The sequence below is a fragment of the Haloarcula sp. 1CSR25-25 genome, from assembly GCF_032027985.1.
GTDB lineage: Archaea > Halobacteriota > Halobacteria > Halobacteriales > Haloarculaceae > Haloarcula.
Genome location: NZ_JAHYBW010000002.1, coordinates 612,139 through 721,272 on the forward strand (window position 1 = coordinate 612,139; position 109,134 = coordinate 721,272).

The following is a 109,134-nucleotide window of genomic DNA, read 5'->3' on the forward strand; positions in this document are numbered from 1 at the left end:
GCACAGGCACCCTGTCGGGGCCAGCCACCGGCTTGGAGGACGTGTCATCGCCTCAGCTAGCCTTTGCGAAGCACACTTGTTCGAATGTTCGTGGAAAGAAAGCGATTAGGATACCGGCGAGTACCAAATAAGAACAAGCGGGCGCCGGCTGTAGAGTCGCGATTACTCCGACTGCCCTCGCTGAAATCAGCTCATCTGAAAAAACGGTTCCATCGGCTAGAGAAGGCTGCATCCGAGCGTATGGCAACTCTCCGCATTATTCTTAGTACAGGGCCACGACAATCTGTAACTGTTCGACTGGTATCTAAAATTCTGCCTACAAATATCCGAGAGTTCAATAAAATAGTTGCAGGTTTAAAATTATAGTTTCGCGAGTGGTTACCTAGCTATTACTCCCGTAGGGGCCGTCAGCATCAGTGACGGCAAACCTGATTTCTCCGCCAGGCAGGCTGCCCTTGTCTCGCGTATCAATCATCACGCCAACCAGAGTGGAGTCACCCGGGCTGAGGCCACCTCCGCTTGCGTTGGTGGTTTCGTACCCCCCGAAATCATCCCAGCTGGGATAAAAGCTATCTTCAGGATAGTTCCCACTGTATTCTTCGTAGACTTCTTTTGGAACAAATTGCCAGCAGTCTGGGTTGGCCAGTCCGGACTTGTCGACAGTAATATCAAGTTCATTCGGACCGTTATTCGTCATTTGGAACACCCCGTCAAACGTAGTGACGGCATCGGCGTTCACACCTTTACCGCCCTCACCGTTATCATCGAAGTTCAACACTAGCTGCTTGCCCTTCACTTGGGCGTACGGTGAGGTTCCATCTAGCCCCAGGTACGCACTCTGGTCGCCTGCGACATTGACGTTGACAGTACGCGTTGCCTCAACGCTCGCGAACGCACCAGTACCCATTGCGGCCGCCGAGCCGGCGGCGAGCGATCCCATTCCGACGAGGAACTTGCGTCGTTGCATTGTAATCTCTCCGTGTGCACACCCGTCCGCCCGGTCACGTCACCGACACCACCTCTGAGGTGTGCTCGCTGGATACAATGACCTATCACCTCTTTGGTATACACACCGGCCATACTGCAGAGACCGTTTGCATCGCTGTAATCGCCTTTTGCGGTGTTCAATCAATCTTTGCACGAATTTAAGGTAGCATTAATATTCAGGTCAAAAATGCTGAGGACCGCCCACTACGTGATAGAGTTACCCTATCGACAAGTGTAATATTATTAACTATGTGGGTTCGTAACAACGAACTCCTTGCGGGAACGGTGTGGTGGCAGTATGAGCGAGGCATTAGTCGATTCTTCCCAGGACGGCGGGGGACAGGGCGGAAATCAGATGCCGACGGAAGAGGCAGTCTTCGAAGTACTCAGCAACAGGCGACGGCGGTACGTGTTCCACTATCTGAAACAACAGGATCGGCGGGTGTACATCAGGGAACTGGCCGAACAGGTGGCTGCTTGGGAGAACGACAAGGCCCATCGTGACCTGTCGTCGGCGGAGACAAAGCGCGTGAAGACGGCGCTGCACCAGCACCACCTCCCGAAGATGGACGACAGGGGGTTCGTGCGGTACGACGCGACCCGAGAGACGGTCGAGTTGGACGACAGCGTCGCGGATCTGGAGGTGTACCTGGACGTGGTTCCGGGAGCCGACGTGCCCTGGAGCCTCTACTATCTGGGTCTCTCGGGGGTCGGAATCGCCACGCTGGCTGGAGCGTGGGCGGACCTGGGGCCGCTGGCGTCGATTCCCGACGCCTCCGGTGCGGCGTTCGTCGTGGTGGCGCTGCTGGTCTCGGCCAGCGTCCACACGTACGTCACGTATTCACGCCTGCGGCTCGGTGGGACCGACAAGCCGCCGGAGGTGAGCGACCGGTGAACCTCGGCTCCGTGTCGGTCGCGCTCTGTGCGCTGGCCCTTTCGATGACGCTCGTCGCACAGACCGGGGCGGTGACCAGTATGTCGGCCGAGCGCTCGATCGAAGTGGCCGTGGCCGACGACGAGGATGCGCTCCTGGGCATCGAGGTGCAGTCGGTCGAAGTGCAGCGCAACGCGACAGAGAACGTGACGCTACTGACTGCCGAGAACCGGCTGGACCGCCCCGTCGACCTCGATGCGACGGCGACCGGTGACGAGGACACCCAGCGGTTGAACGTCACGGCCGTCGACGCGCCCGAGTCGCTAAGCAGTGGCGAACTGGGCAGCGTAGTGGCCACGGTGGAGTGTACGAACGCGACGACGGCGGAGATGCTTACCGTCGCCCTCAGCGCGTCGGGTGGCGGAACCAGTGTCGAGCTATCGCGGAACATGCACGCGCAGTGCGTCTGACCTACTCACCCTAGCTCGATCTGGCTTTATCGGTTAGTTCCGAACCTGTGGTTACCTTTGAATTTCAGCATCTCACTTCGGCAACAGGTCCTGCAGCGTCGCCCGAACGTCCTCGCTCCCGGGGCTCTGTGGCACCTGCCCCAGCACGTCCCGGCCGAGTCGCTCCGTCGCCGCACCGACCGAAAGCCCGTCCAGAAGCGCCCCGTATTTCAGCGCCGGCCGCGGCGACACGTCGAACAGCAGGTCGCGCTTCCCGATGAGCGAGTGGGTCATCGACAGGATTTCGACGGCGCGGTCGACGTACCGCTCCCTGGCGTCGTCGTCTCCGGAGCCGGCTAACGCGGCCAGCAGGAACCCCTCCAGTTCGGCTTCGCGGTCGTGGAGCGCCGGCGAGTCCGGAAGCATAGTCGTCCCGTCGGGCCGTTCGGGGAGCATGCTCCGGCGCGGGGCATACGAGAGGACCGCACCGGTGGTGGGCGTGGTCGCGGCGGGCAGCGGCGTTTCCAGTCGCTTCGAGGGGTTCGTATCGGTGAAGACGACGTGGAGGTTCGCCGGGTCGCCACACACGGGCTCGTCCCAGCCTTCTGGGGTGTGGGCGTACCCACGCCGGAGCGCCTCCCGCAGCGTCCGGGGAATCCGTCCGGATTCGCCCGTGAGTTCCAGGTGGAGCACGACGGGACCGTCCCCGCTCTCGTCGATGAGCGACCACAGCGCCGGGAGCGCGTCCGCGGCACCGGCCGAGAGCTCGTAGCAGGGCGCGTCTTGCTCTGTGGCCAACAGCCGCGCGAGCGCGCTGCCGCGCCAGCCGGTCAGGTCGGCCACGTAGAACCACGGGAGCGCGTGTATCGGGCCGATCGCGGCGTCGCCCGCCGCCGTGTCGATAGTCGTCGGGACCGTCTCGAGATAGCTGTCGATAGCCGCCAGTTCGGGCGTGAAATAATCGGTCGTCGCAGGGGGCAGGTCGGTCGTCCGGCGACGATGGTCGTCGACTGAAGCCATACCAGGTGTAGGCCCGAGTGGCGGAAAACGGTGACGAGGGAGACGGGCCGTGAGTCGAGACGCCGGGACTGCCGCCGGTACGCCCGGGTTCGAAGCTACCTGCCGCTCGACAACTGTGTCGTGTCTCCCCGACCCACGTTCAAAGCCGTCTCCGACCGACGAAGGGAAACCCGTTTTTTGCCTCGTCCCGAACCAGGCGTATGAACGTACGGACGATAGCCGACCTGGGTCCCGACGAGCGGGCCGCCTTCTTCGACCGCGATGCCGGCGTCGACGCCGTCAGAGACGACGCGCGCGACATCGTCTCGCAGGTACAGGCGGAGGGCGACGTGGCCCTGCGACGCTTCGCCGAGGAGTTCGACGGCGTGTCGGTGGGCAACATCGACATCACGGACGCCGCCGAGCGGGCCTACGAGGAGATCGACGACGACGTGCGCGAGGCCATCGAGGACGCCGCGGCGAACATCCGCGCGTTCCACGAGCGACAGGTCCCCGAGGACTGGCGCGACGACTTCGAAGGGCGCGAACTGGGCCGGCGGTTCCGACCGCTCGAAAGCGCCGGCGTCTACGCGCCAGGCGGCACGGCGGCGTACCCCTCCAGCGCGCTGATGGGCGTCATCCCGGCGAAGGTCGCCGGCGTCGAGTACGTCGCCGTCGCCACCCCGCCGGCCGAGGAGGTCAACCCCGTCACGCTGGCCGCCATCCACGTCGCCGGGGCCGACGCCGTCTACCAGGTCGGCGGCGCACAGGCCATCGCGGCGCTGGCCTACGGAACTGAAACTGTGAGCGCGACGGACATCGTCGTCGGCCCCGGCAACCGCTGGGTCACCGCAGCGAAGGCCGAGGTCCGCGGCGACGTTGCCATCGACTTCCTCGCCGGCCCCTCCGAGGTCATGGTGGTCGCCGACGGCGACGCGGACCCGTCGCTAGTCGCCGCAGACCTCGTGGCACAGGCCGAACACGACGAGAACGCCTCGGTGGTCGCCGTCACCGACGACGCGGACCTCGCCGAACAGGTCGCAACCGCCGTCGACGAACAGGCCGACGGCCGGGAGCGCGAGGCGGTCATCCGGGGTGCGCTCGACAACGACGCCTCCGGCGTCCTGCTCGCACGGTCGATGAGCGAGGCCGTCCTCTTCGCCGAGGAGTACGCTGCCGAGCACCTCTCGATTCAGGCCGACGACGAGGAGGCCCTGCTGGAGCGAATCCCCTCCGCCGGGTCCGTGTTCCTCGGCCCGTACAGCCCGGTCGCGGCCGGCGATTACGCCACCGGGACGAACCACGTCCTCCCGACTGGCGGCGGCGCCCGACTCACCGGCGGCCTCTCCGTGGACACCTTCGTCCGGTCGACGACTGTCCAGCGCCTCTCCGAGGACTCGCTGGCCGATATCGCGGACACGATTACGACGCTCGCCGAGGCCGAAGGCCTGGAAGCCCACGCCGAGAGCGTCCGCAAACGGTTCGAGGAGTAGGTGGTTCTCCGGACGACTGGCTCGCGGGTATCATGGCAGTGTCTTAGAACGAGGAACTGGTGGCGAAGTCTCGCCCAGAGTCCCGCCTCTGCCGGGCGTCACTGTTAACACGTTCGGGCGTCCACGTATGTGTATGAGCAGCACAGCGGACGATGGCGACCCGAAACTCGGGGGCGAGGACGTGGCCGTCACCGAGCAGGCGGCGGGAGAGGCACTGGACCTCCTCGAAAGTGAGGGAATGGACGTCGACGAATCCGGGCTCCGCCTGTACGTCCAGCAGGGCGGCTGTGCCGGACTCTCCTACGGGATGCGGTTCGAGCACGCACCGGAAGCTGACGACGAAGTGTTCGAGCGCAACGGCCTCCGCGTGTTCGTCGACGACGCGAGCATCGACTACATCGAGGGGTCGGTGCTGGACTACGAGGGCGGCCTGCAGGGGGCCGGGTTCCACGTCAAGAACCCGAACGTGGTCAGCGAATGTGGCTGTGGCGAGTCCTTCCGGACGTAGCTACTCTTCGAGTTCGAACGCCACGACGACCTCGGCCTGGTACTCGCGCCCCTCGACACTGGCGATCTCGACGCCGAGTTCCTCCACCTCGACCCACATGAGATTGTCCAGTGTCGCCTCTGCGCGCTCGATGGCGTCGTCGGCTGCTTTGTCGAAGCTCTCCGAACTGGTCCCGATCAGCGTGATTTTCTTGAATACCATGGATGGATACACCGTGTTGTGTCGGGCAGTCTCCGCCAGTAGTTGCGGGTGCCCTGTGTGGACCGTCTATTCGAAAACTGATATAACTTGGCGAGGAATACAAAAGTGGATGGTGCGCCACTCCCCGGAGGCGGTTTAATCTCGATACGAGTTCGGGCCCGAGACAGCCACCCACTGTTTTTGAGGTTCCTCACAAATGTACGGCACACGACAGCTATCGAATGCTCTCGTGTGGGTTACGTTCAGACGTCCGTGCTTGGTGAGCCACGTGTACGATGTATTTCAGCATGGTAGTCACCTACCTATCATGTACTATCATCCACGTTCTGAAATCAGACATTTAATTGACGGTTCGGCGAGATACTCCTCTTCCCCGGCCTACCAGTGGCCGTACAAGTTGACGAGGAGCCAACTCCTCGGCCGCTCATAGATTGTGGCCGGAGCCGAGATGGTTCGGTCAACTCGCTACTACGTACCAGGGGTCTGTCACTGTCTGGGAGTCTCGCCTGACCTACTACTCCGGTAACAGTTGGCTATATTCAGTAATCACAGCTAACTTCGATATTCGAACGTGAAGCATTATAGCATTATTAAACAGTGTGACACTTTGTTTGGGTGGAATGCACACACAGACCGATAAACTCACAGCAGTCTCGATGGTACTGCTGTTGCTAGTATCGTCTACAATCGCGATAGGCTTTGCCGGCGGCGCGTCACTGCAAGAGGCCGGGAACGCCGGGAACGTCGAGGGCGAGTCCTACACCGTCTCGAACCTCTCGGCACCGCTGAGTGCCGAACAGGGCGACACGGTGACTGTTAACGCGACAGTAACCAACCCGAACACCGTGACTGACACGCAAGAAGTGGTGTTCCGGTTCGACGGCGAGGTAGTTGCACGCGACCTGGTCGAGCTTGAGGCTGGGAGCTCCACAACCGTCTCCTACAGCATCAACACGTCGTCTGTCGACACTGGAACGTACTTCCACGGCGTGTACACGCAGGCGGACGGAGCACCGGCACAGATCCAGATCGCCGACGAAGTCCAGTCCTTCGAGGTTTCGGACCTCTCGGCCCCTGAAACCGTCACCGTGGGAAGCGAGTTCACGGTGACCGCAACCGCAACCAACCCCAACGCGTTTGCCAGCGAACAGCCCGTCGAGTTCCGGTTCCAGGGCACTCTCATCGAGGCACGGGACGTCTCTCTCGAGGCCGGAGAGACCTCGACGGTCGAGTTCCAGGTCGACGCGACAGGCATCGGTCCGGGCACGTACATCCACAGCGTGTTCACCCGTGACTTCGGCCAGTCCGCGCTCATCACGGTAGAGACGCCCGGCGAGGGACCGCCGACTGAAGAACCAACGGAGACTGAGGAGCCAACCGAGACGGAGGAACCGACTGAGACCGAGGAGCCAACGGAGACAGAGGAACCGACAGAAACCGAGGAACCGACAGAAACCGAGGAGCCAACGGAAACTGAGGAACCGTCAGAGACAGAGGAAGCAACCGAGTCGGAGGAGCCAACGGAATCAGAAGCGTAGACCCGTACTGGGGACTCGATTCGAAAGCCCGCCAAGGAAGCGAACCGCCAGCAGTCCCGGGCAGGCGCTCAGCACAGTGAGCCGCGTCTCCGTTCACGACGTAGCGGACGGCTCCGAACCAGGGAGCTGTCGGTCGCCGTCGGCACCCCGCAGATGGCACGTCTGAAACGCGGACAGGTCACTGCGCCTGTCGTTCGAGCCAGGTCTCGACGTGACCGACCACGCCGGTGAGGTGTGCTGTCCCCCAGATCGCCACGATAACGGCACCGATAGCGTCGAACACGAGGTCGAGCATCGTGTCCCTGAGACCGAACTGTGTCAGAATCGTATCGTTCCCGGTCGCCGTCGCGGCAAGCGTGATAGAGAACTCGATGACCTCCCAGAACACGCCGAAGGCCATCACGAACAGGAGGAGGAACACGAACATGAACCGCGAGGGGATCGAGATCTGGTCTGTGTGCTCGTCGAGTGCGCGAACCGTCGTGTATCCGACCGCGGCGACGACCGACGACGAGAGGGCGTGGGTGAAGTGGTCCCACCACCAGATGGTGACATAGAAGTTCTCCTCGGCTCCGGGAAGGCCGACGGTGCCGAGCGCGTGGAAGAACGCCGCCGACGTGATCCACAGCGTCAGCGCGGGGTCGAGCGCGATGCCGTGGTCCCGTTCCAGCAGCGCCGGGAGCTGCGTGACGAGGATGGCGACGGCGGAATTGACGATGATACCGACGTTGCCCCGCTCGATACCGACCGCGAGGAGCCCGATCAGCGCGAGCGACAGGGTCCGCGAGAGCAGTTGCTGGGTCGCCGTACTTATTCGGAGTCGGTCACGGACTCTCATGCGTCCGGCTTGACCTCCTCGGGGACGCGGCCGGTTCCGGTCTGCCGGCGCACGTAGTACGCAAACACCACGCCGGCACCGATACCGGCGATAGTCGACGCGACGAACTCCCACATCAGCGCCTCCTCAATGACGTGTTCGGACACTGTGGGGTCGAGGATGAAGGTGGTCCCGAGAAACTGGTCGGCCACCCAGCGGGCGACCGCCCAGACGCCGGCGGCGGCCATCGTGGCGATGGCGACGAAGACGACGGCGAACCGGGGCGTCATCCGGACTGGGGTAAAGAGCTGGAGTTCGACGGCGAGGATGAGTGCGATGGCGGCAACCGAGAGGTAGGTCGCGAGGTTACCGGTCATCGAGAGCGTCGCAAACAGGCGGCCGACAACGGGTAACGCCGCCAACAGGAGGATCTCCCAGGGGAGCATCGCGTACCGGTTGCGCAGCAGGACCGGCGGAAACAGCGCCAGCGCCGCGACGGCGGCCGCGAACCCGGCCCACAAGAGGTTTGCCTGGACGGCACTCGTCACCGAAACCGCGGCGAGCATGGCGACGATACACCACGCGGCGAGCGCGTTGACGCGCCTGTCCCGGAGCAATCGCGCTACGTCTCGGTTCATATTGCCTGGTGAGCCGCGACCGGAAAAACCCTATCGACCGCTATCGGTGGCGTGGGCTGTTCAGATAGCGCCATACGCCATGGCATACGCGAGTGCAGCGATTGTCACTGCCGCCAGCCCCGTCACGACCGTCTCCAGCCAGTCGACCCCGTCACTGAACGGCCGCACTGGCGCCCCGATGACGCCCAGCGCGAGGACGCTGAACACGAAGTGCGCCGACCGTTCGAGCGTCGGTGCGGGCAGGAACAGGACGGTCGCCGCATACCCGATTCCCAGCGCTGCCCGGGGACGGACGAGTTCGGTCAGCGTGTCTCCGCGGAGGTGGACGTACGTCAACACGGCGAGCCAGACGGTCGCGAGCTCGATAGCGAACGCCGCCAGGAGGTGCGTCGTCGGGTCGGGGTGGAGTATCACCCGCTCGGCGACGACCGTCACGTCGACGGGGTACAGGAACGGGGGCGGGCCGCCGGTGAAGAGGTCCCCGAACGGGTGGGAAAGCAGCCCCAGGAGCGCCAGCCCGGTCACCGCTTGCGGGCTGACCTCGCGCGATTGGGCGACCGTGGCGACGGCTAGCACGCCCAGAACGAACAGGAGCGTCACGAGCCCCGCGACGGGACCGCTGAGTGCGCCGGTGAGGGCAGTCAGAGCGACGCCGACAGACAGCGAGCCGAGTCGGGCAGCCCGCGAGTCGCTGGTCCAGAGGCCGGCCGCGGCAGCGAGTGCCGCCCCAAGCAGGAGCGAGTGCGTTGGCCCGCGGTGGATGACGTTCGCGGTCTCCCAGAAGCCGTCCGCCGTCAGATTTTCAGCAGCCCCGACGAGCAGTCCGAACGGAGCGTAGACGATGTCGACGTCGGGAACCGCGGCGAACAGGCCGGCGACGATACCCAGCTGGACCGCCCGCTCGCGGGAGAGCCCCAGCCACCTGGCAGCGAGGGCGCCGAGGGCGAACGCGAACAGTGCGTGCCCGATGAACATACGCCCGGTACGATAGCGATAGGCTTAAACACCACGTGTGAAGAGGTAGCGCGGCTCCCGACCCGCTCAGGTCGCGGACTCGACTTTCGTCCAGCGTTCTTCGATGGCTGCGTTGGCCCTGACGACAGTATCGCCGTCGACCCGGAACCGCGTCTTCCGGAGTTCGATGGCGGCCACCTCGCCGGTGGTGTCGCCGGCCTTGACAGTGTCGCCGGGGTTGAAATCGGGGTCACGCAGGAGGTAGACGCCGGCGACGGCGTCTTTTATCATCTCCGAGAGCGCGTAGGAGACGCCGAGTGCGAGGAACCCCGTCGCTGTTCCGAGCGACGCGGCGATGGCAGTCAAACCGACGATAGAGAGGAAGGACAGCGCGACGCCGAACCACAGGAACACGAGCACGATCACCGCCAGAAACTGTCGATACACGGGCGATTCGCCGGGTAGCGACCGCTCCAGAACGGCCCGGACGACGAACATGATTGCCTTGATGCCGACTGCAGCGACTGCGAGAAAGACGAACCCGGTTATGAGACGCGGGAGGGCGTCGACGACGTTCGTGACTAGCTGTTCGAGCGCTCGATTGATGACACCGACTTGCACGCCGGATGGTCGACGGAGAGCCCCCTAAGTGTTGGCGTCAGCCGACACGGTCGCGTCGCCGGGGTGACGGACGACCTCGTAGTCACCGTCTTCGGTGATACCGATGACGGCCCAGTCGTACGATACGTCTCGCCGATTGAGACGGCGGCTGAGGTGCGATGCCTCGCCCGTACGTGTCACGAAACAACGCATGTTGCCGCCCTCGGGTATCGGGTCCTGCGAGTCGAGCACTGAGACAGTGACGACGCGCCAGTCGTGTTCCGCTCGCAGTTCAGTGCCAGTGCGCGACACGGTGTATCCGAGGTCATCGAATATCGACCGGGCCTGCTCGTCAAGTGATGTGGTAACGGCCCCCATCTGAGAACCAGTACCACTGGCTATCTGATAAACGTTCCCACTAGCGACAGAGCTGACAGTTCCCGGAGGACACGACTACTGAGACGAACGGACTGGCCGGTGCTGTCAGGGAACGGGCCTCCCCGCGTCAAGCCGACTCAGTGACGATGCAGGGAGACTGGACAACGCAGCCGTCTGGACCCCCGTTACTCGTGGGCCGCGTCCCACTCCTCGGCCTTGCGGAGGTTCGAACAGTCGTTACAGCGGATGCGTCCCATCGAGTCCATCGCGTTGTTGAACGTCTCGCAGTTGCTACAGAAGTATCCCCAGCGGTGCTCGCGGTCAGCGTCGCGGTAGACGACGTAAAAGGCGCCTTTCGTGCCGATGTCGCCGTCGCTCCTGTCGACGTACAGCGTCTCGTCGTCGGGTCCCTCGAGTGCGTCCATACGTAGCCATGACGGGCCAGCGGCTAAATCACTGCGGAAACCATTAGTGGCTGGTTCCCCTGCACTGTGGGTGTGAGTCCCCGGCTGATACAGTACTCCGACGTGGAGAAAGCGTACGATACACCCGAACGGATCGGGCGGTTTGCGGGGACGGTGGCCGCCGCTGACGGTCCGGACGCACTGGTGGTCGGAACCGGGGACGACACCGGTCCGGGGGTGCTGTCGCTGGTCACCGACGGCGAGCAGTCGCTCGACCTCTTTACCGCCCTGACGCCCGCGTTCGAGACGCTGGGCAACCACGACTTCGACCACGGACTCGACGCGACGCGGGACATCATCGCCAGGTCCCCACAGACGTGGCTGACTGCGAACGTCGAACAGGACGGCGACCGGTTCGCCCGACGACTGACCCGGCCGTGGGCGAGTCGAACCGTCGACGGGCTGACAGTCGGCTTCGTCGGCGTGACCGACCCCGACACGGCCTCGGCGAATCCACAGGCGACGACGCTGACGTTCACGGACCCGTTCGCGGCTGTCGCCGAGGCCACCACAGCGCTTCGAGAGGGCGGGGCCGACGTTGTCGTCGTGCTCTCACATCTGGGGCGTACTGACGAGAAACTGGCACGTGCCTGTGATGTGGACGTAATCCTCGGCGGGCACGTCCACGAGCGCCGCATCGACCGCGTCGCCGGGACGCTGCTCACCAGACCGGGCGCCAACGGCAGGACCGTCGTCGAGGTGGACCTCGGCGGGCCGGAACCGACCGCGCAGTTCCGCGAGACGGCCGACGGCCCCGTCGACGACCGCGTCGCCGGTGCCATCGCGGACCGGCTGTCAGCAGCAGGGCTGGACGAGGTCGTCGGTCGCGTCGCGGAACCGCTGGACCGAAGCCGGGCGACGACCTACGGCGGCGAGTGTCGGCTCGGGAACCTCGTCGCGGACGCGTACCGCTGGGCGACGGGCGCGGACGTGGCCCTCCAGAACAGCGGCGGCCTCCGGAACGACACGGTCCCGCTTGACGGGGCACTGACGGTCGCCGACATGGTCTCTGTCGTCCCCTTCGAGGAGCCCCTGACCGTCGCAGAGCTGACGGGCGCGGAGCTTCGGACGCTGTGTCGGCAGGGCAGCGGGCGAGCGGTCGGGTTCGGGGAACCCGACTGGTGGCACGCCCACCTTAGCGGGGTCGAACTGGTCTGGAACGACGACACGCAGGCTATCGAGCTGTTGCGGGTCGACGGGCGGCCGGTCCGCGACGACGAGACGTACACGCTCGCGACGAGCAACTACCTCTACTACACCGAACGGGAGTTTCCGGTCTTGACCGAGTCCCACCGGGTCAGTGTCGCCGACGTGCAGTACGAGGCCCTGGCCGACTACGTCCGCGCGACGGATATCGCCCCGGCAATCGACGGGCGACTCACTCGTCGCTAGCGATTTAAGCCTCGGCACGGTACGTTCCGCCGATGCCACAGGTCGTCGTCCCGGTCAGATACCCACTCTCCGAGAACTCCAGAGCCACGCTCGCGGAGGCCATTCAAATCGCCGACGAGGAAGACGCGGACCTCACTGTCCTGCACGTAAATCTGTACCAGAACAGCCACCGAGTCGACCGGACAGAACTCAAGCGCGCCGTCGAGGAGTCCTTCGGCCACGTCCCGCGGACGCGGTACGTCGTCCGGTCGGGGATGCTCGTGGAAGAGACGATCCTCGACGAGGTCGCCGCACAGGGGGCCGACGTCGTCGTCATCGGGAGCAAGCAGGCGAGCCGCTGGCGACAGATGATCCGTCGGCTGGTCGACGACCCCGACGTCGAACAGTTCCTCCGCGAGGAACTCGACTGTGAAATCGTCACGGTCCAGCCGAATTCCCAGTCCAGCCGTCACTCCTCGCCGAGTTCGTCGGGGTCCTGACCCGGTGGGACGGGCGAGTCACCGGTGGCCGTGGGGGTCCTGTCGGCGGCGTCCAGACCACCCAGCCCATCGGTGAGTGAGACGTTCATCTCCCCGCTGGTGTCGTCGAAGTACAGGTGCGAGTGGGGGTAGGCGATTTCGACGTTGACCTCCTCGAGTCGCGTCCAGATGTTCGTCTGGACTTTCGAGCGGGCGGCGAGCAGTTTGTACGGTTCGGTCACCCAGTACCGAAGCGTCAGCAACACGCCGTGGTCGGCGAAGTTATTGATATACACCGTCGGCGAGGCGGGATACCGGGCCGCGCCGACGCGGATGTTCGGCCCGCCGGAGATGACGTTGTCCACCTCTCGGGCGGCTTCTTCGATGAGGCCCCGTGCGACGGCGATGTCGCTCTCGTAGGTGACCAGCACGTCGAGGGAAAGCCGCGTCCGTGAGTCCTCCGCGGAGTAGTTGACGACGTCCCGCTGGCGGATCTCCCCGTTGGGGATGACGAGAAACGTGTTGTCGAGCGTGAAAACCTTCGTGTGTCTGAGCGTGATGTCCTCGACGAACCCCCGCTGGCCGGTGTCGACGAGTTCGATCATGTCGCCGATCTCGTAGGGCTGGTCGGCCAGCAGGAACACGCCGGAGATGAAACTCCCCAGAATCGGTGCGAGGACGACACCCACAACGGCCGTGAACACGGTGACCGAGAGGGCGATGTCGCCCAACTGCAGGCCGTAGATGCCCAGGATGGTCAGTAACGCGAAGACGTACACGCCGACGCGGATGCCGCGCAGGGCCGTTCGAGTCAGACTCGGCCGCCGGAACTGCTGGGCGACCCGTCGACCGAGAAGGCGGACGAGGACCCGTGAGAGGACGATTGCAAGCGCGATGACGACCAGGGACTTCCCGAGGTTCGCCACCCATATCGGAATCTCGAAGGGAAGCAACCCACCGATGTCGGTGGCCACCTCCGTCGCGACTTCGGTCGGCGTCGGGGTGGGTGTCTGTAACGGCCAGACAGGGCCAAAACGCATGACATGGATTCGACCCCGCCACGAGAAAAGGATTCCCCTCCCGAACTACTTAGCCCTCGCGTCCCGTGTGAAGGAGTATGTCTCTGGATGACATTTCGGTAGTCCTCTCGGACGACCGGCCGCCGGTCGATACGCTGGCGGTCGGTGTCTCGGAGTTCGGCTTAGCCGGCCTCACGGCCGTCGATTACCTGTCCGACCAGTCCTCGATGCGGGAAATCGGGCACCTGCGGACGCCGGGGCCGCCGTTCATCACCCCCTTCGAGAACGGAACTCCGAGACATCACACGCGCCTGTACGCCGACGAAGCGGCGTCGCTTGCCGTGGTAGTCGGCGAACGGTTCGTACCGCCGGCCCAGGCCAAGTCGCTCGCCGAGGCCGTAGCGACCGCCGGGGGAAAACTGGACGTTTCGAACATTACGATGCTTACCGGCGTCCCCGTTGCACACGGCCCGGACGACCACATCCCGTTCTACATCGCCACGCCAGCGTACAGGGAGGCGTATCTCGACGAGACCGACATCAAACCGATGGGGAACGGGTTTCTCGAAGGGCTGAGTGCGGAGCTTGTCACGCGAGGGATGGACGACGCGGTCCCGACTGGCGTGTTCACGACGCCGGCACACCCACAGGCGCCCGACGCTGCGGCTGCAATCAGACTGCTCACCGCGCTGAAAGAGACCCACGCGATCCAGATCGACATCGGTCCCCTGGAGACTTTCGCCGCGAACATCGAAGCCCACTATCAGGCACTCGCAGAGCGGATGGAGGCCGCCGATTCCGACACGGAGCCCGATGACCGAATGTATATGTAAAAATCAAAATACAGCGCATATGTCCATATTTTCCGGGATTAAAACTATATCAATTCCACATTGTGGGTGAACAATCAAACATTCTGCCGACACCTTTTTCAGCGTACGGCGCGTTCTTTTCTCTAATGACTTCCACCGAAATCTACACGACCTGTGCGGTCGATTCGGACCCGCCACCAGGAACGCGGTCGAAGACGTCGCTGTTTTGCCCCGACTGCGGTCACGAGAGCGCAGTGACGGGCGACTGGTCCGTCGAAGGAACCGAGCACAGCTGGCGGCTCCGCTGTCCGGACTGTGACACTGTCGTCCAACAGCGGTAGTCCGCTGTCAACATAGCTGTTTTCTACTTGTCAGTACTCGCGAACTCCGTCGTCAGTGACGACCGTATCCAGCAGGCGCGTCGGCGTGGCGTCGTATGCCGGGTTTGCGATCTCGAATCCGTCCGCGGGCTCCCGGAGCACCTCCGACGGTGACCGGTTCTCGTTCTCGAAGGCGAAGGCCCCGTCGACGTACTTCGCGGCGGAGCCGACGACGGTCACCGGCACGTCGTTGTCCGCCGCCGCCGTCGCAATCGGATAGGTTCCGATGCGGTTGTACAGCGTGTCGTCGACGATGCAGTCCATGCCGACGAGCACGCGGTCGACCTGTGGCATGAAGTGACCGGCCGCGCCGTCGACGATGAGCGTCACGTCGATCCCGTCACGCTCGGCGAGGTGTCGCGTCATCTTTCGGCCGAGGAAGCGCGGCCGCGACTCGGTGACGTACACGTCGAAGGCGTGGCCGGCCTCGATGGCGTCGTCGATGGTCGCAAGCACCGTCGAGGAGAAGTCGTGGGTCAACAGCACGTCGTCGCTGGCGATTTCAGACACCGCGCGCTCGGCGGCGCGGTCTTTCGCCGACTCCACCGCCTCGATGACCTCTTCGATGGCCCCGATAGTCAGTTCCTTGGCGGTCGCCACGTCGTCGGGGTCCGCGTCCGAGACGGCGGTCACGATCCGGTGCTGGGTCGTATGGAGGGAGGCGTGTGAGGGGTTCGCTCGCCGGAGGGCGCTGCTGTTACGGTCAAGCGTACGGATGTAGTCCTCGACCGTCGGGAACTCCCTGTCAGTCAGGACCCGGAGCGCCTGGGCGGCTTTGACTGCGACCACGGAGGAACTGTGGGTCTGCATCTCCGAGATCTCCTCGACAGTCTCGTCTATCATACGGGTGGCTGTGAGTCGGACCGATATGTGTCTTCCCCTCGCCGTCGAACAGCATTTAACGCTGTCTCACATTGGGGTCGATAGACGGCTATGGGACGGTTCAGCACTGACGCGGTCGGGATGACAGAGGGCATCGGCGTCGCTGTGCTCGTCGGGCTGACGCTGCTCGTGACGGCTATCGTCGGACTGAACGTCCTCGTCATTGGGGAGGACGACGGCGGCCCGCAGGCGAACTTCAGCTACGACTACATCGCGACCAACGATGCCCTCATCGTCACCCACGAGCGTGGCGACGAGTTCGAAGCCGGCAACGTCGAGTTCGAGGGGCCCGACACGCGGGTCACCTGGGCCGAAGTGGCCGGCCGGGAGCCCGCCGCGGCCGTCGGGCCCGGCGACATCGTGCAACTGAGCAACGGGAGCGCCTACGGACAGCGGGTCAGGGGCCAGGACACCATACGGATATACCACAACGCGAGCGGGAACCGGACCCAGCTGGACCAGTGGAACGGCACGACCTGACCGGCGGCGGAGGGTCAGTCCGCCGAGACGCCGGTCTCCTGGTCGGCCCCTGCCGGCCGGCCGAACCAGTCGTCAAAGGAGAGCGGCCCGGCGCCCATCGTGAACACCGCCGACGCCATGCCGAACAGCGTGATGTGCGCCAGCACCGGGTCGTCCGGCAGGCCGAACAGCGTCGTGGTGAACAGGACAAATGAGACAGCCGCCGCCCCGCGGGTCATGAACCCGGCGATCAACACAAGGCCGACCAGCATCTCGGTCAGGCCGGCACCGAGCACCCACATTCCGGGGTCGACGGGCACGACGGCGGTGAGGTCGTACTTCTCGACGACCAGCAGCGCCCGGCCGGGGTCGGCGAGTTTCTGGATCAGCCCCAGGTAGACGAAGGTCACGCCCATGCCGACGCGGACGATGACCGGGACGTATTCGCGGTACCGCGCTGTCGTCACGTCCAGAAAGCCCTTGAGATGGTGGACCGGGTCGACGCGGCTGTAGTAGGTCCCGTCGGTGCCGGCGACCTGCTGGAGCATGTGGTCAGCGCTCGGGCGACCACCGCCCAGAATCAACAGCGCCAGGAACGCCGGGACGTACTCCATCGCGAGGACGACGCCGGGGTCGACGCTCAACGCCCAGCCGAAGGTCAAAAGCCCGATCGTCGTGACGATACGGGTCGCAAGCCCGAACAGGAGCGTGAACCCCAGCCCGATGAACAGGACACGAGCGACCGGGTTCGTGCTCGGGTCGAACGTCACCGTCGGGGCGAACAGATATCCCTGGAACCCAGCACCGACGAGAGGCAGCCCCACGCTGAGTCGGAGCATCCACGGCACGAGGTCCGAGTAGCCGACCAGGACGTCCCGGAGGATGACGATGTCCGCAATCGTCGGCCGGATCCAGATGTACGCCGCGAGGCCACCAGTCACTGCAAGGCCCGAAACGCCGAAAATAGCCGCGTTCACCGGATCGGAGAGGACGGACAGCGCGAAGTCGAGCGCGTCGAGCGCGTCGCCCGGCCCCTCGGTCACGTAGTCGACGTGTGCCGACGCGGGTCGCGAAAGGAGCGTGAGACCGAGTGCGACGATGCCGGCGAAACCCGGGATACGAGTGTCCATGCCTGATAATTCGTGCGCTGGCTACCTAATCCTGTTCGTCCGTTCCGTGATACTGGGCGGTGAAATAGCCCCACCAGCGACCCGTCCCAGCAGGCGGTGGAATTATACCCACTCCACTACTACTTATACGGCAGTGAGCGTCAACATCGAGACACAGATCGTCGAGCGGGGGGACGACGAACACGTCGACGCGGCGTGGCGGCTCAAGGAGGACATCCGCGAGTCCGACGGGGTCCTCCGACAGCGGCGGGGGTTCTTCCGGAACGCCTACCGCCGGTCGACCACCTATCTCTACATCGACCGGTCGGCTGACCGCCTCATCGGCTTCGCCGCGGTTCGACGCGACGGCTATATTCTCTTTCTCGCAGTCGACGACGAGTACAGGGGCCACGGCTTCGGCAAGCGGCTCGTCGCCCGCGTCGCCGAGGACTACGGCAGCGTGACCTGTCACGCCCGGGCGACCAATCGGGAGGCGCTGGGCTTTTACAAACACATCGGCTTCGAGGTCCGGCGGCGCATCGACAACTACTACGAGGACGGCGGCGACGCCTACTACCTCAAGCTCGGCGAGGACTCGATCACGGACAAACTGTCGAAGTTCCTGCGCGGCTAAGCGAACGCTTTTCAAGGGACCTCCCCAACGAGGTAGCCGATGGAAGAGCGGACCCGCGCGTACCTCCGTGGCCGGTTCGGCGACCACTACAGACAGGCGTCGGTAACGCCGCCGCCGGCCGCGAACGAACGGGAATGGGGGTTCATCCCGTGGACCGACGGCCCCGGCGAAACGATGGTTCGTCATCGCTCGCTGCTGGACCTCGGCGAAATCGAGGACTTCCTCGGCCGCCGAAAACCGCGTCACGTCTACTTCTCCGCGGGCCGCTACGACGAGCCGAGCGCTTCGACGATGTCGGACAAGGGCTGGCGCAACTCCGACCTCGTGTTCGACCTCGACGCCGACCACCTGCCCTCCGTGGTACTTGGCGAGGACAGCTACGCCGAGATGCTCGGAAAGTGCAAGGACGCGCTGTTCAGGCTGCTCGACTTTCTTGAGGACGATTTCGGCTTCGAGGACCTGACGGTCGTCTTCTCCGGGGGCCGTGGCTACCACGTCCACGTCCGCGACGAGCGCATCCGCCACCTGGAGCGGGACGCGCGCCGGGAGATCGTCGACTACGTCCGCGGTATCGGCCTGGAGTTCGACGAGCTCGTCGACGAGGAGGCCGTCGCCGGCACGGCCGGCCGGTCCAGCCCGGCACAGAAGCGGACGCTCTCGACCGAAGGCGGCTGGAGCGCTCGCGCGCACGGTCACATGCTCGCCGTCGTCGACGAGCTGCTCGCGATGGACGAGGCGGCCGCGCTGGACCGGCTACAGGAGTACGACGGCATCGGGGAGGGGAAGGCGACGGCGGCGCTGAACGCGGCCCGGTCGAACTACGAACAGCTGGAGGCCGGCAACATCGACGTCCACCCCGCGTTCTACCAGCTGGCGAAGATTCTGCTCCACGAGGTGGTCGCGGCGGACAACGCGCCGATCGACGAACCGGTGACGACGGACACGAACCGGCTCATCCGCCTGCCCGGTTCGCTACACGGCGGCAGCGGGCTGGAGGTCCAGCGCATCGACCGCGACGACCTCGACGCGTTCGACCCGCTCGTCGACCCCGTGCCGGAGACGTTCCGGGGCCACGACATCACCGTCGAGGTGACCGACGGGGGCCTCGTCGAACTGGATGGCGATAGCTTTACACTGGAGGCGGGTAATGAGACTGTACCAGAGCACGTGGGCGTGTTTCTCATGGCCCGCGGGCGTGCCGAGAAGGGGAAGGAATGAACGTAGACGAGCTACAGTCCGTCCAATCGCGCGAGCGCCAGACCGACCAGCTCCAGCAGCTGCGCGAGACGTTCTACGAGGACGCCGGACAGTTCATTCAACAGCTCCGGACGGAGCGCGACCGCGCGGCCGAGCGCGCCGAGGACCCGTTCGACTCGCCCGAGGTCAACCGTCTGACCGACGATATCAAGACCGCCGAACAGACTGTCGAAGCCGTCTACGAGCGCCGCGTCGGCAAAATCGTCAAGATGGCGTCGCTGGCCGCGGCGGACATGCCGACCGAGGACGACGGCCTGACACGGGAGGAGCGGGACCTGTTCGAGACGATGGTCGGGGCCATCGAGTCCAACCGGGGCCACGTCCTCGACGTGATTGCGGGGGAGGCCCCCACCGGCGCGGTCGGCGACGAGCCGGACTCGGAGGAGCCCAAGGCTCCCGACCCGGACCCACACCAGGCGGCAAACGACGCAACGACCGGTGTGGAAGACCCGGGTCCCAACCGGACGGCGAACGACGCAACGGCCAGTGCGGCAGACCCGGCATCGACGCCGGACTCGGGCGTCGACGCGGCCGACATGATGGGCAGCGGCGGGGCCCAGTCGCCGGCCGAGGAACCCGACGCACCGACGCCGCCACCCGACCCGGACACCAATCCGCCTGCCGGCAGCCAGCCAGATTCCGCGGAGGTGCCGGCCGGCGGCGACGACGTTCCGGTACCTCCGCCTGAGGCCGGTAGCGACCCCGGACCGGCGGCCGACGGCGGCGACACGTCTCCGGCGGGTCCTGACACGGCTGGTGGCGCCGACGTGGACCGACGGACGGTCCGCATCACGGACGACGTGGGCGAGATATTCGGCGTCGACCAGCGCGAGTACGACCTCTCGACGGACGACGTGGTGACCCTGCCGGCCGACAACGCCGACCCGCTGGTCGAACAGGACGCCGCGGAACCGCTGGAATAGCCCGCTTCGACCTATCTGTGGACAGATTGTCTCCGCTTGGAGTGCCGACAGTGGCGGGCACCAGCAGCTATAATGTAGCTCAGCTTATATTATCCCGCATGAACGGGGTTCGACCGATTGCCTTCGCGGCCGTCGTGGTCCTCGCTGGCTGTTCCGGCTTCTTCGGAGACGCGACGGAGACAGCAACACCGACCGAGACGCCGTCGGGAGCCGTCCCGCCATCGGAAACTGAGACTGCGGCGGTGACGTCGACGCCGAACCCCACGCAGACCTCGCCACCGACCACCACGGAGACTGACCCACCGGTCGACGACCGGCAACTCGCGCCCGGCGTCACGCGCGACGGCATCGTCAACCCCGTCGCACTGATGAGCGCACACCAGCGCGAACTGCTTGCCGGGGGCTACATGCTCAATCAGACCGTCGTGAGTACCTACAACGGGTCGGTCAGCAACCGGCTCGTCGTCCACACCACCGCCGGGCCGGGCGGCGAAATCGCCTACCAGAACGGGACGTCCTACGGCTACGACTCCGACGGCAACGAGAGCGTCACCGGCAACGCCGTATGGCTGAACACGACGACGATGGTCACCAGACACGTCGAGGCCGGGAGCGCGACCTATCGGAGCCAGCCGCGCCTCTACCCCCCGGAGTCACTCATCTGGTACAGCGGACTCCAGCGTGACATCCAGTTCGCCGCCGACGAGTACGAGGTGACGAGCGTCGACCAGCGAGACGGCGTGCGCGTCGTCACCCTGGAGGCGTCGATAGACCGTGTCGCCGGCGACGACATCGACGACACGACCTCGACCCTCCGGATCGACGAGAACGGCGTCATCAGGTACGCCGAAACGACGGCGAACTACGGTACCGGGAACGTCTATCACACGTCATACGCGGTCGAGCGGCTCGGCTCGGACCCGCCGGAGCGACCCGCCTGGCTGGCCGCCGTCCCGCCGAGCGCCTCGCTCACCGTGGGGATGGACGTGTTCGGCTTCGACGAGAGCAGCGTCGAACTGGTCCATACGTACGGCGACGCCGCGCCCGCGGGCTCCATCGTCACGGTCGTCTCGAACGGGACGCTGTACGAGGCCACGCTCGACGACCCGTTCCGCGACGGCACGCTGTACCTCTGGGTCGACGCCGACGGCACGCTCCGCGCGACGGGCGACCGTCCCGACTCGGCCGCCGCTCGCGAACTCGGGCCGGTGGTCACGGTCACCGTTCGCGCGCCGGACGGCGGAGAGCTGTTCTCGACCAGCCTCGGCCGGTAACTACGGCGCGCCGGCCGCAGGGCTCCCGGTGAGGCTACTGCTGGCCGCCGTCGGCTTCCTCGTGGCCGATGGGAGCCGTCGCGAACAGGGTGGGCTCCGGAGATGCCACGCGTGGGGGTGTCCGGCCGACGGAGCGCGTTACGGCTCCGGTCTGGTCCCGAGCGTGAGCTCGACCGTCTCCCGCGTTCCGTCCCGTTCGACGGCCACGTCGACCGTGTCGCCGGGGCTGGTCTCCAGCGCGAGGAAGCTTCCAAGTGCCTGTCGCGTCGGCGTCGGCGTGTCGTCCATCTGTCTGACCACGTCACCGCCGACAGGGACCTCCGTCCCGGAGACCACCGTGCTTCCGTCGCTTCCCTGCAGCACGCCCGCCGCCGGGCCGCCGTCGAGGATGCGGTCGATGTACACCCCCGACGCGGGGTCCAGGTCGTTCGCCTCGGCGAGACGCGGCGAGACGCTCCGGAGCCCGACGCCCATATACGGATGGTCGTAGTCGCCGGTCTGGATGAGCGACGGCACGACGCGCTGGGTGAGCGGGGCCGAGATGGCGAACGCGACGTTGTCGCCGCCGCCGGAGTTGATGACGCCGACCACGTCGCCGTCAAGGGTGACCAGCGGTCCGCCACTGTTGCCCGGATTGACCGGCGCGTCGGTCTGGACCGCGTCCGCGATGGAGAAGTTGTTGGCGCCCTGGAGCGTCCGGTCGACGCCGCTGACGATGCCCGCGGACACCGAGCCAGAGAGTCCAAACGGGTTCCCGATGGCGACGACTTCGGTCCCGACCGTCACCTCGCGTTCGACGAACGACAGGGGCGTCACGTCCGGCGTCGCGCCGATTCGGAGGACCGCCAGGTCGCTGTACACGTCCGCGCCGACGACGGAGGCAGAGCGCCATCCAGTGTCCGCAAAGCGGACGTAGTACTCGTCCCCGCCCGCGACGACGTGTTCGTTCGTGACGATGTGTTCGTCGTCGATGAGGAAGCCGCTCCCCTGCCCACCACGGGCGGTCTCGGAGTACACTCTGATCGAGACGACGGCGTCGGCGACCTCCCGATACACGTCGGCGTAGACGCTTTCGGACTGAGCGACCGCGTCGGTCGACGCCGACTGGTCGGCGGTGCCACCGTCTGATTCGCTGCTGGTCCCGGGGCTCTGACAGCCGGCCGTTGCCGCGGCGGCTGTCCCTAGGGCACCCAACATCGCCCGGCGCGTGAGAGACTCTTTCATATTGGGGCGTAGGCCCGGGCTGCGAAAAAGGCACGGTCAAGCCCCGCCGTTGTCGCGGCGCATTTGTTCGATGGCTGTGTCGCCGTCCAGGTCGACCCCGAGAACGGGCATAAACTACAATTGTCCCGTTCTCATACGAGGGGGCATGGCAGAGGACTCATCGGGAACGAAGACGCCGACGCCGGGGTTCGTGTTGCCAGGCCTTCGATGTGGCGTCGAGATGGCACTCGTCGGGACGATTGTCCTCCTCATCGGGCTCCCGACCGAGGAGCCGATACGGCTGGGAATCGTCTTTCTTGCGGCGCTGCTGGCGATGACTGTCGTGCTGTTCTGGGCGGTCGGCCGGCACATGCGGCGCTGGATCCGCTACGCACAGGGGAAGCCGACCCGTATGACGCCGTTCGACTGATACGGGTTGGTGTAGCGACCTGCCGGGATGTGGCGACCCCGGTGTCGGCACCAACTGGGAGTAACCACCGACAATCCGGATAGGGACAACCAACAGCCCGGCCGATACCGCCTGAGTTAATAAATAATGCGACCTATTTTATTAATCAATCCCACTTTCGGCCGCACCCTTAGCAGACGAATTAATAAGTCGGGGCGGCCTAGCGCCGGTAATGACGGAACCCGACAGCTGTTCGGATGGCGGCGGGTGCGACGGCGCGCGTGCCGACGGCCCCCCGGCGGACCCGCGTGACGGGGCCCACGTCGCACAGCTGTCAGTCCCGGAGATGGACTGTCCATCCTGTGCGGGGAAAGTGGAGTCGAGCGTCCGCGAACTGTCGGGCATCGAGGCCGTCGACCCGCAGATAGCCACGGGTCGGCTCACCGTGGAGTACGACGGGACCGAGACCGACGTGGACGCGATAGTAGCGCGCATCGAAGCGGCGGGCTACACCGTCGCGGACGACGGCGGCGAGACGCTGCGGTTCAGCGTCCCGGAGATGGACTGTGCCTCCTGTGCCGGCAAGGTCGAGAGCGCACTCGGGGGCGTCGACGGTCTCAGAGCCGTCGAGACGCACCCGACGACCGGGACGGCCGTCGTCACGTACGACCGGGCGGCGACGACGGAACGGGACCTCGTGGCGGCCATCGAGAGTGCCGGTTACGAGGTCACGGAGACGACGGGAGCAAACGAGACGGCAGGCGGACAGACTGACGGGGACGGCTCGCTCTGGACCAGTCCGCGGGCGCTGAAGACCTGGGTCAGCGGCGTGTTCGTCGCGTTCGGGCTCCTATTCGAGTTCCTGCTACCCGGTGCGAACGCACAGGTCGGGAGCGTGCTCGGGTCGGCGCTGCACGTCGCCGACGTCCTGTTCCTCGTCGGCGTGGCGACCGGCGGCCAGGAGATCCTGCGCAACGGCTACTACTCCCTGCGAAACCTGAATCTGGACATCGACCTGCTGATGTCCATCGCCATCCTCGGCGCGCTGACCGCGAGCCTGGCCTTCGGCGAGGCGCTGTACTTCGAGGCCGCCACGCTGGCGTTCCTGTTCAGCGTCGCGGAGCTGCTGGAACGCTACTCGATGGACCGCGCACGGAACTCGCTCGAGGAACTGATGGACCTCTCGCCCGACGAAGCGACGGTCAAGCGCGACGGGGTCGAGAAAGTAGTCCCCGTCGACGACGTGCAGGTCGGCGACGTCGTCGTCATCAGGCCCGGGGAGAAGATTCCGATGGACGGCGAGGTCGTCGACGGGACCAGCGCCGTCAACCAGGCCCCCATCACCGGCGAGAGCGTCCCCGTCGACAAGACCGAGGGCGACGAGGTGTACGCCGGGACGGTCAACGAGGAGGGGTACCTGGAAGTGCAGGTCACGGCGGCGGCCAGCGACAACACCCTCTCGCGTATCGTCCAGATGGTCGAGGACGCCCAGTCCAACAAGACCGAGCGCGAGCAGTTCGTCGAGCGCTTCTCGTCGTACTACACGCCGGTCGTCGTGGCCTTTGCCGTCCTCGTGACGCTGACGACCCCCGCTGTGCTCGGGGTGGCGTGGTCGACCGCTTTCGTGTACGGCCTGACCCTGCTGGTGCTTGCCTGCCCCTGCGCGTTCGTCATCTCGACGCCCGTCTCCGTCGTCTCGGGCATCACCAGCGCCGCGAAGAACGGCGTGCTCATCAAGGGCGGCAACCACCTCGAAGCGATGGGGGCAGTCGACGTGGTGGCCTTCGACAAGACGGGCACGCTGACGAAAGGCGAACTGACCGTCACCGACGTGATTCCGCTGAACGGGAACACGGAGGCGGAGGTCCTGCAGTGTGCCCGCGGGCTCGAACAGCGGAGCGAACACCCCATCGGCGAGGCCATCGTCGCCAGGGCGGGGACTGCCGGCGTCGAGAGCGCCGAAATCGACGACTTCGAGAGCATCACCGGCAAGGGCGTCCGGGCGGACCTCGACGGGACGCCCCACTACGCCGGCAAGCCGGGGCTGTTCGACGACCTCGGTTTCGACCTCTCGCACGTCCACGCGACCACCGACGGCGGCGTCGTCACGAAAACGGCCCAGCGACTCTGTGAGCGCAACAACTGCCTTGACCTGCTCGATGACACGGTGCCGGAACTCCAGGCCGAGGGGAAGACGGTCGTCATCGTGGGCACGGACGAGGAGATAGAAGGGATCATCGCCGTCGCCGACGAGGTGCGCCCGGAGGCGAAAGCCGCCGTCTCCCGGCTCCGCGACCTGGGCGTCGAGCGGACGGTGATGCTCACCGGCGACAACGAGCGCACTGCGGGGGCTATCGCCCGGGAGGTCGGCGTCGACGACTACCAGGCCGAACTCTTGCCTGACGAGAAAGTCGCCGCTATCGAGGACCTCGTCGAGGAGCACGACGGAGTGGCGATGGTCGGTGACGGTATCAACGACGCGCCGGCGCTGGCGAGCGCGACCGTCGGCGTCGCGATGGGGGCCGCCGGGACGGACACGGCCCTCGAGACGGCCGACATCGCGCTCATGAGCGACGACCTCTCGAAGCTCCCGTACCTGTACGAACTGGCGAACGACGCCAACGGCGTCATCCGACAGAACATCTGGGCCAGCCTGGCGGTCAAGGCCGGTCTCGCCCTCGCCGTTCCGTTCGGCTACGTCCCCATCTGGGTCGCCGTGCTTGCGGGCGACGCCGGCATGACGACGGCCGTGACCGGTAACGCGATGCGGCTCTCGCGAATCCGACCCGACGATGGCCACGATTCCTAGCCCGGCCCGGTGTACTATTAAGTAGGCACCGCGAGTAGCGTGATTTGACATGGACCTTACATGGTACGGCCATTCGACGTGGCACGTCACAGTCGACGACACCGAGTTGCTCATCGACCCGTTCTTCGACAACCCCAAGACCGACACGGACCCCGAGGAACTGGACCCCGACTACGTGCTGTTGACCCACGGCCACGCCGACCACATCGGCGACGTGGACCGCTACGAGGGCAGCGGGCTCGTGGCGACGCCGGAAATCGTCGAGTACTGCGAGGACAACTTCGGCGACTTCCACGCGGTCGGCGGCATGGGGATGAACATCGGCGGCACCGTCGAGATCGGCGACGCGTTCGTCACGATGCACCGGGCCGACCACACCAACGGCATGGACACCAGCTACGGCACCAGCGGCGGGATGCCGGGCGGGTTCATCATCTCCGACACGAAGCCGACACAGATCAGCGACAAGGAGTCGACGACGTTCTACCACGCCGGCGACACCGGCCTCATGACGGAGATGCGCGACGTCATCGGGCCGTTCCTCGAACCGGACGCCGCGGCGGTGCCGGTCGGCGACCACTTCACGATGGGACCGATGCAGGCCGCCGTCGCCGTCGACTGGCTGGACGTCGACCACGCGTTCCCGATGCACTACGACACGTTCCCGCCCATCGAGATCGAAACGCAGGACTTCGTGAACGAGGTCAAAGGCACCGGTAGCGACACCGAGGTCCACGTCCTCGACGGCGACGAGACCTTCGAGCTCTAATCGGGTCGTTCCACGTCGGTCACGGTGAACCGCGCGCCGCCGTCCTCGCTCTCACCGACGGCCAGCGACCAGCCGTGTTCCTTCGCGATCCGGCTGGCGATGTAGAGCCCGAACCCGCTGTTGTGCTTCTCCGAGGCGTACCCCGCCTCGAGCACCCGGTCCGGAGGCGAGACGTCGACGCCGGGACCGTCGTCCGCGATGAAAAACCCGGAGGATGTGGCACCGACGCGAATCGCAACGTCGGCGCCGCCGTGTTCGACGGCGTTCGAGAGCAGAATCTCAAGGAACAGCCGCATCGATTCGGCGTCCGCCAGCAGCCGCCGATCGGACGTGACTTCGAGCGACGCCGCCTCGAGCGACAGCGAACTCCACACGTCCCAGACGACCGTCGAGAGCCGCAGTCCCTCGGGCTCGAACTCCGGCGAGTTGTTCGACGCCAGCGAGACGACCTTGTCGACGATGGCGGCGAGCCGGTCGATAGAGTCCTCGGCGGCCGCCACGTGCTCGTCGTCGACATCGACCTGCGAGAGGTGCCCCGTCGACACCTGGAGCTCGTTGCGGAGTTCGTGTGCGGCCAGCAGGGCTACCTTCCGGAGGCGTTCGTTTTGCTGTCTGAGGAGGCGCTCGCGTTCCCGCTGGTCGGTGATGTCCTGGGTGACCCCGACGAGGCCAGCCAGTTCACCGGTCTCGTCGTGCCAGGGGACCCTCGATGTTCTGAGGTGTTTCTCCATCGCCGGTGAGAACTCGTGGACGTCCAGCACGTCGGTCCCGTCGTCGATGACCTGCAGGTCGTCGCCGCGTGCCGCCTCGAGATACGCTGCCCCGGCGGGCAACCCGTCCTCGTCTCGCCGGCCGAGCAGTTCCGGGGGCGCGTACGAGGAATCGTTGAGCAGCACGTACTGCCTGTCGGTGTCTTTCACGAACAGGTGCTCGGAGCTCCGTTCGAACAGCGTGGCGAGAATCGTCTCGGGTCGTGAGACGGGCCGAGAGGCCATCGTCTCGCTGCTGTCGAGTGCCGCACCGACTGCCCCGGCCAGTGCCGGCGATTCGAGAGCGTCGTCGCCGACCGTCTGAATGTGGTATCCGCCATCCGCGTCGCTGCCGTACATAATCACGGGGAGGTCCGGGTAGAGGCCGGTGGCCGCCTCCGCCAGATGGCCGCCAGCCATCCCCGCACACGTCACCGGGACCACGAGGCAGTCAGTCGGGGTCCGTAGCAGTGTCGTATCGACGCGTTCGGGGTCGGTCGTACGGACCGTTGCGTCGATTGCCGCCTGTTCCAGTGCCGCCTGTAACTGCGCACCGGCGGCAGTCTCGGCAGCGACGAGGAGGACGGTCGCCGGGGACATCAACACCCCCACCGTTTGTACTGGGGTTGTAAATAGGTTTAGCAGCCACGAGCGGGGGACGGACCCGCTACCGCCGATGCCAGACACCGCTGTCCGCAGTGACAGGCCCGCTCCCGACTCGTCCCGCTGACCGGGATGGCAGTGCGCTACCGGGCTCTGGGGTGTTTTCGATGGGCGGGTTCCGGCCCGTTCCCCTGGAACGTCCGCTATCGCTGTAGTGGATGCTCCTCGTCGGTCCGACTGAAACAAGTCACAACAACCGAGTATCCGGACGACGTACTGTCGGTCGTGTCTGAAACGTACGTGTGCGCCCGATGCCAGGCCGAAGTCGAGCGGGACTTCGAGGTTCGATCGATAATCAAGACCTGCGACGACTGTGGCGAGAATGGTCGCTTCCTCCACAGAGACCTGGTCGAGTCCCTCTCAGAGATCGCCACTGAGAACCAGCCGGACGGCTGGGAGCAGATGACACTGGACGAGCGGTTCGAAGCGGCGCTCAAAGAGGGGCTCATCACGGTCACGCGGCAGTGAGTCCCGGTTTTATCTGACGAGGCCGCTCCGACCCGGGCGGCACGGTGTGTTAGTCGAGGCTGTGATTATGGCCAGACGGTATCGGTTCGGTAGGGATTGCTGTTGAGTATCTCGGTTCCGTTGAAACCCTCAGCGTCTGATACAACCGGTGTGGGGCATACAGAGGGTGTATGTAGCACCAGCGGTCGGTTCTATCCTGCTCGTGTTGGCGGACAGTGGGACACTGATTCGCGCCTAAGTACCCGCTCACGACACTGCTGTGGCCCACGATTGCGTGGCGGGACGATGGCTGATGGACGGGGAAACACGACTCCAATTGATTACTTCACTCTCCGAGGTTAGGGGGAGCGTAGTCGGTTGCCAGCGTCTGCGAACCATGTTTCGAACATTACGAGACTGGAATAGGATTTATTAAAAAACACGTCTATGTCCGGATAATGCGCGAAGCGATCGTCACAATGAGTGACGAAGCACTCGAGGAGATGGGACTCGGTGACTTGGTTGCCTACACCAGGGACGCCGGTATCCGTGAACTCGAGGAACTCGACTGCCACGGAAACGGTGGCGTGATGCAACTCGAAGTCGAGGAGAAACTCGATGGCGAGCGCCTCTCAGCGTTCGAGGCAGTCTCCCAGTGGGAGTTCGTCACAGAGAAAGAACATACCTATCTCTATCTGGTCGAGATAGTCGCGCCGGATCTGACCGACGAGATTGCCGACTACGGCGATGAGCTGATCGGGACCTGTGATCCCTCAATGACCGAGCACGGTGCCACAATGGAACTTGTCGGTCCCCAACAGACGATCAGCAAGGCTCTCCAGGAGTACGAAGCTGCCGGCATCTCGCCGGAACTGGAGAAACTCGGCGACTACGACGGTACCGAGACAGACCTCGATGCACTCACAGAACGCCAACGGGAGATCGTACACACTGCTTACGAGATGGGGTTTTACGAAGTTCCCCGTGAGGTGTCGACAGAAGAGGTGGCCGCTGAACTGGATTTAGACGCCTCGACGGTGGCCGAACACCTTCAGCGGGCCGAACGGAACCTCCTCTCTCAGAAATTCGGGGCGCAGGGGTAATCCGCCGACAGCGTGTCGTCTTTTCGCGGAACGGTCCCCTATACTCGGCTATCCTGCAGTCACACGCTCTCTGTCGTTGTCGAGGATTCTCTGCAGGATGGTGCTGCGATCGTCACTGTGTAGATTCCACCGAGGAACGATTCCTCGGTAGTGAGTTCGAGGTCGGTATCGGCCGTCATTGGTTCTAGTCGACGGGTGAGGTCAGCAAACAGAAACCGAGCAACTGGATTGATCGCACGACGCAGAAGTGACGGCCTCGTGCCCTCGGGAACGAACTTGTCGTAGATAGAGACACGTCCTTCGGAGTCGAGGACGCGTGCTGTCTCGGCGACGACTCTCTCGGGATGGGAGATCACCGACAGGATCAGATGGAGCAATACGACGTCGAAGGAGTCGTCTTCGAAGGAAAGTGACCGGGCGTCCCCGACTCGTGCGTCCACGTCCAGCCCTAGGGAGTTGCCTCGCCGCTCCGTCCGTCGAACCATCGCTGGCGTCACGTCGATGGCGGTGACCTCCACGCCTGCGGGCAGGTGTTCGAGATCCATGCCGGTTCCGGATCCCGGGATGAGGACGCGGTCGCCGGACTGGATGTCAAGTCGTTCGATAGCACGTCTGCGGCCTCGCTCCAACGGCTGCGCACCCCAGTCGTAGACCGGCGCGTACAGCCCGTATCTGGTTCGGTTCCACCAGTTTGAGACCGTCATACTGTGGTTTCCTGCTGGGCTTCGGAACTATCACGATACAGCGTGACGCCCACGACGAACAGCCAGGCGAAGCTAAGTGCCTGTGAACCGATAGCCACCAGACTCGCCGGGGACCGGACGGGCGCAAACGTTACGAGTGTCACGACACCCGCAAGCGCAGTCATCACGCCGACGAGACCACCGAGCCAGGGGAGCGCCCGATGGGTCAGTCGCGTCCCCGCCAGCACCAGCGCGAGTGCCGTAATCGCACTTCCGATAATGATCGCGAACATGAGCATGTGGCCGGTGCCGAAGGGATGGAGGAGCGGCAGTGACAGCATCTCGTGGGCGTTCTGCTGATAGGCAATCACATCTACATACACCCAGGTCGCCCACTGGAGCGTGTGGAGCACGCCTAGTCCGACGAGCCCACTAGCCACGTAGCCGACGATACCAGTCCGCGACGCAGGACGGGCGACGACGAGCCGTACCGTTCCGATAGCGACGAATGCCGTCGCCACGATCCAAAGCACGTGACTCAGCATCCACGGGAGTGGTGTGGATGCGCCTGGCTGACCGCTCTGTGTCAGGACGGCACTTCCCGCGAAGAACGCAATCGCCCCACAGAGAAACGCCGTCCCGTTCCTCCGGGCCATATCGGCGAGTAGCTCGCTGGTCGTCCGCTCGGTGCCTGGTCTGATTGATTCAGTTGCCACGTTGTCTCACCGTAGTCGATAACACGAACGGGAGTCTAATCGTGATATCTGCCCATCTGCTGGGCAGATTTAAGTCGTGTTGCTGTTCGATTCGCTGGCGCTACGGGCAGCAGGCGTATCTGACGAAGCGTTCGAGGTTTGGTGTGGCTGACTGCGCTGACAATCTCTGTCACTGGAACGTACGACAAGCACTACGGCTATTCCGCCACTCAGCCAGAGCGCACTCACAACGAGTATTGGATGCGTCGGGAGGGCCGAGACAATCAGTAGCGTCGCAGGGACGATAGCCGCATAACTCAGCGATGTCAGAGGAGAGGGGGCACGTCGACTGATTCTATCTGGTGTGTGCGTGATGGCGCGCGTTCTTCGGGGTGGAGGTTGGGTATACACTGGTTGTCACCTCGAGAATACAGACGCCGTACTGGGGTGTTTCTCTGACCCCCACTGTTCTGGGTGGATTTATTAGACGCTCACATCGGCCGTACGGAGGCGGACCATCTTCGAGGATGGTGACTACGCGCCATAGGGTTTGCACGGAGACGAGACTGGCACCTGCCAGTCGCCGACATACCCCTTTCTGGACGATATTGGTTCTACAGCGGACCGAAACAATCCCAACGGGTGTTCGTGGGTCTAATAGTTGGCACGAATACAGGAACAGCGGAATCACCTGCGTTCGTCACCCCGTGCAGTATGACACAGTATTACAGTAATAAACCGGCCCACATCACTGGGAGCAAAGAAGACGCTGTAGCGTCTCGTCTCGTAAAATGCGATGTGTGACACAGAAACCGATACCACGACAGTCGACGTCACCGATGGATGCTGTGGCGTCAACCCACAGGAAACGGCGCCCGAAGGTGGCTCCGGTCACTGGCTCGGGGAAGCCGGGCTTGACCAGCGGCTCCCCGAGGACTTGCGAACCGCGCTCGGACGCTTCTTCGGCGTCGAATCGGTCGATACGCTGGCCGAATGGAGCGAGCAGATCCGTCGACAAACCGGCGGTGGCTCCCTCGACGCCGATCAGCTTTGCCACACCGACGAGGAAACAGACCACTGGGGAGAGGTAACTGGCGAACGTCACCACTTCCGGTGTTTCTACGACGCGATCATCCTCGCTGCACTGGAACACAAACCTGTTGAGGTTCATACGGTCAGCCCCGACGGGGTGGTTATCGAAGCCCGCGCGGTGGGTAGCGAGGAGCTGTCGGTCGACCCCGAAACGGCTGTCTTCTCACTGGGAATCGGACTGGATGCCCACGAAGAGTCGGGCGGTGACCCGACGCTTCAGGACAGTTATGCTGCTATCTGTCCATACGTCAAGGCCTTTGCCGACCGCGATGCGTACGACAGGTGGGCCGATGTCGTTCCCGCCGCAACCGTGGCCACGCCACTCTCAAGTGCGACAGCGTTCGCTCGAGCACTGACCACGGAGGGTGACGATGAGCAAAAATAACACGAGAACGTCCATGCCCACCAGACATCGGCGTCATACTCTGGCCGATGTCAAGGAAACCTACCGTGAGCAGGCCACGACGATGGCCAAGATGGACTGGCTCAATCGGGCATTCACTGGTCGGTACCGCCGAGTGCTGTTTGGCGATGCGACCGGCCGAGTCCTCGATGTGGGTTGTGGGGTGGGGACCAACGCCCAGTATCTCGACCGAGCTACTGAGTACGTTGGCATCGACATCAGTGATGCGGTGCTCATAGAGGCAAGCCAGCATCTTGACGAAAGTCCACAGGAAACGACACTGTACGAGATGGATGCTCAGGATCTCGACTTTCCAAACGATAGTTTCGATACCGTCATATCCTCACTATCGACGTGTACGTTTCCCGACCGGGTCGAGGCGCTCTCGGAGATGGGGCGTGTCTGTGCGCCCGATGGACGAATTCTACTGTTAGAGCACGGTCGAAGCAGCGTCGGACCCATCGCCCGTTTCCAAGACTGGCGGGCAGACGCACACTTCGAGAAACACAGTTGTCGGTGGAATCAGGAGCCACTCGCCGTTGTCACCGAGTCGCCACTAACGACTATCGAGTCATCGTCCGCCTTCTTCGGTATGATTACTGCTATCGAAGCCCGTCCAGCGTAACGATGGTATTTGTGGAGACAAGCGAGGGAATCGACGCACTGGATCGAGAGGAAGCCACGTAGTTGCTCCGGACAAGTGCTGTTCGCTACTATGTTGTTATAGTAACAATTGAAACGATTTACACACCGACCGCACTGCAGTCGTGCGGTCGGGTGTGTATTGATTTTCAATGGCTACTATAGTTTGGCTACGAATCCGTAGCGGCAGTACGAGTTCTGCTGCACATGTGCCCTGAACTGAGCGATTCGAGTCGATGAAATCAGATGAGGAACTGGTCAGCGATACGTGCTGTGTATTCAGCACAACTACTGGAATCTATCACCGACTGAGGGTTTCAACAAAGCTGTGTATTTCAAAGAGCAGGTCTGCGAATGAACTCGAATCGGTGTCCGATTCTTGGCCAAGAGTCGGACAGGTCGGCTCACAAGAGGAGCCTTGACGAGGGATTTACCAGGACCTGTCAGATGTAGTCTACTGAATACAGAGCATTCGTTCAGCACGTCCACTGTAGGTCTCGTCTATCTGGAAACCGAGGTTGGGGTCACTCGGATAATCAAAACCACGCAGAGTTTCAAAATGCTAACTATTCACAAGGAATCGGGTCGTAGGCACCGTATGGTACCATCAAAGCCACAGGCGGACCAGTCAACGACGGCGGAACCCAAGAGCGGCGGGTTGGAGGACAACCAGATTGACGTGAAATTGAAGCTTGCCGGATTGTGGACATCATTTATGTTTTTATATGTATATGTAGATGTTTTGGGGTTTTATAAGCCAGGGACTATTGAGGATATACTAATAGGAAAAGTATTCACGTTCCAAATTTCGCCATTATTTATTATGATTGCACTGGTATCAGTAACAATTCCGGCTTTGATGGTTGCCCTGTCTCTGACATTGCCGGCAAGAGTGAATCGCTGGACGAATCTCGTCCTGGGAATACTCTATATTCCGTATTCATTATTCAATTTAGCGGGTGCAGGATCTTGGCCACATTACTACTTTGGTGCTGGTGTAGAAGTTCTTCTTCTTGCACTAGTTCTATGGTATGCCTGGAAATGGCCGAGGACCCCGGTGGACGCAACCCGAAGGGCTGAGGCGAACGACCGGAAGACAGTCCAACCTCAAGATTTCTGAGGGTGCGTCGTTCGTCGGAACGTCGAACGCGACCGACGAACCACCTCCCAGAAACTCGACGAGGGCCGCGTTTGCGGACGTCACGCACTCGAATGACCCATCCCGATACCAATACCAGAGCGCAATCGACCACAGGGACCCATCTCCTCGGTGAACCGAGTGGCGAATTGGGATCCGCGACTCCGTGAGAAACCGCTCAAGTTCCTGTTCGGTCCAAGCACCGCGGAGTTCAACCATTTGGTAGTAGCACAGCCCCAACATTCAAAATAGTCCGTCGGGCCGTGCAAGACACGCGCGTTGTATCTTGCACGTCCGATTCAACGTTTCCAGAAGCTGTCAGAATAAGCGTGCAAGACTCAGAAGGTACGTTCAGCAAGACGTCCCACCGATTCCGATGCCGTTCTGCCGGTAGACTACAGACTGAACAGTATCAATGTTAGCAACGGATCCGAGGCCAGTCTCGTACGCCGGAACTCTATTAATCAAAAATCAGATTAGTATGAAAATCTATCCCATTTAATCATGACTGATTACAAGTCTACATTGCTCGCTCACAAGCGAGTGATTAGACATGGCAAACGAATCACCGGTACGAATCGGCCACTGTATTCCTGACGCTCCAGACATGGACGTTCGCGTCGACGGCGAGATAGCCTTCGAGCGAGTTGCATATCCCAACGTTACCGACTACGTAGCCCTCCCTTCGGGCAGTCACGAGCTGATTATAAGCGGACACGGGGAGACTGATCCCGTTCTTGAGGCGACGCTTGACCTCGAAGACGATACCTCCTACACTGCACTCGCGACCGGGATGCTCTCCGAGAACGACATCGCGGCCACCGTGATGATGGACGCCCCGGGTAGGCTCGCTGAGGGGATGTGTCACGCCCGGTTCGTCCACGCTTCGCCGGACGCCCCGGCAGTGGACGTCCGTGTCGCGGGCGGCGGGCCGACCCTCTTCGAGAGCATCGGCTACAGAGAGTCCTCGGAGTACACACCGGTCGACAGCGGGGAGTACGACCTCGAGATCTGTCCGGCCGCCGGTGACGACGTAGCGTTGTCACTGCCGAATACAACCCTCAAAAGCAGGAGTGCGATAACGGCCATCGCCGTCGGCCGGGTCGGCGACGACACGCTGAGCGCAGTGCTCACCGAGGACGCGACTACGACACTCGCCGCTGACGACTGATTCACCCTTCCTCCCACCCGCGACACCGCCGGTCATGCTTTGTAGGATGAGAGGTCGAAGTAATCACGCGCCCAGCAGTTCTCGGGACTATGGGTCAAGCGAACGTGGAACAGCATCTACGCACTCTCATCCATGTTCGCGATCATCTCGGCGAACTCGGCGTGGATATCGGCGTGATGGTGGACGACCTTCCACTCGCCGTTCTCCTTCCGGTAGACGTTGGTCGCCCGGCCCTCCAGAGAGAGCGGCTCGCCCGCAAGGGTCATCGACGCCGACTCGGTGCAGAGTTCGTATGCGAGGTCGCCGGTGACGCGGATGAGCTGGTCCGTGCGGGTGACCTCCCCACCCTCACTCATTGATGCGACTCCCTCCCAGGACCCTTTCACAGCTTCCCAGCCCTCCTCCCGTCCACCGATCGGGTGCATGGTCGTCACGTCCTCATCGTGTGACCACACGTCCGCCATGGAACTGGCATCGCCGTTCGCCATCTCGTCCAGTGCACTGTAGAACCGGTCGGATGCGTCTCGGACGGCGTCTGCTTCGGTATGTGAGTGGCTCATGTGCTGGTCGCTCCATACTCACACAGGACACCTACCCCTGTGAATTGGTAGCATTTTCACGCTGGGATAGTATTACGAACAACTGAGTGACTCACGACGAACCAGACGGAACGCGTGCTGCATACGCACCCTGTATGCAACAGGGTCGCTGGAACGCATCACAGATTGAGGGTTTCAACGAGGCCGGTTCCGGTGTATGTCATGGAGTGTGTGTTCGTGGCCGAACTCCCGCCGGGGCGAGCGACCGTGGAGGTGTGGTCGCGGTCAGCCCGTGCGTCGCGTCCCCCCGAGAGGCGTGTCTCGGCAGGTCAGGGAGTCGAACCGGTGTGATTACTCAAGCTGGTGGTAGTTCAGTTCGTAGCCGGCGTCTAGCGCCGTCTGAACCGCCTGGCTGGGTGAGCCCACGGCGGTTGTGCTCAGATGCATCCCGCCGACGCTGTCGCGTTCGATGACGATGTTGCGTCGCCAACCGTCGTCGGTCTCCGGGTGGTCGGTGCGGTAGTGGGCGCCGCGAGACTCCGCGCGCTCAGCGGCCCCCCGGAGGACCGCCTCGGTGACGGTCAGCGCGAACCCGAGGTTCAGTGCGAACTCGAACGACCGGCTGGTGGGGTCACCCACCGCGAGGTCGCCGGCCCGCTCGCGCAACGCCTCCAGTTCGGCGAGCCCTTCGACCAGCCCCTCGCCGTCGCGAAGGATGCCGGCGTGGGCGCCCATCAGCCCGCGCAGCTCGTCGAACAGCACTTCGGGGTCCTCGCTCCCGTCACTGCCGGCCAGCGTCGTGAGATCGGCGAGATGGTGGCGCGCGAGACGGTGGAACTGGTCGTCACCCACCGCTGGCCGGTCCTCCCCGGCCAGGCGGTCGGCGATAGCTTCGCCAGCCGCCTCGCCGAAAGCGATGGTTTCGGCCAGGGAATTACCACCCAGCCGGTTGGCGCCGTGAACGCCGGCCATCGTCTCGCCGATGGCGTACAGCCCATCCACGTCGGTCTCGCTGTGCTCGTCGACGACCACGCCGCCCATCCCGTAGTGAGCGGTCGGGGCTACTTCGACGGGCTCGGTAGCCATGTCCACGCCCAGATCGGCGAACCGCTCGTACATCCGGGGGAGCCGCTCCTCGATGTACTCGCGCTCGCGGTGAGAGATGTCCAGGTAGACGCCGCCGTTCTCCGTTCCCCGACCCTCCCGGACCTCGCGGTCGATGGCTCGGGCCACAACGTCGCGGGCGTCCAGTTCCATCTGGTCGGGGGAGTACCGCTCCATGAATCGCTCGCCCTCGCTGTTGTACAGCCGGCCGCCATCGCCACGGACCGCCTCCGTGACGAGTCTGCCGTCCCACTCCTCGCCGTAACGGTCGCCGACCATCCCGGTCGGGTGGAACTGGACGAATTCCATGTCCATCAGCCGAGCGCCGGCCTCGTAGGCCAGCGCCGGCCCGTCGCCAGTGTTCTCGTCGTCCTGCGACGAGTGGCGGTCGTACAGGCTGGTGTAGCCGCCCGCCGCGAGCACCGCGGTGTCCGCTCGGAACGCCAGGAAGTCTCCGGTGTCCAGATCCACACCTACCGCCCCGAGCGCCCGGCCATCTTCGGTCAGTACCCGGCTGATAAAAACGTTCTCGCGGTAGGGGATGGACAGCGACTGGGCCTTCGCCACCAGGGTCTTCAGCAGCGACTCCCCGGTGTAGTCGCCGGCGAACGCTGTCCGACGGAACGACTGTGCGCCGAAGTAGCGCTGGTCGATGTCGCCGTCGGCGGTGCGGCTGAACGCCATCCCCCAGTCGTCCAGTTCCCGAAGGAGCCGGGGCATCCGCTGGGTGACCGTCTCCACCTTCCCGGGGTCGTTGAGGAAGTGCCCCTCCTTGAGGGTGTCCGCGGCGTGAATCGTCCAGTCGTCCTCGGGGTCCTGCGTCCCGAGCGCGCCGTTGATTCCACCGCGTGCCCACGTCGTGTGCGCGTCGCCGTGGCCCCGCTTGCCGATCACCAGCACGTCCTCGGGATCGACCCCCTGCTGGACGAGTTCGATGGCGGCCCGAGCCCCCGCGGCTCCCGCGCCGATCACCAGCACGCTCACGTCGACCGTCTCGTAGGTCGGCTCGGGCGACGCACCGTCGACGGGTCGGTCAGATTCTATCACGTATATACTCTCTCCGTGCTCATACAGGCTCCCTACTCCTGTGAACTGGTGACATTTTCACGCCGCGATGTTGTGACGAGCATCCGAGTAACTCACGACCAACCAGACGGGACCCGTGCTGCGTAGGCGCCCTCTATCTTGCACGCTCCGAACTAACTCTATAGAACCTGTCCGGAATACGGTGCAAGATATGGAGGGTATCGTCAGCAGGACCGTTGTTTTGAGAGTAGGGCTTTGCTGACTGTAGGTGTGTTAGCGAGTGGTCACGTCCGAGAGCGTCTCGACTGCTAGAACCGCTCACGGTTCCCGAGGATGTAGCCCAGCAGGACGATAAGCAGCGTACCGCCGAACGTCTCCACCAGTGCGACTGCTCGCACGACCTGTAGCGTCGGTTCGCTCTCGGGCGGCGGCGCAGTCGTGAATGTCACGACACTGTAGTAGATGCTGTCCGAGATGCCCGGGTCTACTTCGTAGCACACCGCCGAAATTGCGAACAGAAACAGCATCCAGAGAGTCAGTCGGAAGGGTCGAACGCCAAAGCCCGTCGTCACACGGGAGAGCCACGAGCCGATGTAGGCCGCGTCGGCCCCGACGTTTCCGTGCTCCCGGGAGAACGACGGCACTCGCTTCCCCTCGGCGAACTGGAGAGAGCCCGATATCGCACCGTTTGCCTTCGCCTCGTACCCACGGGCGCGTCGCTCCAGCACGTGATGCTTCCTGGCCTTGCCGACCAGTCCGCCCTCGCTGAACGCGCTTTTCAGCGTGTTGTACGCCCGTGCAATCTGGTCCCACGCTTCGGCGCCGACGGCCGCGCGTTCCGCTCGCGTCTGGCGGCCGCACCGCGTCCCCTGACTCACTTCGACGTTCCTGAGGACGCTCCCTCTGAGGTCGCTGCCAGCGAGTGTCCCACCCCTGAGGTCCGCATCGGTGAGGTCGGCCCGCCGGAGGGTCGTAGCAGCGAGGTCAGCGTCCACGAGGTCCGTCCTGACCAGTGTGGCGCCCTCGAGATCGCTATCACGCAGATCGGCCTCTCTCAGGGTCCCATCGCTCAGGGTGGCGTCTCTGAGGGTCGCCCCGTGGAGGTCGGCCCCATCGAGAACCACGTTCGGCATTTCGGCGTCCGTGAGCGTTGCCTCGTGCAGGACGGCGTTTTCGAGAACCGCGTCACCAAGGTCGGCGTCACGCAGATTCGCCTCGTGAAGGGAGGCGTTGCGGAGGGTCGCCTCAGTGAGGTCAGCCCGTCCGAGGTTCACGGCCGACAGGTCACCGTCCCTGACGTTCGCACCCGACAGATCCACCTGTGCGAGGTTCGCACCGGTCAGGTCGGCGCTGCTGAGGTTCGCACCCGACAGGTCGGTGCGACCGAGGTACGCGTCGCTCAGGTCGGCCCTGTAGAGTGTCGTCTGTCGCATGACAGCACGGCCGATACTCGCCTCCGACAGGACGGTTCCCTGCATTGTCGCTCTGGTCATATCCGCCCGCCCCAGGACCGCACCAGTCAGGTCGGCACGGCCGAGGTTCGCGCCTGTCATGTCGGCGTTCTCGAGGTTCGCACCCCTCAGGTCCGCACGGCCCAGGTAGGCCTTGCACAACGTCGTTTCGAAGAGTTTGGCCTCGGTCAGTGTCGCACTTCGCAAGTTCGCGTCAGTCAGGTCGGCCCCGCGGAGGTTCGCGTCAGTCAGGTCGGCGTTTTCCAGGTCAGCGTCCCGCATGTCGACATCCCGGAGGCTGGCACCGGTGAGGTCCGCCCCAGTCAGGTCCGCGTTCGAGAGATCAGCTCCCCGCAGGTTTGCCTCGCTGAGGACAGCCCCCGATACCGTCGCTCCTGACAGGTCCGCCCCGTAGAGGGCTGTCCTGGCTACCGGTATCGCATCGGTGAGCGTACACCCGGACAGAATCGCCCCGCCGAAGTGTTCCGCGAACGGTCGAGTCTGGTCGCGGATCGTTGACGGCACACAGCTCTCGACCAGTGCATCGACCGTCTTCCGTGCACTCAGTTCCTGGCCGGCATGCCAGACACACCGGTCCGCCTCCCCGTCCACAGTCGGGCGAAAGCAACACGCCGCCGGAGTGACCGCTGCGAGCATGCTGTCCACCGAGTCACCGTCTGCCGGCCACTCGTATCCGCATCTGGAAACCGGTGCTCCGGACATACGTAGTGTCAGTTGCACGGGACATTAGGTGCCGGACATATAGAAGTGTGACCCGTCCCGGGTGCCAGTCGCGGGACCGCTCACACGCCGTCGTACAATCGACCCGGTTTTCGGTTCCTGCAGTCACTATCGAGCAGTTCGAGAGCCTCGGAGCTGGTCCCGATACGGCCAGTATCTCCGGTAGTGCCCAGGGCCGACACGTACCGGTACAGCCCGTATCAGTCCCACTTTGCGCCGGGGTTCGTCACCGCACCGTTGGCCGCGGAGCCGAAGTCGCTGTGGTACTTCGCCAGCACGCCGCTGTCGTAGGTCGGCTCGGGGTCGTAGTCTTCGAGGCGCTGTGCCATCTCGTCGTCGGTGAGGTCGACCGACAGCTCGTGGTTGTCGATGTCGATGGTGACGGTGTCGCCGTCCGCGAGGGCGGCGATGGGGCCGCCGACGAACGCCTCGGGGGCGACGTGGCCAATCGAGAAGCCGCGGGTCGCACCGGAGAAGCGGCCGTCGGTGAAAAGCGCCACGTCCTCGGCGTGGCCCTGCCCGGCGACGGCTGAGGTCACGCCCAGCATCTCGCGCATGCCGGGACCGCCCTGCGGGCCCTCGTTGCGGATACAGATCACGTCGCCGGACTCGACGTGACCCTCCTGGACGTACTCCATGGCCCCTTCCTCCTGCTCGAACACGCGGACCGGCCCCTCGTGGTGGAGGTGGTCCTCGCCGGTGATCTTGATGACCGCGCCGTCGGGCGCGAGGTTGCCAGAGAGGATGCGAATCGCGCCGCGCTCGTGGATGGGGTCCTCGACGGTGTAGAGGTAGTCCACGTCGAGGTCCTCGATGGCCGGCGGGTCGATTCGGTCGAGTTCTTCGGCGATTGTGTTGCCCGTGACCGTGAGTTCGTCACCGTGGAGCAGGCCGGCGTCGTTCAGCGCCCGCAGCACGACCGGGACGCCGCCGACCTCGTGGAGGTCGTTCATCACCCGCTCGCCGCCGGGCTGGAGGTCGGCTATCTTCGGCGTCCGGGCGCTGATCTCGTTGAACGTCTCGATGTCGAGGTCGATGCCGGCCTCCGCCGCGAGCGCGAGCAGGTGGAGGACGGCGTTGGTCGACCCGCCGACCGCGACCTGCAGGGCGATGGCGTTCTCGAAGGACTCGCGGGTGAGGAAATCCGAGGGGCGGCGGCGCTCCTGGACCACTTCGACGGCGAGTTCGCCGGCCCGCCGGGCCTCCTCGTAGCGTGACTCGTGTTCGGCCGGCGGGGAGGCCGACCCCAGCGGCGCGAAGCCGAGGGCCTCGGAGATGGAGGCCATGGTGTTTGCGGTGAACATCCCGCCACAGGAGCCAGCGCCGGGGCAGGCGTGGCGTTCCATCTCGTCGAGTTCGCCCTCGCTCATCTCGCCGTCGGCGACAGCGCCGACGCCCTCGAAGACGTTCTGGATGGTGACCTCGCGGCCGTCGTGCTCGCCGGGCATGATGGAGCCGCCGTAGAGGAAGACGCTGGGCAGGTCCGTCCGGATGGCGGCCATCATCATCCCGGGCATGTTCTTGTCACAGCCGCCGATGGTGACGATGCCGTCCATGCGCTCGCCGAAGGTGACGAGTTCGACAGAGTCGGCGATTATCTCGCGGGAGATGAGCGACGCCTTCATCCCCTCGGTCCCCATCGAGATGGCGTCGGAGATGGTGATGGTCCCGAACTCTATCGGCATCCCTTCGGTGTCGTCGATACCGTCGTAGGCAGCGTCGGCCACGTCGTCCAGATGGACGTTACACGGCGTGATGTCGGCGGCGGGGTTCGCGACGCCGATCATCGGCGAGGAGAGGTCCTCGTCGTCGTAGCCCATCGCGCGGAACATCGCGCGGTGGGGGGCCTTCTCGTACCCCTCCGTCACCTCGGTACTCCGGAGCTCCGGGTCCTTCTCGGGCCGCTCTTGCCGTTCCTGCTTGCTCATATTTCACCGACGACATGGGCAACCATAAATAACTTGTACTCGCGGTAACGTCCGACACGGGAGCGCGGCGAAACCGACCGGTGACAGTAGCTTCTTTTCCGTCGGAGACCTCCGCCGCCGTATGCCGACGGTCACGACTGCCGCGCGACTCCACTTCGGGTTTCAGAACCTCTCGCTCGCCCACGAGCGCCTCTATGGAGGCGTCGGGCTCGCGCTCGACGAGCCGCGGCTGACCGTCGAGGCGACGCGGGCCGCCACGGTCAAGTGTGACGACGCAGCGACCGAACCGTACGTCCGGCGGGTCGTCGACGCGCTCGACGTCCCCGGTGCGGCCGTCTCCGTCGAGGAGCGGTTCCCGCGACACGTCGGCCTCGGGAGCGGCACCCAGCTCTCGCTTGCGACGCTCATCGCCGTCGTTCGGGCCTACGACCGGACCGCTGACGCACGGACGTACGCCCCGCAACTGGGACGGGGCGGCCGGAGCGGCGTCGGCGTCGCGGCGTTCGAGGCGGGCGGTTTCGTCGTCGACGGCGGGCACCCGACGGAGCGGTTCACCGCCGAGCCGCCGGCGGAGGGCGACTGGGAGGTGCCGCCGGTGCTGGCCCACCACGACGTCCCGGCGGACTGGCGCTTCGTCGTGGTCGTTCCGGACACCGACCCCGGCCAGAGCGGCAGCGCGGAGGACCAGAGCATGCGAGGGGCCGTCGAGCGCGCCGACCCCGGCATCGCCGACGAGATATCGACGCTACTGACCCGGCGGGTCCTCCCCGCGATAGCGACCAGAGACCACAACGAGTTCGGCCAGGCGGCGGCGCGGCTGGGCCGGCTGAACGGCGCGTGGTACGCCGACGAACAGGGCGGCGTCTACCGTCCGCCGGCCGGCGCGCTCGTCGACTCGCTGTCGAGCGTCCCGGTCATCTCCGGGGCCGGCCAGAGCTCCTGGGGGCCGACCGTCTGGGGGCTGACGACGGCGGAGTACGAGCCGGCGGCCCGCGAGGCCGGCGTGCTGGCGCTCGAGGCCGCCGGCGTCGAGGGGACGGTCCACGTCGTCGCGCCCCGGAACACCGGTGCCTCGCTGACTGAATAGGGAGTCGGAACCGTGGGGCCTATCGGTGCGAACCGCCGGCGCTGACCACGACTCTTGCAGCCGCCAGTGCGGTTATCCGTCTCGGCGGCGAACCCTCGCCGATGACTGCACTGTTCTCACCGCTGGAACTCCGCGAGACGACCGTCCCGAACCGCGTCATGGTCTCCCCCATGTGCCAGTACTCCTGTGAGGCCCGCGACGGGCTGGCGACCGACTGGCACCGCACCCATCTGGGCTCCCGGGCCGTCGGCGGCGCGGGACTGGTCATGAGCGAGGCGACCGCCGTCGAGGCCCGCGGCCGCATCTCCCCGGAGGACCTCGGGATATGGAGCGACGAGCACGCGGCGGCGCTGGAACCGATTACGGAGTTCGTCAGCGAACAGGGCAGCGTGCCGGGTATCCAGCTGGCCCACGCCGGCCGGAAAGCCGCCACCTCGCGGCCGTGGGAGGGCCACGGCCCGCTCCAGCCAGAGGATGGCGGGTGGGAAGCCGTCGGGCCGACCGGCGACCCATGGCCCTACGAGGACGGCGACGCACCGCCGACAGCGGGGCTCGACCAGGACGGCATCGAGGGCGTCATCGACTCGTTCCGCGCTGCCGCCGAGCGCGCGCTCGACGCTGGCTTCGAAGTCGCCGAGGTCCACGCCGCCCACGGCTACCTCCTCCATGAGTTCCTCTCGCCGGTCACGAATCACCGCGAGGACGACTACGGCGGCGATTTCGAGGGGCGCACACGGCTGCCCCGGGAGGTTACCGCCGCCGTCCGCGAGGTCTGGCCCGACGACAAACCGGTGTTCGTGCGGGTCTCGGCAACGGACTGGCTCCCCGACCGCGAGTCCTGGACCGTCGACGACTCCGTGCGACTGGCCGACCGACTGGCCGACGTCGGTGCGGACCTCATCGACGTGAGCGGCGGCGGCATCCACCCCGAGTCCCGCCCCGACTACGCCGGCCCGAACTACCAGCTCCGGTACGCCGAGCGCATCCGCGAGGAGACCGAGTCGGACATCGCCGTCGGCGCTGTCGGCGGCATCACGACGCCCGAACAGGCCGAGGCCGTGGTCGCCAACGACCGGGCCGACATGGCAATCGTCGGCCGTGAACACCTCCGGGACCCGTACTTTACGATGACCGCCGCGAAAGAACTCGACGCGACCGACGAAACCGAGGGGCCGCCGCAGTACCGCCGCGCCTGGGGCTTCTGAACGCGTTTAGATCTTATCCAGGTCGAGGTCGACGGCGTACCAGTCGAGCGCGAGCAGGACGGCCGCGCCGACGGCGGCGGCGGCGACGAACGCGACGAGAACGTCCGTCGAGAAGCCAACCGTCCCCCGGACCTCCACGACGGGAGCGCGGAGCGCGCCGACGACGAGCGCAACGAGGAAGGCCAGCGTCGCCCGTCGGTTGTAGTCCAGCGCACGGCGGACGACCCGTGCGATTGTGAACAGGCCGACCAGCCCGCCGAGGATGAACGTCACGACCGGCACGGCGGCCGTGGTCACGTCTTCGGCTGGCCCGCCGGTGACAAGGGCGATGAGGGCGTCGACGAACTCGCTGAGTGCCGTCGACATGCGGGTGTACTGACCGAGGATGATGAGCAACAGCGACCCCGAGATGCCGGGCAGAATCATCGCACTCACACCGATCATGCCGGCGAAGAAGACGAGTGCGAGACCGCTGCCGTCAGCGGCAGACGTCGACACGCCGGACACGTAGAACGCGACCAGGAAGCCGACGACGCCGGCCCCGATCTGGAACGGCGACTCGACCGTGAGACTGCGCAGTAACACCACCGCCGAGGCGGCGATGAGTCCGAAGAAGAACCCGAACAGCAGCGCCGGTGTCTCCTGGCTGGCGACGTGGACGATTCGCGTCACGATGACGACGGCGGTCCCGACGCCGGCGACCAGCGCGATGAGGAACCAGATGTCCAGTTCTATCAGTTCCGAGAACGCCCCGCGAAGGTCGACACCGCCGTCTACGGGGGCGAGCGCGCGAAAGAAGCGTACTATCCGGCCCGGTGTCACGGCGGTGATGGCGGCGATGAGCCGCTCGTAGACGCCGGCGATGAGCGCGATTGTCCCCCCGGAGACGCCGGGGACGCCGTCCGCACTGCCCATACAGAGGCCGATGAGAAACGTTCGAATCCACGCACGAAGCGGCGGCACCGAGCCCCGTATCGTTGGTAGGTCGCTCGGGTCCCGGCTGGGAGGGGTAGTCATCACTGAACGGTTCCAGCATCACGCTCAAATCCCTTGTGAAGTCGCGTCGTGTCCCACAGCTGCTACGACTGCGAGACTGCGGCAAAACGAGTGGCCAGCGAACGCGCTAGCGCCGGTGTGATAGCGTGAGCACGCCGTTCCTGAGTGTCCGGACTGCGCCGGCGGCCGGCAGGTCGATGTCGAACTCCGTCTGGAGGTGCGGGGCGTCGACGGCAACGATTGCCTCGGTTCCGATGACGTCGACTGTCACATGGTCGTCGCTGACCTGTAGGGCGTTGAGGTCGACGGCGACCGTCCAGCCGTCATCGTGGTCGGTGTGTGAAACGTGTAGCGGCGACCGGTCAATTTGTGCGTCCATTCGTCATCCGTGGGTACGTGTTACACACATAAAGGTCCACGCTCGGCGCATGCCGATACCCACAAATTCCGCGGGCGAAATCACGCGTACAGACCGGTTTCCACCACGATTCGGACAAGTGCGACCCAGGCGACCTGAACGAACGGGGCCGAGAGAATCACTGCCTTCGCGCGGGTCGGTCGGCCCTCTGCACGTGCCGCTATCCCGTACATCGCTGACAGTGACGCCACGAACCAGAGGAACAGTCCGAGGTCGTAGACGACCATCTCCGCGCTCGTCAACGACCGGGGGAGATAGTAGTTGACCACTCCGAGATACACTCCGACCATCGCGGCTCCGGAACTGACAAACCCCCAGACTGCGAGGGCGGCAATCCGCTGGTACGTCGCCGCTCGCACGTGGAGATACAGCAGTGTCGCGACCGCCGGCGCTGTCAGGAGTATCGGAACCGGTCCGGCACGCACAAACAGGAACTGGTCGATCAGATGAGCGACGAGTCCGAGGCCGAGAGCGACCGTCCCGGGCACCAGCGATAACTGGGACTGTCTCCGTCGGTTGAGTCCGCTTGGCATACGTCGACAGGTTCTGGCAGAGCCAAATAGATACGGTGTGTCGCTGTACCCGTCGGGCGCTTATCGGACGAACACGAGCCCTGCAGCGACGACGACCTGTCCGAGCGGGGCGAGCGCCAGCAGGGCGACCTCCTGACGCCTCGCCGTCTGGCGACGACCAGCGGTTGACGCACTGCCGGTAGCTGACATCACTGCGTCTCGACGTCGACCCTGATGTCGTCGACGAAGTGGGTCGCGTCCCCTTCCCAGATGACGCTCGTCCCCAGCGCGATGTAGAGCGTCTCCGTCGAGAGTTCGGGCGTGGTCCACTCGAAGGTGTACTCCCGCCAGCCGTCGGCGAGCCACAGCGGTTCCCGGAGTCCGCCGTAGGGCGTCTGTCCGAGTTCAGTGGTGTTCACGCCGGGGTGTGGGAAGTCCTCCTCGACGTCCGGCGGCTCCGGTCCGAGCCGCATCACCGCGTCCCGGAGCGTGTTGAACGACTCCGATTCGCTCCAGAACTGGGCACTGACTGTTATTTCGTAGGCCTGTCCGGACTCGATAGAGACGGGGTGGACGCCCCACGTCACGCCGTCGTCGTAATCACCCTCGTTCCAGATACGGAGCGAGTGGTCGCCGGAGGCTGCTTCGGAGGCTGAGACGCCGAACTCCCACTCGAACTCCGAGAGTTCGACCTCCGGACCGATGGCCGCGCCGCTCTCCCAGTCACCGAGGCCGTCCTCGAACCCTTCCTCGAACGCCGGTCCTGTGGACCCGCCTGCACAGCCGGCTATGGTCGCGGCACCGGCCGCGACGCCCGCACGGATTATGTCGCGACGGAACATAATACACACTGACAGTTCGCGGGTTTATAATCAGTATGGAGAGGCGAATCAGCCCTATATCTCGTCGCCGACGGCGCGGACCCGACGTGAGATTTGAGTGTTTAACACGTGGACTGGTACCGAACCACAAAAAATAGCATCCGCCGGTCACTATCGCCGGTATGTCACTGGCGCGGCGGACTGTACTGGGTGTCGTGGCTGGTGCGCTTTCTGCGGGCTGTTCGACCCTGAACGAGGGCGACCCGGGCACCGGAGCGACGACAACTGAACCGGTGGACCAACCCGCCTGTGACCCCGCCGACGTCACACGGCCCCCGGTCGCGTCGGGGACCAACATCGAGGGGCGGAACTACCCGCAGAAACCGGAACCGCTGTCAGACCAGTCCATCCTGGAGTATCTGGACGATTTCGAGACCGCCTTCGCCTGGAACCGGGTGCTGCAGTCGGCTGCGAACGTGACGAGTCTGAACGTCGACAACCTCGACGGCTTCACGTCCGACGAGACGGGTGACGGGTACCTCGCGTCAGGCGGCATCCGCGTCAGCTACAGTCCCGAGGACGGCGAGCCGACCGACCGCGAGTACGTTGCCAACTACTTCGTCTCCCCCGGGCCAGTGTACCGGTACGAGTCGAGCACCGAGCCGACGACTCCGGAGCCGGGGTCCCAGGAAACGCTGCTCGTTCAGTGCGGTGCGGGCACCTGACTGGTACTTTCCCCGAGCCAGGGCCGTGGGATACGCGTATAAGTGCGTTCGCCGAAACACCGCTACGCGTCGAGGGCTCGCAACGCTGTTGACGGTGGGACTGCTGTTCTCCTTCCTGCTTGCCGTCGTGCTGGGGCTGATGCTGTTTGTCGGTCCCGTCAGCCTCCCGGCCGCGGTGGCGGCTGTCATCGTCATCAACGTCGTGATTTCCCTCGGTGGGGGAGTGCTCGCGCTCCCGTACATCCTATGACCGAAGCGGCCGGCGATAGGCGGCAGCGTCAGCCCTGTACGACGAACACGACGCCGGCGACGACGAGGACTGTCGCTCCAATCAGCCGTGCCGTCACGTGCTCATCGTCCTGCAGGAACATCGCCGCGCCACCGACGACGAACAGAGTGCTGGTACCCAGGACGGGCGTGACGACGCTGACAGGAGTCCGTGCCAGCGCGGCGAAATACGCCAGCAGGTACACGGTGTTGGCGACGCTTGCGACGATGAGCCAGCGGTTCACGCTGAGTGCGTCCTGTCGGGTGCCACGCACTGCCTGCCAGAGGAGATACAGCCCGAACCCCGCGGCCGCCGCGGCCACGCGGATGGTGACGCCTACCAGCGCAGATGTCCCCTCTGCGAACCCCAGTTTTGTGAATATCGGGTCAATACCGAGAAGCAGCGCCGCGGTGAGTGGAAACGCCAGGGACACCCACAGCTGTCGTCCGGTCGGGGTCGCCGGGCTGTCCCGCGATTCGAGGGTCACCGCGACGCCGCCGGCGATGAGGAGGACGACGCCGGCAAGCAGCGTCACCGTTACCTGCTCGTCGAGGACGACGACGGCAGCGCCGACGGCAAACAGCGGCAGCAAGGCTTTCAGCGGTTCGGTACGGCTCGCCCCGAGGCGGGCAATACCGACGAAATAACAGTACCGCGCCAGCAGCGAGCCCAGTATGCCAGAGACGGCAAAGGCCCCGAGAGACACTGGCGTGATGTTGTAGTCAGGATACGCGCTGATACCCGCCACGGGAAGCAAAACGAGGAGATTGACCGCGAACATGACCCCGATGACTGACGAAATCGAGTGGGTCCTGGTCCCGAGCCGAACAGCGAGGCTCTGGACCGCGAGGCCGACAGCCGCGAGGACCGCGAATCCGACTCCGACGAGAAAATCCGACACCTTTACCGGGTAGTCACGCTCCCGCGGTTTGACCGTTCGGAACTCGCTGTCAGTGCGTGGTGCCGTCGCGGACCGACACGCCGCCGTTGCGGTCACCACCGGCAACATCCGACCTACGCCTGCGGTCCGAGATAGCCCCACGCCTGCAGTCGGTCCCCGTCGCCGTCGATCCAGCGCTCCCCGATGTCGTCCCGGTAATAGAGGTTCGGAATGAGGATATCGTCGACGCGGTCGTAGGCCTGTCCACGCGCCGCTTGCATCGTCTCGCCCTTGCCTGTGACGACCAGCGGCATCCCGCTCTCGCCGGCGGCGCGCCACTGGCCATCAATCTTCTTCGTGTCTTCTAAGTGGATTCCGTCTCGGCTTTCCCTCTGGAACACCACAGCTGCGTTTCGAGAGTTCTCATCGTACGTCTTCTTGTCATCAAACGGGAACGGCGGCAGGACAATTCGAACACCAATCTGGTACCCGTTGTGCACCTCTAGTTCGGGGTCGTTGCCGTGTGCGAGGTCGTAGAAAAACTCACCGGTAGACGACTCAATGGACTCTTCCTGCAACGCAATTGTCGGATACCCGAACCGGGGCGTAAACTCCAATGGGTAGATACCGGTCTCGTTCACGATGCAGTTGATGTCGATGCTCCCGACGTAGCCCTCTTCGGCGAGCCAGTCTTCGAGTTTTCCGAGAGTCTCTTTGAACAATTTGTTCTGCCTGGCCCAGAACATTGATGTTCCCATTTCGCCGGTCTGAGGGCCGATGTTTCCCGGGAATAACTTCTTATGCTCAAAGTTGAAATTGACCTGCTCAATGAACTCGTTGCCGTTGAAGAACCCGCAGATGGCAACCTCCACACCTTCGACTTTCCGCTGTAGTTGGAATCCCTTCATCCGGTGTCCCCACGCCTTCTTGTAGGCGCGAAGCACCTCTACAACGTCGCTGCCATCGTCCTCATTCCCGACGTACAGCAGTCGTTTCACGTTCTGGACTTCCCCAAGTGGCTTGATGACGTACGGGGCAGGGTTCTCTCGGACGTGCTGGATTCCCGCGTCGAAGTCGTTGAAGATGTGATGTTCGACGGTGTTGACACCGTGCTCTTCGAGAATCTCCATCGCGTAGCCGCGATCTTCTTCGAGGCGATCGGTGTTGGGCGTTCCACCGACGACAGCGTTGCCTTGCTCTCGGAGTTCCTGAGCGAGTTTGCCTGTCCCGATATCCGAGCCAACCCAGATGTCGTCGAAGACGACGACGTCGGCCCAGTCCACTTCCGCGCGCCAATCGTCGGTTTTGGGCACGAAGCCATCGCCGATTTCCGTGTCACTCTCGGCTTCGATGTAGTATTTCACGTCGTGGCCCTCGCGGTGGACTTGCCACGCCAGGTCGGTGATGAGTGCTACGTCCAGTGAACAGAACAGGAAGTTTGCCATGCCACGCCTGCGAGCGGGCGCGGGGTAAACGTTGCCCGTCCAGCCAGCTGCTGGTCGTTGCCGTCGCGATGGCGGTAAATCGACCCCGCCTGCCTGCTGGACGGCCGCGGGCCTGTTCGATACACTCCGCCCCCAAGCCGAACCGTTTTAGTTCCCATCTGTGAACCTCCCTGTATGACACGCGACGAACTCGCGTCCGCGAGCGAACTGCTCGAATCGGCAGCCGGAGACACCGACAGCGACGATGCGAGCGACCGCCTCGCCGAACTCGCCGGTCAGCTCGACACCCTCGCGACTGCCGACCGCGGCCCGGACCACGGCCGACTCGCGCGGATCCAGTCGGCGCTCAACGACCTCAGTAGCGGCGACGCCGAAGACGTAGCCGACACCATCGGAGACGCCGACGACCGGATCAACGAGTACCGGTCCGACCTCGAAGGCGTCTGAGGAGGAAGCCACCCGAACCAGGGCGTGCCTGGGTGGTTCTGAGTACGGGGCGGTTTTCCCGCGCGACGGGTGGTTACGACTCGGTCGCGGTCTCCTCGTCGGTCGGCTTGATTCGGTGTGTCGCGTCGTTGTGGTCGTCCGGGGCCCGCAGTCGATACACGACTTCACGCGGCTCCGTCCCGTCGACGTAGGGGCTCTTGGCCCGGTGTGAGATTCGCTCTGTTTCCCCCGGCGCCAGTTCCCCGTCGAACCGGCCGACGGGCGCGTAGGCGACGCGCGGACCGGTCCGGTTGAGTGCGATGACGTATCGACCGGCGACATCGCCCGTGTTCGTGACGGTGATCTCAAGTGTCGGCCCGGCGGGTTCGGCGACGCGCTCCGGACCGTCGAGCGTGATATCGAACGAGGGAAGTGGTGCTTCGAGACCGGCCCGAACTGCCTCCGGCGGCGTCCACTCGCCGTCGGGCCAGGAAAGTCGGGCGCTGCTGGCTGACCCGGTTTCTGGGAGTTCGAAGACCAGCGGCCCACCGGCCTCGGTGAACTGCCGACCCCACTGGCCGTCGCGATACAGGCCGTTTCTGAACGTCTCGGGGCTGTACGCCGCCCCGTCGAACCGGAGCGAGAACGCGGTGCGGTCTATCCCCGGCCCCTCGACAGTCGTTGTGAGCACGAGGTACTGGCCATCAGCCGGTTCGACGCTGATGGAATCAACGTCAGGAATCACAACGCCGGGGACCACTGCAGCGTCTGTAACCGTCACGGTTGGCGGCGGTCCGGTGTCAGTTTCGCTGCCGGCCGGCGACGGGACTGGTGTCACTGTCTCGGTGTTGCCCGTATCGCTCTGACATCCTGCGCCGGCGACGGCCAGTCCACAGAGCGCCAGTACTCGACGGCGGTACATGCCCCCGATTTCTCCTGGCCCAGATAAATGCTTTCAGAAGGGTCTCGTCCCGTTTTGACCGACCGCCTACAGGCCGCCCTCCATTGGACCGCACTCCCCGCGCTCTGACTCAGTCTGCGCTGTTGCTCAGTCAGCTGGTATCCGGTTAAACTATATTTTAATAATGTTTGTGAGTAACCAAAAGCTTTTGACAATTCAGGTGGTTTCAGTCAAATGTATATCAAGTTAGGGAGATCGGGTGGCGGTATCTTCCCTGCGTGGTGATAGCTATGATCAAATCTACAAAGGGCCGAACGGCCCCTAAATCGATGCGTCACAAGCAAATACTCGACGTAGCGGCTGAGAACCCCGAGGCGTCAATCGAAGAGCTTGCTGCCGAAGTGCCGAGCGCGACAGTGGACCTCGTCGAACGGGTGCTCGAAGAACACGGCGACCCGGCCGAGACCGACGGGACAGACGAATCCGACACGTCACCGAGCGACTCACCGACGGCGTCACAGTCGCATCCGGCCCCCGAAGACCTCTCGTCGGCAGAACGTGAGACGCTCCAGGCGATCCGGCAACATCCCACCGCGTCCCAGCGGGACCTCGCTGAGAAACTCGGCGTGACTGCCTCGACAGTGAGCAACCGGGTCAACGGGATCGACGGGTTCGACTGGGCGGACCGCGAAGCGTTCGCAAACGCCGTCTTCGTCGACGAGGCGCCCGAGTCGGCGACGGCCCAGAACGAAGCTGAACCCCAGGCGTCCGACGCCGAACCGACCGACTCCACAGGGGTGTCCGACGGAGCCGAAACCGCGTCTGAAGCCGACGACGGAGTGTCCGAGGCCGACGACGGAGTATCCGAAGCCGATGACGGAGCGTCCGACGACCGCGACCACTCACTGCCGGTGCCACCGGGGGCGGCCGGCGAGGTGAACACCACCCTGACTACGTTCCAGTCGACTGTCGAGGACCTCTCGGACAAACTGGCCGAACTCGAAGGGCAGGTCGAGACCGTCACTGACGGCGGCGACACGCCACAGCCGTTCCAGGACCCCGAACTCGTCCACAAGGTCGTCCACGCGTGTATGGACTCAGACAAGATATCCGAAGAGGAAGAGCTCCGAATTCTGGATTCGTTGCTCTAGTTGTACTCCCGCCATCGGTGGCCACAGTCCTGGCACTTGAAGAACCGCGTCGGCGGTTCGTCGGCCGACCCGGTCTGTTTGATCGTGTACCACGCTTTCCCGTGCCCGCATTCCTCACAGGTCACGTCGTCGGCCGTCGGCTTGCCCTCGAAGTTCGAGCCCTCCTCGGTCTCTATCAGTTCGTCGCCGCTCTGTTCGGCCGTGCTGACGAACTCGGCAGCGCGGTCCTCGTCTTTCGCGACCCGCGCGCCACAGGACTGACAGACCATCTCGTCACCGTCGGCGTGCATCATCGAGCCACAGTCGTCGCAAAACTGCATACACGTCCGTCGGACACCGAGGCAAAAAGCCGTTACTGCTCGTCCTCGATCTCGTGTTGCTCGGCGACGACCGGACAGTCCAGGAGCCGGACCGTCTCCATGTCCAGGAACTCCATGATCTCGGTCCCCTCGTTCGTGCAGTGTGCGTTCGGCGGTTCGGAGAAGAACTCACACTGCTCGCAGTAGCGGTGTTTCGACACCTCCGCGTAGCGGCTCTCGGACGTGGTCTCGCCGTCGTCGTCCTCGGCGAGCTCCGCCCACACCCTGTCGGCGTCGATGTGGGCGACATCGACCCGCTCGAACGCGCTCTCGCCGCTCCCGAAGGGGTCCCCGCCGCGGTCGTCCATCCCCGAAAAGGGGTCGTCCGGGTCGGGTGACGACCCCGAAACGGGACCGTCCGAGCCGGGCGACGTCTCGGAACGGAACGCCTCCGTGTCGACAGCCGAGAGGGGGTCGTCACCACCGGGTGCAGCGGGCTCCGCCTCGGACGCGTCCTCGGCCTGTGGGTCGCTCGATTCGCCGCCCGGCCAGCCATCGTCGGGTGGGCGGTGCGTGTCTGTCACACTGCCCGTGTCGTCCTCGGACCCACTCTCCTCCGACGGCCGTGGCCCATCAGGCCCCGTCTCGGTCCCTGTCGAGTCCGCGTCGTCGGGCCCCGAACCGAGGCGCTCGAACGGGTCGCCATCGCGGTCGGTGCCCGCGTCGAGCTCCTCGAAGGGGTCGCGCTCGTCGTCACTCATCGGTCTCGCCCGGTTCAAGCTGTGCTGCGGCCACGAGCCGCGCCTTCGTGCGGATGATGCCGCCCTCGGGCCGCACGTCCGACACCGTCGTGTTGCAGTGTGGACACTGCGGTTCGGTCAACAGTCCGATCTCGACCTGTTCGTCACAGTTCGAACACCGTGCCGTCGAGATGTTCTCCTGTGCCGCGGCGCGTTTCAGCCGGTCGACCGCCTTCCGGTTCCGGTCCCGGCCGCCCCGGTCCTCCCGGAGGTCGCTGACAACCCAGGCGACGCGGGTGAGTTTGTCTTCGACGTCGTCGAGCCGGCCGTCGATGTCGTCGAGGCGGTCATCAGTATCGTCGAGTCGCCCCTCCTGTGTGTCGAGCGAACCGGCCACGTCGTCCCGAAGCGCTTCGAGTTCCGTCTCCAGGCCGTCGAGCTCGCCTGCGAGTGTGTCGATTCGGTCGAACTCCTCGTGGCTGTGGTCGGCTGGCGCTTTCGCGTCGGCCTCCCGTTTGACCTGCACGACGCGCTCGCGGACGTCTTCGAGTTTCGTCTGAAAGTCCGCTTCGAGCGTGTCGAACCGTTCGGCGAGCTGGCGTTCCACCGTGTCGACGATGTCGGGGACGTGGGCACTGACGGCGCTCTCGGTCGCCGGTTCGACTGCACCCGCCAGTTTCTCGTCGACGGTCGCGGCGACGACGGCATCCAGTTCGTCCGCCGATGGCTGGAGGAGTTTGCCCACGTCATCGTCCGAATCGGCCGCCGCCACGTACGCGGCCAGCAGTTGCTCCATGACGGCTTCGCGAGGAACGCCGAGCGTCTCGGCCCGCTCGGTCAGCCACTCGTCTAGATCCGCGGATAGCTCGACGCGCACCCCTCCGTCATCGGTCGACTCGGAGGACATTACGACACCCTTGAGGAACGAGACTGATAAGGGTTTACCGCCGATTTCAGATACCGAGAGCGAGCGCGAACAGTCAGCGCCCCGCTCGTTGTCTTTTACCGACAGTTACGGGGCCCCGTACTGCACGCTATCGCTATCGAATCTTGCGCACGTCGCTGATGTCGAAGCCGGCCTCGCCCAGCTCCGTCTCGAACTGGACGATGTCCTCGTCCTCGATCTGTGAGAGGACCCCGCGGAACTGCTGGACGACGAGGGTTCGGGCCCGGGTGGAACCGCCGGACTCCCACGCGAACTCCATCGTGCCGTGGGAGGCGTCGACGAGCTGGCCGTGTTGCACCGACGACAGCGTCTCGGGGTTGACATGTACCAGGAGGAGGCCACCCCAGCGGTGGGCTGCCTTCTGGAGTCCCTGGACGATCGAACTGATGTCCGACCAGTCGATCTCCTCGCCCATCGCGCTGGCGAGGTCCGACAGCGAGTCGATGATGACGAGGTTGTTCGCCGCCACCTCGTTCAGGACCATCCCGAGCGTGCCGAGCAAGTCCTCCCGCTCGTGACGCGCCCGGAGGTCGGTTATCGACGCGGTTTCGTCGGCGTACCAGTCCCGCGGTACCGGGCTGATGTGGAAGTACCGCTCCGAGAGGTCGTGGAACTCGACGGCCTGGCTCCCTTTGTCGACCACCTCGTCGTCCATCGCCAGTCGCATCTCGCTGACCAGTTGCGACTCGCTTGCGGTAAAGGAGATGTAGTGAACTTCCTCCGGCGCGACGGCGTCGGCCGAGCGGTCGCCGTAGTAGAGGTCGTGTAGCTCCCCGTCCACCTGCTCGAGTCCGTTGATGAGCGCGCTTGTGTGCATGAACTCCCGGGAGCCAGCGCCGGCCTCGCCGGAGAGCAAGACGACGCTCCCGGCGGGTGCCCCACCGTTGATGATGGAGTCGAGCTGGCGGATTCCGAACGGGATTCGCTCCATACGTCCTCCTACCTACGCGGTCGCTTAAACGCTTGGCTGTCGCAGCGTCGTCGGCAGCGCGACAGCGAGCCTGCAGACTGTCACCGCCAGACGGCACGGCCGACCCGGGTCTCCGAGAGGTCGAAGTCGAAGCGGTCCGTCCAGAGGAGGCCCGCTCCCAGCAGCGCGGCGAGACCGACCGGCACCCAGTTCGCGTAAAAGAGGTTGATACCGCCCCAAAGCAGGACGAAACTCACCAGGTCATCGAGCATGAACGGGCAGTCCCGGAGCCGCCGGCGGAGCCCCGCGCGGTCGAACCCGAGGTCGAACAGCAGGACGGCGACCGACCCCGACAGGAGCCAGCCGGCGTAGTTCTGCCACGGGACGCCGTAGAACTGGGGCACCGCGTAGGTCCAGAAGCCGATGGCCACGGCGCCGGGGTCGAGCACGAGGTCGACGAGCATGACCGTCGCCAGCGTCGCCAGCAGCCGAATCGCGGTCGACGCCGCTCTGTGACCGAGCAACAGCAGGACGAGCAGGTAGGCGTTCAGGACCAGCGGGAAGAAAAACACCGGGAGCCCGAGCGGCACCTCGCCCAGCAGCATCGGGCCGAGGTCGACCCCGTAGGTGAACTCCCCGTACGGCCAGCCGGTCCTGACGCCGACGAGTTCGATGCCGTAGGAGTACAGCGTCAGCGCGACCAGCGCCAGCCCGGCCCGGCGGTCCACGAGCGGGAACACGCCAGCGACCAGCGGGAGCCGCATGACGAACGTCCCGAACAGGACGAAGTAGGGGTTGAACGCGAGCGGGTCGGGCAACAGTCCCTCGGCGCTGGCCAGCAGGGTCACTGCGCCGACGAGCGGGAACACGACAGCGATGGTAAAGCGGTTCTCGGTGACGAACTGGTCGAGCTGCGCGGTTGCGTCGGCCCTCGTCTCCGGCAGCTGAACCCCCGCTACCGTCCGCCCTTTGCCACTAGCCATACAGCATCACCCACAGGGCGATGAGCGTAAACACCATGCCGACGACGGTGTTTATCGCTGGATACCACCAGTACGCCTCGTCGATGTCGACGCCGATGCCGAGAATACCGAAGACGAGGCCGGGGTAGACGAGCAGTATCAGGCCGAACACCCAGTGGGTGAACGTGAACACGAACGCGGCCGTGAGCCAGCACATCACGCAGTAGTAGTAGGTGTTCGACTCGCCCAGGAACGTCGCCGTCGTCTGGATGCCGGCCTCTCGGTCGGGTTCGATGTCGGGAATCGCCGAGAAGGTGTGCATCCCCATCGCCCAGAGCCACGCGCCGGCCACCGCCGTCGCCGGCGGGGCCACCCCTTCGATTGCGGCGTAGCCGATGACGCCCGGCAGGATGTACAGCCCGTTCGAGATAGAGTCCAGGAACGGCGTCGTCTTGAACCGCAACGGCGGGGCCGAGTACTCCACTGAGAGCGCAATCCAGGCGAGCAGGGCCACGACACCGAGCATCGGAAGCCCGAGGACGAACAGCAACGCGAGCGCGCCGCTGGCGACGACGACGGCGGTGACGGCCCTGTCCCCGCGGTAGCTCACCTCTCGGCCCTCGTCTTTCTTCGGGTTGTGCTCGTCGACGTCGGCGTCGAAGATGTCGTTGACGCCGTAGAGGAACACGTTCGCGGGGAGCGAGAAGTACAGGAACAGGGCGATAGCTAACAGCGAGAACAGCTCTCCCGGGCCGTCGGCCGCGTAGCTGACGCCGACGATGACCGGGCCACCGAGGTAGAGCCAGAACCGCGGCCGGGAGAGCCGCAGCAGGTAGCCCACCAGCGTCTCCTCCGGCGGGATGACGGCGGTGATGCGGTCGGTCGGGAGTTCGGGCATTACTCAGGCGGTGTCCTCGATGAGCGCCTTCGCGGTGTGTTCGCCGCTGATGAGACACATCGGCACGCCGATGCCGGGCGTCGTGAACGACCCCGTGAAGTAGAGGCCGTCGACGGCCGACGAGCGGTTGTTGGGTCGCAACAGGGCCGTCTGGCGGAGGGTGTGGGCCAGACCGAGGGCGGTCCCCTCGGTGGCGTTGTACCGCTCGCCGAAGTCGGAGACGGCGAACTGCTTCTCGTAGACGATGCGGTCGCGCAGGTCGACGCCGGTGTTGTCGGCGATGTCGGCCAGAATCTTCTCGCGGTACTCCTCGCGGATCTCGTCCTCGTCGTGCAGCCCCGGCGCGATAGGGACCAGGACGAACAGGTTCGAGTGGCCGTCGGGGGCGACGCTGTCGTCGGTCTTCGAGGGCACACAGAGGTAATAGGCAGGGTCGTCGGGCCACGCGGGGTCCTCGAAGATGTCGTCGAAGTGCGGGTCCCAGTCCGTCGGCAGGACGAGCGTGTGGTGTTCCAGGGGCTCCACGTCGCCCTCGACGCCCATGTACATGAGAAACGCCGACGGTGCGTACGTTTTTTCGTCCCAGTAGTCGTCGTCGTACTGGCGCTCGTGGTCGGGGAGGAGCTCCCGCTCGGCGTGGGCGTAGTCGGCGTTGACGACCACTTCGTCGGGGTGAGTCGTATCGCCGTGGACCGTCTCGACGAGGAAGCCCTGCTTGCGGCGGGCGATCTCGGCAACCTCGGCGTCGGTCTCGTAGGTGACGCCGAGTTCCTCGCCGAGTTCGACCAGGCCGTCGACGACCGCGCCGACGCCGCCGTCGGGGTAGTAGACGCCGAGGTTGAAGTCGACGTGGCTCATCATGTTATAGAGCGCCGGCGTCGTCCGGGGCGAGCCGCCGAGGAAGACGAGCGTGTACTGCATGATCTGCTGGAGCTTCGGGTGCTCGAAGTAGTCCTCGACGTGACCCTGCATCGAGCCGATGAGCTGGAGCCCGACCGGGGCGGCGGTCATTACGTCGAGGTCGACCCAGTCCCGAAGCTTCGAGCGGTCCTCGTAGACGAACTTGTTCATGGCCGTCTCGTAGTGGCGTTCGCTGGTCGACAGGTACTCCTCGAAGGCCTCGCCCGCGCCGGGCTCGTACTCCTCGAACTTCTCGCGCATCTCGCTGTTGTTGCCGGTCACGTCGATCTGGTCGCCGTCTTTGAAGAAGATGCGGTAGTGTGGGTCAAGCCGCTGGAGGTCGTAGTAGTCCCGGGGCTCCTTGCCGAAGTACGCGAAGAACCGCTCGAACACGTCGGGCATCAGGTACCACGACGGCCCCATGTCGAACCGGAACCCGTCGACTTCCAGCCGGGAGGCGCGGCCACCGAGCTGTTCGTTTTTCTCCAGTAGCGAGACGTCGGCCCCTGCGTCCGCCAGGTAGCACGCTGCGGAGAGGCCGCCGATGCCGCCGCCGACGACAGTTACGTCTTCACCGGACAAGTCACTCATTACTTGTACAGAGGGGCTGGAGCGTCAATAAATGGGCGGCCAAACTGCATCGGTGTGGTACTCGTGGCCACGTGTCTGGGGGTCGTCGGTACCGTGTAAGCCGCCGGGACACGCGACCGGTCGGACTTTCGGGGCACAGAGACCCAGTGGGAGACGTATATGGGGATGGGGGCCAGACTGGGACGTATGGAACCCGACCTCTCGGCACTGGACGCGTATCTCGACGACGCCGGCGTCGACGGCTACCTCCTCGATGCGGATTCCGAGGTGTCTGACCAGTACTACCTCTCCGGCTTCGACGCCCCGGACCCGTTCGTCACGCTGTACGACGGCGACACGCATCTCCTCTTCCCGCGGAGTCTGGAGTTCGGCCGAGCCAAGCGCGAGTCGCGGGCCGACACCGTCGAGCGGTACGTCGACTTCGACCACCAGGAGAAAGTCGAGGAGTACGGCCCCGACGAGGCAGTCTCGCACGTCCTCGCGGATTTCCTCGCGGCCTACGACGTGGAGAGCGTGGCCGTGCCGCCGCGGTTCCCGCTCCGAACCGCGGACGGCCTGCGCGCACGCGGCGTCGACGTGACTGCCGACACCGACGGAATCGTCACGGAGATCCGGGCCACGAAGACCGAGACCGAAGTCGACTATATTCGGACGGCACAGCGGGCCAACGAGGCAGCGATGCAGGCGGCCGAATCACTGCTCGAAGCGTCGGTGATTGCTGCCGACGACACCCTCGAAGTCGACGGGGAGACGCTGACGAGCGAGCGGGTGAAAGAGGAGATAGAGGTGACGCTGCTCCGCCACGGCTGTTCTCTGGACGAGACAATCGTCGCCTGTGGCGCGGACGCCGCGGACCCCCACGACCGCGGGAGCGGGCCGCTCGTCGCTCACGAACCGATTATCGTCGATATCTTCCCGCAGGACAAGGCCACGAAGTACCACGCCGACATGACCCGGACGTTCCTGAAAGGCGAGCCCAGCGACACGGTCCGCGAGTGGTACGACCTGACCGAGCGCGCGATGGCGGCCGCATTCGACGCGCTGGAACCCGGTGCGACCGGCGCGGACGTCCACGACGCCGTCTGTGACGTCTACGAGGACGCTGGCGAGCCGACGCTGCGCGACGACGAGCGGACGGAGACGGGATTCATCCACAGTACGGGCCACGGCGTCGGGCTGGACGTCCACGAACTCCCCAGGCTATCGCCGAACGGCGGCGAGCTCGAGCCAGGTCACATCGTCACCATCGAACCCGGCCTCTACGACCCCGAGGTCGGCGGCGTCCGCATCGAGGACATCGCGGTCGTCACCCCCGACGGCTACGAGAACCTGACCGAGTACGAGGTCCAGCTAGTCGTCTGAGCCAGTCGTTTCAGAGCCTTTGTGTCCCCCTTAGGACGAACAGGCCGTTCTGGCGTCTCCGGTCCGGGCCCACACACCGTTCGTTCGTGACGTTTGTTACCTTTTGACAGTATATTCCGCAACTCCATCATGAACATTTATTATGGATGGGGCGAAAGGTGGTGATACTCAATGCTTGTATCCATTGTACGCCCCGCACACACCTCCCCCACTGCACTGCCCACAAACCACAGACGCCGGCCGACACGACCCCCAGGATGACAACACGAATCACGACCCCTCGAAACGACGACTCGTACCCGACAACCACGCTGCCCTTCGATGACGCGGACGGTCAGTCCCGGTCCCGCCGCGCGCCGAAGATGTTCTCGCCGACCAATCACGCCACGATGGGCCAGTTCGACACCGAGGCCACGGACCCGCGCTGAACTGGGACACAACGCATATCCCGCCGGCACGCCTCCCTGCCGACATGTCCGACTACACCACGGTGTCGATTCCGAAAGACCTCGCCGAGCGTGTCGAAGAGACCATCGAAGGAACGAGCTTTTCTAGCACTTCGGACCTCGTTCGGTTCCTGCTCCGGAGCATCGTCGTCCAGCACCAGCGGGAAGGGGAGCTGACCGAAGCGGAGTTCCAGGATATCACCGACCAGTTGCGTGACCTGGGCTACCTGGAGTAAGCCTCTCGGAGCGCTCTGAACGCTACTGCGGATACTTCTCGGGCGGTTCGACGTCGAGCACTGTGACTTCCTGTGCCTGACCGGCTCTGTCGAAGGCCCCGAAGGCGTCGATGTCCCACGGGGGAATGGCGACGAAAATCACCTCGTGCAGGTCGTCGGTCTTGCTGACACCCATGTACCCGTCGGGATGGGAGACGAACCGGCCCTGCGTCTGGCCGGCCGGCGTGCCCAGGTCGACGCCGAACACCGCCCGGACCGAGGCTCCGGCCGAGGGGAGATAGAAGTCGGTGAACACCGGCGTCTCGTCCGGCAGGTCCGCATCCGGGAGCTCCCCGGCCGGCGTGACGGCCAGCGAAATCGTCACGTCGTCAGGTTCGGCCTCGCTGGCGAGCCGTAACAGCGTCTCGACCAGTCCGCGTGTGACATAGACCACGATACTCTTTCGCACGGGCCGGGTAAAACGGCGTCGTTTGCGTCGGTTCAGCCCAGCACGAGCGACTTGAGGTTCTTCGCATACAGCCCCGGCGTCCGGCCGCGCGACCCGCGAAGCGCGTACGCGATGGCCTCGGTCGCGTCTTCCATCACGCCCTCCCCGTGCCCGACCAGCACCCGCTCGGGGTCAAGTCGGGAGAGCTTCTTCGGCGGGAACAGGCGCAACATCGGATGGACGCCGAGTCGCTCGTCGCCGGCGAGGAAGTAGTCCGCCGCTCCGACTGCCTCGGGGACGACCAGCGTGTCGTCCTCGTCGCCGTACAGCGCGGCCTCCTGCCAGAACGGGTTCTCGATCAGCTTGTGGACGCCGTAGTCCGTCCCCGGCAGTTGCCGGTGGATGCGTTCGACCGGCGCGTCGATGTCGTCCTCGACACCCGACATCCACTCGGGGATGTACACCGGTACGCCGTGTCGGTTCGCGACGGCGGCGCTGTCGCGTTTGTGCCGGCCCAGCAGGATGACGACGCCGGCCACCTCCCCGAACTCGGCGAAGAGGTCGTCGATGCCGTCGACGTCTATCGGGTCGACGACGAACACACCGGCGTCCGTCTCGAGGACGTGACTCGCCCGGGCCATCATCTCGTCGGGATACGGAATGTAGCTCACCCCGCGCTCCCAGCGGTTCGTCTCCAGCCACTCCGTCGCTTCGCCCTGACCTTTGATTGGCATACCTCTCCGTACGGGCCTGAGGCGAATAAATGGTCGCGAACGGGGCCCGCGCGTTCTGGGGTTGTTTCGCCGGCGACGACGGCGTCCACAGCGGCTTTGTCGGTGGCGGTCGAAGCGCCGGTATGCTCTCATCGCCCGCCTGGCTCACGCTAGAGGTGAAGTATCCGGACCGTGCGACGGCGTTCTACGAGGCCTTCCTGGAACTCGACGTGCTCTCGGAGACTTCCGACGAGGCCGTGCTCGCGGCCGGTGACACCGAGATCCGACTCCGCGCGCCGGGCCCAGTCCCCCGGGGCGGGCTCCACACCCACTACGCGCTGACGATTCCCGAGCGGGAGTACGACGACTGGTACGACCGACTGGAGGAGCGCTTCGACCTGGTCGAACACACCTTCGGCGACGCACGTTCGCTGTACTTCTATGACCCGCAGGGCAACTGTGTGGAACTGGGCGAGCGGGCGGTCGACGGCGACGGCCTCACCGGACTGTTCGAGCTCGTCCTCGAAGTCGAGGACCTGTCCTCGGCTGTGGCGTTCTACACCACGCTGGGTTTCGAGGTGGTCGACGACAGCCGCGACGAAGGTCGGGTCAGACTGTCGACCGGCGAGTTCGACCTGGAACTGTGGTCACCACGGCTCGGTATCGCCGACGCCCGCGGCGGCGTCCACGTCGACTTTGGCGTCGTCGCCGAGGACCCGAAATCGACGGCCCGGGAAGTCGCCGACGACGCGCTCGCGGTCACGTCGGTCGAAGAGGGCGTCCGAATCAGGGACCCGGACGGCCACTACCTGACGCTGGTGTCGGCCTGACGGCCGCCCCGGGAGCGGATATAATGACTGCCCCCATCCTAGTAGCCGTATAGACCCCTCATAGGCAGGGTCTTTTCGTGTCGGCGACCACGTTCCACCTGAGGATGTCCCCGACCGACACCCGGACCGAGCGCGATGTTCCGCCGAAGGCGACGCTGTTCTGTCCGGACTGCGGACACCAGAGCAGGTACGACGGCGACTGGGACGTGGTCGAGCGTCACGGCGGGTCGCACTACCGCTGCCCGGACTGCCACGCCCAGGTCACCACCCGCGCGAGCCACGCTGACAGGGGGCCACCCCGGCTTCTGGACAGCTACTGGCACGCGTGGGACCACGGTATCCGCGTGTGGCACGGCCTGCTGCAGCGGTTCCTCTCTCCGTAAGCAGGTCTGTCGCCGGAGTTCGCCCGTCGAACCGCTCAATCCAGCCGCTCGGAGTCGATGCTGACGCCCGGTGGCGTCACGACCAGGAAGCCACGGAAGTGCATCAGTTCGCCGCCGGCCTCCCGGACCGGGCGGGCGAACCCGGCGGCGAGTTCGTTCAGATCGCCCTCGACGTTGAGGACCAGCACGGAGCCGCTATCGATGGTGTTTATCCACTGCTCGGGCGGTTCCGACCCGTCGAGGACGCCCAGAACGACCCGGTTGCTGCCCGCCCCGTCCCGGTCCTCGTCCATCTGGTCCTCCACGGCCTGCAGGTCCAGGCCCTCGAAATCGCTCATAGCGACAACCATGCGCGGATGGAGCAAAAACCCTCCCCAAACCGTCTGACGCGCGGCAGCCACGGTGGCCGCGATACCGGGGCATCGGCCGTGTGGCGTGGCCACGTACCACCGGTTCATAGACAGTTATAAATAGTGGAAGCGACCAGATACAGGTGCTTATGTCCAACAACGAGGGCACGTCGGAATCTCCGGCGGATCGAGTTCTTCCAGGGCACACTGGATTCCACGTCTGAGATAACAGACGCACGGATTTTCGACACCACGCTGCGCGATGGTGAGCAGTCACCACGCACGTCGTTCAACTACGAGGACAAACGCGAGATAGCCGCGCTGCTCGACGAGATGGGTACCCACGTCATCGAGGCCGGGTTCCCCGTCAACTCCGACGCGGAGTTCGAGGCAGTGCGCGACATCGCCGAGTCCACGCGAGTGACGACCTGCGGACTGGCGCGTGTGGTCGAGAAAGACATCGAGGCGGCCCTGGATTCGGGTGTGGACATGGTCCACACCTTCGTCTCGACGTCGGACGTACAGTTGCAGGATTCCATGCACGCGACCCGTCAGGAGGCACTCGACACCGCAGTCGACTGTGTCGAGATGATAAAGGACGCGGGCGTCGAGTGCATGTTCTCGCCGATGGACGCCACGAGGACCGACGAGGACTTCCTCGTCGAAGTCATCGAGGCCACGTCCGCGGCGGGGGCGGACTGGATCAACATTCCGGATACGTGTGGGGTCGCCACGCCGCGGCGGTTCTACGACCTCATCGAGATCGTCGACGGCTGCACCGACGCCTACATCGACGTGCACACGCACGACGACTTCGGGCTGGCGTCGGCCAACGCCATCTCCGGGTTCGAGGCCGGAGCCAGCCAGGCGCAGGTGTCGGTCAACGGCATCGGCGAACGCGCCGGCAACGCGGCCTACGAAGAGGTCGTGATGGCGCTCGAGTCGCTGTACGATGTCGACACCGGTATCGACACCACCCGCATCACGGAGCTCTCCCGAATGGTCGAGGAGAAGTCCGACATCGGGGTGCCGGCGAACAAGCCCGTCGTCGGGCGCAACGCCTTCTCCCACGAGAGCGGTATCCACGCCGCCGGCGTCATCGAGAACTCCGACACGTTCGAGCCCGGCGTCATGACCCCCGAGATGGTCGGGGCCACCCGCGAACTCGTCCTCGGCAAGCACACCGGGGCTCATTCGGTCCGGGAACGGCTCGTCGACGCCGGCTACGACCCGACCGACGCAGAGGTCCGGGAAGTGACCCGCCGTGTCAAGGAGTACGGCGCGGAGGAGCAGGTCACCATGTCGGTGCTTGAACGGTTCGCCGAGGAAGTCGGCGTGACCGAGGAGAGCGAGGAGGTCCGGGCGTAGGCCCATGCCTTCGCTTCCGGCCGTCACTACGAGTGAGCAGCCACCGGTGAGCGCCCGGTTTCGAGATGCCATCCGCCAACGACTATCACAGAACGTTTATTATTCGGGACGAACTGCTTTCGGACGTGATGACCGCGGCCGCTGGGCGTCAGGTTCGACCGCTCGCCAGCGCCGCGACCGCTATTCTCGGCGTGGGTATTGTAGGGGCACCATAGCCCCTCTTTCCACATTTTCACACCCAGTCGAACCGATTCGCTACAACACCACACAGTCACCAGTCATGCACGCAGCACACACACCACCGCGGTATCGAACCCGAACGCGAACAGACGGAGGGAGGACACGATGAGCGAACGCGCATCCGTCCCCAAAGAAGAGGAAGAACGGGCGTCGGAAACGGAACAGGAGCCCGTCACGACGGGCGCGCAGTCGGTCATCCGGGCCCTGGAAAACGCCGGGGCCGACTACGTCTTCGGCGTCCAGGGCGGCGCGATCATGCCCGTCTACGACGCGCTGTACGACTCCGACATCAACCACGTCACGATGGCCCACGAACAGGGGGCCTCGCACGCGGCGGACGCGTACGGAATCGTCACCGGCGACCCCGGCGTCTGTTTCGCCACGTCCGGGCCCGGTGCGACGAACCTCGTGACCGGCATCGCCGACGCGAACATGGACTCGGACCCGGTCATCGCGCTGACCGGCCAGGTCCCGACGGAGTTCGTCGGCAACGACGCCTTCCAGGAGACGGACACGGTCGGCATCACCCAGCCGATCACGAAGGAGAGCTACTTCGCCGCCGACTCGGACACCGTCGGCGACGACGTCAGCGAGGCGTTCGCACTCGCCGACGCCGGCCGGCAGGGACCGACGCTGGTCGACCTGCCGAAGGACGTGACCCAGGGCGGAACCGAGGTCGAGCCCGGCATGCCACAGACCCCGGACACCTACGACGTGCCCGAGGAAGCCGACGACGCGGACGTCCAGGAAGCCGCCGAGGTGCTGGCCGAAGCCGACCGCCCGGTTATCCTCTCGGGCGGCGGCGTCATCAAGGCGAACGCGTCGAACGCCCTGCGGGAGTTCGCAAAGGAGTACGAGATTCCGGTCATCACGACGATGCCCGGCATCGGCTCCTTCCCCGAAGACCACGAACTCTCGCTGGAATGGGCCGGGATGCACGGCACCGGCTACGCCAACATGGCGATCACCAACACCGACTGCATGCTGGCGATCGGGACGCGCTTCGACGACCGCCTGACCGGCGGCGTCGACTCCTTCGCCCCCGACGCGGAGGTCATCCACGTCGACATCGACCCCGCCGAGATCAGCAAGAACGTCTACGCCGACTATCCGCTCATCGGGGACGCCCGGGAAGTGCTTCGCCAGCTGTTCGACGCGATGCCGCGCGCGCCGGAAGCCGACGAGTGGCGCGACCAGTGCCAGGTGTGGAAGTCGGAGTACCCGATGTCCTACGACACGCCCGACGACGAACCGCTGAAACCGCAGTACGTCGTCGAGAAGTTCTCGGACATGACGCCCGACGACACCATCGTCTGTACCGGCGTCGGCCAGCACCAGATGTGGGCCTCCCAGTTCTGGGAGTACACCGAGCCCCGGACGTGGGTGTCCTCTCACGGTCTCGGGACGATGGGCTACGGCGTTCCCGCCGCCATCGGTGCGAAACTGGCCGCCCCGGACCAGGAAGTCGTCTGCTTCGACGGCGACGGCTCCTTCCTGATGACCGTCCAGGGGCTGTCGGTCGCGGTCCGTGAGAAACTGGACATCACCTACGTCGTCCTGAACAACGAGGCGGTCGGGATGGTCCGCCAGTGGCAGGACGGCTTCTACGAGGGCCGCCGGATGGCCTCGGAGTACCCGTGGATACCGCAGTTCGACAAGCTCGCCGAGGCCTTCGGCGCGCGCGGGTTCACGCTCGAATCCTACGACAACGTCGAGGAAACGATACAGGAAGCACGCGACTACGACGGCCCGAGCGTCATCGACGCCCACATCGACCCCGGGGAGAACGTCTTCCCGATGGTCCCCAGCGGCGGTGACAACGGCCTGTTCGCGCTCGAAGAAGACCATCTGGACCAACTATGACTGGAGGAATGCCAGGCCCCGCGCCGGACGAACGGATGCGCCCGAAGGGCCGACGCAACACGCAGGGAATCCGCGTCGACCCCGAGGCCGAAGTGACCCACGAACCGCGGCAGGCGGTGCTGTCAGCCCTGGTCAAACACCGACCGGGCGTGCTTTCGGAGGTGTCGGCGCTGTTCAGCCGACGGCAGTTCAACATCGAAAGCCTCACCGTCGGGCCGACAGTCGACGAGGACACAGCCCGGATGACGATCCTCATCGAGGAGCCGGAACCGGGGATCGACCAGGCGAAAAAACAACTGCGGAAGCTCGTGCCCGTCATCTCGGTCAGGGAACTCGAAGGCGAGGCCGTCCGTCGGGAGCTCGCGCTGGTGAAGGTCAGCGGCGAGAAACCCGACGACGTCAACGCGGTCGCCGACATGTACGACGGGCAGGCCGTCGACGCGTCGACCGACTCGGTCACCGTCGAAATCACGGGCAGCAAGCAGAAGATCGACGCCGCCGTCGAGGCGTTCAAGCAGTTCGACGTGCAGGAGATCGTGCGAACCGGGGCCGCCGCACTTGAACGCGGCCCGAAAACACTGGAGAAAGATGTCTGACGAATTCACCACAACAGTCTACTACGACGACGACGCCGACGTATCGACCATCGACGACGAGACCGTAGCCGTGCTGGGCTACGGGTCACAGGGCCACGCCCACGCGCTGAACCTCCACGAGTCCGGCGTCGACGTGATTGTCGGCCTCCGCGAGGACTCGTCTTCGCGGGCCGACGCCGAGGACGCCGGCCTCCGCGTCGAGACCCCCGACGTCGCCGCTGGCGAGGCGGACCGCGTCGTGATGCTCGTCCCCGACACGGTCCAGCCGTTCGTGTACGAAGCCATCGAGGACGAACTGGACGCCGGCGACACGCTCCAGTTCGCCCACGGCTTCAACATCCACTACGGCCAGATAGAACCGCCGGAGGACGTCGACGTGACGATGGTCGCGCCCAAATCGCCGGGCCACCTCGTCCGACGGACCTACGAGCGCGGTGAGGGGACGCCGGGTCTCATCGCCGTCTACCAGGACGCGACCGGCAACACCAAAGAGGAGTCACTGGCCTACGCGAAGGGCATCGGATGCACCCGCGCCGGCGTCATCGAGACCACGTTCAAAGAAGAGGTCGAGACGGACCTCTTCGGCGAGCAGGCCGTCCTCTGTGGCGGCGTCACCGAGATGGTCCGCACCGGCTTCGAGGTCCTCGTCGACGCGGGCTACTCGCCGGAGATGGCCTACTTCGAGTGCCTGAACGAACTCAAGCTCATCGTCGACCTGATGTACGAGGGCGGCCACATGGGGATGTGGGACTCCGTCTCCTACACGGCCGAATACGGCGGCTTGACCCGCGGCGAGGAGGTCATCGACCGCGACGGGATGGAGAAGATTCTCGAAGAGGTCCAGAACGGGGAGTTCGCCCGGGAGTGGATCAACGAGAACCAGGCCAACCGGCCATCCTACAAACAGTATCGCGCCGCGGAAGAGAACCACCAGCTCGAGGTCGTCGGCTCCCGCCTGCGCGAACTGTTCTCGTGGGGCGGCGACGCCGAGGCCCAGACAGAGGAAGCCCCTGCAGATGACTGACAACACCACAGACACCAGCGAAGAGACGGGCTCGCGGGACACGATGCGGAGCGTCGAGCACACGCACCCGGAGACGAACGCCACCTTCGGCGCGGTGTTTCGCCGCGGCCCGGTCGTCGCCGCCGACGGCGGCGAGCGCGACGGGGAGCAGGCCGAGGAGACGATGGAGGACATCGACCACGAGCCACCTGGCGAGGGCGTCACTCGCGCGTACGAGCGCGGGACTGAAGGACGGGACGAGACAGTATGAGTTCAGGAACACTGTACGACAAAGTATGGGACCGGCACAAAGTCACGACCCTGCCGAACGGCCAGGACCAGCTGTTCGTCGGACTGCACCTCATCCACGAGGTCACCAGCCCGCAGGCCTTCGGCATGCTCAAGGAGCGCGGCCTCGAGGTCGCCCGACCTGACCTGACCCACGCGACGGTCGACCACATCGTGCCCACCGCGAACCAGGACCGACCGTACAGCGACGACGCGGCCGAGACGATGATGGCCGAACTCGAGGAGAACGTCCGCGACGCCGGCATCCAGTTCTCCGACCCGACGACGGGCGATCAGGGTATCGTCCACGTCATCGGCCCGGAGCAGGGCATCACCCAGCCCGGGAAGACCATCGTCTGTGGTGACAGCCACACCTCGACCCACGGCGCCTTCGGCGCGCTCGCGTTCGGTATCGGGACCAGCCAGATACGGGACGTGCTTGCGACCCAGACCATCGCGATGGAGAAACAGAAGGTCCGCAAGATAGAGGTCACCGGCGAACTCGACGAGGGCGTCGAGGCCAAGGACATCATCCTCGAGATTATCCGCCGGCTCGGGACCGAAGGCGGCGTCGGCTACGTCTATGAGTACGCCGGCGAGACTATCGAGAACCTCGACATGGAGGGCCGGATGTCCATCTGTAACATGTCCATCGAGGGCGGCGCTCGCGCGGGCTATGTCAACCCCGACGAGACCACCTACGAGTGGCTGGAGGGGACGGACTACTTCCAGGCAAACCCCGAGAAGTTCGAGGAGCTCAAGCCGTACTGGGAGTCCATCCGCAGCGACGACGACGCCGAGTACGACGACGTGGTCGAAATCGACGCCAGCGAGCTCGACCCCGTGGTCACGTGGGGGACCACGCCCGGACAGGGCATCGGCATCGACGACCCGATTCCGGCCCCCGAGGACCTGGCCGACGACAAGGTCGACACCGCCCGCCGCGCCCAGAAGCACATGCGCGTCGAGCCCGGCGAGACCATGGAAGGGTACGACATCGACGTCGCCTTCCTGGGCTCCTGTACCAACGCTCGCATGCCGGACCTGCGCCGTGCGGCTCGCATCGTCAAGGGCCGCGACGTCGCCGACGACGTACGCGCGTTCGTCGTCCCCGGCAGCCAGCGCGTCCAGCGTGCCGCCGAGGCGGAGGGCCTGAAAGACATCTTCGAGGAGGCCGGCTTCGAGTGGCGTAACGCCGGCTGTTCGATGTGTCTGGGCATGAACGAGGACCAGCTGGAGGGCGACGAGGCCTGTGCCAGCTCCTCCAACAGGAACTTCGTCGGCCGACAGGGAAGCAAGGACGGCCGCACCGTCCTGATGAACCCACGGATGGTGGCCGCCGCGGCCATCACCGGCGAGGTGTCTGACGTGCGCGACCTGAAGGAGGTGGCACTCCAATGAGCAGCGAGACGCTACGCGTCTCGTCACCGCGAACGGGGAGCGAAGTGACCCGTGAGCGTCCGATGCGGCCGCGCCAGGACGAAGTCCTGGAGGTGGTCGCATGACCGACGCCACCGAGGAGATTCCGGAGGTCGACTACGTCGAGGGCACCGGTATCCCGATTCGCGGCAACGACATCGACACGGACCAGATAATCCCCGCGCGGTTCATGAAGGTCGTCACCTTCGACGGCCTGGGCGAGTTCGCCTTCTTCGACGTCCGCTTCGACGACGAGGACAACCAGAAGGACCACCCGATGAACGAGGAGCGGTTCCAGGACGCCAACGTCATGGTGGTCAACAACAACTTCGGCTGTGGCTCCTCCCGCGAGCACGCGCCCCAGGCCCTGATGCGCTGGGGCATCGACGCCATCATCGGCGAAGGCTTCGCCGAGATATTCGCCGGGAACTGCCTGGCGCTGGGCATCCCGACGGTGACGGCCGACCACGAGACGATCAATGCGCTCCAGCAGTGGGTCGACGACAACCCCGACGGCGAGATCGAGGTCGACGTGGCGGCCGAGACGGTCCGCTACGGCGTTCGGGAATCGGACGATTCCCGAGCCGATGGGAACTCGGAGAGTTCTGAGCTCGGCAACGAGATCAGCGTCTCCGTCGACAGCGCCCAGCGACAGGCCCTCGTCGAGGGCATCTGGGACACGACGGCGCTGATGAAGGCCAACCAGAACGCCATCGAGGAGACGGCCTCGCAGCTGCCGTATCTGGACCAGACGCGGTCTGATATCGAAGCGGACGATTAACGCGAGGTCACCCCGCGACCTCGGTTCGCGCGAACGGCACCGCCGTGAGCGCAAGAGAACCGCTTCGCGTGTTTTGGGCGTGAGCGTCCGGTTCGCAGAAGCGGACGATTGACGCGAGGTCGCTTTGCGACCGCGGTTTGCCCGAACGGGTTTTTTGTCTGTGAGATGGTAAGAACAATGGCTGTGTGGGGCGGTTTTCGCACATGGAGCAGATCCGCGAGATACACATCGCCCCGCTGGGGCACGAACGCGACCGGATTACCGAGCCGATCCGTCAACACAACGCCGACGACGTGTACCTCCTCACCCCGACGACGGAGCCGTCCCGGCTCACATCCTACCAGCAGGCGCTCATCGAAGACCTGGACGGCAACGGCGTCAGCGTCGAACTGTACCGAACGGAGTTACACGACCTCTATGACGTGCTGGCGGTCGTGACGACGCTTTCCGCCGACCACCCCGAAGATATCGTGCGGGTCAACGTCTCCAGCGGGCCGAAGGTGGCCGCCATCGGGAGCGCAATCGCGTGCATGGCGACGGCGGCGACGGCGTACTACGTCCACCCCGAGGAACACGTCCCATCGATTTCAGCGGAGCCGCTGACACGCGGCATGGAGCGCGCGGAGGTTCTCCCGTCGTACCCGATCGAAGCCATCTCGCGTGACCAGGTCGCGGTGCTCGACTATCTCGAGCGGACAAATACGAGCACGTACTCCGCCAAGAAATCGGACCTCATCGAGTTCGCCGAGGACGCCGGGCTCTCGTTCATCGCCGACGCTGACCCGGCAAACGAGAAGGCGAAGTTCGCGCTCTTGAACGCGAACGTCGTCGACCCACTGGTCGAGGACGGCTACATCACGGTCAGTGACGTCGGCCGGACGAAACAGATAGAGTTGACCGAAACTGGCGAGAACGTCCTCCACGCGTTCCGACACAAGCTCTGAGACGAGCCATCTCACGCCGAGTGTTCGAAGTCACCTCTCGGTCGCAGCGAGACTCGTCGTGGCAATCGTTTAGATGATACGTTCAGAAGCGATAGTATCTATAGTTTTGATTGTATGCATAGTTTTGCGATAGTAAATACATATCACCCACGACAACACTGGGGTGCGCACGGGCCCCGGTGACGCGCTGACGTTCCCGCCGCTTTGGCCCTCCACCAGTTCGGTGCGCTCGCTGGGGAGCCGTGCCACCCTGCTGCTATACCTGGCTCGACCCACAGCCACCGCCCGACGGGTCGAGACGGTCCACCGCTGACGCCACGCGGACACGACGATGTCCGTCGGTACCTCTATTCCGGGGCGGCTTCGGCGCCGCTCTCGACCGTGATTTCGGTGCCAGCGAACCGAACCACTTTCACCAGCCGGCTACGTCTCTCCCGCTATGACACACGAGATTGCCGTTATCCCCGGCGACGGGATCGGACAGGAGGTCACGCCCGCAGCGGTCGAGGTACTGGAGGCCATCGACGCCGTGGACTTCGACTTCGTCGAAGGTGCGGCCGGCGACGCAGTGAAGGCGGAAACCGGCGAGGCGCTCCCACGGGAAACACGCGAACTGGCGGCCGACGCCGACGCGACGCTGTTCGGCGCGGCCGGCGAGACGGCGGCCGACGTCATCCTTCCCCTCCGGCAGGTCGTCGGCTCCTTCGCCAACGTCCGCCCGGCTCGCTCGTATCCCGGACTCGATGCCGTCCAGCCCGACACGGATATCGTGTTCATCCGGGAGAACACCGAGGGCGTCTACAAGGGCATCGAGAGCGAAATCTCCGAAGGAGTCACCACCTGTACCCGGGTCATCACTGAGGAGGCGTCCGAGAAAATCGCCGAATACGGGTTCAGCTACGCGAAGGGGAACGGCTACGACGACGTGACAATCGCCCACAAGGCTAACGTCATGCGTACCACCGACGGTCTGTTCCTCGATGCGGCGTCGGCGGTCGGCGAGGACCGGGACGCGTCCTACGACACCGCGCTCATGGACGCGCTTGCGATGCATCTCGTCATGACCCCGCAGGACTACGGCGTCGTCATCTGTCCGAACCTCGCGGGAGACATGCTCTCGGACCTCGCCGCGGGCCTCGTCGGCGGTCTCGGACTCCTCCCTTCGGCCAACATCGGCGAGGAGAACGCGCTGTTCGAACCGGTCCATGGCTCCGCGCCGGACATCGCCGGCGAGGGCATCGCCAACCCGTCGGCGATGATTCTCTCCGCCGCGATGTTGCTCGACCACCTCGGCTACGACGACCAGGGTGATGCGGTCCGAACGGCCGTCGAGGCCGTGCTCGACTCGGGGCCCCGAACGCCGGACCTGGGCGGTGACGCTTCCACCGAGGACGTGACGGCGGCCGTCATCGACGAGCTGTAGACCGTTTTCTCGCGCCCGATTCCGTCAGAAACAAGCACGCCCCGATAGAAAGAGGTAAAACCGAAGCGAAACAATCACGGCCGAGAGGATGCTCCCGGCCGAGCGAAAGCGCACTATCGTCCAGTTGGTGACAGAGCGAGACGGCTGTTCAGTGTCGGAGCTGGCCGCGGAACTGGAGTTCTCGAAGGCGACGATCCGTCGGGACCTCCGGGACCTGGAGTCGGAAGGCCGGATCAAGCGGTCCCACGGCGGCGCAGTGCCGGCGTCCTCCGTCGGGGCCGAACGACCGTACGGCCAGCGTGAGGTCGAACACTACGCCGAGAAGCAGGCCATCGCCGAACGGGCCGCCCGAGAGGTCCGGGAGGGACAGGTGGTCTGTTTCGACGCGGGCTCGACGACGATGGAGGTCGCTCGCGCGGTTCCGGACACAGACTACGTCGCGGCGACGAACATGCCGGACCTCGCCACAGAACTGGCCGAGCGAGATGTCGACACCAAACTCACCGGTGGGACCCTCCGGCCGCGAACCCGCGCGCTCGTCGGTCCGACGGCCGAGCGAGCCGTCGGACGGCTGAACTTCGACCTGCTGTTTCTGGGGACGAACGCCCTCGACAGCGCCGCCGGGCTGTCGACCCCCAACGAGGACGAGGCGGCCATCAAGGAACTGATGGTCGAGCGCGCCCGTCGGGTGGTGCTTGTCGCGGACGCGTCGAAGTTCGGCGACCGGAGCTTCGTCAGCTTCGCCGACCTTGACCAGGTGGACCTGCTGGTCACCGACGCCAGCCCGTCCGGGACGCTCGCTGCGGCACTCGCGGACGCCGACGTGACCGTCGAGGAGGTCAGTACATGATTGTCACCGTTACCTACAACCCCGCAGTCGACCAGACGATCCAGTTCGACGAACAGATGGCCCCCGACCGCGTCATGCGGGCTGACGGAGCGCAGTTCGACGCGGGCGGGAAAGGCATCAACGCCGCGCAGTTGCTCACCGCGATGGACCGGCCGTGCGTCGCGACGGGACTGCTGGGCGGGTTCACCGGCTCGTTCATCCGAGACACGCTGCAGGGCGACGGCATCGAGACGGCCTTCGTCGAGGTGGACGGAACGACGCGGCTCAACACCACCGCTATCGCCGCTTCTGAGGAGTACAAACTGAACCAGAACGGGCCGACGGTCGGCGAGTCGGTCGTCGATTCGCTGCTCGAACAGGTCCGAGCGCAGGCCCCCGACCGCGTGCTCGTCGGTGGGAGCCTGCCGCCGGGGCTGTCCCCGGACGCCATCGACCGCATCGCGACCGGTGGCGACTGGGAGACCATCGTCGACACCGGCGGCGACGTCCTCCGGGAACTCGATGCTCAGTACGGACTCTGCAAACCGAACCGGGCCGAACTCGGCGACGCCACTGGGGCCGACGTCTCAACTGTCGAAGGGTGTGCGGACGCGGCAGAGACGTTCAGAGAGCGTGGCTTCGACCGCGTGCTGGCCTCTCTCGGTGCTGACGGCGCGGTCCTCGTCGGCGACGCGGGCCACCTGTACGCGGAAGCGCTCGACATCGACGTCGTCGACACCGTCGGCGCCGGCGACGCGCTCCTCGCGGGCGTGCTGAGCGCCTGGGAAACCGGCGCGGACGACGAGACGGCGCTGCGGACCGGCGTGGCCGTCTCCTCGCAGGTCGTCCAGCAGGCCGGGACGGCCGTTCCCGACCTGGACGACGTCGACTCGCTCCGGGACGGCGTGACGGTGCGGCGGCTGTAGCGGGAGTAAAAAACCGGGGACGACCCGACCGCTCAGAACTTCTCGAGGTAGTCGTCGACGAACGCCCGCACGTCGGCCAGCGACGGCTGGTCGGCGGTCCGGACGAAGTAGCCGGCGACGGCGTTGCCGAGGACTACGGCGGCGGCGGGCGGGAGGCCGGCGATGCGGGCGAGACCCAGCCCGGCGTTGAAGTGGTCGCCGGAACTGGTCGTCAGTTCCGGGTCCGAGACGGCGGGCACGGCCACGCTGTCGGTGCCCTCCTCCGAGATGACGACCGACCGCTCGACGCCGTGGCCGACGAACCACGTCGGCGAGAGCGCCTCGAACACCGCCTGGGCGTCCTCGGTGAACGAGCGCTCGGCCTCGCCGGCGTAGGCGTCCGCGAGGACGCCCGTCTCGGCGCGGTTCGAGGTGACCACCACGTCCGTTACCTCGTCCAGCCGGCCGATGGCCTCTCGGCCGGCGCGCAGGCGGTCGGCGTCGAGCTTTCGCACGTCCCCGGGGTCGAGAAGCACTGTCCCGGGCGGGTCGTCGATGTCGCTCCAGAGGTTCCGGAGCCCGTCGAAGATTGTCGGCAGGTCCGGCGTCTCGGACCAGTAGCCGGTTCCTAACAGGCTCGCGCCGGCGAGTCTCCCGGCCAGTCGGTCGTGGCCGAAGGCCGCGTCGAGTTCGGCCCAGTCAAGCGTCATCGTGTCGCCGATCTCGGTGAGCATGAGCTTCCCGTCGTCGAACTCGACGGCGTCGGTGACCCCGGGTTCGCCCAGCGAGTGGAGTTCGTAGTCGCCGAACTCCGACTCGAAGGCGTCGTGGACCGGCTCGCCGTACATCCCGACCATCACGGGGTCGAACGACCAGCCGCCGAAGGCCCGCCCGAGGTGACTGGTGTGGCCGCCGGTCCGACTGCCCTGCTGGAGCCACTCGAAGGAGAGCGAGCTGTCGGCGGCGACGGAGCGGTCGATGCGGTCGCCGAAACCCTCCAGCGTGGCGAGTCGCTCGTGGCTCTCGGGGTCGGTGCGGTCGGCGACGACCTCCCGGACGCGGTCGAGGTAGCCGTCGAAACCGAAGACGACCCGGCCGGTGTCGATGGCGCCGGGGAGCGCGTTCCTGGGTGGCAACGCCTCGTCCGCCGCGGCGACGGCTCGGCGCGTCTCCTCGTCCATGGCCTACAGGACGTCGTCCGCCGTCGCGTCCTCGAAGATGACGCCTTCGAGCTTGTCGAGGATGTCGTAGGGGTCGTCGCGCTGCCAGACGTTGCGGCCGACGGCGAGGCCGGCGACGCCGACGTCCATGCAGTCCTCGACGAGTTCGAGGAAGTCGCGGTCGGAGGTCTTCGAACCGCCCGAGAGGAGGACGCGGTTGTCCGCGGCCGAGCGGACGGCGTGGGCCATCGCCTCCTTGTCACGCGGGTACTTGACCTTCGTGAAGTCAGCACCCAGTTCGAGGCCGATGCGGGCCGCGTAGGCGATGGTGGAGGGGCTGCGGTGCTCCTTGATGGCCTGGCCGCGCGGGTACGACCACATCGCGATGGGCAGGTCGTGGTCGCGGGCGTTCTCCTGGACCGGGCGGAAGTCCTCGAACATGTCGGTCTCGCGGTTGACGCCCGGATAGACAGTGTAGCCGATGGCGTCAGCACCGAGTTCGGCCGCGTAGTCGACCGACCAGTTCTGGGGCGAGTACGGGTCGCCCATCCAGAGGTCCGAGCCGCCGTTTAATTTCGCGAGCAGGTTCACGTCGTCCTCGTAGCTCGGGTAGTACGTCTCGGCGAGGCCCTTCCCGACGGCCAGCGCCGTCACGGCGTCGTGGGTCGCCATCTCGAACACTTCGCGGGGGTCGAGGCGCTCCTCGACGCCGCTGAACTGCTTGGGACCGTGTTCCAGCCCGTGGTCGTGGGCCAGCACGAGCGTCTTGTCGTTCCGTACGAGCGGTGAGTCACCCAGTGGTCGCATGTGTCCTCTTTCTACCGAGAACGACCATTAACAGTTTTCGGTTCTGATTTGTTACTACTGTTCGCGTTCGTTTTTGAGCGTGGGCGGGAATTAAGTGTGTTCCAGTGAAAGGTCCAGCCATGCCAACCGTGGAACTGGACGCCGAAACGGTGGACCGTCTCGACGACCTCCGCGTCGAGGACGAATCGTACGACGACATCGTGACGGAACTCATCAACATCTACGAGGCCGAGGAGTTGACACTGTTCCACGCCGGCGACGAGTACTAACCCTGGGCCTGTTCACAGACGGACTGCCAGCGTCCCTTCGATTCCAGTTTCTCCTGTAGCTGTTCGGCGTACGCCTGTGCGAGGCGTGCCGCCTCTTCCTCCTGCTGTTTGCTACCGCCACCAGACCCACCGAGTCCGAGCGCGTCCTTGACACCGGAGAGGAGGCCGCCCCCGGAGCTACCGCTGTCCCCGCCAGGTCCGCCCATCGGGCCCTGGTTCGCGACCCGCTCCATCTCCGGCATGACACTCGAGAGCTTCGACGTATCGGCGACGATCCGAGCGGCGTCGGGGTCGCCCGGGTTCTCTATCTCGAACTCGACGGCAGTCATCACCAGTCCCCACTGCTGGCTGGAGAACGACGACGCTTCGACCTGGTCGTTGAACCGCTGGTCGACCGCCATCCGTTCGCCGGCGATGCGGTCGGTCCAGTCTGAGTCACTCATAGGCAGGTGTTTGCGGGCCGGCGGTATGAGCGTTTCCCGCTTCGGCCGGCGGTCGCAGTATTGTCACACTGGCGACGATACCACTACGACTGTCTGCCCGCTGTTCCCGGAGTGACCGCCTCTGGGCCTGTGGCCCGTAAAAAGCGAGTGAGACCGCCGCGTTACTGCGCTCAGACGCCGGACTCGATGGTGATCTCGGCATGAAGCTCGTCCCGCAGCGCCGAGTGGACGTGACAGATGTCCTCGGCGAGTTCGACGATGTCCTGCTCTTCGTCGGCCAGCGACGCCTCGACCTCGACGTGGAAGTCGATGTACTCCAGGTCGTCGTCCTCGTCGAGACCTGCGGCGACTTCGACGTCGATGGTGCCGATGTCATCGTGGCCGTACTTGTCGGCGGCGACCCGCAGCGCCGGAATGTAACAGGAGGCGTAGTCGGCGGCCAGCACCTCGTTCGGCGAGGGCCCGTTCTCGCTCAGCGCGTCGACGATGAGTTCCCACTCGCCGTTGATGACGCTCTCTACCGTGTAGCCTTCCTCGCACGTGCTTTCGACTTCGATGTCTGCCATAGCAGTGTGTGGGTCACAGCCCTCCCTCTAAACGTTTCCTGCGTGGCATCCGCTCGCGGGCGCGGACCACAGATGCCTCATCAGCGCGGTACCGGAATACCGCGGGCAGAGCGGCCCTCGACCACTGCCGAAAGGTAATACACCTCCAGCCCCTACGAACGGGCGATGGAACACCTCGCACCGTCGAACGTGCCGGTGTACGCCACGCGGGAACACCAGCGCGAAATCTGGGAGCGCTGTCGGGACAGAGGGCAACCGGTCCTCGCCGTCCGGGACGCGTCTCGGGGGTTCATCGTCCGGTACGACCTCCAGCACCTGTCCTACGAGCTCTCGGACGCCGCCGTCCAGGCGCTTCGGGACCGGGTTCGGTCCCGCCGACCGTATCCGACCACGACGGACCCGATATCGGAGACGGAGGGCGTCGGCGGCGAGGCCGGCCCGGTGTCCGGCGAACTCCACGCGGACACCGAGAGAGACGCCAGGGAACTGGCCTCGCACATCTCGGGGTTCGTGCTGGACCGGTCGAACTGGCGGTAGGACCGAAACAACGCGCCTGGGTCTTTTTTACCCAGCCGTGCCTTGCATTCGTATGGCAGTCGCCCGACACGAAACCGGTCCGGTCGCAACTGTGAGTGCCCTGGCATCGCAGGTGCACCCGGTGTTCATGCTGCCGCCGCTTGCGACCTCGCTGTTCGGTGGGGTGCTCTCTGGGGGATTCTGGCCGCCGGTGGCCGCGCTCCACGCGGGAGCGATGTTTTTCGCCGTCTACACGGCCCACGTCAAGGACGGCTACGTCGACTTTCACGTCCGCGGCGAGGACGAGGACCATCCCCTCACTGCCTCGGGCTGTCGGATGGCGCTGGTCGGTGCCGGCGTCGGCTTCGCGCTCTGTGTGGCGGCCATCTCGCTTCTGGCCGGGCCCGGCGCGGCGCTGCTGACGGTTCCGACCTGGGTCATCGGCTACACGCACGCGCCGCAACTGGACATGAACCCCGTCGGCGCGACGATGGGCTACCCGACGGGTATCGCGCTGGCGCTGCTTGGCGGCTACTACGCCCAGGTGACGACGCTGACGCCGCGAGCCGTCGGTCTCGCGGCCGTGTTCCTCCTGTTGCTGACCGGCATCAAGATCATCGACGACGAGCAGGACTACGACTACGACCGGTCGATACAGAAACGGACCGTCGCCGTCGTACTGGGCCACCGGCGTGCCCGACGGCTCGCGCTCGGCCTGTTCGGGGCGGGCCTCCTCGGAATCGTCGGCCTGTCCGTGGCACTGCCGGGCATCCCGCCCAGCGCTGCGGCGGCCGCGCTCGTCTTCGGGACTGTCGCGGCCATCGCCCAGCGTGGCGACCCCGAAACCGCGACGATGCTGCTGATTCGCGGGTCGTACCTCCTGCTGGCCGTCCTCGTCACCGCGGTCTGGTTCCGACCGCTTGCGTGAGTCCCTCTTCCGCACGCGAGTCGTCTGAGCCGCTCTCCCATCGGGATTTTTCCTCGGCCGCCGAGTCGCCGGACTGAAACTGCGTGGCCACCACTGTCTCCCTATGGACGAAGACACCGAGGACTGGGCGACACAAGTGGAGGCGAACCGGGCCGAGAAAGACCGCTTCTTCTCCGAGCACCGCCAATCGCCGATTCCGCCGGCGGAGCGCGACGACTTCGACGGACTCAGCTACTTCGACCCGGACCCCGAATACCGGGTCGAAGCGGCGGTTACCGTCCACGAGACCCCGGAGTCAGTCGACCTGGAGACGAGCGACGACCGGACGGTGCGGTACCTCCACGTCGCGACGCTGTCGTTCGACCTCGACGGGGAGTCCCGCGAACTGCACGCGTTCCGGCAGGCCGCCGACGAGTCCCGGACGCTCTTTGTCCCGTTCCGGGACAAGACGACCGGCCAGCAGAGCTACGACGGCGGCCGCTACATGGAACTGGAACCCGACCGCGACCTGAGCGACGGCGACGAGATCACGCTGGATTTCAACCTCGCGTACTCGCCGTTCTGTGCCTACAGCGACACCTTCTCCTGTCCGCTACCGCCGGAGTCGAACTGGCTCGAAACCGCAGTGAGTGCCGGGGAACGGACCGACTGAGACGCGGTCGCGGCACCGACACCAAACGAATTGTTTACACATCACCACGACCTAGGCGACCTATGGCAACGGCGACCCGCGACCGTCCGGTCCTGCAGGCCTTCCAGTACGGGTTTACGCTCTTCTCGGCGCTCCTGTTGGGTGTGATAGGGCTCGGATTTGGCTCGATATTGCTGCTCACTATCGCTGCTGTCCTGTCGTTCGGCGCAGGAATCCAGATAACGACAGTCCAGACGCTCGTGCTCGGGCTGATAACGGTCCAGGGGATCGGCTGCCCGGTCATCGCGTACACGTACATCAAACTCAGGCCGGTGGTCCGGTCGAAGGTCCGCGAGCTCTTCTCTTACTCGGCGGACAGCGACGAGTTCTCGATCGGCATCGCCGTGCCGAGTCTCCGTGAAGCCGGTATCGTCGTGCTGGGCTATGCCAGCGCAATGGGTGGGCTCGTGGTGGTGGCGGTCATCATCACGATGCTCGTCTCGATGTTCGGAGTCGAACCGGCGGCGAACCAGGCGGCGGAGATCGGGATGGAGAACCCGGACGTCCTCCTCCTGTTGATTCCCGCCTCGTTCCTCCTCATCGGCCCGGGCGAGGAACTGCTGTTCCGCGGTGTCGTCCAGGGTCGCATCCGGGACCACTTCGGTCCGATTGCAGGCGTCGCCATCGCGAGCGTCATCTTCGCCGGCATCCACTACCCCGCCCTCAGCGGCGGATCGGTCACTGGGAAGCTCGTCTCGGTGAGCGCCCTGTTCATCCCGGCACTCATCCTCGGTGCGACCTACGAGTACACGGACAACATCGTCGTCCCCTCGCTCATCCACGGCGCCTACAACGCGACGCTGTTTACCGGCCTGTACGTCAGCGTGAAATACAGTAGCGAGCTCTCGTCCGCTGCGGGCGCTCTCTATACCGGCGGGTTCTGAGCGGTGCCTGGTCCGGCATGCTCGTGACAGGTCACGTTTATATTTCATGTGACTGGTCACCTGGCTTGTGAATACAGGGCGATGCCGACAATTTATCCGACGGACCGATAGCTACAGGGTTGTTACCCCTCGATAGCGTCTCTACCTGCTAAGTAGTGCCCTCTGCTGTGCCGCCGTTTCATACAGTGGCTGGACTCGATGCGACGACATACACTTGAGATGACAAATTTCTTATTACCGTTTTTGCACTATGTGCGGACAGATGGCTGGTTCAGTGCGCGTGCTGCATGTCGATGACGAACCGGACTTCGCCGATCTGACTGCGGCATACCTCGAGCGAGCCACGGGCTCTTTCAGCGTCGATACCGCAACGCGGGCCGACGACGTCGTGGCGGACCGCCCGCAGGACACGTACGATTGTATCGTCAGCGACTACGAGATGCCCGGGCTGAACGGGCTGGAGTTCCTCGAACAGATCCGCGAGGACGCGCCAGGGTTCCCGTTCATCCTCTACACTGGGAAGGGCAGCGAAGAGATAGCGGCCGAAGCAATCTCCGCAGGTGTCACGGACTACATCCAGAAGGAACCGGGGACCTCTCAGTACACGATTCTGGCGAACAGGGTGCAAAACGCAGTCGAGGCCCGCAGAGACGAACTGCAGGTCCTGCGGGGCCAGCGAGCGATGAACGCGGCCTGGGACGGCATCGGCACGCTGGACCGCGAGGGCCGGCTCACCTATCTGAACGGCGCCTACGCGGAGACGTTCGGCTACGAGCCCGACGACCTTCTGGGCGAACACTGGAGGACGATACACTCGACGGAGAGCCTCGAAACGGTCGAAGGCGAGATCCTCCCGGCCGTCGAGGAGAACGGGACGTGGACGGGTGAGACGCTGCTCGAACGGGCAGACGGCACGCAGTTCGTCGGCGAACACACCGTCGCGAGCATCGAGAACGAAGGCGCCGTCTGCGTGGTCCGCGACAGGACTGACCGGGACGAACTCGACAGACAACTGCGACACGAGCGCGAGCGGTTCCGGTTGCTCGTCGACGCGGTCGAGAACTACGCCCTGTTCCTGCTTGATCCCGACGGTCGCGTCCGGTCGTGGAACGCCGGCGCGAAACAGATCACGCAGTACGATGAGTCCGAGATCCTCGGCGAGCATCTCTCGACGTTTCACACCGAGAAACAGGTGGCCGACGGCATCCCCGAGGACCTGCTGCGAGCTGCCGGAGAGCGCGGCCAGGCCACCGACCGTGGGCTCCGGGTCCGGAAGGATGGGAGCACGTTCTGGGCCGACGAGACCATCACGGCGCTCCGGGAACACGACGAGATTCGTGGCTTCGCGAAAGTGACTAAGGACATCACGGACCAGATCGAACGGGAGCGCGTGCAGGCACAGGCCGAACGGTATCGCGAACGACTCTACCAGATTACGAACGATACGGACCGCCGATTCGAACAGCGGTTAGTCGACGCGCTGGAACTCGGCGTCGAGTACCTGGGCGTCGACCAGGGCCGTCTCGTCGCCATCGATCCCGAGGCGGGGACACACGAACTAATCGCCATCGGCGGCGACCCGTCTCTCGTCGCCCCGGGCGACACGATACCGCTCTCCGAGACGTACTGCCGACGGACGGTCGAATCCGACAGCCTGTTTTCCGTCTACAACGCCGAGCAACAGGGCCTGGGAGACGACCCAGCATACCAGCAACGCGGCCTCGGCTGTTACCTCGGTGCTGCAATCGAAGTCGACGGTGAGCTGTTCGGGACGGTCTGTTTCGTCGCTCGCGACCCCCGCAGCGACCAGTTCAGGCAGGAAGAGGAGACCTTTGTCGAACTGCTCGCCAGTTGGCTGAAACACGAGCTGGACCGACGCGACAACCAGACCCAGTGGCCGCCGACGTCGTAGTGTCGGCCGAGATTGGCGGCGATGTTGGACTCTCTGTGGCCGGACACGCGCTCGCTCGTCCGGGACAGCCCAGACGACGTGGCTCACCCGTTGTCGCCTCGCTCTTCGGGCGGAACGAACGGGCCGACCGAGACAGTACGGCGGGCGATGGTTGCCGCACGGAACATGTACGCGATGAACACAGCGAGCGGGGTGACGATGACCCCGAGACTGAGGCTAAACGCAACTGCGAGATACGGTTCCGGAACGGTCACGGAGTCGGGCCGGTAGACGAGGGCCATCGCGACGGTGGTGGCGAGGGCGACGAGGCCGCTGTACGCGACCACACGGGAGAGTCGAGCGAAGTCCTGCTGGAGCGAGAGCGTCTTGAAGAACTGACGCGTGACGGCGATAGCCTCCAGGAGGTCGTCTATCGCGTCGAGTTCCGACTCGGCGGCCGGGGGGAACTGGTCGTACTCGTTCTGTAGGTGTTCCGTCGCGGTCATGTTCTGTGCGTATTCGGTACCCAGGACGACCGCCAGAACGTTCACGATGGCCGTCTGACTCTCTATCTTCTCGGCGATGCTCTCGCCGTACGTTGCGATCCCCTCCGCGTAGTCTTGCGCCTCGGCGGGCGTGTCGTCACTGGCCTCGAACGCTGCACTGAGGCGGTTCGCGCGTTCGGTGAGCGTCTCGGCGGTCAGCCCGAGAAAGTCCGCCGGGTCGTTCGGGACGGACGACTCGCCGGCGTGCTCACGGACCCGACGGCGGAGGTCACGCGTGCCGTCCATCTGGTCGAACAGTTCCCCTGGGGACCCGAACATGCGCGAGAGGACCAGTTGGTTGATAGAGAGCGCGATGGTCACGAGTGTCACCGTGCCGGAAACGAATCCGCTTCCGAAGGCCGACGCCGCGGCACTCCCTGGCCCGATAGCCACCAGTCCGAGTCGGACGAGCGTAAAAAACAGCGCCGCGATAGCGCCGACGAGAACGCCTGTGACGGCGATCCGATTCCCGCTCAGAACGAGCCAATGCAACGCTCGTTCCCCGATGCCATCGATATTCCGGACCGAACTCGCCGTCGACACCCTCTCACTCATTGACTCCTCCGGGAGGACCGTCGTACTGTCGATAGAACCATCACGCGTTCACTACCGCTTCGAGGCGTCATTTCATAGTCTTGGGGCTGGGTAACTCTCTCGCGGTGTGAATGTCCCGACGGTTGACGGACAGCGCCCGTCAGTTCCGCTACTTCGCGTGGCACATCTGCTTCCTCGTCTAACAACTGTCCCTTCGGAACGTACGCCCGGAACACTTCCGGGTGATAATCTACTAGTGAATCCACATTCGAAGTACGCCAGTACATTCATTACGTAAGCATGCTAATTTCACAGTATGCCCGTGAGCATCGACGAGTTCGAATCGGGTGAGCTTCCAGAGGGGCCGAGTGTGCCCGAACAGGTGATTACGTACCTCCACGCGAACCGGGACGCAGCGTTCACTCGGTCGGAGATAGCTACTGCCATCGACGAGGACCCGAACACGGTCGGCACCGCGCTCACGCGATTGAAAGAGCGTGACCTCGTCCGCCACCGAGGACAGTACTGGGCAATCACGGAGGACGAACAGCGGGTCGCCGCAGCGTACGATCTGCACGACGTGAGCGCCCAACTTGACGAAGCCGACGGCGGAATCGAGTCGGAGCACTGGGACGCTGTCGCACCAGACCAGCCACATCCGAGCGAACAGGATTCGAGCGAGGACGAGTAATCGATGGAGCCGGAACGCGGCGATGTCGTCAGGAGTACCGACCCGTTCAAACTCGGCACTGATCGCCAGCGGCCGTGGCTCGTCGTGAACAACAGTTCTCACCCGTTTGCCGACGAGCAACACGTCGCGGTCGCTATCTCGACGAAGGAATACGACGACTCGCTTCGTCTCGGGGAGGACATCTGGGAAACGGGCGGTGTTCCACGAGAGTCGTTCGTCTCGCCGTGGGCGATCCACTCGCCCCGGAGCGAAGACCTCGTTGCGTGGCAGGGCCGAGTTGCTGACGAATTCGTGGGCCGCGTCGTAGACTCATTGGAGACGTATCTGCGGTAGTTCGAAAGTGTACGCCCGGAACACTAACGTCCGGCATCATCCTCGGCGGTGTGCCACGTCAGCCGGCAAACCCTCGTGCCGGGCGGGTCGCCGTATCCGGCGACCGGTGCGGTGTGAACCGCGCTGAATGTCGCGTGCCCGGGTTCTCCGGGTCGTCATCGTCCCGGTGACGGGTCTCAGCCGGGGATTGAAGGCACGCATCCGTAGTTCGCCGGTGGCACACCTAAGGCTGACGTTCAGACGGCGTAGTCGTCCTCTCGCAGTTGGACGTACTTGCCGTTGCGGTAGGAGAACTTCCCCCGCTTGTAAGCAAACACCATCTTGAGTCCGTGGAGGCCGCCACGGAGCGCCGCGTCGGCCTTGATACCGCGGGCGTCCATCAGACTGTTGGCGGTGGTAAAGGCCCGGTCCCACTCGGCAGGCCGCCAGTCCCGGACCATGTCCGCGAAGGTGACGTTCCGGAGGATCTCGTCGCCGATGGCATCGTGCCAGGCGTCGTTGTACCGTTCGAGGCGGTCGGTCGCGGCGAGGCGGCCGGCGATCCTGCCGGTACGAACGGCGACGTGGTCGCCGCCCTCGTGGAACGCCGACGTGGTCCCCATCGCGCCGCCGGCTACGGCGATGCCGGCGCCTACCGGGGATTCTATCGGTCGGGTCGACGAGATGGGGTAGGTCTCCGTGCCCTTCGATTTCCCGCGGTCCTCGACGAGCGGGAAGTCGTCGAGGTCGTACGCCTGGAACTCCCGTTCGAGCAGCCGCTCGATGTACGTCCGGCCCTGTGGGATGCTGTCGTCGCTCTCTCTGAGCAGGTCCCACTCGCTTCGGTCGTAGGTGTCGATATCCAGTCCGATGGGCATCGTCAGGCCGATCCGGGCGACGGGGGCGTCGTTCGGGAAGATCCACGGGTACGCCGTGTGGCCGGGCATGAGACCCCACCAGAACTCGATGAACTCCGGCGTGAACAGTTCCTCGGGCATACGGCGGTGCTCCTGATAGGCGATGTGGTTCACCCTGTTTGAGGGCATGATGTCGGCCATCGCCTGTCCGGCCGGGAGGAACTGGTCGAGCGTGCCGCCGGTGATAGTCCGCTGTGGGCCGTCAGCGAGTATCACGTACTCGGCAGCGATGTCCTCGCCGTTGGCCAACCGAACGGTGTGTCGTGGCGAACTCCGCAGGTCGGTCTCGACGCCGGTGACGCTGACGCCGACGCGGTAGTCCGCCCCCGCCGCCGTCGCCCGCTCGCGGAGCCAGTCGTCGAACCGCGCTCGGTGAAACGTGATACCGAAGCCGTCGGCGCTAGAACTGATGCCGGTCTCGGTCATCGTCATCTCCGTCGAGGGGCCGTAGAACTTCGCCCCGTCGAGTTCGCTCAACACCACGTCCTCGGGGAACTCCGAACGGGGAATGCCCATGATGTCGAACCAGTAATCGAGCAGCCCGGCGGCGTCTGTCGAGTCCGGTCCCGTCCCCTCGCGGTCGGCCCTGGGGACCCCCTTCTCGAGGAGGACGGCGTCGGCCCCGTGGTCTGCTGCAGCCTCGGCCGCCGACGACCCGGCCGGACCACCACCCACAATGGCGACGTCTACGTGTTCCATACCCGCTACGGCGTCCCGCGCCCGCTAAAACCTATTGCCTTGCATCGAAACTCCGGTCTGACGCCCTCGCCCGACTGAACAGGGACGGCGCTACGGTTCGGACACTGCGTCGCCGAGTGTCACGTCGTGTCGGTCCAGTCGTTCCACGGCTTGCTGGTACGCCTCGCTCTCTGCGAGCGCTGTCGCCCGTACGGCGTCGGCCACCGTCGCCCGCCGGTCGGCAAGCCCGAGGAGCTTCCGCCGGTCCGTCTCGTACTCGCGTCGGGCCCGAACTGTCGAGAGTACCGACAACAGGGTGTCCCGGTCGATGGGCTTCCTGAGATACGAGTCGACGGGAATGTCCAGAATATCAACGTCCGGCTTGACACTGCTTATCATCACGACTCCAGGGGTGACTGTCCGCTGTCGGAGTTTCGAGGCGACCGTTTCGCCGCTCAGCGCTGGCATCTGCCGATCCAGCAGTACCGCATCGACCGAATCGTCGACCCGCTGTAACCCCGCACGGCCGTCGTCGGCCTCGATAACGTCGTACTCCTCCGGAAGCCAGAGTCTGTAAAGCTGTCTGTAGTCCTCGTCGTCGTCGATTACCGCAACCCTCGTCGATCTCCCCATTCCTTCGAATCCGTACGCCGGGCGTCCTACAAATATGCTAAGATATTGTCGTACTGTTCTTACAGAGTTATTAATTCAGACTGCCAATTCGTCCGTCGCTAAGTGTTACGACTGCGATAATACTGCAGGACTCCCACCAGCGGACTGCCCGCCGGCACCGTTTTCAGGCCCCCGCGTGGAACAGCCGGTATGGTTCTACACGCCACAGGAGGGGTCCGATGGCCGACATCGTCGTGATGCGATACGACGTGCACGGCATGCCAGTCGACCGGTACGTGACGGCGCTCCGGGAGCGACTGCCGGGATGGGATGTCGCCGTCGCGGAGACGCCCGAGGCCGAGCGGGAGTTGATTGCGGACGCGACAGTCCTGACCGGCAACGACGTCTCGCCGGAACTGGTCGATACTGCCGACTCCCTGGAGCTGTTTGCAGGGACATACGCTGGATACGACCACCTCCCGCTCTCGGAACTGGGGGACCGCGACATCGCGCTCACGACGGCCTCCGGCGTCCACGGCCCGAACGTCGCCGAGAACGTCGTCGGGTCGTGGCTCGCCTTCGCTAGGGGCTTTTTCACCGCCCGCCGCCACCAGCGCGACCACGTCTGGCAGTCGTTCCACACCGACGACTTCGCCGGCAGCCGCGTCTGTGTCGTCGGTCTCGGCGAAATCGGCGAGGCCATCGTCGACCGGCTTTCCGGGTTCGACGTGGAGACTGTCGGCGTCCGCTACTCGCCGGGGAAGGGCGGCCCGACAGACGAGGTGTACGGCTTCGACGAGATTCACGAGGCCGTCGCCGACGCGGAGTACATCGGTCTGGCCTGCCCGCTCACCGATGTGACGCGGCATCTCATCGACGCCGAGGTATTCGAGACGATGCCTCCCGACGCAGTGCTCACCAACGTCGCCCGCGGCCCGGTCGTCGACACCGACGCGCTGGTCAGCGCACTCCAGCGCAACCACATCGACGGCGCCGCACTGGACGTGACCGACCCCGAACCGCTCCCCGGCGACCACCCGCTGTGGGACTTCGAGAACGTCCTCATCACGCCGCACAACGCCGGCCACACGCCGAGTTACTACGAGCGACTGGCCGATATCGTCGCCGAGAACGTCCAGCGGGCCGAGCGGACTGGTGAGTGGGACGGTCTCAGGAACCAGATCGAGCTGTGAGCCCCGTCCTGAACCGAGACTCGACAGCCCTTACAGATAGCCGCGCTTGTGCAGCAGTTCGACAGCCCTTACAGATAGCCGCGCTTGTGCAGCAGTTCGCCGTTCAGCACGCTCGCGCCCGCGGCACCGCGCATCGTGTTGTGCGCGAGGCAGTTGAACTGGACGCCGTCGGTCGTCTCGCGGAACCCACCGACTGCGACGCCCATCCCGCCCTCGACGTTGCGGTCCAGTCGCGGCTGTGGACGGTCGGGCTCCTCGAACACCGTGATGAGCTTCTCCGGCGAGGACGGCAGGTCGATACCGGTCACGGCCTCCATCGCGGCCTCGGCCTCGGCCGTGGAGATGTCCTCTGCCGTCTCGGCCCAGACGTTCTCGAGGTGGCCGTCAAGCGTCGGGATGCGGTTACAGGAGGCGGCCACGTCCATCTCGTTGAGCTGGACCGCCGCGCCGTCGAACGAGCCAAGCAGCTTGCGCGATTCGCTCTCCATCTTCTGCTCCTCGCCGCCGATGTGCGGGATGGCGTTGTCGATGATCTCCATCGACGTGACGCCTGAGTAGCCCGCGCCCGAGACGGCCTGGAGCGTCGAGACGTGCACGTCGGTCAGGTCGAACTCGCGGTCGAGACCGGCCAGCGGCGGCACCATCGTGATTGTCGAGCAGTTCGGGTTCTTCAGGAGCGCGCCGTCCCAGCCGCGCTCGTCGCGCTGAACTTCGAGGAGGTCGACGTGGTCGGCGTTGACCTCGGGGATGATGAGGGGGACGTCCTCGTCCATCCGGCCGTTCGAGGAGTTCGAGGAGACAGTATAGCCGGCCTCACAGAACTCCGGTTCGACCGTCGCGCCGACGCTGGACGGGAGCGAGGAGAAGATGAGATCGACGTCGTCGGGCACCGAGTCCGGGTCGGTGGCGCGGACTTGCAGTCCGGCCACGTCCTCGGGAATCGGGGAGTTGACGCGCCACTTGGCGGCGTCCTTGTATGTCTCGCCAGCGCTTGCGTCGCTGGCTGTCAGTGCTGCGATTTCGAACTCGGGGTGGGGGTCAAGCAGTTGAATGAGTCGCTGCCCGACAGCACCCGTCGCGCCGAGTACACCTACGCGTACAGTCATCGGTTGACACACGGCTATGGGTGGTCAAAACAGTTTGGATACGGAGCGGTACCGCTGCCCTCGAGGGATTACTCCGCACGGGTGTCCTCGAACACCCACTCGATGACGCGGGCCTCGACGAGGTCCCGCTCCTCGACGTACGGGTCGTCGCGGTTCGCCAGCGCCTCCTCGGCCGCTGCGCGCATCTCCGCCTCGAGTTCCGTGTGGTCGGGTTCGTCCCGGATGTCGTTCAGCAGCGCCTCGAAGTCCTCCCGGAGGTCGAAAGAGGCACGGGCGGCGTTACACCGGGACAGCGGGCTCATGCCGGTCTCTAACACGAGGTCCCGAACCGTCTCCCAGTCGGAGCCACAGAAGTAGATGGACACCTCGCCGACGATGTCCTGCCAGGCGATTGGGTCGGCGTGCTTGAGCAGCGGGACCGCCCGCGGCGGCAGGTCCAGGCGGGTCTCGGTGTCGGGATTCCCACACAGACAGCAGGCCTTCTCCGTCTTCCCCGTGTACATGCGCGGGTATTGGACTGAACGTATTTGGACCCATCGGGGTCGGGCGGTCGCTCGTCAGTGACATGGAGTCACGCCGGCTCGGTGGCTCGGTGACGTACTCGAACGGGAGCGACGGCTGCCCTGGCTGTCCCCTACTAGTATAAAACAGTACGGCCCGCCTCGATACGCAGTCACACCGGACAGGAACGTTTTAATCGCCGGACCGGCCACACTGCGGTATGGATACCGACGAGCGACTCGAACTGGTGACGCGACACACCACAGAGGTCGTCACCGAGGACGAACTGCGGACGCTGTTCGAGGAGGGCGACCCGTCGGCGTACATCGGCTACGCGCCGACCGGCGAGATGCACATCGGCCACTTCACGACGATGCGGAAGCTCGCGGACTTCCTGCGGGCCGGCGTCGACGTGACGGTCCTCATCGCGGACCTGCACGCCCACCTCGACGACAACAAGTCGCCCTTCGACCTGCTTGATGCCCGCTCGGCCTACTACGAGACGGCCATCGAGGGGATGATAGAGGCCGCCGGCGCGGACCCCGAAGATGTCACGTTCGTCCGCGGGACCGACTTCCAGCTCGACGAGGAGTACACACTGGAGATGTACCGGATGGCCGCCGAGACGACCATCTCGCGGACCCAGCGGGCGGCCAGCGAAGTCGTCCGCGAGTCCGACAGCCCGAACCTCGGCGGGCTCATCTATCCGCTGATGCAGACACTCGACGTGAAGGCGCTCGACGCTGACATCGCCTACGGCGGCGTCGACCAGCGCGGCATCTACATGCTCTCCCGCGAAATTCTCCCGGACCACGGCGGCGAGTCGCCGATCTGCCTGTTCGCGCCGCTCTTGTCGGGTCTCTCGGGCGGCAAGATGAGCGCCTCCGACGAGGCGTCGAAGGTCAACCTCACCGACAGCCCCGACGAGGTCGACGAGAAGATCAACCAGGCGTACTGCCCGGCCGGCGAGGTCGAGGAGAACGGCGTGCTGGAGTACCTCGATCACCTCGTCTTCCCGATTCTGGAGGTCCGCGAGGAGTCCTTCGTCGTCGAGCGCCCGGAGGAGTACGGCGGCGACCTGACCTACGAGAGCTACGACGAGGTCGAGGCGGACTTCGTCAGCGGCGAACTCCACCCGGCCGACCTGAAGCCGTCCGTCGCAGGCGCTATTTCGGATGTTATCGACCCGGTTCGGGAGCGACTGGCCGACGAGGACGAACTGCTCGCCGAGGCCTACCCCGAGAAGTACGGCGCGGAGTAACGGTCGACCGATGCCGTCCCCCGACCCGAACGCCGGCAGTGACACTGACGGCGAGCCATCGCGGGCCGCCGTCCGCCGGACCTACGAGGACATCGGCGACCACTTCTCGAAGACCCGCGAGTACGCCTGGCCGGAGGTCGAATCGTTCGTCGAGGAGTCCGACGGCGTCGGAAGGGCACTCGATATCGGCTGTGGCAACGGCCGCCACGCGGAGCTGCTCGCTGTGGTGGCCGACACCGTCGTCGGCCTCGACGCCAGCCGCGCGCTCCTGCAGGCGGCGACTGACCGCGTCGGCGACCGCGTTGCGCTGCTTCAGGGCGACGCCACCCGTCTCCCGCTCGCTGCCGGGTCCGTCGACCTGGCGGTGTACGTCGCGACGCTGCATCACCTCCCCACGCAGGAGGCCCGCCGCGCCAGTCTGGACGAACTGGCCCGCGTCCTCGCGCCGGGCGCTCGGGCGCTCGTCAGCGCGTGGAGCACGGCCCACGACCGCTTCGACGCCGACCCCGACGCGGACGAGGGCTTCGATACGACCGTCGACTGGACCCTCCCCGGCGGCGAGACGGTCCCGCGGTTCTACCACATCTACGCGCCGGCCGAGTTCGAGCGGGACATCGTCGACAGCGACCTCCGGCTGGCGTCGCTGGAACTGTCCAGCGGCAACTGTTACGGGGTCGTCGAGCCAGAAGGGAAACGCACTTAATTACCTTCCATCTATGGACGTGTACGTTCGCACTCGGGCGGAACACGGTCCCATCGGGCCTTGTCTTCGCACGGGCCAGCGGCGGTGGTGAGCGATTCCGATGGAATCGCGAGGCATGCCGCGAGCGAACGCAGTGAGTGAGCGGCGGTGGTCTAGTGGTAGGACCTGAGCCTTCCAAGCTCATGGCCCGGGTTCAAATCCCGGTCGCCGCATTTTGCTGCGAGCACACCCGTCTCGGTCCGGTTCAAATCCCGGTCGGCGCGCTCTACAGTTGACAGGGGCGACCAGCCGAGAGGATGTCCGACGGTTGCACTCTCCGGCGTCTCTCGGCTGGCTTCGTTGGTCCGGGCCGCCCTCACTCCGGTTCGACGGCGGCCTGCTCGAACGCCGCCGAGTCGTCGCCCATCCACTCCTGCAGGCGGTCGGTGACGCCGGCGAACTCCTGACTCCTCGAAGGACCCGACGACGACCCAGCCGTCGCCATCGCGGTCATAGCCGAGGCTGTAGTCCCGGGCACCGCCGGTGATGACGACGAACGCGGCACCCACGTCCAGGTCTGGGAAGAACCCGACCGGCGCGAACCCGTAGTCGTCGTGCCGGGCTCCGAGGGTCGATACCTCGCTCGTCGGGAGTGGTTTGTCCGGGAGAGTCCGTCAGTACCTCACAGTCCCGGGGAGAGGACCGGAAGCGTCTCGAGCGGAGCGCGGCCGAACAATGTCCGAAGTGTGAATCAGATATGACGTCGGCCAACATTGAAGTGTTATCGTGATGTATGGTAACACGGAGCGTCCAACGCTCCCGGCGGGAACGACCGTCGTACCATCCGGGATTGGCATCGGCGGACGACAACTGCCGGTGGAGAGATGGCCACTCCACCGGCCACGCATCGTTTCGAAACCAACAGCGTACGGAGCATCCGACACCCCACCCCCACCACTCCCCTGCTCCCGTTTTTCGGGGTGTTCTCACCGGCCGTGACCCGACAGCCCCGGCGAGGGCCGGTGGGGTTTTCTGCCAGTACGTGTAGCGTCGGGTATGGACGCCGCGCGACTCCCCGGGACCAGCGGACCCGAGCAGATAGTCGCGCACGTGGACATGGACTGCTTCTACGCCGCCTGCGAACAGCGGCGGGAGCCGGCACTCAGGGGCGAACCGCTCGTCGTGGGGATGGGCTACGAGACCGGGACGACCCACGGGGCCGTTGCGACCGCGAGCTACGAGGCGCGGGCGTACGGCGTCGAGTCGGCGATGGCCATCTCCGAAGCGCTGGACCGCCTCCCCCGCAAAGTCGAGGCCGTCGAGGACCCGGAGCTGAGTGTCGAGGACGCGGGGTTCTACCGCCCGGTGGATATGGACTTCTACGAGTCCGTCGCCGCGGATGTCCGGGAGATACTCCACGCGGAAGCGGACGTCGTCCGCGAGGTGAGCATCGACGAGGCGTACCTGGACGTCACCGACCGCGTCTCCTGGGAGACCGTCGAGTCGTGGGCCCAGGACCTGAAAGACACCATCGAGTCGGCGGTGGGCGTGGTGGCGAGTGTCGGCGTCGCACCGACGATGAGCGCCGCGAAGGTGGCAAGCGACCGCGACAAGCCGGACGGTCTGGTCGTCGTTGACCCGGGGACAGTCCGGGAGTTCTTCGCCGACCTGCCCGTCGAGGACGTCCACGGTGTCGGCCCGGTAACCGCCAGAGAGCTCGACGCACTCGATATCGGGACCGCCGGCGACCTCGCGGCCGCCGACCCGGAACTGCTGGCCAGACGCTTCGGCGAGCGCGGCCGCGAGATACGCCGCTACGCCCGCGGCGAGGACGAGCGGTCGGTGACGCCGAAAGGCGACCCCAAGAGCCTCTCGCGGGAGTCCGCGTTCACCGAGGCGACGACCGACTCCGAGGCCAAGTGCCGGCAGGTCCGCACCCTCGCCGAGGCCGTCGCCGACCGCGCCCGGCGGAAGGGCGCGCGCTACCAGACCATCGGCATCAAGGTCGTGACGCCGCCGTTCGACGTGAACACGCGCGCCCGGTCGCTGCCCGGCCCGGTCGAGGAGCCCGAACTGGTCAGACGCGTCGCGCTGAGTCTGCTCGGCGAGTTCGACGACGCCCCGGTCCGGAAGGTCGGCGTTCGCGTCTCGAACCTGGACTTCTCCGCCGGCGAACAGGCTAATCTGGACGGGTTCGGCGGCGGCTCTGGAACCGAGGAGCCGGTCCGTAGCGCCAGCGGTCCCACCGCCACGACAGCCGACGAAGGACAGGTCGGACTCGGGACGTTCGCCGAGAGCGACGAGGACCGCGGGAGTGGCGGGGAGACGGCGACCGGGGAGTCAGACACTGGCGAAGCGCACGTCTCGCTCCCGCCCGACCAGACCACGCTCGCGGACTTCTGACGGCTCAGGCGACGCCGTGCTCAAGGTTCTCCAGTAGCTTCCCCACGAACAGGCCAGCACGCGGCGAGATGGTGTCGTCTGCCGGGACCTCCGTCGGATGGGCGGCCAGCGTGTCGACGAACCGCTGGCTGTGGGTCATCGCGTGCAGCATGTCGACCACGTCGACCACAAGCCCCTCGTCGCTCGTGTCCATCCCGGCGTAGCGCTCCTTCTCCGCGTCGGAGTATGTAATCGTCCAGGCCGGGCCGCCGGCGGCCGCGACGATATCGTCGAGCGGAGCCACTTCCAGGGGACCGTCGGCACTCCCGACGTACACGGTTCCGTCCTCGACGAACGTCTCGTACCTGTCCATGGACAGCCCCCACCGGACGAGTGCGACAAGGCGTGCCATCACAATAGCCGTTACCCCGTCCGGGATTCCGTCCCGAACCTGTTCCACAGTTGATGGTCGTCTGACGGAGAGTTATGGGGCGTGAGCGTCTCCTCCCTTACAGAAACGCATGGCAGAGACCGAACAGATAACTGTCGCGACAACGAGTGGGGGGCCGGGTGGGACCGGGGAACCGGGAGAAACGGTCGATCTTCCGGTGGTGGAACTGCTGACCGGCCGGGGGTTCATCACCGGCAAGAGCGGGTCCGGGAAGTCGAACACGGCGAGTGTCGTCGCCGAGAAGCTGCTTGACAACGGCTTCGGTCTGCTCATCGTCGACATCGACGGTGAGTACTACGGCCTGAAAGAGGAGTACGAGATCCTCCACGTCGGCGGCGACGAGGAGTGTGACATCCAGGTCACTGAGGACCACGCCGGCAAGATCGCCTCGCTGGCACTGGAGCAGAACGTCCCCATCATTCTGGATATCTCGTCGTTCCTCGACGAGGCGGAGGCCGAGACGCTGCTGACAGAAGTGGCCAAGCAACTGTTCGCCAAGGCGAAAAAGCAGAAACAGCCGTTCCTGATGCTCGTCGAGGAGTGCCACGAGTGGATGCCCGAGAAGGGGTCGATGGGCGAGGTCGGGAAGATGCTCATCAAGATCGGGAAGCGCGGTCGGAAACACGGGCTGGGCATCGTCGGCATCAGCCAGCGCCCCGCCGACGTGAAGAAGGACTACATCACCCAGTGTGACTGGCTCGTCTGGCACCGCCTGACCTGGAACAACGACACGAAGGTGGTCGGGCGTATCCTCGACAACAAGTACGCCGACGCCGTCGAGGACTTAGACGACGGCGAGGCGTTCATGATGAACGACTGGGCCGAGCAGGTCAGCCGGGTCCAGTTCCACCGCAAGCAGACGTTCGACGCCGGCGCGACGCCGGGTCTCGACGACTTCGAGCGGCCCGAGCTCAAGTCCGTCAGCGACGACCTCGTCTCCGAGTTAGAGACCATCAGCGAGGACCAGCAGGAGACGGAGAATCGCATCAAGGAACTCCGCGAGGAACTGGACAAGAAGAACTCCCGCATCGCCGAACTGGAGGCGGAACTGCAGGACGCGCGGGACCTCTCGCGGATGGCCGAGCAGTTCACCGAAGCGATGCTGAACCAGGCCGAGGACTACAACCCCGGCCGGACGGAACAGGAGAAGATGCGTCGCCAGCGCGAGCGGTTCGCCGACCAGCCGGCGTCGGACGGTGCGGCAGACGCTGACAGCCCGGATGACGAGCAGCCGCCGGAGCCGGACGAGACAGCCGACGCCACGTCCGGCGGCGGGTTCGGCGACGCGTTCAGCGCCTTCGCCGAGGACGGGGTTGCGACGAACGGTGGGAGCGCGGACGACGGGGCTGCGACGAACGGTCACGCCACACCGGCCGACGGAGCTGCGAACGGAGCCAGCACAGAGGGCGGTGCCGCGGCCACGTCAGTGAACGGGCAGGCTGCGACAGACAGCACTGATGAGGCTGACGACGAGGCGCTGAGAGCGGCAATCGCTGAAGCTGTCGAAGCCGAGCAGTCGGACGGGGACCCCGTCTCAGCCACCGACGGGACCGGGTCCGACTTCGACGGTCCCGCCGTCTACGGCGACCTGCGAGCCGACATCGAGGAGCTAGACCGGAAGACCCGCCGGATGCTCGCGTACTACAGCGAGCAGGGCCCCGGGACGCCGCTGAACGCCCACTTCTCGGCCGGCGGGTCCGGCGACCGGACGGCGGCCTACGCGCGAAACAGGGAACTCCGACTCCGCGGGCTGGTCGAACACGTCGGTCGCGGGAAGTACGACGCCCGGCTGGCGTCGCTGGTTCGGGAAGAGAGCGACCGCCGACTCGACGAGGACGAGGTCGAGTCGGTCGTCTCCCGACTCGAATCTGCGTTTCTGGACGGGGACGGCGACTGAGAAGCCAGTACTGCGACGCCGTTCTACAGGAGCGGTTCGACGAGGTCTTCGAGCGCCGCGCGCGGGTCGTCGGCCTTCGCGACGCCACTTGCCAGCAGGACGCCGGTCGCACCGAGGTCGCTCGCGGACACGAGGTCTTCGCCGGTCGAGATGCCGGCGCCACAGAGTACGTCCACGTCGCCGTTGACGCGGGCGGCGGCGTCGACCGCGCCGGTCACGATGTCCGGGTCGGCCTTGCTGACGGGCGTGCCGGTCCCGATGAGCTCCGGCGGCTCGACGGCGACGCCGTCGGGGTCGAGCGCGGCCGCCGCGCCAATCTGTGCGGGGTTGTTCGCACAGACGATGGTCTCGAGGTCCGCGCGGTCGGCGGCGTCGAGCGCGCCGTCGATGTCCGCGAGCTTGAGCCGGTTCTCGGAGTGGTTCAGGAGCGTCCCGACGGCGCCGGCGTCCGCGGCGGCCTCGGCGAGGGTGCTGCCGGTGTGGCTGCCGTGCTCGACGGCGCTGACGTGCTGGGCCCACGTCTCGACGCCGGTCTCCGCGACAGCACCGATCTGTGCAGCCTGTGGCGCGACGGCGACTCGCACGCCGGAATCGTCGCTGACGTCAGCAGCAGCGGTCGCTACTTCGACTGGGTCACACGGGTACGCCTTCAGATTGACAAGGACGAACATACGAAACGCACCGGCTGCTGTCGGGAAATAGGTTGCGGAGCCGTCGTTTGACAGCGCCTGCCACCGCGGTCCCCGTCTGTCCCGGCCTCCCGCTCTGGGGAGACAATTATTACTGTTCAGCCGAGACAAGAAACGAGACAAGCCGTGACAGCAGGGGATGACGACACACCGACCGTTCTGATAGTCGAGGACGAACAGCACCTGGCCGACCTGTACACCGACTATCTAACGGAGCAGTATCACGTACAGACCGCCTACAGCGGCGAGGAGGGGTTAGACCTCCTCTCGCCCGATATCGACGTTGTGTTGCTCGACCGCCGGATGCCGGTCGTCTCCGGCAACGAGGTGCTCGCACAGATCGAGGAGCGGGGGCTTCGCTGCCGCGTCGCGATGGTCACCGCCGTCGACCCCGACTTCGACATCATCGAGATGCGCGTCGACGACTATCTGGTCAAACCCGTTACCCGCGACGACCTCAAGGAGGTCGTCGACCGGCTGTACAAGGTCCGGGAGTACAACGAGCGTCTCCAGACCCTCACGTCGAAAAAGCTCAAGCGCAACGTCCTCCGGGTCGAGAAGACCAAACGGGAACTGGAGGACAGTACGCGGTATCAGGAGCTCCAGGACGAGATCGCGACGATCTCGTCGAACGTCGATTCGCTCGCGGACGAACTCGACGTCGAGAAAGACGACCTCCGGCTGTGACCTAGTCCTTCCGCTTCACGACGTCGCCGAGCGTGTACTCGCCGTCGCTGCTCCCGCCGGACCACTCCGTCTCGTCGGCGCTGCCGCCGGCGTTCAGGGAGATATCGAGCGCGTTCTCGATTTTCTTCTGGACGTCGTCGCTGGGAAGGGAGTTCCCCTGTTCGAGCTTCCGGATGAGGCTCGCCTTCTCGTTGAGCTGCTTTGCGAGTTCCTCCTGGCTGAGCCCCTGGGACTCCCGGCCCTCGCGGATACGTTCGTGGTAATCCTGTGCGATCTCGTCCATCTCGTCGAACATGTCCCGACGGCGGCCACCGGACCCGCCACCGCCCGACGAACTGGACGAGGCGGACGAACTCGACGACGATGACGAGGACGACGTCGAGTACTTCGTCGACGTAGACGACGTCTCCTCCGTCTTGACCTCCGTGCCGAAGTCGGTACACTCGTCGCAGACGTCGAGTTCGGCCCCCTCGATTTTGACGCGGTTCGGAGACGAAACCTCCGTCCCGCACATCTCGCACTGAACCATACCGACGGCTTGGACGGGGCGCGGTATAAATGGTGCGCTGGCTACTCCAGGGTACCCATCGCGTGATAGAACCGCTGGGCCGCGGTGACGTGGCCGACGACGGCGAACACGACCAGCAGCCAGCCGACCAGTGTCAGGCCGGCCAGCGTGGCCGGGACGAACGCCGCGACGCCCGTGACGACACCGACGAGCGCAAGCCGGTCCGCGCGGCCGAGCAGGCCGCCGTAGACGCGGTCGAGGCCGACCGCCTGTGCCTGCGTCCCGAGGTAGGACGTCATCAGGACGCCGGTGACGGCGGCGATGCCGAGTTCCCACTGGCTCACGCCGGCGGCGAGGCCGACGATGATGCCGATGTCGGCGTAGCGGTCGAGGACGTGGTCCAGCAGGTCGCCGCCCGAGGACGCGATGTCCAGTTCCCGCGCGAGCGCTCCGTCCACGATGTCGAGCCAGCCGTTCAGGAAGACCAGCACTGCGCCGCCGAGATACAGCAGGGGCTCCCGCGCCGCGACGGCGTACACTCCGCCCGCTCCGAGGGCCAGCAGGAACGCGATGACGCTGACGCCGTTCGGGGAGAGTCCAGCGACCTTGGCGGCGCTGACGAACGGCCCGAGCGCGCGGTCGGCCAGCGGGCGGAACTTGTCCAGTGTCATAGCCAGTCGATGTAGGAGACGGTCCCCGCACTCGGCTCGCGCTCCCCGTCCACGACGGCCTGAATCTCCTGTGCCACCTCGTCGGGGTCCCGGTCCGTCGTCTCGATTTCGTACACCGAGTCTGTCCCGTGGGCTTCGACGGCTTCCCCCAGGATGACATCGAGCGCTTCCGACTCCGCGTTCTCGTATGCCTTCGAGTCGTCGTCGCCGCGCTCACGGAGTCGTTCGACGACCGTCTCGGGGTGGGCTCGCAGCACAATCACCCGGTCGGCGTCGAAGTGATGCGCGAGGTGGGATTCGAACAGCACGTCCTCGCGGCCGTCGAGCCACTCGGACAGCCTGTCGAGGTCCGCGACGAGGCTCCCGCGGTCCTCGTCGATACCCGTCGAGAACCCCTCCTCTTTGATGACGTCGTTGAGATGGCACACGTCGAGGCCGTCGTCGAGACGCTCCGTCGCCGTGGTCTTGCCCGTGCCCGGCGTCCCGGTGACGGCGACTCTCACGCCTCGACCACCTCGATGACCTCGTTCAGTACCGAGACGGCGCGCTCCGTGTCCTCGCGGGTCCCGCAGGTGATGCGGATGCACTCGGGCAGTCCGAACGACGAGCAGTCGCGGATGATGACGCCCCGCTCCTGGGCGGCGTCCGCGACGGCCGACGCGTCGCCGACCTCCGCGAGGATGAAGTTCCCCGCACTGTCCCAGGTCGGCGCGTCGAGTTCCGCCGAGAGGTACTGTCGGGCCCACGCGGCGGTGTCGACGGAGCGCTCGACGTGCTCGTCGTCGTCAAGCGCCGCCAGCCCGGCGCGGCAGGCGAGTTCGCTGGCCGAGAACGGCGTGTTGATGCGGGCGTAGGCGTCGGCCCAGTCGTCCGGGACGACCGCGTAGCCGAGTCGAATGCCCGCGAGCCCGTAGGCCTTCGAGAACGTTCGCAGGAGCGCGACGTCGTCGCGGTCGGAAAGCAACGGTCGCTTGCTCGGTCTCCCGGTGAACTCGCCGTAGGCTTCGTCGACGACGACGAGGGTCTGCTCGTCGGTCTGCTCGGCGATTGTTCTGACCGCGTCGGTCGTGAACTCCGCGCCGGTCGGGTTGTGCGGACTGGTGAGGTAGACGATCCGCTCGCCGTCGTAGTCTTTCAGGACGGTGTCGGCGGTCTGGGCGAAGTCGTCGGCCTTCGAGAGCGTGTACTCGTTGACCTCGCCGTGGTGATAGCGGGCGCTCATCGCGTAGTAGGCAAAGCCCGGCGACGGGACGAGCACGTCCTGGCCGGGGTCGAGCATCGCCCGGGCGAGGCAATCGAGCGCGCCGTCGCCGCCGTTGCTCAGCCACACCTGTTCCGGTGTCACGTCCCACAGCTCCGCCAGTTCGTCGACGAGGTCGGCGTGGGAGGCCTTCGGATACGAGTGCATCCGCTCGGCCGCCCCGCGGATGGCCTCGACGGCTTTCGGGCTCGGCCCGTACATGTTCTCGTTCGACGCCAGCTTCACCATGTCGTCCGGGTCGAGACCGAGTTCCCGAGCGACCTCCTCGATACCGCGACCTGCCCGATAGACAGTGTGAGCGGAGAGGTCCCGTGGTTCCATGGCTGTGCAAAACGGACGGGGCGGCTTAAGCGTGCTCACATCGGGCGTGGCCGCGGCTCCCCGGCCAGTCACGCGAGAAATCCGCTGGCGGCCTCCCGTGTGGAACCCGTCGACGACGGGTGGGACACGGAATAGCACGCTCCCCACCGAATCCCTGTCAGTCAGTGGTAATGAGCGTTACGGTGACCCACCGTTCAGTCCCGGAGTCCGCCCCCACCGAAAACGGTAACACACCATCGGACCTGATAGCGTCCAATGCCGCTTCTCATCGATATCCGGAAACTCACGCTCATCACGCGGCTCATCCAGGACGGGGCCGAGCAGGTCGCCGACTCGCTTGCGACGCTGGCCGGCGTCGACGCCGCCGTCGAGATAAAGAGCCTCTCCTTTGTCCAGCCGGAGGACATCGCCACGGAGATGGGCGGCGGGACCATCTACAGCGCTCGCGTCCGACTGACTGAACCGCCCTACGGCGTGTTCCTGATGACCTTCGAGACGGAGACGGCCGCCGAAATCGCGGAGCTGATGACCGGCTCCAGCGTCGACGAGGGGTTCACACAGCTCCACGAGTCCGCACTCCAGGAGATGTGTAACATCCTCACCTCGGGCTTCATCGACGGCATCGCGAACACGCTGAACGCGACCATCAATATGGGGACGCCGACGGTCGTCCAGGACGACACGGCCGAGATTGCCGACAAAGCCCTCTCGCACGTCCGCCGGGACTCGCTGACCATCGTGCTCGACTCGCTCGTCGACATCAAGGAGAGCGACGTGGCGTTTTCCCTTCGCATCTTCCTCATCCCGGACCCCGGCTCGTTCGTCCACCTCATCGACCAACTGGACTACGACGCGGACCGCGAGACGCACATCTCGGCGGACACCGATGCAGTCACAGAGATAGACATGGCCGGTGACGCGGACGCGCTCGACGCCTTCGACACCTCGGAGTGACCACGCCGAACCCACGACGTTGAAGGGGGTCGCGTCCAACCGCCGCATATGAGTGTCGTAAACGCGGCCGTATTCGGGGTGCACCTGATATTCGCCGCGCTGTGGGCTGGAACCGTGTTGTTCATGACCTACGCCGTGCTCCCGACGGCGCTGAACGGCGACTCCTCGCCGGGCCCGCTGTCGGCGATCACCGGAAAGCTCCAGACGGTATCCCGGTCGAGCGCGCTGCTCCTGTTTCTGACGGGTGGGCATCTGGCAGCGACCCGCTACACCGCCGAGTCGCTGACGGGGACCGGCCGCGGGCATCTCGTCATCACGATGATTGTCCTGTGGTTCGTCCTGGCCGGCCTCGTCGAGGTCGGGGCATCGAAGCTCAGCGACGGCTTCGACCAGCAGAAGGTGCGCGAACCGGCCCGGAACGCGCGCCCGTTCCTGCTCGGGGCGTCCGTCGTCGCAATCCTGCTCCTGCTCGACGCCGGAGCGATTCTCGGCCTGTACTGAACGCCTGGCCGACTGTTTTGCCCGTCGGTCCCCGAAACCTGTATCAGCAGATACAAGCCCGCGTCGGGCATACCGACAGCCAATGTGGCCGTGGGGACACCTCGCCGTCGCCTATCTCGTCTACGTCGTCTACACTCGCCTCGACCCGACCCGTCGACAGACTGCGGCGACGCTGACCGCGCTTGCGCTGGGGTCGCAGTTCCCGGACCTGATCGACAAACCGCTCGCCTGGACGTTCGGCGTCCTTCCCTCTGGGCGGTCGCTGGCCCACTCGCTTTTCACGCTCGTTCTCCTCGCCGTAGTCCTGCATCGGGTCGCCGCGTTGTATCGCAGGACGGACCTCTCGGAAGCGTTCACCATCGGTGCGTTCGCACACACGCTGACGGACATGAGCCCGACAGCGGTGGCCGGACTGCTCGGCGGCGACGCCACACAGGTTCAGTGGCTCCGCTTTCTCGTCTGGCCGCTCCGGCCACCGCCGCCCTATGCCAACGACACCTCCTTCGTCGAGCAGTTCGCTTCCCTCTCGTTCGAGCCGTACGTCCTGTTCCAGGTCGGGCTGTTCGGCCTCGCTGTCGCCGTGTGGATCGCGCAGGGGGCACCCGGACTCAGGTCGGTCACTCGTCGGAGCAAAGCGGTGGTGGCGACGCTTTCGGATTAGAGCCGCTCGGCGACGTGGTCGGCACACTTCAATGCGAGCGCGGCGATTGTCAGCGTCGGGTTCATCGACCCGGCGGTGACGAACACCGACGAGGACGCGATGGAGAGGTTCGCCACGTCGTGGGTCCGCAACTGCGGGTCGACCACGCTCTCCTCGGGGTCGGTCCCCATCCGCGTCGTGCCCATGTGGTGGTACGCCGGCCCGGTGTTCTCCGGGCCGACCGTCCAGGAGATGTCGACGCCCAGTTCCGACAGGACAGCGTGTTGAATCTCGTTCGCCCGAGAGAGTGACCGCCCCAACCGGTCGCCCCACGACCACTGGATGTCCGGCACCGGGTTCCCGTGGTCGTCCGTCGTCGACGTGTCCAGCGTCACCCGGTTCTCCTCCCGCGGCGGTTGACCGACCAGCCCGCCCATGGCGATGCTGTTGCCGTAGGCGTCCCGGAGGTTCGACAGCAGCGTGTCGCCCCACTCCTCGCCGGAGAGCGCGAGTTCGACCGGCGACGGGCCGGCGTAGTTCAGGAACTCCAGTTTCAGCGGCGACAGCGCCTCGTCGGAGGCCTCGACGACCGTCTCGCCGTCCGCGACGCGTTCGACCGGCTGGCCCGGTTTGTCGTAGAACTGGTGGCACTCGCTGGTGAGAAAGCCGACGTGGTTCTGTCGCGTCTCCCGGTCGAGCGTGCCGCCGGCGCCGGCAAACAGGTGGTCCATGAAGTAGTGGCCGACGAGGCCGGACCCGTTGGCCAGCCCGTCCGGGTGGTCCTCGCTCGCCGACAGGAGGAGGAGCCGCGGCGTCTCGACGCCGCCCGCTGCGACGACGAACTCGCGGGCCGTCTGGCGGTGTTCGGTCCCGTCCGGCGTCGCGTAGACGGCCGCCTCGACGCGTCCCTCGGCGTCGGTTTCGAGGCGCTGGACCGGGACGCGGTCGATGACGCGTGCCCCCTCGGTTTCGGCGTCCTCGATGTGGGCGCTGGCGTCGTATTTCGCACCCGAGGGACAGACGGGCTGGCAGGTCCCGTAGCCGACACACGGCCCGCGACCGTCGTACGGCTCGGAGTTGCGGGCGTTGGGGACGGAGTGCATCGTGACGCCCAATCGCTCGCAGGCCTCGGCGAACAGCGAGTCGCTGTACGACGGCGGAAATCCGGGCAGGGGATACGCACCGTCCCGCGGCGGCGCGAAGGGGTTGTCCGCGTCGCCGGCGACGCCCAGCGCCCGCTCGGCGTCGGCGTAGTACGGCCGCAGGTCGTCGTAGTCGATAGGCCACGCGGGGTCGTCGGTGTCGTGGCTCCCGTCGAAATCTGCGGGGTGCAACCGCATCACCATCCCCTGCCAGTGCAGCGTCGACCCGCCGACGCCTTTCACCCGGGAGACGTTCAGCGGGTAGTACCGTTCGCCGCTCGTGTTGAACGCGTCGCGGTCGCCGCCCATCCCCCAGACTGAGCCGTGGTCGCCGGGCCGGATCGCCGCCTCCATCTGCTCGTCGCGCTTTTCCCTGTCGAACCGCGGCCCGGCCTCTAAAACAACAACGTCGTGCCCGTCGTTGGCGAGGTGGCTCGCGACGAGTGCCCCTGCCGGCCCGGCCCCGACGACACAGACGTCCGCTCGCTCGGACGGCTCCCGGTCCATCTCAGCAGGAGTTAGGCAAGCCTAAACTTATACGTTGGCATCTCAGGTGTTCTGTGTCCGGCGGCGAAGACCCTCCATTCGATTGCTCGCTCCGGTCGACCGTTCCGTGCTTCGAATCTCCGAGGGCCTTCGCTGGTCGCGTCCGCCCCTCGTAGAACGGGCGTGGCGGGATTCGAACCACGGTCGGACGTGCTCGCTTCGCTGCGCGCGACCTCCCTGATTAGAATCCCTCACGTTTCGCTATCGGCCTCGCTCCGCTCGGCACGATAGCGGGCGTGGCGGGATTCGAACCCGCGTTCTAGGGGTTAGGAACCCCTCGCCCTGGTCCACTAGGCCACACGCCCTACCGGGTGGTCGATAGAACGGAGAAAAATCCTTTCGTTATCACTATCGCCCGCTGAAAACGGAGAAGTGGTTGAGGTTACGTCTCGGATTCCGTCGCCTTCTCGGAAGACTCGGCCGCGTCCACGGTGGACGCGTCGGTGCCCTCTGCAGCGCCGCCCTCACGCATCTCTTCGAGTTCCTGCTCGACTTCCTCGCGCCCCTTCTGGAACTCGCCCATGGCTTCGCCGGTCGACCGCGCTAGCTTTGGGATCTTGTTCGCGCCGAACAGTAGGACGGCGATGAGGAGGATGACCATCATCTCCGTCGTCCCGGGCATCCCCGGGAACAGTACTCCGAGTGTCGCTGTCATTGTATCCGAAGGTTACGTGGTTGCTATTATAACCTTTTTGCTCAGGAGGGCCTGCCAGGCGAGTCACCGCTGTCAGGACCTGCTCCGCAGCGACCGGTAGTAACCCGCAGAAAGGATGTGGGATACAGGCGAGTCTCGTCCGCTCAGGCAGCAGAAACGGCCTCGCCGAGAACCGTCGGCGAGGCCCGGCATGGGGGAGTGGGGTGGTGGTGTGGGTCGGAAGGGCAATACGAGACACCACGTCTCCGGCCGTTCGGTGTCTCTGGCTGGGTACGGCACGTCGACAGATAGACCGCTACATGCCCACGGCAACAGGTCGATAGCTGTGGTTGTCTAGATGACACGACGTCCGTGGCCATGGTCTGCGTGCGTGGTCTGTCCGGATGCGGGTTCGCACCCGCATCTACGGCTACGTGCTACTGTCGATTTATTATACGTTCGTTAAGCCGCTGCTTACTGGGTACACCGCCGGGTCGATGGGCAACCCCGCCCGGAGATATAACTACTGTCGGGCGCTCAGTGATACCAGATGCCGGCCGATAGCCACACGATGGAAGTCACGAGCGGGCAAGAGGTAACGATTCGACCGATCAAACCCGTCGGAGAGGACGTCGTTCGGGTCGATGTAGAGGCTGACGGGGTGTGGCGACTCGACATCACGCGCGACGGCGAAATTGCAGACGTCGTCACGACCCGGGCCGCTGACGGGACACTTGCGGACCGCGAACTGCCCGAGTGGATCGACGAGGTCACGGCGAAGTTCGCGCAGTTCTGACCGGGTCCGGACTCGACCGCGTCGGAAAGGGTTTTACCTGCCAGGACCCAGGTCGGCAGTATGGTATCAGTCGGAGACGCTGCGCCCGATTTCACGGCACCGATTGCAAACGGCGACGTCGATGAGATAACGCTGTCCGAGGCACTCGACGACGGGCCTGTAGCTCTCGCGTTCTTTCCGGGGGCGTTCACGAGCGTGTGCAGCCACGAGATGAACACGTTCCAGGACCGCCTCGACGAGCTCAACGAGGCGGGGGCGACGCTGTACGGTGTCAGCATCGACACACCGTTCTCACAGAACGCGTTCCGGGACGAACTGGGACTCGAGTTCGACCTCATCAGCGACTCCGGACGGGAGATTGTCGACGCCTTCGACATCTCGATGGACTTCGAAGCGCTCGGCGTTCCGAACGTAGCCAAACGAGCCGTCTTCGTCATCGACGAGAGCCAAGAAGTCACGTACGCCTGGGTCAGCGACGACCCAGGCGTCGAACCCGACTACGACGAAGTCATCGACGCCGCGACCTGATCGCACCGGTGGGGGATTTTTCGCTGTGGGTCGTCTGGGTTGTGGTATGAGCGCTGACAGAGACGACACCAGCGGCCGTATTTACAACCCCGATGCGGACCACGTGTTTCCGGACGGGCGACTGAACGCCGTTCTCGACACCGTCACGACTGACGAGGAGATCCAGGCCTATCTCGAGGCCCAGAACGTCAACCCCGTCGCCCGCAAGCGGTACAACGACCACGGTGCGAAACACATCGACATCGTCCGGAACCGAGCGCTGTGCCTGTATGACCTCCTCAAACAGGGCGGGGTCGAGTTCAACGGCGCGGCCGACCACGGACTCGACGAGGCCGACGAGGCAGTTATCATCGCCCTTGCGACGACGCTCCACGACGTCGGGCACGTCGTCCACCGCGATGCACATCCGTACTACTCGATTCCGCTCGCGGCCGATATCCTCGATGACATCCTCCCGGAGTTCTACGACATCCGCCAGTCAGTCCAGGTAAAGGGCGAGGTACTCCACGCGATCCTCTGTCATCACACCGAAGAGACCCCCCTGACGCTCGAAGCGGGCGTCGTTCGCGTCGCCGACGCCCTGGACATGGAACGTGGCCGTTCGCGGATTCCGTACAAACGCGGCGGTCGCGGTATCGATACTGTCTCCAGCCAGGCCATCGAGACGGTGACGCTCACCGCGGGTGATGACTACCCCGTTCTCGTCGAAATCGAGATGAACAACGCGGCCGGCGTCTATCAGGTCGACAATCTTCTGAAAGCCAAGCTCAGAGACTCTAGCCTGGAGGAACACGTCCGCATCGTCGCAATCAACACCCGAGAAGACGGCGACCAGATCGTCGAACGAATCGAGCTCTGAGAGGAGCGACCCAACGGTTTTGTACCGTGCTTCCCTATCAGTGCCTATGAGTCTCACACCCATGGATGAGCCGCGGGGTGCCCGGGGCGAGGCGGCCGACGGCGACGTGCCGCCGCCCTCGCTCCTGGAACGGGTCAGACACCGGGTGCGCTCAGCCATTGAGACCATTTCGATTGGGGAGCAATGCCTCCAGTGGCTCGATACGCGTGGTCGAGACAAACCACGATCGAAGATCCACACCGACGGGTTCGCCGACGACGTCGTTGCGCCACCGGAGTGCCCAGCGGTCGGTGACCTTCCGACGCGGTCACGGCCGTTTACATACCCGACGCGGAATCACATGGAAAACAACACTGTCGACCTCGTCGCTATCGAATCCGACGACCGACTGACGGTGACACATCCCGACAACTCGGAGGCGAGCATCTCGTCTGACGTGTGGGAATCTGTCGAGCAGTAGGCGCCTCTGCTGGCCTGCTTTCTCGTCGGTGACCGAAAACCGGTGAGCCGTGCCCGTGTTATACTGACAATTGAGACGGTCTACACACCGACTGCACTGCCGTCGTGCGTTCGGGTGTGCCCTGATGTTCGTTGGCTACCACAGTTGGAGGGAGGAGAAGACGAAAACAGCAGAGGGGGCGACCGGTGCCCCGTCAGAGGTCGTACTGTGCGATGTTGCCGGAGCCACAGGCTGGGCAGGTAGTTATATCCGTTTCGATGGTGGTTCCA

General features: G+C 65.1%; 123 protein-coding genes and 2 tRNA genes (1 of these 125 only partly in view). 67 read left to right on the forward strand and 58 right to left on the reverse strand.

The window, feature by feature from the left end; all coding sequences use genetic code 11:
* Positions 1–382: 382 nt before the first annotated feature.
* On the reverse strand, positions 383–967 hold the full coding sequence (locus tag KZ498_RS08250) for a hypothetical protein (RefSeq protein WP_312618210.1): 585 nt from the start codon (positions 965–967) through the stop codon (positions 383–385).
* A 318-nt stretch (positions 968–1,285) separates the two neighbouring features.
* Between KZ498_RS08250 and KZ498_RS08255 the strand changes: the two genes are divergently transcribed.
* Together KZ498_RS08255 and KZ498_RS08260 are read left to right on the forward strand one after the other, a co-directional pair.
* Positions 1,286–1,882: a hypothetical protein gene (locus tag KZ498_RS08255; protein ID WP_312618211.1), complete on the forward strand. Its 597-nt coding sequence runs from the start codon at positions 1,286–1,288 to the stop codon at positions 1,880–1,882.
* On the forward strand, positions 1,879–2,331 hold the full coding sequence (locus tag KZ498_RS08260) for a hypothetical protein (protein ID WP_312618212.1): 453 nt from the start codon (positions 1,879–1,881) through the stop codon (positions 2,329–2,331). Before KZ498_RS08255 ends, KZ498_RS08260 begins: the two co-directional genes overlap by 4 nt.
* 72 nt (positions 2,332–2,403) lie before the next feature.
* On the opposite strand, the gene KZ498_RS08265 is transcribed toward KZ498_RS08260, so the two are convergent.
* Positions 2,404–3,330, reverse strand: coding sequence for a hypothetical protein (locus KZ498_RS08265; protein ID WP_312618213.1), 927 nt, complete (start codon positions 3,328–3,330; stop codon positions 2,404–2,406).
* A gap of 200 nt (positions 3,331–3,530) precedes the next feature.
* Between KZ498_RS08265 and hisD the strand changes: the two genes are divergently transcribed.
* Entirely contained in the window at positions 3,531–4,802 is a 1,272-nt protein-coding gene (gene hisD, locus KZ498_RS08270; RefSeq protein ID WP_312618214.1) for a histidinol dehydrogenase, read from the forward strand.
* Between the two features lie 133 nt (positions 4,803–4,935).
* On the forward strand, positions 4,936–5,310 hold the full coding sequence (locus KZ498_RS08275) for an iron-sulfur cluster assembly accessory protein (protein WP_312618215.1): 375 nt from the start codon (positions 4,936–4,938) through the stop codon (positions 5,308–5,310).
* On the opposite strand, the gene KZ498_RS08280 is transcribed toward KZ498_RS08275, so the two are convergent.
* Positions 5,311–5,511 carry a dodecin gene (locus KZ498_RS08280; protein WP_312618216.1) on the reverse strand — a complete coding sequence of 67 codons (201 nt, stop codon included), beginning with the start codon at positions 5,509–5,511 and terminating at the stop codon, positions 5,311–5,313.
* 620 nt (positions 5,512–6,131) lie between these two features.
* On the opposite strand from KZ498_RS08280, the gene KZ498_RS08285 reads away from it, so the two are divergent.
* Positions 6,132–7,049, forward strand: a complete 918-nt coding sequence (locus KZ498_RS08285; RefSeq protein ID WP_312618217.1) for a CARDB domain-containing protein — start codon at positions 6,132–6,134, stop codon at positions 7,047–7,049.
* Positions 7,050–7,227: 178 nt separating this feature from the next.
* Here KZ498_RS08285 and KZ498_RS08290 read toward each other — a convergent pair whose 3' ends face one another.
* The 6 genes from KZ498_RS08290 to KZ498_RS08315 all read right to left on the reverse strand — a co-directional run bounded on the left by KZ498_RS08290 (position 7,228) and on the right by KZ498_RS08315 (position 10,861).
* Positions 7,228–7,887 carry a hypothetical protein gene (locus KZ498_RS08290; protein ID WP_312618218.1) on the reverse strand — a complete coding sequence of 220 codons (660 nt, stop codon included), beginning with the start codon at positions 7,885–7,887 and terminating at the stop codon, positions 7,228–7,230.
* Entirely contained in the window at positions 7,884–8,504 is a 621-nt protein-coding gene (locus KZ498_RS08295; RefSeq protein ID WP_312618219.1) for a hypothetical protein, read from the reverse strand. The genes KZ498_RS08290 and KZ498_RS08295 overlap by 4 nt, the downstream gene beginning before the upstream one ends.
* 60 nt (positions 8,505–8,564) lie before the next feature.
* Positions 8,565–9,479: a metal-dependent hydrolase gene (locus KZ498_RS08300; RefSeq protein WP_312618220.1), complete on the reverse strand. Its 915-nt coding sequence runs from the start codon at positions 9,477–9,479 to the stop codon at positions 8,565–8,567.
* Positions 9,480–9,545: 66 nt separating this feature from the next.
* Positions 9,546–10,079 carry a mechanosensitive ion channel domain-containing protein gene (locus KZ498_RS08305; protein WP_312618221.1) on the reverse strand — a complete coding sequence of 178 codons (534 nt, stop codon included), beginning with the start codon at positions 10,077–10,079 and terminating at the stop codon, positions 9,546–9,548.
* A gap of 24 nt (positions 10,080–10,103) precedes the next feature.
* Positions 10,104–10,436 carry a hypothetical protein gene (locus KZ498_RS08310; RefSeq protein ID WP_312618222.1) on the reverse strand — a complete coding sequence of 111 codons (333 nt, stop codon included), beginning with the start codon at positions 10,434–10,436 and terminating at the stop codon, positions 10,104–10,106.
* Positions 10,437–10,621: 185 nt separating this feature from the next.
* Positions 10,622–10,861 (reverse strand): DUF5816 domain-containing protein, encoded by a 240-nt coding sequence (locus tag KZ498_RS08315; protein WP_312618223.1) that lies wholly within the window; start codon positions 10,859–10,861, stop codon positions 10,622–10,624.
* 72 nt (positions 10,862–10,933) lie between these two features.
* Here KZ498_RS08315 and KZ498_RS08320 point away from each other — a divergent pair, with 72 nt between their 5' ends.
* Together KZ498_RS08320 and KZ498_RS08325 are read left to right on the forward strand one after the other, a co-directional pair.
* A complete protein-coding gene (locus KZ498_RS08320) occupies positions 10,934–12,292 on the forward strand; it encodes a bifunctional metallophosphatase/5'-nucleotidase (protein ID WP_312618224.1) in 1,359 nt (452 codons plus the stop codon).
* A gap of 32 nt (positions 12,293–12,324) precedes the next feature.
* Complete coding sequence (locus KZ498_RS08325) at positions 12,325–12,771, forward strand: universal stress protein (protein ID WP_312618225.1); 447 nt, start codon at positions 12,325–12,327, stop codon at positions 12,769–12,771.
* Here the strand turns inward: KZ498_RS08325 and KZ498_RS08330 are convergent.
* Complete coding sequence (locus KZ498_RS08330; protein ID WP_312618226.1) at positions 12,741–13,790, reverse strand: mechanosensitive ion channel family protein; 1,050 nt, start codon at positions 13,788–13,790, stop codon at positions 12,741–12,743. The two genes, KZ498_RS08325 and KZ498_RS08330, sit on opposite strands and share 31 nt — an antisense overlap.
* Before the next feature lie 77 nt (positions 13,791–13,867).
* Between KZ498_RS08330 and KZ498_RS08335 the strand changes: the two genes are divergently transcribed.
* Together KZ498_RS08335 and KZ498_RS08340 are read left to right on the forward strand one after the other, a co-directional pair.
* Complete coding sequence (locus KZ498_RS08335) at positions 13,868–14,602, forward strand: PAC2 family protein (RefSeq protein ID WP_312618227.1); 735 nt, start codon at positions 13,868–13,870, stop codon at positions 14,600–14,602.
* A gap of 125 nt (positions 14,603–14,727) precedes the next feature.
* Positions 14,728–14,922 carry a hypothetical protein gene (locus KZ498_RS08340; RefSeq protein WP_312618228.1) on the forward strand — a complete coding sequence of 65 codons (195 nt, stop codon included), beginning with the start codon at positions 14,728–14,730 and terminating at the stop codon, positions 14,920–14,922.
* A 30-nt stretch (positions 14,923–14,952) separates the two neighbouring features.
* On the opposite strand, the gene KZ498_RS08345 is transcribed toward KZ498_RS08340, so the two are convergent.
* Complete coding sequence (locus KZ498_RS08345) at positions 14,953–15,804, reverse strand: translation initiation factor eIF-2B (protein ID WP_312618229.1); 852 nt, start codon at positions 15,802–15,804, stop codon at positions 14,953–14,955.
* A 90-nt stretch (positions 15,805–15,894) separates the two neighbouring features.
* Here KZ498_RS08345 and KZ498_RS08350 point away from each other — a divergent pair, with 90 nt between their 5' ends.
* Positions 15,895–16,323, forward strand: a complete 429-nt coding sequence (locus tag KZ498_RS08350) for a type IV pilin (protein ID WP_312618230.1) — start codon at positions 15,895–15,897, stop codon at positions 16,321–16,323.
* 14 nt (positions 16,324–16,337) lie between these two features.
* Here KZ498_RS08350 and KZ498_RS08355 read toward each other — a convergent pair whose 3' ends face one another.
* A complete protein-coding gene (locus tag KZ498_RS08355; protein WP_312618231.1) occupies positions 16,338–17,432 on the reverse strand; it encodes a DoxX family membrane protein in 1,095 nt (364 codons plus the stop codon).
* 133 nt (positions 17,433–17,565) lie between these two features.
* Here KZ498_RS08355 and KZ498_RS08360 point away from each other — a divergent pair, with 133 nt between their 5' ends.
* From KZ498_RS08360 to KZ498_RS08375, 4 genes are all read left to right on the forward strand, one after another.
* Positions 17,566–18,045 carry an N-acetyltransferase gene (locus KZ498_RS08360; protein WP_312618232.1) on the forward strand — a complete coding sequence of 160 codons (480 nt, stop codon included), beginning with the start codon at positions 17,566–17,568 and terminating at the stop codon, positions 18,043–18,045.
* 39 nt (positions 18,046–18,084) lie between these two features.
* Positions 18,085–19,263, forward strand: a complete 1,179-nt coding sequence (gene priS, locus KZ498_RS08365) for a DNA primase small subunit PriS (protein WP_312618233.1) — start codon at positions 18,085–18,087, stop codon at positions 19,261–19,263.
* The gene (locus tag KZ498_RS08370) at positions 19,260–20,225 is read left to right on the forward strand and encodes a hypothetical protein (RefSeq protein ID WP_312618234.1); all 966 of its coding nucleotides are present in this window, start codon (positions 19,260–19,262) and stop codon (positions 20,223–20,225) included. The genes priS and KZ498_RS08370 overlap by 4 nt, the downstream gene beginning before the upstream one ends.
* Before the next feature lie 98 nt (positions 20,226–20,323).
* On the forward strand, positions 20,324–21,499 hold the full coding sequence (locus KZ498_RS08375) for a hypothetical protein (protein ID WP_312618235.1): 1,176 nt from the start codon (positions 20,324–20,326) through the stop codon (positions 21,497–21,499).
* 138 nt (positions 21,500–21,637) lie between these two features.
* Here the strand turns inward: KZ498_RS08375 and KZ498_RS08380 are convergent, their stop codons facing one another.
* On the reverse strand, positions 21,638–22,723 hold the full coding sequence (locus KZ498_RS08380; protein ID WP_312618236.1) for a trypsin-like peptidase domain-containing protein: 1,086 nt from the start codon (positions 22,721–22,723) through the stop codon (positions 21,638–21,640).
* A gap of 145 nt (positions 22,724–22,868) precedes the next feature.
* Here KZ498_RS08380 and KZ498_RS08385 point away from each other — a divergent pair, with 145 nt between their 5' ends.
* The 3 genes from KZ498_RS08385 (at position 22,869) to KZ498_RS08395 (ending at position 26,689) form a co-directional block, all read left to right on the forward strand.
* Positions 22,869–23,132: a hypothetical protein gene (locus KZ498_RS08385; protein ID WP_312618237.1), complete on the forward strand. Its 264-nt coding sequence runs from the start codon at positions 22,869–22,871 to the stop codon at positions 23,130–23,132.
* 211 nt (positions 23,133–23,343) lie between these two features.
* Positions 23,344–25,920, forward strand: a complete 2,577-nt coding sequence (locus tag KZ498_RS08390; RefSeq protein WP_312618238.1) for a heavy metal translocating P-type ATPase — start codon at positions 23,344–23,346, stop codon at positions 25,918–25,920.
* Positions 25,921–25,969: 49 nt separating this feature from the next.
* The gene (locus KZ498_RS08395; protein WP_312618239.1) at positions 25,970–26,689 is read left to right on the forward strand and encodes a metal-dependent hydrolase; all 720 of its coding nucleotides are present in this window, start codon (positions 25,970–25,972) and stop codon (positions 26,687–26,689) included.
* Here the strand turns inward: KZ498_RS08395 and KZ498_RS08400 are convergent.
* On the reverse strand, positions 26,686–28,038 hold the full coding sequence (locus KZ498_RS08400; RefSeq protein WP_312618240.1) for an ATP-binding protein: 1,353 nt from the start codon (positions 28,036–28,038) through the stop codon (positions 26,686–26,688). The genes KZ498_RS08395 and KZ498_RS08400 overlap by 4 nt on opposite strands.
* Positions 28,039–28,326: 288 nt before the next feature.
* Between KZ498_RS08400 and KZ498_RS08405 the strand changes: the two genes are divergently transcribed.
* Both KZ498_RS08405 and KZ498_RS08410 read left to right on the forward strand, forming a co-directional pair.
* Complete coding sequence (locus KZ498_RS08405; protein WP_312618241.1) at positions 28,327–28,569, forward strand: hypothetical protein; 243 nt, start codon at positions 28,327–28,329, stop codon at positions 28,567–28,569.
* Between the two features lie 458 nt (positions 28,570–29,027).
* The gene (locus tag KZ498_RS08410; protein ID WP_312618242.1) at positions 29,028–29,651 is read left to right on the forward strand and encodes a helix-turn-helix domain-containing protein; all 624 of its coding nucleotides are present in this window, start codon (positions 29,028–29,030) and stop codon (positions 29,649–29,651) included.
* Positions 29,652–29,710: 59 nt separating this feature from the next.
* Here KZ498_RS08410 and KZ498_RS08415 read toward each other — a convergent pair whose 3' ends face one another.
* Together KZ498_RS08415 and KZ498_RS08420 are read right to left on the reverse strand one after the other, a co-directional pair.
* On the reverse strand, positions 29,711–30,355 hold the full coding sequence (locus KZ498_RS08415; protein ID WP_312618243.1) for a methyltransferase domain-containing protein: 645 nt from the start codon (positions 30,353–30,355) through the stop codon (positions 29,711–29,713).
* Positions 30,352–31,050, reverse strand: a complete 699-nt coding sequence (locus KZ498_RS08420) for a hypothetical protein (RefSeq protein WP_312618244.1) — start codon at positions 31,048–31,050, stop codon at positions 30,352–30,354. The genes KZ498_RS08415 and KZ498_RS08420 overlap by 4 nt, the downstream gene beginning before the upstream one ends.
* Positions 31,051–31,825: 775 nt before the next feature.
* On the opposite strand from KZ498_RS08420, the gene merB reads away from it, so the two are divergent.
* The 4 genes from merB to KZ498_RS08440 all read left to right on the forward strand — a co-directional run bounded on the left by merB (position 31,826) and on the right by KZ498_RS08440 (position 35,475).
* Positions 31,826–32,506 carry an organomercurial lyase gene (merB, locus tag KZ498_RS08425; protein ID WP_312618245.1) on the forward strand — a complete coding sequence of 227 codons (681 nt, stop codon included), beginning with the start codon at positions 31,826–31,828 and terminating at the stop codon, positions 32,504–32,506.
* Positions 32,507–32,519: 13 nt separating this feature from the next.
* Complete coding sequence (locus KZ498_RS08430; protein WP_312618246.1) at positions 32,520–33,149, forward strand: class I SAM-dependent methyltransferase; 630 nt, start codon at positions 32,520–32,522, stop codon at positions 33,147–33,149.
* Positions 33,150–33,764: 615 nt separating this feature from the next.
* Positions 33,765–34,286 carry a DUF6326 family protein gene (locus tag KZ498_RS08435; protein ID WP_312618247.1) on the forward strand — a complete coding sequence of 174 codons (522 nt, stop codon included), beginning with the start codon at positions 33,765–33,767 and terminating at the stop codon, positions 34,284–34,286.
* A 571-nt stretch (positions 34,287–34,857) separates the two neighbouring features.
* The gene (locus KZ498_RS08440; RefSeq protein WP_312618248.1) at positions 34,858–35,475 is read left to right on the forward strand and encodes a DUF4397 domain-containing protein; all 618 of its coding nucleotides are present in this window, start codon (positions 34,858–34,860) and stop codon (positions 35,473–35,475) included.
* A 116-nt stretch (positions 35,476–35,591) separates the two neighbouring features.
* On the opposite strand, the gene KZ498_RS08445 is transcribed toward KZ498_RS08440, so the two are convergent.
* The 4 genes from KZ498_RS08445 to ilvD form a co-directional block, all read right to left on the reverse strand.
* Entirely contained in the window at positions 35,592–36,035 is a 444-nt protein-coding gene (locus KZ498_RS08445) for a nuclear transport factor 2 family protein (protein ID WP_312618249.1), read from the reverse strand.
* 330 nt (positions 36,036–36,365) lie between these two features.
* Positions 36,366–38,162: an L-aspartate oxidase gene (locus KZ498_RS08450; RefSeq protein WP_396276114.1), complete on the reverse strand. Its 1,797-nt coding sequence runs from the start codon at positions 38,160–38,162 to the stop codon at positions 36,366–36,368.
* A gap of 290 nt (positions 38,163–38,452) precedes the next feature.
* Complete coding sequence (locus tag KZ498_RS08455) at positions 38,453–40,252, reverse strand: pentapeptide repeat-containing protein (protein WP_312618251.1); 1,800 nt, start codon at positions 40,250–40,252, stop codon at positions 38,453–38,455.
* 284 nt (positions 40,253–40,536) lie between these two features.
* On the reverse strand, positions 40,537–42,264 hold the full coding sequence (ilvD, locus tag KZ498_RS08460; RefSeq protein WP_312618252.1) for a dihydroxy-acid dehydratase: 1,728 nt from the start codon (positions 42,262–42,264) through the stop codon (positions 40,537–40,539).
* A gap of 121 nt (positions 42,265–42,385) precedes the next feature.
* On the opposite strand from ilvD, the gene KZ498_RS08465 reads away from it, so the two are divergent.
* Both KZ498_RS08465 and KZ498_RS08470 read left to right on the forward strand, forming a co-directional pair.
* Entirely contained in the window at positions 42,386–43,351 is a 966-nt protein-coding gene (locus KZ498_RS08465; protein ID WP_312618253.1) for a beta-ribofuranosylaminobenzene 5'-phosphate synthase family protein, read from the forward strand.
* Positions 43,352–43,452: 101 nt separating this feature from the next.
* Complete coding sequence (locus KZ498_RS08470) at positions 43,453–44,556, forward strand: NADH:flavin oxidoreductase/NADH oxidase (RefSeq protein ID WP_312618254.1); 1,104 nt, start codon at positions 43,453–43,455, stop codon at positions 44,554–44,556.
* Positions 44,557–44,562: 6 nt separating this feature from the next.
* Here KZ498_RS08470 and KZ498_RS08475 read toward each other — a convergent pair whose 3' ends face one another.
* The 5 genes from KZ498_RS08475 to KZ498_RS08495 all read right to left on the reverse strand — a co-directional run bounded on the left by KZ498_RS08475 (position 44,563) and on the right by KZ498_RS08495 (position 47,324).
* Complete coding sequence (locus KZ498_RS08475) at positions 44,563–45,573, reverse strand: DUF368 domain-containing protein (protein ID WP_312618255.1); 1,011 nt, start codon at positions 45,571–45,573, stop codon at positions 44,563–44,565.
* A 106-nt stretch (positions 45,574–45,679) separates the two neighbouring features.
* A complete protein-coding gene (locus tag KZ498_RS08480) occupies positions 45,680–45,931 on the reverse strand; it encodes a hypothetical protein (RefSeq protein WP_312618256.1) in 252 nt (83 codons plus the stop codon).
* 80 nt (positions 45,932–46,011) lie between these two features.
* Positions 46,012–46,503: a hypothetical protein gene (locus KZ498_RS08485; RefSeq protein WP_312618257.1), complete on the reverse strand. Its 492-nt coding sequence runs from the start codon at positions 46,501–46,503 to the stop codon at positions 46,012–46,014.
* A gap of 60 nt (positions 46,504–46,563) precedes the next feature.
* Positions 46,564–46,692, reverse strand: a complete 129-nt coding sequence (locus KZ498_RS08490) for a hypothetical protein (protein ID WP_312618258.1) — start codon at positions 46,690–46,692, stop codon at positions 46,564–46,566.
* The gene (locus KZ498_RS08495; protein WP_312618259.1) at positions 46,692–47,324 is read right to left on the reverse strand and encodes a hypothetical protein; all 633 of its coding nucleotides are present in this window, start codon (positions 47,322–47,324) and stop codon (positions 46,692–46,694) included. The genes KZ498_RS08490 and KZ498_RS08495 overlap by 1 nt, the downstream gene beginning before the upstream one ends.
* Positions 47,325–47,485: 161 nt before the next feature.
* On the opposite strand from KZ498_RS08495, the gene KZ498_RS08500 reads away from it, so the two are divergent.
* Together KZ498_RS08500 and KZ498_RS08505 are read left to right on the forward strand one after the other, a co-directional pair.
* The gene (locus KZ498_RS08500; RefSeq protein WP_312618260.1) at positions 47,486–48,028 is read left to right on the forward strand and encodes a hypothetical protein; all 543 of its coding nucleotides are present in this window, start codon (positions 47,486–47,488) and stop codon (positions 48,026–48,028) included.
* Positions 48,029–48,116: 88 nt separating this feature from the next.
* Positions 48,117–48,278 (forward strand): hypothetical protein, encoded by a 162-nt coding sequence (locus KZ498_RS08505; RefSeq protein ID WP_312618261.1) that lies wholly within the window; start codon positions 48,117–48,119, stop codon positions 48,276–48,278.
* A 28-nt stretch (positions 48,279–48,306) separates the two neighbouring features.
* On the opposite strand, the gene KZ498_RS08510 is transcribed toward KZ498_RS08505, so the two are convergent.
* Both KZ498_RS08510 and KZ498_RS08515 read right to left on the reverse strand, forming a co-directional pair.
* On the reverse strand, positions 48,307–49,296 hold the full coding sequence (locus KZ498_RS08510; protein ID WP_312618262.1) for a DMT family transporter: 990 nt from the start codon (positions 49,294–49,296) through the stop codon (positions 48,307–48,309).
* Between the two features lie 14 nt (positions 49,297–49,310).
* Positions 49,311–50,621 (reverse strand): phosphoribosylamine--glycine ligase, encoded by a 1,311-nt coding sequence (locus KZ498_RS08515; RefSeq protein ID WP_312618263.1) that lies wholly within the window; start codon positions 50,619–50,621, stop codon positions 49,311–49,313.
* 174 nt (positions 50,622–50,795) lie between these two features.
* Here KZ498_RS08515 and KZ498_RS08520 point away from each other — a divergent pair, with 174 nt between their 5' ends.
* Positions 50,796–51,068 (forward strand): hypothetical protein, encoded by a 273-nt coding sequence (locus tag KZ498_RS08520; RefSeq protein WP_312618264.1) that lies wholly within the window; start codon positions 50,796–50,798, stop codon positions 51,066–51,068.
* Between the two features lie 73 nt (positions 51,069–51,141).
* On the opposite strand, the gene KZ498_RS08525 is transcribed toward KZ498_RS08520, so the two are convergent.
* On the reverse strand, positions 51,142–51,969 hold the full coding sequence (locus KZ498_RS08525; RefSeq protein ID WP_312618265.1) for a hypothetical protein: 828 nt from the start codon (positions 51,967–51,969) through the stop codon (positions 51,142–51,144).
* A gap of 308 nt (positions 51,970–52,277) precedes the next feature.
* On the opposite strand from KZ498_RS08525, the gene KZ498_RS08530 reads away from it, so the two are divergent.
* The gene (locus tag KZ498_RS08530; protein ID WP_312618266.1) at positions 52,278–53,099 is read left to right on the forward strand and encodes a winged helix-turn-helix transcriptional regulator; all 822 of its coding nucleotides are present in this window, start codon (positions 52,278–52,280) and stop codon (positions 53,097–53,099) included.
* Here the strand turns inward: KZ498_RS08530 and KZ498_RS08535 are convergent.
* The 7 genes from KZ498_RS08535 to crtD form a co-directional block, all read right to left on the reverse strand.
* The gene (locus KZ498_RS08535; protein ID WP_312618267.1) at positions 53,096–53,419 is read right to left on the reverse strand and encodes a transcription factor S; all 324 of its coding nucleotides are present in this window, start codon (positions 53,417–53,419) and stop codon (positions 53,096–53,098) included. The genes KZ498_RS08530 and KZ498_RS08535 overlap by 4 nt on opposite strands.
* Before the next feature lie 32 nt (positions 53,420–53,451).
* Positions 53,452–54,159 (reverse strand): hypothetical protein, encoded by a 708-nt coding sequence (locus KZ498_RS08540; protein WP_312618268.1) that lies wholly within the window; start codon positions 54,157–54,159, stop codon positions 53,452–53,454.
* Positions 54,152–55,045, reverse strand: coding sequence for a hypothetical protein (locus KZ498_RS08545; protein ID WP_312618269.1), 894 nt, complete (start codon positions 55,043–55,045; stop codon positions 54,152–54,154). Before KZ498_RS08545 ends, KZ498_RS08540 begins: the two co-directional genes overlap by 8 nt.
* Positions 55,046–55,178: 133 nt before the next feature.
* Positions 55,179–56,015, reverse strand: coding sequence for an HTR-like protein (locus tag KZ498_RS08550; RefSeq protein ID WP_312618270.1), 837 nt, complete (start codon positions 56,013–56,015; stop codon positions 55,179–55,181).
* Positions 56,016–56,095: 80 nt separating this feature from the next.
* Entirely contained in the window at positions 56,096–56,977 is an 882-nt protein-coding gene (cruF, locus tag KZ498_RS08555; protein ID WP_312618271.1) for a bisanhydrobacterioruberin hydratase, read from the reverse strand.
* Positions 56,970–57,854 carry a prenyltransferase gene (locus KZ498_RS08560; protein ID WP_312618272.1) on the reverse strand — a complete coding sequence of 295 codons (885 nt, stop codon included), beginning with the start codon at positions 57,852–57,854 and terminating at the stop codon, positions 56,970–56,972. Before KZ498_RS08560 ends, cruF begins: the two co-directional genes overlap by 8 nt.
* Before the next feature lie 3 nt (positions 57,855–57,857).
* Positions 57,858–59,345, reverse strand: coding sequence for a carotenoid 3,4-desaturase (crtD, locus tag KZ498_RS08565; protein ID WP_312618273.1), 1,488 nt, complete (start codon positions 59,343–59,345; stop codon positions 57,858–57,860).
* Between the two features lie 186 nt (positions 59,346–59,531).
* Here crtD and KZ498_RS08570 point away from each other — a divergent pair, with 186 nt between their 5' ends.
* From KZ498_RS08570 to KZ498_RS08580, 3 genes are all read left to right on the forward strand, one after another.
* Positions 59,532–60,707 carry a Xaa-Pro peptidase family protein gene (locus KZ498_RS08570; protein ID WP_312618274.1) on the forward strand — a complete coding sequence of 392 codons (1,176 nt, stop codon included), beginning with the start codon at positions 59,532–59,534 and terminating at the stop codon, positions 60,705–60,707.
* A gap of 257 nt (positions 60,708–60,964) precedes the next feature.
* Positions 60,965–61,135: a hypothetical protein gene (locus KZ498_RS08575; RefSeq protein ID WP_004593282.1), complete on the forward strand. Its 171-nt coding sequence runs from the start codon at positions 60,965–60,967 to the stop codon at positions 61,133–61,135.
* Between the two features lie 44 nt (positions 61,136–61,179).
* On the forward strand, positions 61,180–61,389 hold the full coding sequence (locus KZ498_RS08580; protein WP_137682350.1) for a ribbon-helix-helix domain-containing protein: 210 nt from the start codon (positions 61,180–61,182) through the stop codon (positions 61,387–61,389).
* Positions 61,390–61,411: 22 nt separating this feature from the next.
* On the opposite strand, the gene KZ498_RS08585 is transcribed toward KZ498_RS08580, so the two are convergent.
* Both KZ498_RS08585 and KZ498_RS08590 read right to left on the reverse strand, forming a co-directional pair.
* The gene (locus KZ498_RS08585) at positions 61,412–61,822 is read right to left on the reverse strand and encodes a hypothetical protein (RefSeq protein WP_312618275.1); all 411 of its coding nucleotides are present in this window, start codon (positions 61,820–61,822) and stop codon (positions 61,412–61,414) included.
* Between the two features lie 47 nt (positions 61,823–61,869).
* Positions 61,870–62,550 (reverse strand): hypothetical protein, encoded by a 681-nt coding sequence (locus KZ498_RS08590; protein ID WP_312618276.1) that lies wholly within the window; start codon positions 62,548–62,550, stop codon positions 61,870–61,872.
* 122 nt (positions 62,551–62,672) lie between these two features.
* On the opposite strand from KZ498_RS08590, the gene KZ498_RS08595 reads away from it, so the two are divergent.
* Positions 62,673–63,359, forward strand: coding sequence for a VOC family protein (locus KZ498_RS08595; protein WP_312618517.1), 687 nt, complete (start codon positions 62,673–62,675; stop codon positions 63,357–63,359).
* A 104-nt stretch (positions 63,360–63,463) separates the two neighbouring features.
* The gene (locus KZ498_RS08600) at positions 63,464–63,742 is read left to right on the forward strand and encodes a hypothetical protein (protein ID WP_312618277.1); all 279 of its coding nucleotides are present in this window, start codon (positions 63,464–63,466) and stop codon (positions 63,740–63,742) included.
* 35 nt (positions 63,743–63,777) lie between these two features.
* Here KZ498_RS08600 and KZ498_RS08605 read toward each other — a convergent pair whose 3' ends face one another.
* Positions 63,778–64,080, reverse strand: a complete 303-nt coding sequence (locus KZ498_RS08605; RefSeq protein ID WP_312618278.1) for a DUF5779 family protein — start codon at positions 64,078–64,080, stop codon at positions 63,778–63,780.
* Between the two features lie 135 nt (positions 64,081–64,215).
* On the opposite strand from KZ498_RS08605, the gene KZ498_RS08610 reads away from it, so the two are divergent.
* From KZ498_RS08610 to pfkB, 11 genes are all read left to right on the forward strand, one after another.
* On the forward strand, positions 64,216–65,460 hold the full coding sequence (locus KZ498_RS08610; protein ID WP_312618279.1) for a 2-isopropylmalate synthase: 1,245 nt from the start codon (positions 64,216–64,218) through the stop codon (positions 65,458–65,460).
* Positions 65,461–65,805: 345 nt separating this feature from the next.
* Positions 65,806–67,563 carry a biosynthetic-type acetolactate synthase large subunit gene (gene ilvB / locus KZ498_RS08615; protein ID WP_312618280.1) on the forward strand — a complete coding sequence of 586 codons (1,758 nt, stop codon included), beginning with the start codon at positions 65,806–65,808 and terminating at the stop codon, positions 67,561–67,563.
* An 8-nt stretch (positions 67,564–67,571) separates the two neighbouring features.
* Positions 67,572–68,159, forward strand: coding sequence for an acetolactate synthase small subunit (gene ilvN, locus KZ498_RS08620; RefSeq protein WP_312618281.1), 588 nt, complete (start codon positions 67,572–67,574; stop codon positions 68,157–68,159).
* On the forward strand, positions 68,152–69,183 hold the full coding sequence (gene ilvC / locus KZ498_RS08625) for a ketol-acid reductoisomerase (RefSeq protein WP_312618282.1): 1,032 nt from the start codon (positions 68,152–68,154) through the stop codon (positions 69,181–69,183). Before ilvN ends, ilvC begins: the two co-directional genes overlap by 8 nt.
* On the forward strand, positions 69,176–69,433 hold the full coding sequence (locus KZ498_RS08630) for a hypothetical protein (protein ID WP_312618283.1): 258 nt from the start codon (positions 69,176–69,178) through the stop codon (positions 69,431–69,433). The genes ilvC and KZ498_RS08630 overlap by 8 nt, the downstream gene beginning before the upstream one ends.
* The gene (leuC, locus tag KZ498_RS08635; protein ID WP_312618284.1) at positions 69,430–70,851 is read left to right on the forward strand and encodes a 3-isopropylmalate dehydratase large subunit; all 1,422 of its coding nucleotides are present in this window, start codon (positions 69,430–69,432) and stop codon (positions 70,849–70,851) included. Before KZ498_RS08630 ends, leuC begins: the two co-directional genes overlap by 4 nt.
* A 100-nt stretch (positions 70,852–70,951) precedes the next feature.
* Positions 70,952–71,650 (forward strand): 3-isopropylmalate dehydratase small subunit, encoded by a 699-nt coding sequence (leuD, locus tag KZ498_RS08640; protein ID WP_312618285.1) that lies wholly within the window; start codon positions 70,952–70,954, stop codon positions 71,648–71,650.
* Between the two features lie 203 nt (positions 71,651–71,853).
* Positions 71,854–72,594 carry a DUF6293 family protein gene (locus KZ498_RS08645; RefSeq protein WP_312618286.1) on the forward strand — a complete coding sequence of 247 codons (741 nt, stop codon included), beginning with the start codon at positions 71,854–71,856 and terminating at the stop codon, positions 72,592–72,594.
* 439 nt (positions 72,595–73,033) lie between these two features.
* Positions 73,034–74,017, forward strand: coding sequence for an isocitrate/isopropylmalate dehydrogenase family protein (locus KZ498_RS08650; protein ID WP_312618287.1), 984 nt, complete (start codon positions 73,034–73,036; stop codon positions 74,015–74,017).
* Between the two features lie 88 nt (positions 74,018–74,105).
* Positions 74,106–74,867: an HTH-type transcriptional regulator GlpR gene (gene glpR, locus KZ498_RS08655; RefSeq protein WP_312618288.1), complete on the forward strand. Its 762-nt coding sequence runs from the start codon at positions 74,106–74,108 to the stop codon at positions 74,865–74,867.
* Positions 74,864–75,772, forward strand: a complete 909-nt coding sequence (pfkB, locus tag KZ498_RS08660) for a 1-phosphofructokinase (protein WP_312618289.1) — start codon at positions 74,864–74,866, stop codon at positions 75,770–75,772. The genes glpR and pfkB overlap by 4 nt, the downstream gene beginning before the upstream one ends.
* A 32-nt stretch (positions 75,773–75,804) precedes the next feature.
* On the opposite strand, the gene KZ498_RS08665 is transcribed toward pfkB, so the two are convergent.
* Both KZ498_RS08665 and KZ498_RS08670 read right to left on the reverse strand, forming a co-directional pair.
* A complete protein-coding gene (locus KZ498_RS08665) occupies positions 75,805–76,932 on the reverse strand; it encodes a hypothetical protein (RefSeq protein WP_312618290.1) in 1,128 nt (375 codons plus the stop codon).
* Between the two features lie 3 nt (positions 76,933–76,935).
* On the reverse strand, positions 76,936–77,718 hold the full coding sequence (locus KZ498_RS08670) for a class I fructose-bisphosphate aldolase (protein ID WP_004962592.1): 783 nt from the start codon (positions 77,716–77,718) through the stop codon (positions 76,936–76,938).
* Positions 77,719–77,837: 119 nt separating this feature from the next.
* On the opposite strand from KZ498_RS08670, the gene KZ498_RS08675 reads away from it, so the two are divergent.
* Positions 77,838–77,987 (forward strand): hypothetical protein, encoded by a 150-nt coding sequence (locus KZ498_RS08675; RefSeq protein ID WP_312618291.1) that lies wholly within the window; start codon positions 77,838–77,840, stop codon positions 77,985–77,987.
* Here KZ498_RS08675 and KZ498_RS08680 read toward each other — a convergent pair.
* Both KZ498_RS08680 and KZ498_RS08685 read right to left on the reverse strand, forming a co-directional pair.
* Positions 77,984–78,430 (reverse strand): DUF5799 family protein, encoded by a 447-nt coding sequence (locus tag KZ498_RS08680; protein WP_312618292.1) that lies wholly within the window; start codon positions 78,428–78,430, stop codon positions 77,984–77,986. The two genes, KZ498_RS08675 and KZ498_RS08680, sit on opposite strands and share 4 nt — an antisense overlap.
* A gap of 170 nt (positions 78,431–78,600) precedes the next feature.
* On the reverse strand, positions 78,601–78,996 hold the full coding sequence (locus KZ498_RS08685; protein WP_312618293.1) for an OsmC family protein: 396 nt from the start codon (positions 78,994–78,996) through the stop codon (positions 78,601–78,603).
* A 165-nt stretch (positions 78,997–79,161) separates the two neighbouring features.
* Here KZ498_RS08685 and KZ498_RS08690 point away from each other — a divergent pair, with 165 nt between their 5' ends.
* The 5 genes from KZ498_RS08690 (at position 79,162) to KZ498_RS08710 (ending at position 83,927) form a co-directional block, all read left to right on the forward strand.
* Complete coding sequence (locus KZ498_RS08690) at positions 79,162–79,533, forward strand: hypothetical protein (RefSeq protein ID WP_312618294.1); 372 nt, start codon at positions 79,162–79,164, stop codon at positions 79,531–79,533.
* A gap of 52 nt (positions 79,534–79,585) precedes the next feature.
* Positions 79,586–80,440: a UbiA family prenyltransferase gene (locus KZ498_RS08695; RefSeq protein WP_312618295.1), complete on the forward strand. Its 855-nt coding sequence runs from the start codon at positions 79,586–79,588 to the stop codon at positions 80,438–80,440.
* A 103-nt stretch (positions 80,441–80,543) separates the two neighbouring features.
* A complete protein-coding gene (locus KZ498_RS08700) occupies positions 80,544–81,092 on the forward strand; it encodes a DUF1684 domain-containing protein (protein ID WP_312618296.1) in 549 nt (182 codons plus the stop codon).
* A gap of 62 nt (positions 81,093–81,154) precedes the next feature.
* Positions 81,155–82,015, forward strand: coding sequence for a CPBP family intramembrane glutamic endopeptidase (locus KZ498_RS08705; RefSeq protein WP_312618297.1), 861 nt, complete (start codon positions 81,155–81,157; stop codon positions 82,013–82,015).
* A gap of 262 nt (positions 82,016–82,277) precedes the next feature.
* On the forward strand, positions 82,278–83,927 hold the full coding sequence (locus KZ498_RS08710) for a PAS domain S-box protein (RefSeq protein ID WP_312618298.1): 1,650 nt from the start codon (positions 82,278–82,280) through the stop codon (positions 83,925–83,927).
* Between the two features lie 83 nt (positions 83,928–84,010).
* On the opposite strand, the gene KZ498_RS08715 is transcribed toward KZ498_RS08710, so the two are convergent.
* The gene (locus KZ498_RS08715) at positions 84,011–85,006 is read right to left on the reverse strand and encodes a hypothetical protein (RefSeq protein ID WP_312618299.1); all 996 of its coding nucleotides are present in this window, start codon (positions 85,004–85,006) and stop codon (positions 84,011–84,013) included.
* 295 nt (positions 85,007–85,301) lie between these two features.
* On the opposite strand from KZ498_RS08715, the gene KZ498_RS08720 reads away from it, so the two are divergent.
* Both KZ498_RS08720 and KZ498_RS08725 read left to right on the forward strand, forming a co-directional pair.
* A complete protein-coding gene (locus tag KZ498_RS08720) occupies positions 85,302–85,676 on the forward strand; it encodes a hypothetical protein (protein WP_312618300.1) in 375 nt (124 codons plus the stop codon).
* Between the two features lie 3 nt (positions 85,677–85,679).
* Positions 85,680–86,009 (forward strand): hypothetical protein, encoded by a 330-nt coding sequence (locus KZ498_RS08725; RefSeq protein WP_312618301.1) that lies wholly within the window; start codon positions 85,680–85,682, stop codon positions 86,007–86,009.
* Between the two features lie 236 nt (positions 86,010–86,245).
* Here the strand turns inward: KZ498_RS08725 and KZ498_RS08730 are convergent, their stop codons facing one another.
* Both KZ498_RS08730 and KZ498_RS08735 read right to left on the reverse strand, forming a co-directional pair.
* A complete protein-coding gene (locus KZ498_RS08730) occupies positions 86,246–87,604 on the reverse strand; it encodes an NAD(P)/FAD-dependent oxidoreductase (protein WP_312618302.1) in 1,359 nt (452 codons plus the stop codon).
* Positions 87,605–87,694: 90 nt separating this feature from the next.
* Entirely contained in the window at positions 87,695–88,216 is a 522-nt protein-coding gene (locus KZ498_RS08735) for a response regulator (protein ID WP_312618303.1), read from the reverse strand.
* Between the two features lie 218 nt (positions 88,217–88,434).
* Here KZ498_RS08735 and KZ498_RS08740 point away from each other — a divergent pair, with 218 nt between their 5' ends.
* Positions 88,435–89,388 carry a D-2-hydroxyacid dehydrogenase gene (locus KZ498_RS08740; protein WP_312618304.1) on the forward strand — a complete coding sequence of 318 codons (954 nt, stop codon included), beginning with the start codon at positions 88,435–88,437 and terminating at the stop codon, positions 89,386–89,388.
* 68 nt (positions 89,389–89,456) lie between these two features.
* Here KZ498_RS08740 and asd read toward each other — a convergent pair whose 3' ends face one another.
* Together asd and KZ498_RS08750 are read right to left on the reverse strand one after the other, a co-directional pair.
* Entirely contained in the window at positions 89,457–90,494 is a 1,038-nt protein-coding gene (gene asd / locus KZ498_RS08745) for an aspartate-semialdehyde dehydrogenase (protein ID WP_312618305.1), read from the reverse strand.
* Between the two features lie 68 nt (positions 90,495–90,562).
* The gene (locus KZ498_RS08750; protein ID WP_312618306.1) at positions 90,563–90,997 is read right to left on the reverse strand and encodes a hypothetical protein; all 435 of its coding nucleotides are present in this window, start codon (positions 90,995–90,997) and stop codon (positions 90,563–90,565) included.
* Between the two features lie 218 nt (positions 90,998–91,215).
* Here KZ498_RS08750 and KZ498_RS08755 point away from each other — a divergent pair, with 218 nt between their 5' ends.
* The 3 genes from KZ498_RS08755 to KZ498_RS08765 all read left to right on the forward strand — a co-directional run bounded on the left by KZ498_RS08755 (position 91,216) and on the right by KZ498_RS08765 (position 93,171).
* Complete coding sequence (locus KZ498_RS08755) at positions 91,216–92,256, forward strand: tyrosine--tRNA ligase (RefSeq protein WP_312618307.1); 1,041 nt, start codon at positions 91,216–91,218, stop codon at positions 92,254–92,256.
* Positions 92,257–92,266: 10 nt separating this feature from the next.
* On the forward strand, positions 92,267–92,959 hold the full coding sequence (locus KZ498_RS08760; RefSeq protein ID WP_312618308.1) for a class I SAM-dependent methyltransferase: 693 nt from the start codon (positions 92,267–92,269) through the stop codon (positions 92,957–92,959).
* A gap of 141 nt (positions 92,960–93,100) precedes the next feature.
* Positions 93,101–93,171, forward strand: a tRNA-Gly gene (locus tag KZ498_RS08765).
* A 143-nt stretch (positions 93,172–93,314) separates the two neighbouring features.
* Here KZ498_RS08765 and KZ498_RS08770 read toward each other — a convergent pair.
* Positions 93,315–93,476 (reverse strand): hypothetical protein, encoded by a 162-nt coding sequence (locus KZ498_RS08770; protein ID WP_312618309.1) that lies wholly within the window; start codon positions 93,474–93,476, stop codon positions 93,315–93,317.
* A 518-nt stretch (positions 93,477–93,994) separates the two neighbouring features.
* On the opposite strand from KZ498_RS08770, the gene dinB reads away from it, so the two are divergent.
* On the forward strand, positions 93,995–95,341 hold the full coding sequence (gene dinB, locus KZ498_RS08775) for a DNA polymerase IV (protein ID WP_312618310.1): 1,347 nt from the start codon (positions 93,995–93,997) through the stop codon (positions 95,339–95,341).
* 4 nt (positions 95,342–95,345) lie between these two features.
* Here the strand turns inward: dinB and KZ498_RS08780 are convergent, their stop codons facing one another.
* Positions 95,346–95,693 (reverse strand): hypothetical protein, encoded by a 348-nt coding sequence (locus KZ498_RS08780; protein ID WP_312618518.1) that lies wholly within the window; start codon positions 95,691–95,693, stop codon positions 95,346–95,348.
* A gap of 148 nt (positions 95,694–95,841) precedes the next feature.
* On the opposite strand from KZ498_RS08780, the gene KZ498_RS08785 reads away from it, so the two are divergent.
* Complete coding sequence (locus KZ498_RS08785; RefSeq protein WP_312618311.1) at positions 95,842–97,668, forward strand: helicase HerA domain-containing protein; 1,827 nt, start codon at positions 95,842–95,844, stop codon at positions 97,666–97,668.
* A gap of 23 nt (positions 97,669–97,691) precedes the next feature.
* Here KZ498_RS08785 and tpiA read toward each other — a convergent pair whose 3' ends face one another.
* The gene (tpiA, locus tag KZ498_RS08790; protein WP_004515640.1) at positions 97,692–98,339 is read right to left on the reverse strand and encodes a triose-phosphate isomerase; all 648 of its coding nucleotides are present in this window, start codon (positions 98,337–98,339) and stop codon (positions 97,692–97,694) included.
* A gap of 144 nt (positions 98,340–98,483) precedes the next feature.
* Here tpiA and KZ498_RS08795 point away from each other — a divergent pair, with 144 nt between their 5' ends.
* Positions 98,484–99,044: a response regulator gene (locus KZ498_RS08795; protein WP_312618312.1), complete on the forward strand. Its 561-nt coding sequence runs from the start codon at positions 98,484–98,486 to the stop codon at positions 99,042–99,044.
* Position 99,045: 1 nt separating this feature from the next.
* Here KZ498_RS08795 and KZ498_RS08800 read toward each other — a convergent pair whose 3' ends face one another.
* From KZ498_RS08800 to hisC, 4 genes are read right to left on the reverse strand one after another with little or no spacing between them, the layout of a single operon-like run.
* On the reverse strand, positions 99,046–99,573 hold the full coding sequence (locus KZ498_RS08800) for a multiprotein bridging factor aMBF1 (RefSeq protein ID WP_312618313.1): 528 nt from the start codon (positions 99,571–99,573) through the stop codon (positions 99,046–99,048).
* Between the two features lie 41 nt (positions 99,574–99,614).
* Entirely contained in the window at positions 99,615–100,223 is a 609-nt protein-coding gene (locus KZ498_RS08805; protein ID WP_312618314.1) for a CDP-alcohol phosphatidyltransferase family protein, read from the reverse strand.
* Positions 100,220–100,726, reverse strand: coding sequence for an adenylate kinase family protein (locus KZ498_RS08810; protein WP_312618315.1), 507 nt, complete (start codon positions 100,724–100,726; stop codon positions 100,220–100,222). Before KZ498_RS08810 ends, KZ498_RS08805 begins: the two co-directional genes overlap by 4 nt.
* Positions 100,723–101,805 carry a histidinol-phosphate transaminase gene (gene hisC / locus KZ498_RS08815; RefSeq protein ID WP_312618316.1) on the reverse strand — a complete coding sequence of 361 codons (1,083 nt, stop codon included), beginning with the start codon at positions 101,803–101,805 and terminating at the stop codon, positions 100,723–100,725. The genes KZ498_RS08810 and hisC overlap by 4 nt, the downstream gene beginning before the upstream one ends.
* Before the next feature lie 255 nt (positions 101,806–102,060).
* On the opposite strand from hisC, the gene KZ498_RS08820 reads away from it, so the two are divergent.
* The 3 genes from KZ498_RS08820 (at position 102,061) to KZ498_RS08830 (ending at position 103,921) form a co-directional block, all read left to right on the forward strand.
* A complete protein-coding gene (locus tag KZ498_RS08820; protein WP_312618317.1) occupies positions 102,061–102,759 on the forward strand; it encodes a chemotaxis protein CheC in 699 nt (232 codons plus the stop codon).
* A 48-nt stretch (positions 102,760–102,807) separates the two neighbouring features.
* Positions 102,808–103,260 carry a transporter gene (locus KZ498_RS08825; RefSeq protein ID WP_312618318.1) on the forward strand — a complete coding sequence of 151 codons (453 nt, stop codon included), beginning with the start codon at positions 102,808–102,810 and terminating at the stop codon, positions 103,258–103,260.
* Positions 103,261–103,342: 82 nt separating this feature from the next.
* Positions 103,343–103,921: a metal-dependent hydrolase gene (locus KZ498_RS08830; RefSeq protein WP_312618319.1), complete on the forward strand. Its 579-nt coding sequence runs from the start codon at positions 103,343–103,345 to the stop codon at positions 103,919–103,921.
* On the opposite strand, the gene KZ498_RS08835 is transcribed toward KZ498_RS08830, so the two are convergent.
* From KZ498_RS08835 to KZ498_RS08845, 3 genes are all read right to left on the reverse strand, one after another.
* Positions 103,918–105,549, reverse strand: coding sequence for a GMC family oxidoreductase (locus tag KZ498_RS08835; protein WP_312618320.1), 1,632 nt, complete (start codon positions 105,547–105,549; stop codon positions 103,918–103,920). The genes KZ498_RS08830 and KZ498_RS08835 overlap by 4 nt on opposite strands.
* Positions 105,550–105,819: 270 nt before the next feature.
* A tRNA-Arg gene (locus KZ498_RS08840) sits at positions 105,820–105,893 on the reverse strand.
* 77 nt (positions 105,894–105,970) lie between these two features.
* Complete coding sequence (locus KZ498_RS08845) at positions 105,971–106,210, reverse strand: twin-arginine translocase TatA/TatE family subunit (RefSeq protein ID WP_312618519.1); 240 nt, start codon at positions 106,208–106,210, stop codon at positions 105,971–105,973.
* 562 nt (positions 106,211–106,772) lie between these two features.
* On the opposite strand from KZ498_RS08845, the gene KZ498_RS08850 reads away from it, so the two are divergent.
* From KZ498_RS08850 to KZ498_RS08865, 4 genes are read left to right on the forward strand one after another with little or no spacing between them, the layout of a single operon-like run.
* On the forward strand, positions 106,773–107,018 hold the full coding sequence (locus tag KZ498_RS08850) for a hypothetical protein (RefSeq protein ID WP_312618321.1): 246 nt from the start codon (positions 106,773–106,775) through the stop codon (positions 107,016–107,018).
* Positions 107,019–107,078: 60 nt separating this feature from the next.
* A complete protein-coding gene (locus KZ498_RS08855; protein WP_312618322.1) occupies positions 107,079–107,546 on the forward strand; it encodes a redoxin domain-containing protein in 468 nt (155 codons plus the stop codon).
* A 46-nt stretch (positions 107,547–107,592) separates the two neighbouring features.
* Complete coding sequence (locus KZ498_RS08860) at positions 107,593–108,405, forward strand: HD domain-containing protein (RefSeq protein WP_312618323.1); 813 nt, start codon at positions 107,593–107,595, stop codon at positions 108,403–108,405.
* Between the two features lie 46 nt (positions 108,406–108,451).
* Positions 108,452–108,865 carry a hypothetical protein gene (locus KZ498_RS08865; RefSeq protein WP_312618324.1) on the forward strand — a complete coding sequence of 138 codons (414 nt, stop codon included), beginning with the start codon at positions 108,452–108,454 and terminating at the stop codon, positions 108,863–108,865.
* 193 nt (positions 108,866–109,058) lie between these two features.
* On the opposite strand, the gene KZ498_RS08870 is transcribed toward KZ498_RS08865, so the two are convergent.
* Positions 109,059–109,134, reverse strand: the 3' portion of a protein-coding gene (locus KZ498_RS08870) for a hypothetical protein (protein WP_312618325.1). It continues 65 nt past the right edge of the window; the window shows 76 of its 141 coding nt (coding positions 66–141); the start codon falls outside the window, past its right edge; the stop codon is at positions 109,059–109,061.

Excerpts from the sequence above, each read along its gene's own strand:
- KZ498_RS08250 (WP_312618210.1), bottom strand. The coding sequence starts at position 967 with ATGCAACGACGCAAGTTCCTCGTCGGAATGGGATCGCTCGCCGCCGGC.
- KZ498_RS08255 (WP_312618211.1), top strand. The coding sequence starts at position 1,286 with ATGAGCGAGGCATTAGTCGATTCTTCCCAGGACGGCGGGGGACAGGGC.
- KZ498_RS08265 (WP_312618213.1), bottom strand. The coding sequence starts at position 3,330 with ATGGCTTCAGTCGACGACCATCGTCGCCGGACGACCGACCTGCCCCCT.
- hisD (WP_312618214.1), top strand. The coding sequence starts at position 3,531 with ATGAACGTACGGACGATAGCCGACCTGGGTCCCGACGAGCGGGCCGCC.
- KZ498_RS08275 (WP_312618215.1), top strand. The coding sequence starts at position 4,936 with ATGAGCAGCACAGCGGACGATGGCGACCCGAAACTCGGGGGCGAGGAC.
- KZ498_RS08280 (WP_312618216.1), bottom strand. The coding sequence starts at position 5,511 with ATGGTATTCAAGAAAATCACGCTGATCGGGACCAGTTCGGAGAGCTTC.
- KZ498_RS08285 (WP_312618217.1), top strand. The coding sequence starts at position 6,132 with ATGCACACACAGACCGATAAACTCACAGCAGTCTCGATGGTACTGCTG.
- KZ498_RS08290 (WP_312618218.1), bottom strand. The coding sequence starts at position 7,887 with ATGAGAGTCCGTGACCGACTCCGAATAAGTACGGCGACCCAGCAACTG.
- KZ498_RS08295 (WP_312618219.1), bottom strand. The coding sequence starts at position 8,504 with ATGAACCGAGACGTAGCGCGATTGCTCCGGGACAGGCGCGTCAACGCG.
- KZ498_RS08300 (WP_312618220.1), bottom strand. The coding sequence starts at position 9,479 with ATGTTCATCGGGCACGCACTGTTCGCGTTCGCCCTCGGCGCCCTCGCT.
- KZ498_RS08310 (WP_312618222.1), bottom strand. The coding sequence starts at position 10,436 with ATGGGGGCCGTTACCACATCACTTGACGAGCAGGCCCGGTCGATATTC.
- KZ498_RS08315 (WP_312618223.1), bottom strand. The coding sequence starts at position 10,861 with ATGGACGCACTCGAGGGACCCGACGACGAGACGCTGTACGTCGACAGG.
- KZ498_RS08325 (WP_312618225.1), top strand. The coding sequence starts at position 12,325 with ATGCCACAGGTCGTCGTCCCGGTCAGATACCCACTCTCCGAGAACTCC.
- KZ498_RS08330 (WP_312618226.1), bottom strand. The coding sequence starts at position 13,790 with ATGCGTTTTGGCCCTGTCTGGCCGTTACAGACACCCACCCCGACGCCG.
- KZ498_RS08335 (WP_312618227.1), top strand. The coding sequence starts at position 13,868 with ATGTCTCTGGATGACATTTCGGTAGTCCTCTCGGACGACCGGCCGCCG.
- KZ498_RS08340 (WP_312618228.1), top strand. The coding sequence starts at position 14,728 with ATGACTTCCACCGAAATCTACACGACCTGTGCGGTCGATTCGGACCCG.
- KZ498_RS08345 (WP_312618229.1), bottom strand. The coding sequence starts at position 15,804 with ATGATAGACGAGACTGTCGAGGAGATCTCGGAGATGCAGACCCACAGT.
- KZ498_RS08350 (WP_312618230.1), top strand. The coding sequence starts at position 15,895 with ATGGGACGGTTCAGCACTGACGCGGTCGGGATGACAGAGGGCATCGGC.
- KZ498_RS08355 (WP_312618231.1), bottom strand. The coding sequence starts at position 17,432 with ATGGACACTCGTATCCCGGGTTTCGCCGGCATCGTCGCACTCGGTCTC.
- priS (WP_312618233.1), top strand. The coding sequence starts at position 18,085 with ATGGAAGAGCGGACCCGCGCGTACCTCCGTGGCCGGTTCGGCGACCAC.
- KZ498_RS08370 (WP_312618234.1), top strand. The coding sequence starts at position 19,260 with ATGAACGTAGACGAGCTACAGTCCGTCCAATCGCGCGAGCGCCAGACC.
- KZ498_RS08375 (WP_312618235.1), top strand. The coding sequence starts at position 20,324 with ATGAACGGGGTTCGACCGATTGCCTTCGCGGCCGTCGTGGTCCTCGCT.
- KZ498_RS08380 (WP_312618236.1), bottom strand. The coding sequence starts at position 22,723 with ATGAAAGAGTCTCTCACGCGCCGGGCGATGTTGGGTGCCCTAGGGACA.
- KZ498_RS08385 (WP_312618237.1), top strand. The coding sequence starts at position 22,869 with ATGGCAGAGGACTCATCGGGAACGAAGACGCCGACGCCGGGGTTCGTG.
- KZ498_RS08390 (WP_312618238.1), top strand. The coding sequence starts at position 23,344 with ATGACGGAACCCGACAGCTGTTCGGATGGCGGCGGGTGCGACGGCGCG.
- KZ498_RS08395 (WP_312618239.1), top strand. The coding sequence starts at position 25,970 with ATGGACCTTACATGGTACGGCCATTCGACGTGGCACGTCACAGTCGAC.
- KZ498_RS08400 (WP_312618240.1), bottom strand. The coding sequence starts at position 28,038 with ATGTCCCCGGCGACCGTCCTCCTCGTCGCTGCCGAGACTGCCGCCGGT.
- KZ498_RS08410 (WP_312618242.1), top strand. The coding sequence starts at position 29,028 with ATGAGTGACGAAGCACTCGAGGAGATGGGACTCGGTGACTTGGTTGCC.
- KZ498_RS08415 (WP_312618243.1), bottom strand. The coding sequence starts at position 30,355 with ATGACGGTCTCAAACTGGTGGAACCGAACCAGATACGGGCTGTACGCG.
- merB (WP_312618245.1), top strand. The coding sequence starts at position 31,826 with ATGTGTGACACAGAAACCGATACCACGACAGTCGACGTCACCGATGGA.
- KZ498_RS08430 (WP_312618246.1), top strand. The coding sequence starts at position 32,520 with ATGCCCACCAGACATCGGCGTCATACTCTGGCCGATGTCAAGGAAACC.
- KZ498_RS08435 (WP_312618247.1), top strand. The coding sequence starts at position 33,765 with ATGGTACCATCAAAGCCACAGGCGGACCAGTCAACGACGGCGGAACCC.
- KZ498_RS08440 (WP_312618248.1), top strand. The coding sequence starts at position 34,858 with ATGGCAAACGAATCACCGGTACGAATCGGCCACTGTATTCCTGACGCT.
- KZ498_RS08445 (WP_312618249.1), bottom strand. The coding sequence starts at position 36,035 with ATGAGCCACTCACATACCGAAGCAGACGCCGTCCGAGACGCATCCGAC.
- KZ498_RS08455 (WP_312618251.1), bottom strand. The coding sequence starts at position 40,252 with ATGCTCGCAGCGGTCACTCCGGCGGCGTGTTGCTTTCGCCCGACTGTG.
- ilvD (WP_312618252.1), bottom strand. The coding sequence starts at position 42,264 with ATGAGCAAGCAGGAACGGCAAGAGCGGCCCGAGAAGGACCCGGAGCTC.
- KZ498_RS08465 (WP_312618253.1), top strand. The coding sequence starts at position 42,386 with ATGCCGACGGTCACGACTGCCGCGCGACTCCACTTCGGGTTTCAGAAC.
- KZ498_RS08470 (WP_312618254.1), top strand. The coding sequence starts at position 43,453 with ATGACTGCACTGTTCTCACCGCTGGAACTCCGCGAGACGACCGTCCCG.
- KZ498_RS08475 (WP_312618255.1), bottom strand. The coding sequence starts at position 45,573 with ATGACTACCCCTCCCAGCCGGGACCCGAGCGACCTACCAACGATACGG.
- KZ498_RS08480 (WP_312618256.1), bottom strand. The coding sequence starts at position 45,931 with ATGGACGCACAAATTGACCGGTCGCCGCTACACGTTTCACACACCGAC.
- KZ498_RS08485 (WP_312618257.1), bottom strand. The coding sequence starts at position 46,503 with ATGCCAAGCGGACTCAACCGACGGAGACAGTCCCAGTTATCGCTGGTG.
- KZ498_RS08490 (WP_312618258.1), bottom strand. The coding sequence starts at position 46,692 with ATGTCAGCTACCGGCAGTGCGTCAACCGCTGGTCGTCGCCAGACGGCG.
- KZ498_RS08495 (WP_312618259.1), bottom strand. The coding sequence starts at position 47,324 with ATGTTCCGTCGCGACATAATCCGTGCGGGCGTCGCGGCCGGTGCCGCG.
- KZ498_RS08500 (WP_312618260.1), top strand. The coding sequence starts at position 47,486 with ATGTCACTGGCGCGGCGGACTGTACTGGGTGTCGTGGCTGGTGCGCTT.
- KZ498_RS08515 (WP_312618263.1), bottom strand. The coding sequence starts at position 50,621 with ATGGCAAACTTCCTGTTCTGTTCACTGGACGTAGCACTCATCACCGAC.
- KZ498_RS08520 (WP_312618264.1), top strand. The coding sequence starts at position 50,796 with ATGACACGCGACGAACTCGCGTCCGCGAGCGAACTGCTCGAATCGGCA.
- KZ498_RS08525 (WP_312618265.1), bottom strand. The coding sequence starts at position 51,969 with ATGTACCGCCGTCGAGTACTGGCGCTCTGTGGACTGGCCGTCGCCGGC.
- KZ498_RS08530 (WP_312618266.1), top strand. The coding sequence starts at position 52,278 with ATGCGTCACAAGCAAATACTCGACGTAGCGGCTGAGAACCCCGAGGCG.
- KZ498_RS08535 (WP_312618267.1), bottom strand. The coding sequence starts at position 53,419 with ATGCAGTTTTGCGACGACTGTGGCTCGATGATGCACGCCGACGGTGAC.
- KZ498_RS08540 (WP_312618268.1), bottom strand. The coding sequence starts at position 54,159 with ATGAGTGACGACGAGCGCGACCCCTTCGAGGAGCTCGACGCGGGCACC.
- KZ498_RS08545 (WP_312618269.1), bottom strand. The coding sequence starts at position 55,045 with ATGTCCTCCGAGTCGACCGATGACGGAGGGGTGCGCGTCGAGCTATCC.
- KZ498_RS08550 (WP_312618270.1), bottom strand. The coding sequence starts at position 56,015 with ATGGAGCGAATCCCGTTCGGAATCCGCCAGCTCGACTCCATCATCAAC.
- cruF (WP_312618271.1), bottom strand. The coding sequence starts at position 56,977 with ATGGCTAGTGGCAAAGGGCGGACGGTAGCGGGGGTTCAGCTGCCGGAG.
- KZ498_RS08560 (WP_312618272.1), bottom strand. The coding sequence starts at position 57,854 with ATGCCCGAACTCCCGACCGACCGCATCACCGCCGTCATCCCGCCGGAG.
- crtD (WP_312618273.1), bottom strand. The coding sequence starts at position 59,345 with ATGAGTGACTTGTCCGGTGAAGACGTAACTGTCGTCGGCGGCGGCATC.
- KZ498_RS08570 (WP_312618274.1), top strand. The coding sequence starts at position 59,532 with ATGGAACCCGACCTCTCGGCACTGGACGCGTATCTCGACGACGCCGGC.
- KZ498_RS08575 (WP_004593282.1), top strand. The coding sequence starts at position 60,965 with ATGACAACACGAATCACGACCCCTCGAAACGACGACTCGTACCCGACA.
- KZ498_RS08580 (WP_137682350.1), top strand. The coding sequence starts at position 61,180 with ATGTCCGACTACACCACGGTGTCGATTCCGAAAGACCTCGCCGAGCGT.
- KZ498_RS08590 (WP_312618276.1), bottom strand. The coding sequence starts at position 62,550 with ATGCCAATCAAAGGTCAGGGCGAAGCGACGGAGTGGCTGGAGACGAAC.
- KZ498_RS08595 (WP_312618517.1), top strand. The coding sequence starts at position 62,673 with ATGCTCTCATCGCCCGCCTGGCTCACGCTAGAGGTGAAGTATCCGGAC.
- KZ498_RS08600 (WP_312618277.1), top strand. The coding sequence starts at position 63,464 with ATGTCCCCGACCGACACCCGGACCGAGCGCGATGTTCCGCCGAAGGCG.
- KZ498_RS08605 (WP_312618278.1), bottom strand. The coding sequence starts at position 64,080 with ATGAGCGATTTCGAGGGCCTGGACCTGCAGGCCGTGGAGGACCAGATG.
- ilvB (WP_312618280.1), top strand. The coding sequence starts at position 65,806 with ATGAGCGAACGCGCATCCGTCCCCAAAGAAGAGGAAGAACGGGCGTCG.
- ilvN (WP_312618281.1), top strand. The coding sequence starts at position 67,572 with ATGCCAGGCCCCGCGCCGGACGAACGGATGCGCCCGAAGGGCCGACGC.
- ilvC (WP_312618282.1), top strand. The coding sequence starts at position 68,152 with ATGTCTGACGAATTCACCACAACAGTCTACTACGACGACGACGCCGAC.
- KZ498_RS08630 (WP_312618283.1), top strand. The coding sequence starts at position 69,176 with ATGACTGACAACACCACAGACACCAGCGAAGAGACGGGCTCGCGGGAC.
- leuC (WP_312618284.1), top strand. The coding sequence starts at position 69,430 with ATGAGTTCAGGAACACTGTACGACAAAGTATGGGACCGGCACAAAGTC.
- leuD (WP_312618285.1), top strand. The coding sequence starts at position 70,952 with ATGACCGACGCCACCGAGGAGATTCCGGAGGTCGACTACGTCGAGGGC.
- KZ498_RS08645 (WP_312618286.1), top strand. The coding sequence starts at position 71,854 with ATGGAGCAGATCCGCGAGATACACATCGCCCCGCTGGGGCACGAACGC.
- KZ498_RS08650 (WP_312618287.1), top strand. The coding sequence starts at position 73,034 with ATGACACACGAGATTGCCGTTATCCCCGGCGACGGGATCGGACAGGAG.
- glpR (WP_312618288.1), top strand. The coding sequence starts at position 74,106 with ATGCTCCCGGCCGAGCGAAAGCGCACTATCGTCCAGTTGGTGACAGAG.
- pfkB (WP_312618289.1), top strand. The coding sequence starts at position 74,864 with ATGATTGTCACCGTTACCTACAACCCCGCAGTCGACCAGACGATCCAG.
- KZ498_RS08665 (WP_312618290.1), bottom strand. The coding sequence starts at position 76,932 with ATGGACGAGGAGACGCGCCGAGCCGTCGCCGCGGCGGACGAGGCGTTG.
- KZ498_RS08670 (WP_004962592.1), bottom strand. The coding sequence starts at position 77,718 with ATGCGACCACTGGGTGACTCACCGCTCGTACGGAACGACAAGACGCTC.
- KZ498_RS08675 (WP_312618291.1), top strand. The coding sequence starts at position 77,838 with ATGCCAACCGTGGAACTGGACGCCGAAACGGTGGACCGTCTCGACGAC.
- KZ498_RS08680 (WP_312618292.1), bottom strand. The coding sequence starts at position 78,430 with ATGAGTGACTCAGACTGGACCGACCGCATCGCCGGCGAACGGATGGCG.
- KZ498_RS08685 (WP_312618293.1), bottom strand. The coding sequence starts at position 78,996 with ATGGCAGACATCGAAGTCGAAAGCACGTGCGAGGAAGGCTACACGGTA.
- KZ498_RS08690 (WP_312618294.1), top strand. The coding sequence starts at position 79,162 with ATGGAACACCTCGCACCGTCGAACGTGCCGGTGTACGCCACGCGGGAA.
- KZ498_RS08695 (WP_312618295.1), top strand. The coding sequence starts at position 79,586 with ATGGCAGTCGCCCGACACGAAACCGGTCCGGTCGCAACTGTGAGTGCC.
- KZ498_RS08700 (WP_312618296.1), top strand. The coding sequence starts at position 80,544 with ATGGACGAAGACACCGAGGACTGGGCGACACAAGTGGAGGCGAACCGG.
- KZ498_RS08705 (WP_312618297.1), top strand. The coding sequence starts at position 81,155 with ATGGCAACGGCGACCCGCGACCGTCCGGTCCTGCAGGCCTTCCAGTAC.
- KZ498_RS08710 (WP_312618298.1), top strand. The coding sequence starts at position 82,278 with ATGGCTGGTTCAGTGCGCGTGCTGCATGTCGATGACGAACCGGACTTC.
- KZ498_RS08715 (WP_312618299.1), bottom strand. The coding sequence starts at position 85,006 with ATGAGTGAGAGGGTGTCGACGGCGAGTTCGGTCCGGAATATCGATGGC.
- KZ498_RS08720 (WP_312618300.1), top strand. The coding sequence starts at position 85,302 with ATGCCCGTGAGCATCGACGAGTTCGAATCGGGTGAGCTTCCAGAGGGG.
- KZ498_RS08725 (WP_312618301.1), top strand. The coding sequence starts at position 85,680 with ATGGAGCCGGAACGCGGCGATGTCGTCAGGAGTACCGACCCGTTCAAA.
- KZ498_RS08730 (WP_312618302.1), bottom strand. The coding sequence starts at position 87,604 with ATGGAACACGTAGACGTCGCCATTGTGGGTGGTGGTCCGGCCGGGTCG.
- KZ498_RS08735 (WP_312618303.1), bottom strand. The coding sequence starts at position 88,216 with ATGGGGAGATCGACGAGGGTTGCGGTAATCGACGACGACGAGGACTAC.
- KZ498_RS08740 (WP_312618304.1), top strand. The coding sequence starts at position 88,435 with ATGGCCGACATCGTCGTGATGCGATACGACGTGCACGGCATGCCAGTC.
- asd (WP_312618305.1), bottom strand. The coding sequence starts at position 90,494 with ATGACTGTACGCGTAGGTGTACTCGGCGCGACGGGTGCTGTCGGGCAG.
- KZ498_RS08750 (WP_312618306.1), bottom strand. The coding sequence starts at position 90,997 with ATGTACACGGGGAAGACGGAGAAGGCCTGCTGTCTGTGTGGGAATCCC.
- KZ498_RS08755 (WP_312618307.1), top strand. The coding sequence starts at position 91,216 with ATGGATACCGACGAGCGACTCGAACTGGTGACGCGACACACCACAGAG.
- KZ498_RS08760 (WP_312618308.1), top strand. The coding sequence starts at position 92,267 with ATGCCGTCCCCCGACCCGAACGCCGGCAGTGACACTGACGGCGAGCCA.
- dinB (WP_312618310.1), top strand. The coding sequence starts at position 93,995 with ATGGACGCCGCGCGACTCCCCGGGACCAGCGGACCCGAGCAGATAGTC.
- KZ498_RS08780 (WP_312618518.1), bottom strand. The coding sequence starts at position 95,693 with ATGGACAGGTACGAGACGTTCGTCGAGGACGGAACCGTGTACGTCGGG.
- KZ498_RS08785 (WP_312618311.1), top strand. The coding sequence starts at position 95,842 with ATGGCAGAGACCGAACAGATAACTGTCGCGACAACGAGTGGGGGGCCG.
- tpiA (WP_004515640.1), bottom strand. The coding sequence starts at position 98,339 with ATGTTCGTCCTTGTCAATCTGAAGGCGTACCCGTGTGACCCAGTCGAA.
- KZ498_RS08800 (WP_312618313.1), bottom strand. The coding sequence starts at position 99,573 with ATGGTTCAGTGCGAGATGTGCGGGACGGAGGTTTCGTCTCCGAACCGC.
- KZ498_RS08805 (WP_312618314.1), bottom strand. The coding sequence starts at position 100,223 with ATGACACTGGACAAGTTCCGCCCGCTGGCCGACCGCGCGCTCGGGCCG.
- hisC (WP_312618316.1), bottom strand. The coding sequence starts at position 101,805 with ATGGAACCACGGGACCTCTCCGCTCACACTGTCTATCGGGCAGGTCGC.
- KZ498_RS08820 (WP_312618317.1), top strand. The coding sequence starts at position 102,061 with ATGCCGCTTCTCATCGATATCCGGAAACTCACGCTCATCACGCGGCTC.
- KZ498_RS08825 (WP_312618318.1), top strand. The coding sequence starts at position 102,808 with ATGAGTGTCGTAAACGCGGCCGTATTCGGGGTGCACCTGATATTCGCC.
- KZ498_RS08830 (WP_312618319.1), top strand. The coding sequence starts at position 103,343 with ATGTGGCCGTGGGGACACCTCGCCGTCGCCTATCTCGTCTACGTCGTC.
- KZ498_RS08835 (WP_312618320.1), bottom strand. The coding sequence starts at position 105,549 with ATGGACCGGGAGCCGTCCGAGCGAGCGGACGTCTGTGTCGTCGGGGCC.
- KZ498_RS08845 (WP_312618519.1), bottom strand. The coding sequence starts at position 106,210 with ATGCCCGGGACGACGGAGATGATGGTCATCCTCCTCATCGCCGTCCTA.
- KZ498_RS08850 (WP_312618321.1), top strand. The coding sequence starts at position 106,773 with ATGCCGGCCGATAGCCACACGATGGAAGTCACGAGCGGGCAAGAGGTA.
- KZ498_RS08855 (WP_312618322.1), top strand. The coding sequence starts at position 107,079 with ATGGTATCAGTCGGAGACGCTGCGCCCGATTTCACGGCACCGATTGCA.
- KZ498_RS08860 (WP_312618323.1), top strand. The coding sequence starts at position 107,593 with ATGAGCGCTGACAGAGACGACACCAGCGGCCGTATTTACAACCCCGAT.
- KZ498_RS08865 (WP_312618324.1), top strand. The coding sequence starts at position 108,452 with ATGAGTCTCACACCCATGGATGAGCCGCGGGGTGCCCGGGGCGAGGCG.